The sequence below is a fragment of the Streptomyces anulatus genome (genome assembly GCF_000721175.1).
GTDB classification, from domain to species: Bacteria; Actinomycetota; Actinomycetes; order Streptomycetales; family Streptomycetaceae; genus Streptomyces; species Streptomyces anulatus_C.
In genome coordinates this window covers 56,072-169,677 of record NZ_JOEZ01000010.1, presented here as the reverse complement: position 1 = coordinate 169,677, position 113,606 = coordinate 56,072, and the positions used below count along the sequence as shown (strand labels likewise).

Sequence of the window (113,606 nt, the reverse complement as noted above, 5' to 3'; positions counted from 1 at the left end):
AGGGTGACCGGGTGAAGATCGCGCTCATGGACTCCGGAATCGGCCTGCTGGCGGCAGCGGCCGCAGTGCGCCGCCTGCGGCCCGACGCCGAACTCGTACTCTCCTGCGACCCCGGCTCCATGCCCTGGGGGCCCCGCACCCCGGAGGATGTGACCGCCCGGGCGCTGGCGGTGGCCCGCGCCGCGGCGGCCCACCACCCCGACGCGCTGATCGTCGCCTGCAACACCGCCTCGGTCCGCGCCCTGCCGGCGCTCCGCGCCGCGCTGGAGCCCGCACTGCCGGTCATCGGCACGGTCCCCGCGATCAAGCCCGCCGCCGCGGGCGGCGGCTCCGTCGCCATCTGGGCCACCCCGGCCACCACCGGCAGCCCTTACCAGCGCGGACTGATCGCGGACTTCGGCGGCTCCGCCGAGGTCACCGAGGTGCCGTGCCCCGGGCTCGCCGACGCCGTGGAGCACGGGGACGAGGCCGGGATCGACCGGGCCGTCGCGGCGGCCGCCGCCCTCACCCCGCCCGACGTGCGGGCCGTCGTCCTCGGCTGCACCCACTACGAGCTGGTCGCGACCCGGATCCGCGACGCCGTGCAGCGGCCCGGCCGCCCGCCGCTCGCCCTGCACGGTTCCGCCGGTGCGGTCGCCGCCCAGGCGCTGCGCCGGATCGGCGCGGCCCCCGCCCCGACGGCCGAACCCTCCGGCACGCTCACCGTGCTCCAGGGCGGCCGCCCCGCCGGCCTGCCGGAAGCCGCTCTGACCTACGCCGAGGGCCGGATCCTGACCGCCGCGGCCCCCGTCCGCTGACCGCGCTTCTCGTCCGATCGGCCCTCCGCATCCCCGGCCGGGAGCCCGGAACGCGGCTACGCTGCTGAATATGACGGACCACCCCGAGAGTGCGAGGCACGGGTCGGGCCAGGCGCCGCCCACGGTGTGGAACGGCCGCGCCAGCAACCGGATCCAGTGGGTGCCGGCCCTCGCGGGCGCGGGCTGTGTGGCCCTCGGCATCGAGCTGGCCGTCGACGGCACCTGGACCTCGGGCGTCGCAGCGCTGCTCATGTCGGTGATCGGCTGCCTCGCCGCCGGACTGCTGATCCTCTTCGGAACGCTCGCCTTCGTCCACGTGTCCGTCAAGGTCGACGGGGACAGCCTGGAGGTGCGATGCGGCCACGCCGGCCTGCCGCGCCGCCGGATCCCGCTGAGTCACGTGACGGCCGCGGATTTCGTTCCCCGGATCAACCCGCGCCAGTGGGGCGGCTGGGGCTACCGATGGCGCCCCGAGCAGGGCACCGCCGTCGTGGTCCGCAAGGGCGAGGGCATATCCCTGCGCCTCGGCGACGGACGCACCTTCACCGTCACGGTCGACGACGCGGAGACGGCCGTACGGTTCATCCGGCAACGCCTGCACCTGCCGGCCACCGGCGACCTGCCCGGCGACCGACCGCGCCGCCCCGCGCCGTAGGCGGAGCCGCCCCGCAGCCGCGCGCGTGTCCCGGTGCCGCGCAGGTCAACGCCGCCGCTCACCGCCGCCCACCGTAGACTCCGCCGGGTGAGCGCCACCATGACTCCCGTCGACGACCCGCCGCCCCCCGCAGCGTCCCCGGTCACCGGACTGCTGCCGCGGCTCCTCCGCCCGGCCGCCGCCGTGCTGTCCGGACTCCTGCTCTACGCGAGCTTCCCGCCCCGCCCCCTTTGGTGGCTCGTGCTGCCCGGATTCGCCCTGCTGGGCTGGGTGCTGCACGGGCGCAGGCTCCGGAGCGCCTTCGGCCTCGGCCTCCTGTCGGGCCTCGGCTTCATGCTGCCGCTGCTGCACTGGACCGGTGAGGACGTCGGGCCGGTGCCGTGGCTGGCCCTGGCCGCCGCGGAGGCGCTCTTCATCGCCGTGGGGTGCCTGGGCATCGCCGCGGTGACCCGCCTCGCCTACTGGCCGGTCTGGGCGGCCGCGGTCTGGGTCCTGGACGAGGCGGTCCGCGCCCGGATCCCGTTCGGCGGCTTCCCCTGGGGCAAGATCGCCTTCGGCCAGTCCGAGAGCGCCTTCCTGCCGCTCGCCGCGCTCGGCGGCACCCCGCTGCTCTCCTTCGCCGTCGTGCTGTGCGGCTTCGGGCTCTACGAGGCCGTGCGCCGGTTCGTCGCCTACCGCAGGACCGGAAAGGTCCCGCGCGCGGCCGTCGTCGGCGCGGCCGTGAGCGTCCTCGTACCGGTTGCCGGGGCCCTCGCCGCGCTGCCCCTGGTCGACGCCTCGGCGGAGAACGGCACGGCCACCGTCGCCGCGATCCAGGGTAACGTGCCGCGCCTGGGCCTCGACTTCAACGCCCAGCGCCGCGCCGTCCTCGACAACCACGCCCGGCGCACCACACAGCTGGCCGAGGACGTGCAGGCGGGCAAGGAGAAGCAGCCCGACTTCGTGCTGTGGCCGGAGAACTCCTCCGACCTCGACCCCTATCTCAACGCGGACGCCCGCCAGGTCATCGACGAGGCAGTCAAGGCGATCGGCGCCCCAACGGTCGTCGGGTCGGTCGTCGAGAAGGGCTCCGACAGCCTCCGCAACACCCTGATCGAGTGGGACCCCGACCAGGGCCCGGTCGACACCTACGACAAGCGGCACATCCAGCCGTTCGGCGAGTACATGCCGATGCGCACGGTGGCCCGCTTCTTCAGCGAGGACGTCGACCGCGTGCAGCGCGAATTCGTCCCCGGCACCGAGGTCGGCGTCTTCGACCTCGCAGGGACGAATGTGGGGCTCGTGACCTGTTACGAGGCCGCCTTCGACGACGCCGTACGCGACACCGTCACGCACGGCGGACAGATGATCGCCGTGCCCAGCAACAACGCGACGTTCGGCCGCAGCGAGATGACCTACCAGCAGCTGGCCATGTCCCAGGTGCGGGCCGTCGAGCACGGCCGGGCCGTCGTCGTCCCCGTCACCAGCGGGGTCAGCGCGGTGATCCGCCCGGACGGCACGATCGTCGAGAAGAGCGGGATGTTCACCCCCGACGCCCTCGTCGACGAGGTCCCGCTGCGCTCCTCGCTCACCCCCGCCACCCGGATGGGCCCCCTGCCCGAGGGCGTCATCGCGCTGCTGGCCCTGGCGGGCCTGGGCTGGGTGAGCGTCGCGGCGCTGCGGGCACGCCGGAGCGAGGGGACCGCGTAGGAGCACCCGATCCGGCCGCGTAGGCTCCGATCCATGGCTACTCCCGACTTCATCCGTGAGATCCGCGCCACCGCCGGGCATCAGTTGCTCCTGCTGCCCGGCGTGACGGCCGTCGTCCTGGACGACGAGGGCCGCGTGCTGCTCGGGCGGCGCGCGGACACCGGGAAGTGGTCGGTCATCGGAGGAATCTCCGAGCCGGGGGAGGAGCCGGCGGCGACGGCGGAGCGTGAGGTGCTGGAGGAGACCGGCGTCCACTGCGTGGCCGAGCGGGTGGTGCTCACACAGGCGCTGGAGCCCGTGCAGTACGCCAACGGCGACCGCTGCCAGTATCTCGACGTCACCTTCCGCTGCCGGGCGACCGGCGGTGAGGCGCGGGTCAACGACGACGAGTCGCTGGAGGTGGGCTGGTTCCCGCTGGACGGGCTCCCGCCGCTCGGCGAGTTCGCCCTGTTCCGGATCAAGCAGGCCCTCACCGAGGGCCCCGCCTGGTTCCAGCCCACCCCGCGCACTCCGTGACCTCCTAGGGCGTGTTTCGAAAGGAGCGCCGTCCGCCCGCCGAGCAGGCGGGACTTACGAAACACGCCCTAGTTCACGGTGAAGGTCCCGGTCGCCCCGGTGAACGGCGTGATCTTCCCGAGCACGCTCTTCGTGTCCCCGTGGTGCACGATCCGGTAGGTGCCGGGTGCGGTGTCCGCCGCGATGTCCCAGGTGACCGTGGCCTTCGAGGTGCCGGTCAGACCGTTGAGCCGGGTCCAGCGGTAGGTGGTCTCCCAGTCACCGTCGTCCAGCACCCGCGTCCACGAGCCGTTCTCCAGCCGCTGCACCTCCAGGAAGGTGGAGCCCCGGCGGACGTTGTTCTTCGGGTGGCCGGTGGCGAACTCGACGGTCGCGGTGGATCCGCGCGCGTACCAGGCCTCCGGGGCTTTCAGGACCGCGCCGAACGCCTTGCCGGCGGGCGGGTTGTCGTACACGACCCCGGTCTGGAAGGTGAACTGCCGCCCCGACTCGTCCGGCGGCGCCGTGCCCCGCTCCAGGTCGGTGCCCTCGCGCAGGGACTCCGCGATCCGGGCGTACTCCTGCTGGTAGGCGGGCAGGGTGTAGCGGCCGTACAGCGTGGAGCCGCCCTCGTAGTTCTGCGTGTCGTACTCCTCCGGCGTCGTGACGTACTGGCTGTAGGCGTTGGCGTACCCCTGGAGCAGGACGCGGTCGAGCGGGACGCCCAACTGCTCGGCCACCGTGCGGCGCACGCGCAGACCGGACGTGATCGTGAACTCGCCCGGAGCGGCCACCAGGTGCAGCTCGCCGATCTTCATGATCTGCAGGGGGAGGCGCTTCGGGGTGACCGGGTGGACGTTGCTCAGCAGGCCCGTCGGGATCAGGCTCGCCTTCGGGTACTGGCAGGTCTGGAGCCAGGACGGGGTGTCGATGCGCAGCGCGTCGATGATGCCCGCGACCGGGGTGCGCGTGCCCTCCTCGAAGCCGGGGATCGCCGGACCGTCCTCGACGCTGCCCGCGAGCGTGGACGCGCCCACGACGGCGGGGCAGGTGCGGTGCTCCTTTCCGTCCGGGGTGTACTCCGGGCGTACGGTCACGTTCTCCATGTCGACATAGGCGAGCCGGGAGTCGACGCCTCCGGCGACCGGCCGGGCGTCGTCGTAGATCTCGCGGGCCTTGTCGAGCTGGCGCTCGCCGATGATGCGCGTGTTCTCGAACTCGTCCTCGGTGGGACCCGATCCCGGCTTCAGGTTGAGGTTCGGCGACATGTCACCGGCGTTGGTGTTGGGGAAGGCCGCGACAAAACCGGGTGTGTCGTCGAGATGGCGCACGCCCTCGTGGTCGTGCTCCCAGGCGTGGGCGGCATATCCCTTGTTGTCGGGGCTGATGAGCGTGTTCTTGTTGGTGATCGAGGTGTTGTGGGTGGCGAACCAGCTGATCGCGCCCGCGTCCTCGTCGCCCTGCTTGAAGCGCAGCACGGTCATCGCCGGGTCGATCGCGCCGGGGAAGGCCGCCCGGTCGGAGGCTGGATTGCGGTCGAACGCCTCCCGGGAGCGGTTGACGCTGGCGTTGGTGAGGGCCCCCGTGCCCAGGCTCATCGTGCCGGGCTTCAGATCCTCGTGCGCCTCGGCGACGGACTCCGCGATGCCGTCGACGATCGCCCGGTAGGTCTCCTTCTGGAAGCCGAGGACGGAGAGGTTGTAGGCCACGTTGTGGGAGTGTCCGCCGGGCCCCGAGTGGGTGTGGGTGGCCGACAGCAGGACGTTCTCCTCGTCGTACAGGCTTCCGTGACGCTCCTTCAGCCGGGCGATGACCCCCTGCTGCACGGACTGGAAGATCATCGCGAGGTCGGCGTTGACGTACACCACGCGCTTGCCGCTCGACCGGTCGACGACGACGAAGGCGCGCGACCTCTGCCGCTGGTGGATGCCCGAGGTCCTCTGGTCGAAGCTGGAGTAGCCCATCATCCCGGTCTCGGCGGCCTCGCCCGTGACATCGGCGATGCCGCGCCCGACGAGGTAGTCCCCGTCGTCGGCGGTGTGCGAAGCGGACGCGGGGGAGGGAGCGCCCAGGGTGACCGCTCCGAGGGCGGCGGCGAGCACCGCGACGGGGAGCCTGCGCCGGGAGCGGCGGGTGGTGGGGGGTGGCATGGATCCTCCTGGGGCGGGAGACGGGGATGCCCGGGCCCGGTCGGCGGCTCACCGACGTGGAGGGGCCGGGCAGTGCCCCGACCGTAGAGGAGGGTGACCTGCGTCGCATAGATGTCTACCGGCCAGTAAAGCGGTGCGCCGGGTACGTCTCCCCCCTGAGTCGGCCTTCCGGGCCGCCCCTCCGGCTGGTGCGGGAACAGCCGTACGACGGTGCGATAGTGGGGGCGCGTCGGCAAGCGGCCGACCGGAGGGGGCGCCGTACTACGAACTCGCCGACCGGCTGGTCATCGGGATCGCGTCGAGCGCGCTCTTCGACCTGACCGAGTCGGACGCGGTCTTCCGGGAACAGGGCGAGGAGAGCTACCGCGCCCACCAGGAGCAGCAGGTGGGCGACCCGCTCCGCCCGGGGAGCGTGTTCCCCTTCATCCGCCGCCTGCTGTCGCTGAACGACCTGAGCGAGGTGAACGACCCGCTGGTCGAGGTCATCGTCCTGTCCCGGAACGACCCCGACACCGGGCTGCGGGTCATGCGCTCCATGGAGAGCCACGACCTGCCCATCAGCAGGGCCATCTTCATGCAGGGCCGCTCGCCCCACCGGTTCATGCCCGCCCTCAACATGTCCCTGTTCCTGTCGGCGAACGAGAGGGACGTCCGCGAGGCGGTCGCCGCCGGGCTGCCCGCCGGGCACGTCTTCGACGACCAGCACGGCCACCTGGAGAGCACCTCGCGGACCACCCCGAGCGTGCACGTGCCGTTCGGGAAGCTCGACGAGCCGGCGGCGCCTGCGGCCCGGAACGCCTGAACGCGCAAGCCTCCGTCAGCCTCAGTCGCGTGGGCCGGGCTCAGTCGGCGCCCTCCGGCCGGTGGACCGTCACCTCCCCGTGCGCCGCGAGGGCGGCTCGCAGGTCGAGGGGGGTGCGCCGCAGTGTGGCGTCCAGGAAGGACAGCGTGGCCGAGGCGGTGATCCTGGGTCCTTCCGTACGCCCCAGGGAACCGACGACGCCGGGGACGGGCGGCAGGTAGAGCGGGGCGTCCGTGAAGGTGAGGTGCGCGGCCCCGGGAACGGTCAGCCGGTAGCTCGTCGCTTCGCTGAGCTCCAGCACCCGGGTGAGCCGAGGCAGGTAGTCCGGGTCGGTCCCCGGCCCGATCTCCTGGGTCAGGGCCAGGACGGGCTGCTCGAAGCGGTCACCGACCCGTCCGTGCGGAAAGCCGTCCAGATCGACGACCGCGTCGAACCTGCGGTCCTGACGGGCCGCCTGCAGCGCGGCCGCGCCCCCGAGTGAGTGCCCGGCAGCCGCTGCCCGCCCGGTGTCGAGCCGTCCGGCCAGCGGCCCCACGACCTCGCCGCAGTCCAGCCGCTCCAGCCTGCTGAGCACCGCCCGCAGGTCCGCGGCGCGCGTCCGGGTCCACCCCTCCGCCAGCGCCTCGTCCTTCGCCCGGTCACCGGTGGCGGAGACCTCGGTACGCAGGGTCCGCCCGTCCGACAGGACCACGGCGGCCGAGTCGTAGGGGTGGTCGACACCCGCCACGACGTAGCCGTGGGAGGCCAGTTCCTCCGCCCACGCGGTGTTCTGGGTGCGCACACCGCCCAGCCCGGGCGAGAACACCACCACCGGGAAACGTCCGCCGTCGTCCGCCACCGGTGCACCGGGCACCGCGTGGCTCCGGGAGCGCGGCAGGGAGTCGAGCAGGAATCCGGGGACCCCCACGTAGTCGGCCAGCGCCGAGGAGACCGTACGCGCCTCCGCCTCCGTACGCCCGAGGTACGGTGCACGCCGGGCGTCCGGAGCACTCCGCCCGGCGGGGTACCAGAGCTGGGTCACGAGCGTGCGCCGCTCGTCGCCCGGGCCGGTCCCGTCGGGGCGCGCGGACCACTCCAGGACCTCCGTCCCGACCGGGAAGCGCCCCGACGGCGCGGGGAACTCCGGCACCGGGAACGCCCACGCGGACACGGGGCCCGTCGCGACGAGAGCGACGCCCGCCACGGACCCGGGCAACGCCAGCCACCACCGGGCCCGCCACGGTGTCCGCCCGGCCCGCCTCGACAGCAAGGGAGCGAGGGCGGCCGCCGCGGCGACGGCCGCCACGACGACCACCGGGATCATCTGCCAGCGCAGCCCCGCCAGGACGAGAACGGTCACCGACCCCACGAGCAGGGCTCCCGCGGCGATCGTGGCCGGATCCCGGAAGCGTCCGGGAAGCCAGCGCGCCAGTACGAGGACGACGGCGCCGAGCACCATGAGGGCTTCCGGGGCGGACAACGGCAGCCCCGCGATCGTTTCTGTCATGCGGTCATCGTCCGGTCCGGTACGGGCCCGCCACATCGCGCTCACGTCGCGACCGTGTGCGACCTGAGGCGCATACGCCGGCGGCCCACGTCATCCCGTACGGGTATCCACCGCACCGACGGATCGGATCGGACCGGAGCCGCTCCCGCGCTCAGCAGCCGAGCGTGACCGCCTGGTTCCACGCGTCGTACCTGATGTGGTCGCCGTCCCGGCCGTGCGGCCGCACCTGGTAGGTGTGCGTGTCACCGACGCACGGCAGACCGGTCGAGTAGGTGCCGTGAACGCGCCGTCCTCCCAGAACTCGGCGGTCTTCACCAGACCGCCGTCCCGGTGGAGACGCACGCAGGTCTTCGCGCGACCGTCCGGAGGCAGCGTGGAACGGTTCCACGGAGCCTCGGCCCAGACATGGTTACCGGTGTGCTGCGGGTTGCGGGCGCTCACCGTGCACTGACCCAGGGCCTCGGCCTCCCGCCGCGGTCGCCGGAGCCGCGAGCCCGCGGGATGCGCCGCGCCGCGGCCGGTGAGCCGGGCGGACGAGCTCGGTGGCCTGCCTTCGCTGCGTGCCGCCGGGCGGCGGGGTACGGTCACCATCAGGGCCCTGGCCGGTGAGAATCCGGTCAACGGCCTTGTACGGAAAGTGAGTGGAGGAGAGACATGAGCGTCGACGATGACGATTTCCGCCGCCGGATCCGGTCCGACGTTCCCCACTCCGCGCGCGTCTGGAACGCGTGGCTGGGCGGCAAGGACCACTACCCGGTGGACCGGGAGCTGGCCGACGTGGTGAGCGCGGCCTACCCGCAGATGGTCGACATCGCCCGTGCCTCACGCGCCTTCCAGATCCGCGCGATCCACTACCTGGCCTCGGCGGGGGTACGCCAGTTCCTGGATGTCGGGACCGGGCTTCCGGTGGCTAACAGCACGCACGAGGTGGCGCAGAGCATCGCGCCCGAGTCGCGGATCGTCTACGTGGACAACGACCCGATCGTCCTGGCCCACGCCGAGGCGCTCCTGACCAGCGCCCCGGAGGGCCGCACGGCCTACGTGGACGCCGATCTGTCCGCGACGGACACGGTGGTGGACGAGGCGGCGAAGACGCTCGACCTGTCCGAGCCGGTCGCCGTGCTCCTGCTCTCGACCCTCGGGCACCTCGATCCGGCCGAAGGCGTCGACGTCGTCCAGAGCTATCTGTCCCGGATGCCGTCCGGCAGCTGTCTGGTGCTGTGCGACACGGTGAAGACACCGCAGACGCTGGCGGCCCAGGAGGCTTACGCGTCCGGAGACAACCCGCCGTATCTCGTCCGGGAGCCGGAGGAGATCACCCGTTGCGCCGAGGGGCTGGAGCTGGTCGAGCCGGGGTTCGTCCCGATCGACCGCTGGCGGCCCGAGGAGGACGACACGGTGCCGGTCGACCAGTGGGGTCTTGTGGCTCGTAAGCCGTAGCCGTAGCTCCGGTCGTATGGCGGAGGCGCGGCGCGGCTGCCGAGGACGCGGGCCCGAACGGAGACGTCCGGGCCCGCGGTGCCGCGGTTCAGCCGTTCCGCCGCCGTGTGGCCGTGTCCTCGCGCAGTCGGCTGGTGTGGCGGGTGAGTGAGTCGAGGCGGTCCGCCAACTGCCGGTGCTCCGGAGCGAGATGCGGATGGAGCGCGGTGAGCGGCGTGACCAGGTCGGCGGCGTCTTCGCCGCCGAGCGCCTGCCGCAGCAGTTGCAGCGACGGGTCCGCCGAGGCCGGCAGGTCGGCCAGCGCCGTGATCTGCCCGGCGAGGGACCGCAGGTCCGCCGCGTTCCGCCGGGCCCATGTGGTGATCGACCGGTCTCCGGCCCGGCGGTCCCGCGTCGCCTGGACCCGCTGCTCACCGGTGCTGCCCGCCGAGCCCGGACGCAGCCGCAGATAGCGTCGCTCGGCGGCCTGACGGCTGGCGACGCCGAGCGGGTCGGCGAGGTCGGCCCAGCTCGCTCCCGCCGCTCGTGCCGCCTCGATCAGTCCGGTCTCCCAGCCGGCCAGCCGCTCCCGCACTTCGCGCAGCAGCTGGAGCGATGCCAGGGCCTGGGTCCGCTCCGTGTCCGGCGCGGACCCGGCCGCCTCCTCGGTGTCGGTGTGGGCGTCGCGGACCGCCTCGTCGATGGCCTTGAGGGCCGCCGACGCCGCGAGGAAGGAGACGGCGGCCGGATCCGGCCGGCGGGCCGGCTCGGGCTGGGCTGGTGAGGACACGAATGCTCCTTGAAGTGCTCGAAGACTCTGTCATCCTTTCGGCGACATCTTCAGTTGTCATCGGATGGATGACATGTTACAACGGTGTCAAGTGAAAAGCGCGGGCTGTCCGCCCGATCGACCGGAGGTGTTTCCGCCATGCTGATGCGTACCGATCCCTTCCGCGAACTCGACCGGATCACCGAGCAGCTACTGCGTCCCGGCACCTGGTCGCGCCCCTCGGCGATGCCGATGGACGCGTACCGGGAGGGCGACGAGTACGTGGTGGCCTTCGATCTCCCCGGTGTCTCGCCGGACGCGATCGACATCGACGTCGAGCGGAACATGCTGACCGTCAAGGCCGAGCGCCGACCGGCCGTGAACACCGACGACGTGCAGATGGAGCTCTCCGAGCGACCGCTCGGTGTCTTCTCCCGGCAGATCGTCCTCGCGGACACGCTCGACACCGAACGCATCGACGCCGACTACGACGCCGGTGTGCTGACGCTGCGCATCCCGATCGCCGAACGCGCCAAGCCGCGCAAGATCGCCATCGGCGGCGAGTCGCGGCGCAAGGAGATCAAGGGCTGACCGAGGTCCGTCCGCGACAGCGGCGAGGGCCGGGACGGACCTTCCCTTCCTCTTCCGGTCCCGGCTCCCGCCCGCACCACCCGAGGAGGCGGCTGCGGTGACTCTGCGGTGGGAGGCGTTCCTGGACCGGGTCCGGGAACGCGGAAAGTACGAGACGCGCACGGAGGCCGAACGCGCCGCGCGCGTCGTCCTGGCCCTCCTCGGCGCACATCTGGTCGGCAGAGAGCGGGCCGAACTGGCCGCCCGGCTACCGGAATCCATGGCGCTGATCCTGCTCAACCCGCTCCAGGCCGCCGAACCGCTCTCGCCGGAACGGTTCGTGCGGGCCACCGCTGCCTGGATCGAAGGGGCCGGCGAACAGACCGCGCAGTGGGACGCCGGAGCCGTCCTCAGCGTCGCCGCGGAAGCGGCGGGCGAGGAACTGACAGGGCGCATCCTGCTTCAACTGCCGCCCGGGTATGACCTGCTCTTCGGCGGGCATCCGAAGAGCGCCTGATCCTGTTCGAGCAGTACTGACGAGAAGGGCTGCTGCCACGATGATCCACGAGCCCCGGAACGCCGGTGCGCCGGCGGACTCCACCGGCGACCGGCTGCTGGAGAAGATCCGGTACGAGGGGGCCTATCCGACGCGCGAACGCGCCGAGGAGAGCCTGCGCGCTGTGCTGAGCGCGCTCGGCCGTCAGGTCACCGGCGACGAACGCGTCGCGCTCGCCGCCGTACTGCCACGACAGGCCGCGCTGGTCCTCACCGCCGAAGCCCCTGCGGTGAAGCAGCTCTCCGGAGCCGCGTTCGTCCGCGATCTCGCCGAGCGCACCGGAGGTACTCCGGCGACCGCGCGATGGGACGCCGGTGTCGTCCTGAGCCAGATCGCCGCGCTCGTGGGCGACGACCTCGTCGCTCGGGTCATCGGCCGACTGCCGCCCGGCTACGCGCTCCTCTTCGGCCGCGCCGAACTCCTCGCGCAGGCCGCCTGATCCGAAGGGTTCGCGGCGGCACCGGAACGGCGGTCCGGGCCGTGAGACGCTGCTTCGACGGGACGCCGGGCGCTGATGTGAAGCGCCCGGCGTCCCGTACGGCGGCGTGGAGGAGCTACCGGCGGATCGTCACCGGCTCGATCTCCGCGTTGTTGTGCCGGCGCGCCCAGTTCTCCAGCGCGACCCGGCAGGCGTGGTCGAGGTGGCGCAGTCCGGTCAGGTCCAGCTCTATGGGCTGGTCCTGCGGGAGCTTCTCCAACTGCTCCAGGATGCGGGGGAGCCGAAGGAAGGTGGCGTTCCCGGTGAGGCTCACCACGACCCGGCCACCGGTGAGCTCATGGGTGGTGAGCTGGACGTGCGAGGTCTCCCAGGCCGACTTGACCACGGCCAGCAGCAGGCCGAGCACGACCCCCTCGAAGAGGTTGGTCACCACGATGGCGATCGCGGTGACCGCCAGCAGCACGGCCTCGCCCCGGTGTTCGCGCCACAGTGGGCCGAACTCCTTTGCGGGCACCAGCTTGCACCCGGCGTGAACGAGGACCCCGGCGAGCGCGGCCAGCGGGATGATCCCGACGGCGGCGGGCAGCAATGCGGCGAAGAGCAGCAGCCACAGGCCGTGGGCGATCCGGGAGAGTGAAGTCGTCGCCCCGGCCTGGACGTTGGCGGAGCTGCGGACGATGACCGCGGTCATCGGCAGCGCGCCGAGCGCCCCGCAGATGGTGTTGCCGACGCCCTGGGCCACCAGCTCCTTGTCGTAGTCGGTGCGCGGTCCGTCGTGCATCCGGTCGACAGCCGCCGCGCTGAACAGGCTCTCGGCCGAGGCGATCAGGGCGAAGGCCAGGACCGTGCCGATGACCGCCACATCGGCGAGCCGGGCGAACTCCGCCCCGCCGGGCAGATCGATGGCGTGCAGCAGCCCGTTCACATCGGCGACCGCCGGCCGCAGGCCGGCCAGCGAGGCGACGGCGGTGGCCAGGGCGACCGCGGCGAGGGGCGCCGGGACGAGGCGCGCGGCGGCCGGGAGCTTCGGCCACAGCAGCAGCACGGCGACCGTACCGGCGCCGAGGCCGAAGGCTGTCAGGGCCTCCTGGTGCGTGACGATCTCGACGGCGAGACCGGGGAGTCCGGCCAGCTTGGCGAGCCCGCTGCCCGGCTGTTCGGTGTCGGCCATGGCATAGACCTGGCCCAGCACGATGATCAGGCCGATGCCGGCGAGCATGCCCTGGACCACGGAGACGGAGATGGCGCGGAACCAGCGGCCGAAGCGCGCTACGCCCAGCACCATCTGGAGCAGCCCGGCGGCCAGCACGATCGGGCCGAGTGTGCTGAGGCCGAATTCCTTGACCGCCTCGTAGACGAGCACGGTGAGCCCGGCCGCGGGCCCGCTGACCTGGAGCTTGCTGCCCGGCAGGAAGCCGACGACGAGCCCGCCGACGATACCGGTGACCAGGCCCAGTTCGGCCGGTACTCCGGAGGCGACGGCGACGCCGAGGCACAGCGGAAGCGCGACCAGGAAGACGACGAGCGACGCCAGCAGGTCGCGCCGCACGACGTGGGGGTTCTTGAGTTCCTTCGCGGAGATCACGGTGGATTCCCTTGTGGGTACGGTCGTGCCCGGAGGGGGCCGGGCGCGTGAGGGTGGTGGGGGGAGGGAAGCCGTCAGAGGCGGGCGAACTCGGTCCCGCGCTCCGGCCGGTGCACGCTGACGGAGCCGGTGTCCACCTCGTAGTACCAGGCGTGCAGGCCGAGGGTGCCCTCGGTGAGCCGCTCACGGACCGCGGGGTAGCTCCGCAGCGTGTGCAGCTGGGCGAGGGCGTGGGCCTGGATCGCCCCGGGGAGGTCGGCGGGGTCCGCCGCCGGGTCCCTGCCGTCCGTGGAGTGCTCCAGCCAGTGGCGGACGGCGGGCATGGCGGAGAGGTCGTCGCCGCGGAACACGGCGCCCACCGCGCCGCAGTGGGAGTGCCCGCACACGATGATGTCGCGCACCTGGAGCATGCGCAGCGCGTACTCGATGGTCGCGGCCTCACCGGTGGGCCGGTCCTGCGCGGGGTAGGGCGGCACGATGTTGCCGGCGGTGCGGAGTTCGAAGAGCTGGCCCGGGCGGGCACCGGTGAACAGGGACGGGACGACGCGTGAGTCCGAGCACGTGACGAAGAGTGCTTCGGGGGTCTGGCCGTCCGCGAGACGTGCGAAATCCTTTGCGTTCGCGGCGACGTGCTCGGTGAATGTCCGGGCGTGGTCTACGAGGGATTGCATGGTGGCCTGCCTCCTGCATCCGGCAGTGCCGGGGAGCGGTGTGGTCGGGTCATATTGACGAATGCGCTGTTTGTGTCCGTATGAATGTTCGGAAAGGGAGAGGCGTCTCACCTCGCGGTATGCCGGATGGCAGCCGTCATGAGTCCCACTCCGGTCGCTCCTCGCGGATACGACTACAGCTGAGCATATAGACCAGAACTTTGCTATCGCATTACCTTCTCGTGAAGGAACGCGAATGCGCCATCCATGTCATTCATTCGGCTTGTTCTTTGTGATAGCCAATGGGCGGAGTGGGCGCGAGGGAACGCTGTGCCGTCAGATGCGCCGGCCGTGCAGGAAGAGGTGCGGCTCGGGTGCGCCCGCCGGGTGATCCGGAGTGAACAGCGCGCTGTGCGCCCAGTCCACGGCGATGCCCGCCCGCGCGGCCAGAGCGGTGAACTCCTCGGCGCCGAAGCTGGAGACCCGGACCGGCTGCCCCATGAACACCGCGTCGACGCCCGCGACGTCCACCGGTACCGTCGCCACGGCCAGCAGTCCGCCGGGCCGCAGCGACCGGGCGAGCCGCCCCAGCAGCTCGCCCTGCTCGCCGCGCTCCATCTGCAGCAGCGAGAAGTACACACAGACCGCGTCGAACTCACCCTCGGGCAGGGGGAGATCACGGATGTCCGCGCACCGGAACTCGGCTTCGGGCACCTGCCGCGCCGCGAGCGCGGTCATCACCGGTGACACATCGACCCCCAGCACCCGGTGCCCCGCGTCCGTCAGGGTCTGCGCGGTGGGCCGGCCCGTCCCGCTGCCCACGTCCAGCACCCGGCTTCCGGGGGCGAGGTCCGCCAGCAGCCTCTCCAGCGACTCCCGGTGGGCGGCCGAAGCGGCGAAGGCCCGTTCGTACTCCGCGCCCAGTGCGTCGAACACAGCCGCGGCCGGACGTCCGCGACCGTTGTCCGCCGGTCCCTGGCCGTCATGGAGAGCTCCGCTGTCACCCGGTCCCTGGCTGTCACCCATCGACGCGATCCCTCCGTGCTCCGGCGGCTCGGCCGGGATCCGCGCACCCGGCCGCTGTGAGCGTCCCCCCGCGAGCGGCTGAGTATGCCGGTCCACCACTCCTGAGTACGTACCCCGATGTCGCGGTCCCCGGGCCGCTGTTCGATGGCCGTATGACCTCCGAAGCGCCGCGCCGCCCCCGTATCCAGCACGTCACGACCGCCGGTTCCGCCCTGGCCGTCACGCTGCTCCCGCTGGTGGTCGGCGTGTTGCTGGCCAAGAGCATGGCGGCGGACCCGATGACGTCGGTGAACGCACTCGTCACCAACGGCGGGCACCGTCCTCGGGTGTCGCCGAAGGAGTGGCGCCGGTGCGGCGGCCATGCGCTGCGGCGGCTGCGGACCGTCGAGCAGGCCCTCGTCCGCACCGGTACACGCTGACGCCGCCCGGCCGGTGAGGTCCGGCCGAACGGTGTGGGCAGGGGCATGGGCGAGGACGGCGGGTCAGCGGACCGGCTGGACCGGCCTTTCCCCGTCCGACGACGGTCGCTCGAACTGGGTGCGGTACAGCTCCTCGTACCGCCCGCCGGCCGCCAGCAGCTCGGCGTGCGTGCCGTTCTCGACGACCCGGCCCGCCTCCACGACCAGGATCCGGTCGGCCGCCCGTACGGTCGAGAGCCGGTGGGCGATCACCAGGGCCGTCCGGCCCGTCAGTGCTTCGGCCAGTGCCTCCTGGACGGCGGCCTCGGAGGTGGAGTCGAGGTGCGCGGTCGCCTCGTCGAGGATCACGACCCGCTGACGGGCCAGCAGCAGCCGGGCGATCGTGAGGCGCTGGCGCTCGCCGCCGGAGAGCCGGTAACCGCGCTCGCCCACCACCGTGTCGAGCCCGTCGGGCAGTGAGGCGATCAGACCGTCGAGCCGGGAGCGGCGCAGGGCGTCCCAGATGTCGTCCTCGGAGGCGTCGGGCCGGGCGATCAGGAGGTTGGCCCGCACCGACTCGTGGAAGAGGTGCCCGTCCTGGGTGACCATGCCGAGCGTGTCCCGGATCGAGTCGGCGCTCAGATCGCGTACGTCGACCCCGTTCAGCCGCACGGAACCGGCGTCCGCGTCGTACAGCCGCGGCAGCAACTGCGCGATCGTCGACTTGCCCGCGCCGGAGGAGCCCACCAGAGCGATCATCTGGCCCGGTTCGGCACGGAAGGAGACCTCGTGCAGGACCGGAGTGCCGCCCCGGTCGTCGAGCGTGGCGACCTCCTCCAGTGAGGCGAGGGAGACCTTCTCGGCGGAGGGGTAGCCGAAGGACACCCGGTCGAACTCCACCGAGACCGGGCCCTCCGGCACCGGGCGGGCGTCCGGCTTCTGTTCGATCAGCGGTTTCAGGTCCAGGATCTCGAAGACCCGCTCGAAGCTGACGAGCGCGCTCATCACCTCGACCCGCGCGCCGGCGAGGGCGGTGAGCGGGGCGTACAGCCGGGTCAGCAGCAGCGCCAGCGCCACGACGGCCCCCGGCTCCAGGCTGCCACGCAGGGCGTAGAAGCCGCCGAGCCCGTAGACGAGAGCCAGCGCCAGGGCGGAGACCAGGGTCAGTGCGGTGATGAACGCCGACTGGACCATCGCAGTACGGATGCCGATGTCACGCACCCGGTCGGCGCGGGCGGCGAACTCGGCCGACTCGTCCAAGGGGCGCCCGAAGAGCTTGACGAGCGTCGCGCCGGGGGCGGAGAACCGCTCGGTCATCTGGGTGCCCATCGCGGCGTTGTGGTCGGCCGCCTCCCGCTGGAGACCCGCCATCCGGGCCCCCATCCGGCGGGCCGGCACGACGAACACCGGGAGCAGCACGAGTGAGAGCAACGTGATCTGCCACGAGATCGTCAGCATCACGGCGAGCGTCAGCAGCAGCGTGACGAGGTTGGAGACGACGCCGGAGAGCGTGTTGCTGAAGGCCCGCTGCGCGCCGATCACGTCATTGTTGAGCCGGCTGACCAGGGCGCCGGTCCGGGTCCGGGTGAAGAAGGCCACCGGCATCTTCTGCACATGGTCGAAGACGGCGGTGCGCAGGTCCAGGATCAGTCCCTCGCCCAGCGTCGACGACAGCCAGCGGGTGAGCAGGCCGAGACCGGCCTCGACGACGGCGATGAGCGCGATGAGCAGAGCGAGCCGGGTGACCGTTCCGGTCTCCTCGCCGTTCACGATCGCGTCGACGACCTTCCCGGCCAGTACCGGGGTGGCCACCGCGAGCAGCGCGGTCAGGACGCTCAGCAGCAGGAAGCGGTAGATCCGCTGCCGGTGGGGCCGGGCGAAGAGCATGATGCGGCGCAACGCCTTCCGGGAGAAGGGCCGGCGGTCCTGCTGGGCGTTCATCGCGCTGTGCAGCGAATGCCACGCAGTGACTTCCATGTCCATGGGGCGCTCCGAAATCTGATGGCCTGCGGAAGAGCTGACGACCTGCGGATCCCGGTCTGCCGTACGGCCCCGGGTTCACTGGGAACGCTAAGACCTCAAGTCTGGTCGAGGTCAAGCGGTTGCGGGTCGGGGGTGCGGGGCCGGGAGGCGACCGGCCCCCACGGACCCGGGGCATGCACGGCGACGGACGAGCAGGCAACGGGAGAAGTGGCGTGCGCATCGGTCTGTCGGGGAAGGACGCGGTGGTGTCCGGTTCCTCGCAAGGTATCGGCCTCGCCATCGCGACCGGGCTCGCCGCGGCCTGCGACTCGCCGTCGGTGATCTCCGGCGGCGGCCTGGATCCGAAGATGCCGGGGCTGTCGACCGGGACGTGGCGGACGTACTCCGACACGAACGTCCTCGGCGCCGTCCGGCTGATCCGGCACTGCCTGCCGGGTATGACCGGGCACCGCAGGGGGAGCGTGCTGAACATCGCCGGTGACTCCGCGATCGTGATCCCCGCCGAGATGATCCACTACGGCATGCCGAAGACCGCGCTGCTCGCCGTCTCCCGTGGCTTGGACAAGGAGGCCGCGGGCACGGGCGTGACGGTGAACTCCGTGATCGCCGGCCCCACGCACACCGGTGGCGTGGAGGACTTCGCGTACGAGCTCGTCGACAAGGGGCTTCCCGGGGACGAGGAACAGCGCGAGTTCATGCGGCTGCACCGCCCGCAGTCCCTGATCCAGCGGCTCATCGAGCCCGAGGAGATCGCCGGCCTGGCCGTCCGCCTCAGCTCCGCGCAGGCCTCGGCGACGACCGGGGCGGCCGTGCGCGTCGACGGCGGCCATGCGGACCCGATCGTGCCCTGATACGACCCGCTCGCGCCCTGGGCGCGGTTGTCACGGCGATCACGGGGCGGTCGGAACGGTCATGCGGGGCTGGCATGATCGAGGGATGAACGAGAGCATGATCGCCGCGTGTGACGGGGCGTCGAAGGGAAATCCGGGACCGGCCGCCTGGGCGTGGGTCGCCGCCGACGCGGACGGGAATCCGGTGCGCTGGGAGGCCGGACCGCTCGGCACCGCGACGAACAACGTCGCCGAGCTCACCGCTCTGGCCCAGCTGCTGGAGTCCACCGATCCGGCGGTGCGGGTCGAGGTGCGGATGGACTCGCAGTACGCCATGAACGCCGTGACCAAGTGGCTGCCGGGCTGGAAGCGCAACGGCTGGAAGACCTCCGGCGGCAAGCCCGTCGCCAACCGTGAGCTGGTCACCCGCATCGACGCCCTGCTCGCCGACCGTTCGGTGACGTTCCGCTACGTGCCCGCACACCAGGTGAACGGCGACCCGCTCAACGCGCTCGCCGACCAGGCCGCCAGTGAGGCGGCCGTGGCCCAGAGCCCGGCCGGTACGGCGCACGGTGCCACGGCACTGCCGGTGCCCGCGCCCGCGCGGTCCACGAAGGGGCGCACCGAGGCGTCCGGGGCTTCGGGCGGCAAGGGGCGGAGCGCCGGGGGCGCGTCCCGCAGCGGGCGGTCCACCGGCACGATCTCGGCGCGTTTCGCGGGCCGGTGCCACTGCGGAAAGCCGTACGCGGCCAAGGAGCCGATCGCGAAGAACCCGAACGGCTGGGGCCACCCGGAGTGCCGCACCGCTCCCGCCTGATCACGCGAGGGCGCCGCGAGGAAGAATTTTCGAGGAGTGGTCCGGCGGTCACGCGGGAATGTCGTGGGACGGGATCAGACGTCGGCCCAGACGAGCCGGCCCGCCAGTGCGGCGCGGGTGCCCCAGCGGGCCGCCAGCGCGTCGACGAGCAGGAGGCCCCTGCCGTCCTCCGCGAGGCGGTCGAGCACGTCGTCGTCCGCGTGGCTGCCCGTCGCCGGGGCCCCGGCGACGGGAAGGCCCGCCGAGTCGCGCAGGGTCGCCGGAGCCGGGATCCGGACCCGGCCGCGATTCCACACGCAGATGCGCACGCCGCCCGCGGAGCGCAGGAGCCGGCAGCGGATCCGCCGGGTGCTGGTGTGCTGCACGGCGTTGGTGACCAGCTCGGTCACTATCAGAGCTGCCGCCTCGATCCGCTCGGCCGGTTCGCCCCAGGCCCGCATGGCCTCCTGGACCCGGTGACGGGCCTCCGGCACGCCCCCGGGCAATCGGGGAACCCACCAGCTGTGTGCGCCTCGGGTACATGCGGCACCTCGGACACCTCCGTCATCGGGAGCGCGCTCCGCGCAACTGACTATTTCCGACATGTATGCACTCTCGGTGCAAAACGCATACTTTGCAAGCGACAGAGTGTGTAGAGCTCCGCCCCGGGGCTCGACGAGGAAGGTTCTGCGCATGCGAGCCCGTTCAGGTCCCACCGTGGAGCACCGCGTCCTCGCGGTCCGCCTCCGCATGCTGCGGGAACGCGCGGGCATCAGCCTGCGGGCCGCGGCCGAGGCGCTGGACGCCCACCCCGCCACCGTCCGGCGCATCGAGCGCGCCGAGACCGGACTCGACCCCCGGCAGGTCGGTGAACTGCTGCGCTGCTACGGCGTGTCCCCAGCCGTGGCCGAGCCCATCATGGCCGGGCTCGGAGCCGCGAACCTGCCCGGCTGGTGGCACCGCTGGCGGGACGCGATGGAGAGCTGGCAGCAGGACGTCATCGGCGTGGAATCCTCGGCGAGCCTCGTACGGACCTGGCACCCGGCACTGGTGCCCGAGCTGCTGCGCACCCCCGCGTACGCCGCCGCGCTCTACCGCACGCAGTACCCCGAGGACAGCCCCGCCCGCCGGGAGCGGCGCGTCGAGCTGCTGCGGGAGCGTCGTCGCCGCATGTGTGAGCGCGGGGCCGCCGTGTGGGCCCTGTTCCCGGAGGCGGCCCTCCACACGCGGGTCGGCGACCGGGAGACCATGGACGAGCAGCGGGCCGCGCTGACCGAGACGATGAAGGAACAGCACGCCACCGTCCAGGTGGTGCCCATGGACCACCCGCCGCATCCCCTGACCGGCTTACCTCCCCTGCACATCCTCCGGGTGCCCGCACCCGAGATCGGGGACCAGGCGGTGCTGGAGACCCCGGGCGTCCGGGTCGAACTCATCGACGACCCCGAGGCCGTGATGGCCCACCGCATCCGGCTGGACGCCGCGTGCGCCGCAGCGCCCGGCCCCGGGACCCCGCTGCCGGAGTGACCCGGCCCGGGCGCGGCACACCCGGCCGCCGCCGGGATGCGGCGGGCCCCGGCCCCGTACAGCGTGGGGGAGGGCTGCAGCTGCGCAGGGCCCGGTGGATCCCGTTCTGGGTCGTCATGCTGGCTGTCGTGCTGGACCTCGTGACGCCGACCGACGTCACCTCAGCGCCGCTGCTGATGGCCGCTCCCGTCGCCACCGCATGCCCGTTCTCGTCCACCACCGCGCACCGACCGGCGACCCGGCTATCCCGGCGCAGATCCTCCACCTGCTGATCGAGGACGTCGGGCACCACACCGGCGGCCGGATCCAGGACGATCAGGCGCTCCTCGCCCTGCACCGCCCCCGGATCCGCCCGCACCCGTAGCGGCCGCTTCGGTCAGGCGGCGCGGCACAGAGCGCGGTCGACGAGCTCGCGCAGTGCGTCCTCCTGACGTGCCGCGCTCCGCGGGTCCCCAGCACGGCTGTGCGCGGAGACGGTGACCGTGCGCCGTCCGTCCGTGGTCGTCGCCGCCCGGATGACGTATCCGAAGCCGCTGCCGCCGTGCCCGAGGTAACCGCCGCCGCAGGACAGCGGGGTGAAGAACAGGCCCAGGCCGTCCCGGGTGCCTTCCGGGTGGCCGCTGTCCTGCGGCACCGGAACCGTGGCCCGCATTGCGGCGAGCTCGGCGGGTTTCAGCAGCCGCCCGTCGACGAGGGCGGTGAAGAAGCGGTTGAGGTCGCGGGCCGTGCCGGTCATCGAGCCGTCCGCCCCACTGTCGAAGGGGCGGTAGGGGATCGTGGTGTCGACCATCGGGCCGTCCAGGGCGAACTGCTGGTAGTTGGCCGCGTGCGGCTGCGGGAGGAAGGGCCTGGTGCCCGGGGTGTCGGTGTGCCGCAGGCCGAGCGGGCGCAGGATGCGGTCCCTGACCTGCTGTTCCCAGGTGTGGCCGGTGATCTTCTCGATGATCATTCCGGCGAGCACGTAATTCGTGTTGGAGTACTCCCAGTCGGTGCCTGCCGGGAAGGCGGGCTCATGGCGCATGGCCAGGGCGACCAGCTCCTCGGGCTCGTGGGCGTTCCACCGGTTGGCGAAGTAGGTCCGGGCACTAGGGTCGGGGAATACGTCGTGGATGTAGTCGGGCAGGCCGCTGGTGTGCCGCAGCAGGTCGCGGACGGTGATGGTCCGGCCGTCGTTCCCGGCTCCGGACACGACCCCGGGCAGCAGTTCCTCCACCGTTTCGTCGAGGGAGATCCGCTTCTCGCCCACCAGCTGCAGCACGACGGTGGCGACGAACGTCTTGGTGGTGCTGCCCAGACGCAGGTAGCCGTCCTTCGGAACCGGACGGTCGGTGACCAGGTCCCCCACTCCGGAGCGGGCCGTGACCGTCCCGCGCGGAGTCTCCAGACGGACCGCCACCCCGGTGACCCCGGTATCCCGCAGCGCGTCGGCGTCACGCTGCACCGACCACGCCGTGCCGGAGGGGCGTGGCGCGGCCGAAGCCGTGACGGACGGCAGGGACGACAGGGCCAGGGCGAGCACCGCAGCTGACAACCAGGAACGACGAAAGATCATGATGCGAGGTTAGGAACGGCACGGGCCACCAGCCATCCGGTAAGCGCCCCGTCCTGTACGGGGGCCAGCCGGATGGACTTCCCCGCGCCCGGAGCGACTGCTCGCGCGCTCCGGTACCCGATGTGCCCGTCCGATACGTGTTTGAGGCGCCGATCGTCGGTCACCCGCACGGAAGACACGTACGGCAAGCGACTGACGACGTATCGACATCGGGAGTGAGCAGAGTTGAGCAGCATGGAGAACTGGCGCCTGCACGCCGCCTGCCGCGAGGAGGACCCGGACCTGTTCTTCCCCATCGGGAGCACGGGCCCCGCCGTCGTCCAGACAGCGGAGGCCAAGGCCGTCTGCGGGACCTGCCCCGTACAGGCCGCCTGCCTGGAATGGGCCCTGGAGAACGGGCAGGACTCCGGGATCTGGGGCGGCCTGTCCGAGAACGAGCGGCGTGCCCTGAAGCGTCGCAGCCGCAGGCGGGCGGAGACCCGGGGACGCGGTACGGCCTGACCCGCACCGTGAGATCCCCGGATCCCGGGCGTCGACACCGCCGCGGCGGGTTCGTCATCCGGGAGCGAGTGGGTACACGATGAGGCATGGACACCACCGTTTGGCTCGTTCTCGGCGCTGTGGCCGCGCTGCTCATGCTGGCCCTGGCCGCCGTGCTGCTGGTGCGCGTCTTCAAGGCCAGAAAGCTGCTGGTCGACGCCGGGATCCCACTGCGTAGCAAGGCGCTCGTCTGGGCGGCCGTCATCTACACCGTGTCGCCGGTCGACCTGTTGCCCGATCCCGTCTACCTCGACGACATCGGCTTCCTGCTGGTCGCCCTGCGCTCCCTCCACTCGGCCGCCGCGGCCGCCGGGGTGCGTACGGGTACGCGGGCGACGTCCCCGGCGGTGGAGAGCCGCCCCGACGCCGTGAGCTGAGACGCCGCCCGGCAGGCCCTCCGAGGCCTTCTGCCCCGCGCGGCCTTCTACCTGATCGCGGGCGCTCCCTGCGGGGCCGTTCCCGGTGCGGGATCCTGCGTTCCCGGAGAGTCCGGGGCGGGCGGCTGCGGGGCCGACTGCGAGTCGGGCGACCCCGGCGGGTCCTCCGGCGCGGGCTCGGTCCCCGGGTCGTCGGGCGGCGGCTGCGAGGTCGCCGGACCGTCCGGCGGGGGCTCGGAGGTCGCCGGATCGTCACCGGGCCGCGACGCCGGGTCGTCCGGCGAGGACGGAGTGGCCCCGGACGACGACGGGCAGGGGTCCGAACCGGGCGGACAGGGGGATTCGGACGCGTTCTTCGGCGGATCCGTCTTCTTGTCACCGTCGCCCGTGTCCCCGGCCGGCCGCTTGAACCAGTCGCCGTTCTCCGGATCGACCATCACGAACTCCTTCACCGGCTTCGCCGACGGCTCCACCACGACCACGTCGGAGGCCCGGTAGCCCGGCCACGCCTTGCCCGTCTGCCGGGGCTTCTCCTCCTGGGCGACGGGCGGCAGCAGCGGGTTCCCGCACGCACAGCGCACCCGGGGCACGCCCCGGTCGTCGACGAGGACCGCCGTACCCGCCTGGAGCACCGCCTGGTAGGCGTTCGCCTCGCCGTCCCGGTAGCCGTGGTTGGTGACGCGGGTGTCCATGCGCAGCGTTACGGGGGTGAGCCCCCGCAGATAGCCGGGGACGGCGGACGGCTCGATGTCCTGGACCGAGGCGAACGCCCGGTTCTTGTCCGGAGCCGCCTGCAGCACCTTGATCTGCTGCTCCACATCGCAACTGGCGACCTTGCGGGTGCCCCCGTAGAGACCCGGGGCCGCGCCGTCCACACCACGCGTGACCTGCGCGTCGGTCCTGGACGCGCTCGGCGCGACGGAGGGGCTGGCCGTGCCGGGCTCGGGATCGCTCTCGCGGGCCGTGGACTCCGTGAACGGATCCGGCCCGGACTCGCCCGCCGCCTGGAGGAACACCTCGCCGCCGGCCTTCGACCCGCCGTCGGGCCGGGTCAGGACGACGACCAGCACGACCGCCGCGACCAGAGCCGTTGCGATCGCCGCGATCCGGGGGACCGAACGCCACCAGGGGCGGTCGGGGCCGGAACCGGGGGCGGCGCCCGAGCCGCTGCCCGGGCCGCCGGGACCGCCCGCACCACCGCCGGAGTCCCCGCCTCCGCCCGAGCCCCCCGAGCCGCCGGAGCCGTGCGGCCCGCCGAGGTCGCCGCCGCTGGGCGGGCCGGGCGGCGGACCGGACACGGTCGGAGGGGGCGGTGTGGGGCCGGACTGCGAAGGGCCCGAGAGCGGGCCGGACGGCGGTCCTGTCGGGCGGCCGGACTGCGGCGGTTGGACACTCACGGGCTCTGCTCCCCGATGTCGGTACCCGCCCCGGACGTCCCTGCCCGGTCCCGATTCCGTACCAGGGCCATCAGTCGACAATCCAGGGCATATCGCCTCATTGTCTGTCCTGCCGCAGTGGTCCCCGCAAGCGGAGGGAGGAACCGTTTCCCCGGGGAGCGGGGCGTCGGGTCCCTGCTTAGCGTGGGGGCGTGAACGTCCGGGCGAAGAACGACGAGAACAGCGCACGCACCCCCCACGGCTGGCGCGACGCGCTCCTGGCGGTCCTCACCGGCGTGCTGGCCATGGTGGTGACCGCGGCGCTCGGCCTGTGGGCCGCCGGCGCGGCCGGGCTGCCCGGTGGCGCCTTCCCGGCCGTCGTCGCCGCGGTGGTGGTGATGGCGGCGGGCGGCTCCGTCGGGCTCTCCGGGGACGCCGGTTCCCTCGTGGGGGCGCAGGCCGACCTCTCGGTACTGCCGCTCTCGGTGACCCTGGTGGGCGCACTCCTGATCGCCCGGGGCTTCCTCCGCCCGCTCCACCACCGGGCCGTCGCCGGAGGCCGCGAACTGGCCGGCTGGGCGGGCCGCGTCGCCGCCCTGTGGATCGTCGCGCTGATCGTGCTCTCGCTGATCGCCCGGCACACCTTCACCCTCTCGGCCGACGACCTCACCGGCAGCGGTGCCGGGGACCTCCTCGGCGAAGACCCGAAGGTCGGATTCCGGGCGGAGATCCCCCTGACCCTGGTCCTCGGGCTGCTGTGGCTGGCCGGAGTCCTCGTGCTGGCCATGCTCGTCTCGCGCGGCGCCCCCCTCCCGGCCCGGCTGCTGCGCTTCCAGGAAGCGGTGCGCCCGGCGGCGTTCGCCATGGTGGTGCTGCTCCTCGCGTGCGTCGCGCTCGGCGTCGTCGCCGGTCTCGTCATGATGATCACACGCGGGCACCCGGCCGAGACCGTCGCGGTGCTCCTCCTCGGACTGCCCAACCTGGTCTGGCTCGCGCTCACCCTCGGCCTGGGCGCGTCCTGGGAGGGCAAGGTCGAGGGCCCCTTCGGGCTGCCCATGCCCCAGGTGCTCGACTCCGTCCTGCGCACCCCCGACCTCTCCACCCTGAACCTGAGCACCCTCGCCGCACAGGACGGCCGCGTCCGCTGGCTCGTGGTCGTCGTCGCGGCGCTGGTGCTCGCCGCCGCATTCCTCATGGCGGCCCGCTCGCCCACCCGAACGCGCTTGTGGCAGCACGCGGTCCATATGGCGGTGGCGCTCACGCTGACCGTGCTGTTCATCTGCCTCACCGCACGGATCTCCGCCCACTACGGACTGTCCCTCCTGGGTCTCGGGGACCTCGGCGGCGGCCTCGGCGGGGAGGTGTCGCTGCGCCCGAAGCTGTGGACGGCACTCGGGTTCGCCGTGTTGTGGGGCCTGGTCACCGGTTTCCTCGGCGGCCTCGCGGCCACCCGGGTGCACCGGCGCGGCGAGGTCCTGGACGCGGGGCCGGGCGCCTGAACCGGCCCCACGGGGATCCGGCCGTCCGCTCAGCTGGTGCCCGGGAACACCGGGGCGGCCCAGCGCGGCGGCGCGGGCGGAGCTTCGGGCGCGGCCGACCAGGAGCCGGCGGGCGCGTCCACCCGGGTCGCAGCGTGCTCGCCGGGTCCGATGCCCGCCGCCGCGGCCCGCAGGGCGGCGACGAACCGCAGACAGGTCTCGTAACGGTCCTCCGGGGACTTGGCGAGTGCCTTCGCCAGTACACCGTCGACGGCGACGGGGAGCCCGGGCCGCAGCCCGCTCGGCGGGGTGGGCGGGTCGTACTGGTGGGCCCAGAGCAGCGCCATGTCGTCGTCCCGCTGGAAGGGCGGCGCACCGGTCAGGGTCTCCTGGACGACACAGGCGAGGCTGTACACGTCGCACCGCCCGTCCACGGGCCGCCCGGAGATCTGTTCCGGCGCCACGTAGTCGAGGGTGCCGACGAACTGCCCGACCGTGGTGAACCCGGTCAGCGACAGCGACTTCTTCGTCAGCCCGAAGTCCGTCAGATACACGTGCTCCGGATGGTCGCTGTCGGTGCCCGCCGCCACCAGGATGTTGCCGGGCTTCACGTCCCGGTGCACCAGGTCGTGGTCGTGGGCCGCGTCGAGCGCGGAGGCGACCTGTCCGGCGATCCGGACGGCGGCCGTGAGGTCCAGTGGCCCGCGCCGGTCGATCAGGACGCGCAGATCGGCGCCCGCGACGAAGCGCATGGCGATGTAGAGCAGCCCCTCCGTCTCGCCCGCCTCGAACACCGGCACGATGTGGGGGTGGTCGATCGCGGCCGCCACGCGTGACTCGTGCGTGAACCGCTGACGGAAGGTGTCGTTGCGGGCCAGCTCGGGTGCGAGCAGCTTCAGCGCGACGATCCGGTCCAGCCGGAGGTCCTTGGCCCGGTAGACGACCGCCATCCCGCCACGACCGATCTCCGCCTCGACCAGATAGCTCGCGATGCGCTTGCCGACGAGATCGTCCTCGCGCCCGGCGGGCAGCCCGGCGTCGTGCGAGGGAGGTGGCGGTCGTGCCATCGGCCGTCACCGCCCCGCATTTCCCGACGCCCCGCCGCCGGGCGGTTCGTCGGGCCCGGCGACGGTGATCGCCCGGGTGGGTTCGGGCGCGTCGGGGGGCGCCGGGCGGGTGGGGCCGGGTTGGTCCGGAGTGACGACGCGGGTGGGTTCGGGGCCGTCAGGCGTCACCACGCGGGTGGATTCGGGGGCGCCGGGCGGTGCGGCGGGTGTGGGGCCCCCTTTGTCGGGCGTCACCACGCGGGTGGGTTCGGGCCCGTCCGGCGTCACCGTGCGGGAGGGCTCCTGTTCGTCGGGCGGTGCGGCGGGTGTGGGGCCCCCTTCGTCGGGCGTCACCACGCGCGTCGGTTCGGGCCGCCCGTCCGGCGGTGTCACGCGGGGCGGCTCCGGCTCCTCACCGGCCACGACCCGCGTGGGTTCCGGAGCCGGGGCCCCCGCCACCCCCGCCTCCCCGGACACCGGTCCCGCCGCTCCCGGTCCCGCCTGCGCCGCGTACGTACTCAGCCGGGTCCCGTCGCAGAAGACCCACCGCTCGTGCTCGGCGTCGTACAGCCACACCGACTCCCCGTCCACCACCATCCCCACCCGCAGCCCCCGCGTCCGCTGCCGGAAGCCCTCCCCGTCGCTGCGGCCCTCGGCCAGGTCCTGGGCCGCGCGGCGGTACCGGCTCAGCGACTCCTCCGCCCTGGCCAGCAGCGGTCGCGGGTCCGCGGTGCGCGCGAGCGGCGCCCCCGCGGCCGGAGGCGTCTGCGGTACGGAGACGAGAAGCCTCCCGTCGACCCAGGCCGACCAGCCGTTGGAGCAGGCGACATACGCCCAGTCCCCGCGCCGGTCCTGCAGTTGAACCGGGAGCAGGGCGTCCAGCGGGTCGGTGGGCCGCGCTACGTCGGGGGACTCCCAGGCCGCCAGCCCGTCCGGCGGGACGACGTGCGTGGGGCGGAATTCCGGGGTCGGGGTCGCCATGGAACCACCTCACTTCCGCATGACCGCGGGTTCGTGCCGCCTCAGGAGTCTCATGACCACGTATCCGAAGACGAGCGAGAGGACGGCCATCATGCCCATGTTGAGCAGCCAGACCCCCGCCGAGTGCCCGAAGAGCGGATCGGAGGTCAGCTCGCCCGGCACGATCCGCGCCAGATCGATCGTCCCGGCCATCGCCCCGAGTGCCCACCGCGACGGCACCAGCCACGACAGCTGCTCCACCCCGGGGACGCCGTGCAGCTTGAGCAGCGCGCCGCAGAAGACGACCTGGACGATGGCGAGGAGGACGAGCAGGGGCATCGTCACCTCCTCCTTGCGCACCAGCGCGGAGACGAGGAGGCCGAGCATCATCGCGGTGAAGGACAACAGGGCGACAGCCAGCGTGATCTCCACGAGCGGTGGCAGGAACACCCCATCGCCACCTGGCGCGTTGAGATCGACGCCCATCAGTCCCACCAGGGTCAGTACCACGGCCTGGAGGACGGTGACGGTACCGAGCACCACGATCTTCGACATGAGGTACGCGGATCTGGAGAGCCCGACGGCCCTCTCCCGCTGGTAGATCACCCGCTCCTTGACCAACTCCCGTACCGCGTTGGCCGCTCCGGTCAGTACTCCGCCCACGCACAGGATCAGCATGGCGTTCATCGCCGTCTCCTGGGTGAGCCGGCTGCCGGCCAGCGCACGGGCCATGGCGCCCATGACGAAGGGCAGCGCGATCATGATGATCAGGAACGTCCGGTCGGCGCTCAGCGCGGAGGCGTACCGGCGTACGAGCGTGTGCAGTTGCGCACCCCAGTTACGGGTCTTCGGCGGCGGTGCGACCAGAGCTCCGGGCGCGGCCGGGGGCAGGTGGGGCTGGGCCGTGGCGTTGACGATGTACTGCTGGTGGAAGGGGGAACCGGCGTAGGTGGCCGCCCAGTCGCGGTCGCGGTCGTTCTCGAAGGCCTCGAACGCCTCCGGCCACTCCGTGAAGCCGAAGAAGGCGAGAGCGTCCTCCGGGGGGCCGTAGTAGGCGATGCGGCCGCCGGGCGCGAGGACGAGCAGCCGGTCGCAGACTTCCAGGCTCAGCACACTGTGTGTGACGACGATGACCGTGCGGCCGTCGTCGGCCAGGCCGCGCAGCATGTGCATGACCGAGCGGTCCATGCCGGGGTCGAGCCCCGAGGTCGGTTCGTCCAGGAAGAGGAGTGAGGGCTTCGTCAGCAGCTCCAGGGCGACGCTCACCCGCTTGCGCTGACCTCCGGAGAGCGAGTGGATCGGCTGGTCGGCGCGCTGTTCGAGGCCGAGGTCCTGGATCACCTCGGCGACCCGCGCCTGCCGCTCGGCCTTCGCGGTGTCCTGTGGGAAGCGGAGCTCGGCTGCGTAACCGAGGGCCTTACGCACGGTCAGCTGGGAGTGCAGGATGTCGTCCTGCGGGACGAGGCCGATGCGCTGGCGCAGTTCGGCGAAGTCCCGGTAGAGGTCACGGCCGTCGTAGAGCACAGTGCCGCTGTCGGCGGGGCGCTGGCCGGTGAGCGCGTTGAGCAGCGTGGACTTCCCCGCGCCGCTGGGCCCCACCACACCGAGCAGACACTTCTCGCCGACGGGGAAGGAGACCCGGTCCAGCAGGGTCTTGCCGCCCTTGCCGGCCCGGCCGACCGTGACCTCCAGGTCCTGGACGTCCAGCGAGACCTCACCGGTGTCCACGAACTCCTGGAGTGCGTCGCCGACCAGGCAGAACGCCGAGTGGCCGATGCCGACGATGTCACCGGGACCGACGGGCCCGCGGGCGACCGGCTGACCGTTGAGGAAGGTTCCGTTGTGGCTGCCGAGGTCGACTATCTCGTAGGTGCCGTCGGCCAGCGCCCGCAGTTCGGCGTGGTGGCGGGAGACCACCAGATCGTCGATGACGAGGTCGTTGCCCGCGTCGCGGCCGATCCGCACGGTCTTCGCGGGCAGCGGACGTACGGTCGTGGGCTGCCGGAACGTGCCGGTCGCCGCGGGCATCGACACGGCCGAGGGGCGGCCGGCGGAGGGGGCGGGGGGCGCGGCGGGCGCGGGGGGCTCCCGGCCCAGCAGCAGGGCGCGCGGTCCGTCGCTCGGATTGCCGAAGCGGATCTCGCTGCCCGCGCCGACGTCCGCGGCGCGGATCCGCCGTCCACCGGTGTACGTGCCGTTGGTGCTGTCCTCGTCCTCGATGGTCCAGTGACCGGCCTCGGGATGCAGGATCGCGTGGTGCCAGGAGACCCGGATGTCGTCGATGACGATGTCACTGTCGGGGTCGCGCCCGACATGGTAATCCCGGCTCGGACTCATCACCGTGGAGCCCAGATCGGTCTCCAGAACGAGTTCGGGCGCAGTCGGCGTCGCAGGCCGCTCTCCCATGCCCTGAATTCTACCGATACGTAACGATCGGCGCCCGCCGCCGGAGGTTCGCGCTCCTGGACGCCGCGATCAGGCTCGTGTTCCCGGGCGCCGTGAAAAGGATCGTGCCGGTGGCCGGTGGCCGGTCCGGCGCGGTCACGGCTCAGCGCGGCACGGTGGCGAGGATGACCTTCCCGCCGCCCGCCGTCTCCCGGACCCGTACCTCCTGGGCCAGCCGCTGGACCATCGGCCAGCCGAACCCACCGGTCCGGCCGGTCAGGTCGGGCGTCCGGTCCTGCGGGCGCGCCGGGCTCGGGTCGGTGACCCGGACATGGACGCCCGTGCGGTCCGCCGTCAGCCACAGTGCGGTGACGGCCCCAGCGTGCCGGACGGCGTTGGTCACCAGCTCCGACACCAGGAGCAGGAGGTTCTGGACCGTGAGCGAGGTCGGCGCGGGGTGCAGCCGGGTGACGAACGCGCTGACCGCGTCCCGCGCGTCGGCGGCCTTCTCCGGCCGGCAGACGAAATCGGTACGGGTCTGGCCGTCCGGTGAAAACGTCATCAGAATACGGTCGTTCATAGCTTCCACCCCGTCGCGTGAGCTTTCCTGCTGGAGTTCGGATACCCCCGAAACGACATCTCATGGAAATCGGCCGGAGAAAGTGTGCGCGGTGTACGCCGAACGGCTCGGCGCCCGCCCGGGAGCCGGTCGCGCTGGACGCGGTGCGCCGGCGTGCGGCGCACCTGGGCCGACCCGGCGACAGCGACGGTCTCTCCCGCGGGAACGTCGAGCCCCCGGCCGATCGCGTCGTACGCGCTCGGAAGGCTGCCGGGCAGGTCCGTCCGATGCTCCGTCAGGTCCTGCTCGCGAGCCGCCGCAGCGCGTCGACGTTCTGCGGCCTCGGCGCTCGCCGGTTTCGCGGGCCCTCGTCTCCAGCATCAAGCCCCGTGCTTTCCGGTGACCGGCCCGGCCCCGGACCGCCCGCGCACCGGCCACGTCCCGCTGCACCGCAAGGAGGACCTGCTCGCACGGTGCGCAGAGCCTTCACCCGGGGCGCCGGGCCACCGGAATGGACCGCTGCCCGCAGACGTTCGCACGGTCATGACCTTCTCCGTTGATGTGACCGTGCGCGGCTACGAACTCGACACCCAGGGCCATCTGAACCAGGCCGTCTACCTCCAGTACGCGGAGCACGCCCGCTGGGAGCTGCTGCGGGCCGCCGGACTACCGCAGGAGAAACTGCTGGCCGACGGGATCGGCCCGGTCCAGCTGGAGGTGACGGTCAAGTACCGCCGCGAGCTGCGCGGTGGTGAGCGCGTCAGGATCACCTGCCGGTTCGACTACGGCACGGGCAAGACGTTCGCCCTGGAGCAGCAGATCCTCAAGGAGGACGGCACGGTGGCCGCGGAGATCACCGGAGTGGCCGGCGTCCTCGACCTGACCGACCGCCGCCTCGTCCCGGACCCGCAGGGCCGCCTGGCCGCTCTGGCGGGCAACCCGGACCTGCTGACCGGCTGACGCCGGCGAACGCCCCGTACTCGCCGAGCGGCGGGGACGGGGCGTTCGTCTTCGCCTTCGCCATCGGCTCCGGGGACGCCGGCCCCGTCAGACGGCGGTGCCGGCGACCAGATGGTCGCCGGGCGCCCAGCGGACCGGTCTCCTGCTGCTCGACGAGCCGACCACCTTCCACGACGCCGGCCACCGGATCGAGGCCCTGGACCTCCTGACCGACCTGAACCGCTCGCGCGGCACCACCATCGTGGTGGTCCTGCGCGACCTCAACCTCGCCGCCCGGTACGTTGACCACCTGATCGCCCTGCCCGACGGCGGGCTCCACGCGTCCGGCACCCCCGCCGAGGTGCTGACGGAGGAGACCGTACGGGCGGTGTTCGACCTCGACAGCCGCATCATCGGGGACCCCCTGTCGGGCCGGCCCCTGATGCTCCCGATCGGCCGCCACCACGTCCTGGGCCGGGCCGAGGCACTGCCTGTCGGGGAGGCGACCGGTTGAGCGCCGGGGCGTGCGCCCCCCTGATCGACTGACCGCTGTGTGTCACTGACATGTTCCGAAGAGTGACGGGGCACACAGGGTAGGTCGGTGCCGGGTCCCGGTCCGGCACACGCCCCATTCCTCGAAGTGGTCATTGGGAGAACCTCGGTGGAGAACACCTCGGTGCAGAACAAGGAAACCGTCCGGAGCTGTCCTTTCGACTACGCGCAGCAGTTGGAGTTCGACCCCCAGCTCAGGCAATTGCTGACCGAGGAGCCGGTGTCCCGCATCCGTATGGCGTACGGAGAGGGCGAGGCCTGGCTGGTCACCCGCTACGAGGACGTCCGGACGGTCACCACCGACCGGCGGTTCAGCCGCAGCGCAGTCCTCGGCCGTGACTTCCCCCGGATGACGCCGGAGCCGATCGTGCAGGCGGAGTCCATCAACCTCATGGACCCGCCCGCCAGCAGCCGGCTGCGGGGCCTGGTCGCCAAGAGCTTCACCCCACGTCGCGTCGAGCAGATGCGCGGCGGCACCCAGCGTGTGGTGGACCGGCTGCTGGACGAGATGGAGGAAGAGGGCTCCCCGGCCGACTTCGTCGCCCGGGTCTCCGCGCCGCTGCCACTGATCACCATCTGCGAGGCCCTCGACATCCCCGAGGCCGACCGCCCCTGGCTCCGCGCCCACGCCATGACCATGATGAATGTCGGGGCCGCGGGCAAGCAGGACGCGGTACGCGCCAAGGCGGAGCTGCGCGGCTACTTCCAGGAGCTGACCGCCGACCGGCGCCGCTCCCCGGGCGAGGACCTCATCAGCACCCTGGCCACCGCCCGGGACGGCGCCGAACTGCTGGACGACGACGAGCTGGCCGTCATGGCGATGGTCCTGCTCATCACCGGCCAGGACACCACGACCTATCAGCTCGGCAACATCGCCTACACCCTGCTCACCCGCCCGGACCTCATGCGGTCCCTCCGGGCCGAACCGCAGCGGTTGCCCCGCACCCTGGAGGAGCTGCTGCGCCACATCCCCTTCCGCAAGGGCGTCGGCATCCCGCGCATCGCCCTGGAGGACGTGGAGCTCTCCGGTGTCCTCATCAAGGCCGGCGACGTGGTGCACGTGTCCTACCTGACGGCCAATCGGGACTCCGCCAAGTTCGACCGTCCCGACGAGCTGGACCCCGACCGGCCGACCATCCCCCACATGACGTTCGGCTGGGGGGCTCACCACTGCCTGGGCGCGCCGCTGGCCACCATGGAACTGGAAGTGGCCTTCTCCACGCTGCTGACCCGCTTCCCGGCGCTGCGTCTGGACGTGCCGCCCGCGGACGTCTCGTGGAACACGACGTCCATCTGGCGTTACCCGCTCGCCCTGCCCGTCACATGGTGACGAGAGCCTTCGCTCCAGAGAACGAGGAGAACTTATGGCGACCCTGTGCCGACCGGCCATCGCTGTGCCCGAGCACGTCATCACGATGCAGCAGACCCTGGACCTGGCCCGGGAGACCCACGCCGGGCACCCGCAGCGAGACCTCGTCCTGCGGCTCATCCAGAACACGGGCGTCCAGACCCGGCACCTCGTGCAGCCCATCGAGGAGACCCTGAAGCACCCCGGATTCGAGGTGCGCAACCGGGTGTACGAGGCCGAGGCCAAGACCCGGGTCCCCGAAGTCGTCCGGCAGGCACTCGCCAACGCCGAGACCGACCCGTCCGAGATCGACCTGATCGTCTACGTCTCCTGCACGGGCTTCATGATGCCCTCGCTGACCGCGTGGATCATCAACACCATGGGCTTCAGACCCGAGACCCGCCAACTGCCCATCGCCCAGCTCGGCTGCGCGGCGGGCGGCGCGGCGATCAACCGCGCGCACGACTTCTGCCTGGCCTACCCCGAGTCCAACGTCCTCATCGTGTCCTGCGAGTTCTGCTCGCTCTGCTACCAGCCCACCGACATCGGGGTCGGCTCGCTGCTCTCCAACGGGCTCTTCGGCGACGCCATCTCCGCGGCCGTCGTCCGTGGACAGGGCGGCGCCGGCATGCGGCTGGAGCGCAACGGCTCCCACCTGGTGCCCGACACCGAGGACTGGATCTCCTACGCGGTCCGCGACACCGGGTTCCACTTCCTGCTGGACAAGCGGGTCCCGGGCACCATGGAGATGCTCGCCCCGGTCCTCCAGGACCTGGTCGACCTGCACGGCTGGTCCGTCCCGGACATGGACTTCTTCATCGTCCACGCGGGCGGGCCGCGCATCCTGGACGACCTCTGCCACTTCCTGAAGCTGCCGCCCGAGATGTTCCGTTACAGCCGGGCCACCCTCACCGAACGCGGCAACATCGCCAGCTCCGTCGTCTTCGACGCGCTGGCACGGCTCTTCGACGACGGCGGAGCCGCCGAGGCCGCGCAGGGGCTCATCGCCGGATTCGGGCCCGGCATCACGGCCGAGGTGGCCGTGGGCAGCTGGGCGAACGACGACCTCCGGGCGGGCGTCGAACGCGACCTGGACGAGCTGGAGCTGACCGCCGGCGCTGCGCTGTCCGGCTGAACCCGCTAAGGCGACCGACGGACGGGGACGAAGGAACGGGTGTTCGCGCTTCGCGGATGCACTCGCTCCGCGAACGGATCCCCATCCCGAGGAGAATGCATGCGCCTGCCCGCCCGATGGACCACGGCCGCCCTGCTGCTGATCGCACCGTTGATCGGCGCACCCGCCCAGGCCTCGGCCGACAGCGGACCGGAAGAAGTCCTGGTGGAGCAGTCCACCCGGGCCGTGCCCGGGCAGTACATCGTCACCCTGGAGCCCGAACTCCCGCCGGAGACCTTCCTGCGGAAGTTCGGGCTCAGCCCGTTGTTCACGTACGGAAACGTCCTGCACGGTTTCGCCGCCACGCTCACCGCCACCGAACTCGAAGCGGTACGGACCGTCCCAGGCGTCCTCGCCGTCGAGGAGAACGCCGAGGTGACCGTCCCCGCGCCCACCGCCGCGAACCTGCTGCGGGCCCCCGCGGCCGGCTGGGGCATCGACCGCATCGACCAGCGCGCCCTGCCGCTGGACGACACCTTCACCACCGCGGCCACCGGCAAGGGCGTGAAGGCGTACGTCGTCGACACCGGGATCGACGCCGCGCACAGCGAATTCGGCGGCCGCGTCGTGAACGGGTACGACGCCGTCGGCGACGGCCGCGGCGGCATGGACTGCAACGGACACGGCACGCACGTCGCGGGCACCGTCGGCGGCGCGACCTCCGGCGTCGCCGGGGACGCCACCCTGGTCAACGTACGCGTCCTGAACTGCGAGGGCCGGGGCACCTGGGCCGGCATCCTCGCCGGGTTCGACTGGGTCGCCAAGGACGCCGCGCGCACCGGGACCCCCGCCGTGCTGAACGCCTCGCTGGGCGGCGCCCGTTCGACCGCGGTCGACGCGGCGGCCGAGTCCGTCGCCGACGCGGGCGTGCTGCCCGTCGTGGCCGCGGGCAACGACGACCGGGACGCTTGTGACGTCTCCCCGGCCACCGCGGACGGCGTGGTCACGGTCGGGGCGAGCGACCGGCAGGACCGGGAGACCTCCTTCAGCAACTGGGGCTCCTGCGTCGCGCTTTACGCCCCCGGCGCCGACATCGTCTCCGCCCGGCTCGGCGGCGGCACCGTCTCGCTGAACGGCACCTCCATGGCCAGCCCGCACGTCGCGGGCGTCGCCGCGCTCTACAAGGAGCAGAACCCGTCGGCCTCGCCCGCCGCCGTCGCACGATGGCTGACGGACACGGCCACCGAGGACGTGCTCTCCGGCCTCGGCCAGGGCTCGCCCGACCGGCTGCTGTACACCGGCGGCCTCTGACGATCCGTCGGGCAGCCGGACCGGAGGCCCGCCCACGGGGCCGGGGAGCGGTGTACGGGGCCGTTAGGCGACGCCGTAGCCACGTCGCGCCTTGACGGCTGGCCGTAGGGGAGGCAGCCGAAAACCGGCCGGCATATCCCTGCGCGGGCATCCAGGGCGGATCGGTCCCTCCGGACGAGCTGCTGTCCGAGCCGGAGCTGGTGGTACGGGGCTCCTCCGCGAAGGAGGCCCGCTGAGCGCGCGGATCGCGGCGCCGCCACGGCTGCGGCACAGTGGGCACATGGACGACCTCAACGCACTCGCCGAGGAACACCTGACCGCGGCCCGCGCCGCCGCGCACGGCCGCAGCGCCCACCTCCTGCTCCAGCAGCCCCCCTTGCGGCAGACGGTGATCGCCCTCACCGAGGGGACGGCGCTCGACGAGCACAACGCACCGCCCGCCGCCTCGCTCCTCGTGCTGCGCGGCAGCGTCCGCCTCACCGCCGCCTCCGGCGACGCCGAACTGCCGGCCGGGACCCTGCACCCGATCCCGCCGGAACGGCACGGGCTGCTGGCGCTCCAGGACGCCGTGGTCCTGCTCACGGCCGTCAACGACTGATCACGGCCGTCCGCGCACGGCTGACCGCCGGCAGCGCGCGGGGACCGCCGACCGCGAAGGGGTGTGCCCCGGCCGCGACGTGGCAGGAGAGGATGGAGTGGAGTCGGCACGTCCGGGAACGGACAGGACACGCCGCCCGCAGCGTCCGCCCACGTCCCCGGAGTGCCAGCTTGCCCACCCAGACCGCGTCCGCCGCGGACAGCCCCGCCCCCGCCGCCGGACGCAGCGCGCAGCCCCGCCGCTGGCGCACGGCCCTGCGCCGCACGCCGGTCTCGCTGTGGAACGACGACGTCACCGACTGGGCCGCCGCCCTGACGTACTACGCCATCCTCTCCCTGCTCCCGGCGCTCCTGGTCACCGTGTCCGTGATCGGACTGGCCAACCCCGACGCGACCGGCGCCCTGATCGCCGACATCACCTCCTTCGCCCCCGCCGAATCCGGCGAGGCGCTGCGCCGTCCGCTGGAGGCCGCGACCGAGCAGCGCACCGCCGTCTGGGTGCTCGTGGCGACCGGCAGTGTGAGCGCCGTGTGGTCCGCGTGCAGCTACCTGGCGGTGTTCCGGAGGGCGATGCACGCCATGCACGACGTGCGGGACACCCGCCCGGCGCTGCGCAGGGCTCACATCATCGTCGCGTCGGCGATCGGCCTGCTCGTCCTGCTGATGACCAGCGCCTTCGCGCTGGTCCTGACCGGCCCGCTGGCGCGCTGGCTGGGCCGCCGGCTGGGACTGCCCCATGCCGGGGAGACCTTCTGGGCAGTCCTGAAGTGGCCGCTGCTGCTCTGTCTCGTCGCCTGCCTGATCCTGGTGCTCTTCCGCAGCGGACCCCGCTCGGCTCGCGGCATCCGCAGGGGCCTGCCCGGCGGGGTGCTGGCCGCGTTCCTGTGGCTGGCGGCCTCGGCGGGATTCGCGCTGTACGCGACCCGGATCGGCAGCTACAGCAGGCTGTACGGGTCGCTCGCCGGGCTCGTCGTCTTCCTCATCTGGGTCTGGTTCGCCAACCTCTCCCTGCTGGCCGGCGCCCAGTTCAACGTCGAGCTGGACCGGCGTGAGCCGGCACGGGAACCCGGCACCGCCGCGGGCGAGCCCGGGACGGCCCCTTCGGACGAGCCGGCGACGGTTGCGGGAGACGCGTCCGTCACGGCCGCAGAACGATCCTGACCGGGTCGCCCTCCTTGGTCTCCATCCGCCGCACCGCCGACGCCGCGTCGTCCAGGGTCAGCACCTCGGTGATCGACCGGGAGAAGTCCAGCCGGCCGCCCTCGGCGAGCCGGACGAGCTGCGCCACATGGTGTCCCTCCGAGCCGTAGTGGCCCAGGATCCGTTGCTGGCGATAGCTGAACAGAGTGCCGTGGGTGACCGTCAGCGGCTGGTCGGTGAGTCCCACCAGCACCAGCCGCCCCTTCGGGGCCAGCGTGGTCAGCGCCTGTTCGCGGACCGGCGGGACCCCGGCGAAGTCGAACGCGGCCTGCAGACCCACGCCGCCCGTCGCCCCGAGCACCTTCTCGCGGAACCGCGGATCGGCAGGGTCCAGCGCCAGGTCGGCCCCGAACTCCAGCGCCCGCCGCCGGGCCGCCGGGGCCGGGTCCACCGCGACGACGGGGTGCGCGCCGACCGCCCGCAGCAGCTGCACGGCGTGCGCGCCGAGCCCGCCCGCGCCCCAGACCCCCACCGCCTCCGCCGCCCGCACATCACCGGTGGCGGTCACCGCCGCCCAGGGTGTCGAGACCGCGTCCGGGATGATCGCCGCCTGTTCGAAGGGCAGCGAGTCGGGCAGGGCGACGAGGGTGGACGCGGCGGCGAGGGCGTACTCGGCCCAGCCGCCGTCGTAGTCGACGCCCCGGGTGTACGTCCGGCCCCGGCGCGTCTCGCCGGCCTGGAGGACCACGCGGTCACCGACCGCCCAGCCCTCGACGTCCGGCCCCGGCTCCGTCACGGTCCCGGCCACCTCGTGGCCCAGGGTGACCGTGTCCCCCTCCAGGTACATCGGGCTCAGGGTGCCGTCGACGAGGTGCACATCGGAGAGGCACACCCCCGCCGCCTCGACCTTCACCAGCACCTCGCCGGGGCCGGGCACGGGCCTGTCCACCTCCTCGACGGTGAGCGTGCGGCTGGGGAGGTGCAGACGCGCGGCGCGCATGCGTTCCATGACGGGTCCCTAACGTTCGGATCGGCGGCCTATCGCAAGTCGCCTTGCTTTGAAACGTAAGCCGGTCCTTCCTGTAAAGCAAGTAGCCCTGCGATACGGTTCGCAGGTGACCACCGAGAAGAGCCCCGCGCCGCTGCGCCGCAGGGGCGAACGCATGCGGCAGGCCGTCCTGGCGGCCACCGTCGACCTGCTCACATCGGAAGGACTCACCGGCACCACGGTCGCGGCGGTCGCCCGGGCGGCCGGGGTGCACGAGACCTCCGTGTACCGACGGTGGAAGACCCGCGAGAACCTGCTGCTCGACGCCCTCGGCTCGCACGCCGACGACGCGCTGCCCGCGCCCGACACGGGGGACGTGCGCCAGGACCTGACCCAGCTGATGTCGGCGGTCTCCGACTACCTCGCCTCGCCGCAGGGAGCGGCCCTGCTCCACCTCGGCGCCTCCCCCGACGCGGGGGCCGTCGAGGCGGAGCGCCTCCCGTACTGGGACGCCCGGCTGGAGCGCGGCGAGCAGATCGTGCGGCGCGGTGTCGAGCGCGGCGAGCTGGCCCCGGACACTGATGCCCGGCTGGTGGCCGAGACCCTGGCGGGGCCGCTGTTCGCGCGGGTCCTGCTGACCGGGGCGCCGCTGGACGAGGGGCTCGCGCGCCGGATCGTGGACCTGACGCTGGACGGCGCGCGCGCCCGTAACGGGTGACGCGCCCCTGCCTCTGACGGCGGGGCGTCCCCGCGGCCGGTTCAGCCCTGGTCGCGGTATCCGGCGACGATCGGCATGGTCTCGCGCAGCACCCGGACGCCGTCGTTGTCCGCGTCGCCCAACCGGAGGCCCTTCCAGGTCGCCGTCGCACCGGAGAACCGGCTGATCCGCCGGCAGCGGTCCCCGCACGCGGAGCGGTACGCCATGATCGTGTAGTGCTTGCCGTCCTCGGTGATCCAGCCGGTGTTGTACGGCCTGGTCCGGCTCACGCTCATCGAGCCGTCCGCGTTGCCCGCCGGCGTCGTGCGGTCATGGGCCAGGCCCGGGTTGTGGCCGATCTCGTGGCTCGCCGAATCCAGGTCGATGCCGTCGACGTCGACGACCGCGTAGGCGTACTCGTCCGTGGAACTGTCGAGCGCCGGCGTGTAGTCCGCCGTGCCGCCGCCCCGCTCCGGCCGGTCCACGAGGAGCGTGACGAGGTCGGCGCCGTACCGCGCCCGCTGTTCATGCACCTGCCGTCCGAGCCCCGCCGTATGGTTCTTCAGGGTGGTGTGCGCCGCGCGGAACTCCTCGGAGCCCCCGTAACCGGTCGCCGTGTACGGGTGGACGACGCGGATGATGCCGCAGAGCCCGCTCGCCGCCGACCCGCTTCGCGGCCTTCGGGTGTAGACGGCCAGTACGTCGACCACGGGGCACCGCGGCGCCCTCGCCGCCGTACGAGCCGTGGCCCCGGCCGTGGCCGGCGCGTCCGCCGAGGCCGCACAGAGCGACGCACCGATGCCGACGGCTGGGCTGCCTTCAGAAGGGTCGCGCGCATGGGGAGTTGGCTCCGTCCGGAAGGGGCCGGCCCAGGGCGCTGCCCGATGGCTGAGGGTGCCTCATTTCCAACATTCGGTGAGGTGGGCCGCCCATCGTGGCCGAACCCGGTCGGCGGCTGTTCGTTCCCTGGCCAGAGGGGTGTGGGGCCGAGGAGGTGGGCAGGTACACGTGTGCGAACTCGCACGATCGGAACGGCAGTCGGCGGCAGAGGGGCGTGTGTGGCGTGACGGAGCAGAGTGAATGGCGGTTCTCCGACGACCGGGGTCAGCAGTCGACGGCACCTCGCCCGCCCGCGCGGGTGCTGGCCTATGTTCAGGCCGGGGCCACGCTGTGGGACCTCGGGATCCGGCCGGTGGGGATCTTCGGCTCCGACCACGACGGACCGGACGCCGACCCGGCGAAGACCGGGACGCTGCCGCTGGACGAGGTCGAGTACGTCGGTGCGGGCGCCGCCCTCGACGTCGGGCGACTGCTGAGCACCGGGCCGGAGCTCGTGGTGGCCGTCAGCTACGGCGGCGGCCATGTCTACGGGCTGGCCCCCGAGACCGCCAAGCCCCTGGAGGAGCGGGTTCCGGTGGTCGTCCTCGACGTCAGCCAGGCCCGTACGTTCGGTGAGATCGGCGACCGGTTCGCCGAACTGGCCCGCTCGCTCGGCGCGACGGACCGGCCCGGCGCGGACCAGGACCTGGGCGCAGCCCGGGAGCGGCTGCGCTCCGTCGTCGCCGCCACGTCCGCCGACGCGCCCCGGGTGCTCGCCCTCTCCCCGGCCGGCCCGGACCAGGCGCATGTCGCACGCCCCGGAATGTGGCCCGAACTGCGCGTGCTCACCGAACTGGGCGTCCAGGTCGTGGAACCGGCCGAAGGGCCGGGGGCCAACTGGTCCACGCTCGACCGCTCCGACACGCTCGCGCTGCGCCCCGAGGTGATCCTGACCGACATCCGCGCCCACGCCACCCCTCTGGAGGAGCTGCGGGGGAGCGGGGGTGTGCCGACGCCCGTCGTCCCGTGGAACCCCGAGCCGCTCTACGGGCCCCGCGACCACGCCCGGTTCCTGGGCCTGGTCGCGGACGCCCTGGAGGCGGCGCGGGCGAGATGAGCCGGAGCGCTGTTGAGCGGCGCTGTCACGGGGCGGGGACGAGACCGTCGGCGACCAGGCCGGCGAGCACCGCCTCGCCCAGCGCCTGGACGGCGGACTGCGGACGGACCATCACGGTGAACTCCTTGATCCGGCCGTCGTCGTCCAGGTGCAGCAGGTCGATGCCGTGGATCTCCCGGCCGCCGACCGTCGCCCGGAAGAGCAGGACCGCCGACGGGGCCTCGGCCCCGTCGGCGCTCGTCTGCGAGGCGCCCGCGAACTCACCGACGTAACGGAAGTCCTCGAAGGTGCGCAGCAGGACGCCGAAGAGGCCCAGCACCGCCGGCCGGCCCTCGAACGGCGTGAACTTCACCGGGCTGTAGAGCCGGATGTCCTCGGTGAACAGATCGTCCAGGGCACCGAGGTCGCGGCTGTCGACTGCGGCGCGGAAGCGGTCCACTGCGGTGGTCATGTGTCCTCCTTGATGAGGTGCGTCCTCGCTGAGGCGCGTTGCATAGTCATGAAAGTGACTAGTCAGTTTCATGACTATCATGAGGCCGGTGTTCCGGACAGGGGTGGACAGGATCTGCCCGGACGCGGCGGAGAGGGAGGCGGTCCGATGGCGTTGCGCCACGCGGTGCTGGCGGCGCTGCTCGACGAGGAGCTGAGCGGCTATCAGGTCACGAAGGCGTTCGCGGCCGGCGTCGCGAACTTCTGGCATGCCCTGCCGCAGCAGGTCTACGCGGAGCTGGCCAGGCTGGAGAAGGAGGGCCTGGTCGCGGGGCGCGAGGTCGTCCAGGAGGCGCGTCCCAACAAGCGGCTGTTCCGCGTCACCGGCGAGGGGCTGGCCGAGCTGGAGAGCTTCGTGTCCGCCGCCGCCAAGCCCACGTTCCTCCGGGAGGACCTGCTGGTCCAGGTCCAGGCGGCCGACCACCTCGACGCCGACGTGGTGATCGAGCGGCTCACCGAGCGCTACGCGTTCGCCGAGGCCAAGGCCGCACTGTTCGAGGAGCAGTTGCGCAGAATGCGCGGAGGGCTGGACGAGGCGGAGTTCCTGCTCCGCGGCCCGCGCGTCGGCCCGTATCTCACCTGTCGCCGGGGGCGGGACTTCGAGCGTGCCAACCGGGACTGGTGCCGGGATGTGGTGGAGGTCCTGCGGGCGCGGCGGGAGGTTTCCGCCGGCTCCTGAACCGCCGCTGCCCAGAATTCCCCAAAAATATTCTGCAAAAATACTTTGGGAAAGCTCCTCCGTCGTTCTACGCTGCGGTCATGGACAGCGAAGACGGTCGTCGCGTACTCGATCCGGCGCAGGACGGGGCCGCGCTCAAGGCCCTCACCCACCCCCTGCGCCTCACCCTGCTAGGGCTGCTGCGGCAGCACGGCCCGGCCACCGCCAGCGAGCTCGCGGTCAGGACGGGGGAGTCCTCGGCCTCCACCAGCTACCACCTGCGGGTGCTCGCCAAATACGCGTTCGTCGTCGAGGCCGACCACCGCGACAGCCGGGAGCGGCGCTGGAGGGCCGTGCACGACATGACCTCGTGGAGCAATGAGGCGATGCACCGCAGTCCCGGCGGCAGCACGATCCTCAGCGTTCTGCACCGGCGCCAGATCGAGCACCTCCAGCGGTCCCTGGACCGCCATGAGGCGGACCTGGAGAGCGGCCGACTGGGTCAGGAGTGGCAGGAGCCGTCGGGTGTCAGCGACTTCATGCCCCGACTGACCCCCGAGTCGCTCGCAGAGTTGTGGGAGGTGTTCCAGGCGAAGACGGACGAGCTGACCGCCCGCGATGCCGACGACCCCCGCGCCGAGCAGGTCGTGCTGTTCACCGCCGGACTCCCGCTGGCTCCCGACCCGGTTGCCGGTCAGGACCGCGCGGACGCCCCCGCCGGACCCGACGCGACGGATGCCGGAGGCCCCGAAGCCGCCGCTGCCGGAGACGCCTCATGACCGGCGGGCCGGTCACCGCCCCCGCCGCCACCGGGCGCGGCCTGGACGGCGCGACCGCGCGCCGCCGGTTCGTCACGGTCTCCTTCCTCTTCTGGCTCCCCATCGGCATGTCCATCGCGACCGGGGTGCTCCTCTTCACCGAACGGGGCATGGGCCTCGCCGCCATCGCCGGCTGCTACGCCGTGCACTCCCTCACGGCCGCCGCGATGGAACTGCCCACCGGCGGCCTGTCCGACGTCATCGGACGACGCCCCGTACTGGCCGTCGCCGGACTGCTCAACCTCACCGCCTTCACCCTCATCGGCCTCGGCGCGACGGCCTGGGCCATCGCTCTCGGCATGGGCCTGATGGGCCTGGCCCGCGCCCTGTCCAGCGGGCCCGCCGAAGCCTGGTACGTCGACACCGTCCACGCCCACGCGGGACCCGACGCCGACCTGCGTACCGGACTGGCGCGCGGCAGCTCCGCCACGTCGGCCGCCCTCGCGCTCGGCACCCTGCTCGGCGGCGGGCTGCCCTGGCTGCTCGGCTTCGCCCCCGGAGTGGGGGAGTGGCTGGGTGACATGACCGCAGGGCTCGTGATCCCGCTCTCCGTGCCCGCCCTGCTCGGCGCGCTGGTCGAGGTCGTCTTCGTGCTCTACGTGCTGAGCTCCCTGCCCGAACCGCCCCGGCCCCCGACCACTCCGCGCCGGGTCATGGGCCAAGTGCCCGTCGCCATCGCCGCCGGGCTCCGGCTCGGCGCCAGGGACGCCCTGATCCGGCGCATCCTGCTGACCGCGAGCGCCGCCGGGGCCGCGCTCGCGGCCGTCGAACTGCTCACCCCGGGCCGGGCCGCCGCCCTCATGGGGTCTGCCGAATCCGGGGCCCTGGCCTTCGCGGGGCTCGCCTGCGCCGGATTCCTGTGCTCCGCCCTCGGCAGTCAACTCGCCCCGCTCGTAGCCCGGTTCACCGGAAGCGGTGAGCGCGCCGTGCTCGCGAGCCTCGGGCTGGTGACCCTGGGACTGACCCTGCTCGGTCTCACCGCGCACTCGATGAGCCCCCTCGCCACGGCCCTCGCCGTCACCGGCTTCGGGCTGGTGTACCTCGGCCTCGGAGCGGCGGGCCCCAACGAGAACGACCTGCTGCACCGCCGGGTCGACGCCTCGGGCCGCGCCACCGCCCTCTCCGTCCAGTCCCTCTCCCTGCAACTGGTCGCCGCCGGCGCCGGACTGGCCGCCGGCATCCTCCCGCCGGGCCCCCTGCCCTGGCTGCTGGCCGCCACGGCCGTGCTGGCCGGAGCCCTGCTCTGGGTCCGCCGGGCCGCCCCGACGGACGTTCCCCCGTCGGTCGTCGGGCCCGCCCGGCGTGGCCAGGACAAGCCCCTTCGGGGTGACGCGTCCGCACCGGAGCCGGTGACCGTCCCGACGACCGCCGGCCCCGCCGGACACCTCCACGACACAGAACCCGAGGAGACCCACCTCCATGCTCGACCGACTTGATCCGCTGGTCATCGGCGAATGCGTCGCCGACATCGTCCGGCTGCCGGGCGAGGCCGACCGGGTCCACCCGGGGGGCAGCCCCGCGAACGTGGCGTACGGCCTGGCCCGTCTCGGCCACGACACCACCCTGCTCACCCAGTTGGGACCGGACGGCCATGGACGGCTCATCCGGGACCATCTCGCCGCCGCCGGGGTCGAGATCCGCACCGACGAAGCCGTCGGCCCCACCCCGTCGGCGGCCGTCGCCCTGGACGACCAGGGGCACGCCACGTACACCTTCGAGGTCGGCTGGACCCTGGGCCCGGTGGTGCTCGAACGGGTGCCGCTCCATGTGCACACCGGCTCGATCGCGGCCGTCGTCGAGCCCGGGGCCGCGACGGTCCTGGCCGCCGTGGAGTCCCTGCGGGCCGGCGCCACCATCAGCTACGACCCCAATGTGCGGCCCGAGTTGATGGGTGAACGCGCCCGGGCCGTGGCCCGTGTCGAGCGCTGCGTCGCGCTGAGCGACGTGGTGAAGGCCAGCGACGAGGACCTGCGGTGGCTGCACCCGGACGAGGAGCCGGAGCAGGTCGCCGAGCGGTGGCTCGCCGCCGGCCCCGCACTCGTCCTCGTCACCCGGGGCGGGGCGGGCGCGTTCGCCCTGTTCCCCAACGGCCGGGCCGTCGCCGAAGCGCTGCCGGTCGACGTCGCCGACACCGTCGGCGCTGGCGACGCGTTCATGTCCGGGGCCCTCCACGCCCTCGCCGCGCACGGACTCCTCGGCCCGGACGCCCGGGGCCGACTGCACGCCGTGGACCGGGACACCGTCGCCGACGTCCTGCGCCACGCGGTCGCCTCCGCCGCTGTGACCGTCTCCCGGGCCGGGGCCAACCCGCCCGGCACGGAGGAGCTGCGGGAGGCGCTGGCCCGCAACTGACGCCACGTCATGACCCGTTCGGCTCAGTCGAACGCACCCTCGTGAGACGTTCCGCCGTTCGTCAACCGGATGCAGTACGACAACGGGATCGGGGCAACGGGTGGCGAGGAGACGGACGGCCGACAGCGGTACGGAGCCGGGGACGCGGGCGGGCGTCTTACCGGCCGGGGCGCGCACGGCGGTGCTGGAGAGCGTGGCGGGATGGGTGCCGGGGGAGCCGGTCGGCAACGAACGGCTCCCCGCGGACTGGGGCATCGATGACGCCTGGGTGCGCCGCCGCACCGGCATCGGCAGCCGGCACCGCGCCGGACCGGGCGTCGCCACCGGGGACCTCGCCTACGAGGCGGCCTCCCGGCTGCTGGACCGCGCCCCGGCGGCGGGCGAGGTGGACGCGGTGGTCCTCGCCACCGCCACCCCCGACCACCTCTGTCCGGGCACCGCCCCCGCCCTCGCGGCCCGGCTCGGGCTCGGCACCGTACCGGCCCTGGACATCGCCGCCGTGTGCAGCGGATTCGTCTACGGACTCGCCGTCTGCCACGGGCTGGTCGCCTCGGGTCTCTACGAGCGGGTCCTGCTGGTCGGCGCTGACGTCTACTCGACCTGGCTCGATCCGGCCGACCGATCGGCGGGCGTCGTCTTCGGCGACGGGGCGGGCGCCGCCCTGGTGGCGGCCGGACACTCCGGCGACCCCGGGGAGCTGCTCGCGTTCGACCTGGGCAGCGACGGCACGGGCTACGGCCTGATCACGGTCCCCGGCGGCGGGGCCCGCGCGCGGGCGGGCGGGAAGCCGCCGGGCCTGGGCGACGGGTTCTTCCGCATGCGGGGCGGCACCGTCTACCAGCACGCCGTCGAGCGGATGACCGGCTCCTGCCGGACGCTCCTGGACCGGGTCGGCTGGGACCCGGCCGAGGTCGACCGCTTCGTGCCGCACCAGGCCAACGCCCGGATCCTGCACGCCGTCGCGGAGCGGGTCGGCATCGCGCCGCAGCGCTGCGTCACCCATCTGGAGCGGGTCGGCAACACGGGCGCCGCCTCCATCCCGCTGGCCCTGGCCGACGCGGCGGACGGGGGCCGCCTCCGCTCCGGCGACCGGGTGCTGCTCACCGCCTTCGGGGGCGGACTGACCTGGGGTTCGGCGGCACTTCGCTGGCCGGGGGCACCGGGGACCACTTCGACGGATTCTACGGAAGGAACACAGCATGTCGCTCCCCGTTGATCAGGGCACCGAGGCCGGAGCCGGCACCGCCATCGCGGTGACGGGGGTCGGACTGGTGACACCCGCAGGGGCGGACGAGCACAGTTTCTGGGAAGGGCTGTGCTCCGGGCGCTCCACCGCCCGGCGGTGCGAGGAACTCGCAGGTCTGCCGGTCGACTTCGCCTGTCCGGTGGACGGCATCGACCTGGACGCGGCGGTGGGCGGCCGGTCGGTGTGGCGGATGGCCCGGTTCGTGAAGCTGGCCCTGGTGGCCGCCCGGCAGGCCGTCGCCGACGCCGGCCTCGACCCGGCACGGTGGGACGGCAGCCGGGTCGGGGTGGTCCTGGGCGTGGGTGTCGGCGGCGTCTCCGTACTGGTCGACAACGCGGCCAAGCTGGCGGCCTCGGGACCCGGTGCGGTCTCCCCGCTGCTCGTGCCGATGATGATCCCCAACGCGGCGGCGGGCGAGGTCGCCATCGCGCTGAGGGCGGGCGGCCCGAGCCTCGCCCCCGCCACCGCCTGCGCCTCCGGGGCCACCGCGATCGCCGTCGCCCGCGATCTGCTGCTCGGCGGCAGTTGCGACGTGGTGGTGGCGGGCGGCGCGGAGTCGGTGCTGACCCCGCTGGTGGTCACCGCCTTCGCCCGGATGGGCGCGCTGTCCACCCGCACCGGCGACCCGGCGGCCGCTTCCCGCCCGTTCGCCGCCGACCGGGACGGCTTCGTCATCGGCGAGGGCGCCGCCATGCTCGTCCTGGAGCGTGAGGCCGGGGCCCACGCCCGGGGCCGGCGGCCCCGGGCCCTGCTCACCGGGGCCGGGTCCAGCACGGACGCCCACCACCCCACCGCACCGGCCCCCGACGGGCACGGCGCCCAGCGGGCGGTCCAGGTGGCGCTCGACCAGGCCCGCTGGACGCCGCAGGACGTCGACCACATCAACGCCCACGGCACCTCCACCCCCCTCAACGACGCCATGGAGACCGCTCTCATCTCCCGGCTCTTCCCGCACCGGCCGCCGGTGACCGCGCCCAAGGGCGTCGTCGGGCACACCCTGGCGGCGGCGGGCGCGATCGAGGCGGTGGCGACCGTCCTGACGCTGGAACGTTCCGCCATCCCGCCGATCGCCAACCTGGACGCGCTCCCCGACGCCTTCCCGCTCGACTGCGTGACGAAGGAGCCCCGTCACCAGCGGGTCGGGACGGCGCTGAGCCACTCCTTCGGCTTCGGCGGCCACAACGTCGCCCTCGCCTTCCAACGCGCCTGAAAGGCGGGGCATTTAGGGACGGCGAGGGGTGTCCTCGCCGTTCCTTGATCGTTACTGTGTTGTGACCGTAACCATGAATGACGCGGCCTCGCCGTCCACGAACGACTTGCTCACCGCGGTGCTCTTCGGGCCGAACTTCCGCCAGGAACACGGATTCTGGCGACGGCTGCTCACAACGGAACCTTTCCGTCGCCCCGGTGGCGGCACCCCCGACGAACGGCTCGCCCTCTCCTACCACCGGCTGCGCATCCTCAACAACGCGCTCGACAGCGGCGCGAGACTGGCCGCCGACCCTCGGGCGCTGGCCGCACTGCACGAGTGGCTCGGCCCCGTCGACCCGGCGCTGACCACCGTGGCGGGCATCCACTACAACCTCTTCCTCGGCAGCCTCCTCGACCACGACGCGGACCCACGCCGCGACTTGTCGGACTTCCTCGCTCTGCGGCGCGTGGGCACCTTCCTCTGTACGGAGGTGGCGCACGGCAACGACGCGGCCGCCGTCGAGACGACCGCGACGTACGACCGTGAACGCGACGGCTTCGTCCTGCACACCCCGCACGCCGGGGCGCAGAAGTTCATGCCCAACACCAGCCCCGCCGGCGGGCCCAAGTCCGGTGTGGTGGCCGCCCGGCTGCTCGCCGACGGCGCCGACCACGGGGTCTTCCTCTTCCTCACCCCGCTCACCGACACCCACCGGTCCCTCCCCGGGGTCCGGGTGCGGCGGCTGCCCGCCCGGATGGGTTCCCCGGTCGACCACTGCCTGACCTCCTTCGACCGCTGCTTCGTCCCGCGCGACGCGCTGCTCGCCGGACAGCAGGGACGGATCGGCGACGACGGCCGCTTCCACAGTGAAGTCCCCAACCGCAGAAGGCGGTTCCTCACCTCCATCGGCCGGGTCACCCCCGGCAAGCTCTCCATGAGCGCCAGCGCCGTCGGCTCGGCGCGCGTCACCCTGGCCATCGCCGTCCGGTACGCCGGTCACCGGCTGATCTCCGGATCGCGCGCCGCGCAACGGGTCCCGGTGTACGCGCACCGCACCCACCACGGGCCGCTGGCCGAGGCGATGGCCACCGTCTACGCGATGAGCCTGCTGCACCGCAGGGTCCTGGACCGCTGGGAGTCGGCCCCGGAGGCCGACCGGGACGAGGCGGAGCGTCTGGTGGCCGTCGCCAAGGGGTGGATCACCTGGCAGGCGCGCGGCGTCATCGTCGAGTGCCGTGAACGGTGCGGCGCCCAGGGGCTCCTGGAGAACAACGGCATGACCGAGCTGTTCACCGGCATCGAGGGCGCGATCACCGCCGAGGGCGACAACCTCGCCGTACACGCCAAGGCCGCCGCCGAGATGCTGTTCAGCGCCACCGCCCGGGAAGCGGTCGAGGGCGACGGCCCCGATGAGCTCGATGAACCCGCCTTCACCGGACGGTTGTTCGCGGCCGTGGAGGACCTCTGGTTCTCCCGCGCCCGCGAGCGGATGAGCGCCGCACCGCCCGGCGACCCGCTCGGCCGCTGGAACGCCGCCTCCTCGGCCGCGCTGCGGGGCGTCGAGGCGCACGCCTACCGGCAGGCCGACGAAGCGTACGCCGAGGCCGTCGCCTCCCTGCCCGAGGGTGAGGCGCGTGAACGGCTCAGCGAGCTGCGCAGGCTCTTCGCGCTCCGGTGGATCGCACGCAACTGCGGCGACCTGCTCGCCTCCGGACGGCTGACCGCCGATCAGGTCACCCTGCTGCCGGACGCGGTGGAGGAGGCGATCGCCGCCGTGGCCGTCCACACTCCCGCCCTGGTCGGGTCCTTCGCGCTTCCCGAGTGCCTGATGTCGGACTGGCCGATCGCAGGACCCGGTTACACGGACGTCTACGACGACCCCGAGGGGGCCTGGCACCGGGGCCGCAGGGCGCGAATCCGGGGCCGCGCGGCGGAGTTCCGGCGACCCGTCTGCGGCAGCAGGAGGCGGCCGCTGCGCGAGAAGGTGGCGGCGCTCGGCACCCGCGGGGTCCTGCTGGCGTACTGGGGAACCACCTCGATCCTCTCCCGATGGTTCGAGAAGCCGCAGGTGAGCGCAGACGAATCGGTTCACCCGAAGGCGTAACCGGAGAATCGTCATCCAGTTACATCGGGCGGTGGGCCGTCGCGTTCACGGACCCGCCGCGCAGCACGAAGCCAAGCCGATGAGACGCCGATGAGAGGAACCACCATGAAGACCATCCACCCCAAGATCACCGAGGTGCTGACCGGGACGTTCAAGGTGCCCGCCGCCGAGATCCTGCCGGAGTCCACGATGGACAGCCTGGAGATGGACTCCCTCGCGGTCGCCGAGTTCGCCGTCATCATCAAGGAGACCCTCGGCGTCGACGCCGACTCGGAGAAGCTGTACAAGGACGCCACGCTGGCCGACATCTCCGCGTACATCGACGCGGCCGTCGGCAGCGCGGCGGCCGAGGTCACGGTGCCGGTGAGCAACACCCGATGAAGCGACCCGCCATCGCTGTCACCGGCCTGGGGATGATCACCCCGGTCGGCCACACCACCGACACCACCTGGGACGGCGTCCGCGCCGGGCGGTCACCTGCCCGCACCGTCCCCGAACTGCAAGGCTGCGCGGTCGACTTCGCCTGCACGGTCTCCGGCATCGACCTCGACGACGCGGTCGGCGGCCGGACCGCGTTCCGGATGGGCCGGTACGTCAAGTTCGCCGTCCTGGCCGCCCGCGAGGCGGTCGCCGACGCCGGGCTCGACCCCGCGCACTGGGACGGCGCCCGGGTCGCCGTCGTGGTCGGCACCAGCAGCGGAGGATCCGCCGGACTGACCGAACAGGCCGTAGCGTTGGAGCGGCGCGGCCCCGAGGCCACCTCGCCCGCGGGCATCCTGCTGACCATCCCGAACATGCCCGCGGCCGAGATCGCCATCCGGATGAGGGCCACCGGACCCAGCCTGGCCCCGTGCACGGCCTGCTCGTCCGGGGTGACCGCGCTGTCGGTGGCCCGGGACATGCTCGCGCTGGGCCACTGCGACATCGCCGTCGCCGGGGCCACCGAGTCGATCGTGTTCCCGGTCGCCATGACCGGCTTCGCCCGCTCCGGCGCGGCGGCATCGCGGGACGGCGACCCCGCCCGCCTCTGCCGCCCCTTCGCCGCCGACCGGGCCGGGATCGTCATGGGTGAGGGCGCGGCCGTCATGGTCCTGGAGCGGGCCGAGGACGCCCGTGCCCGGGGAGCCCTGCCCCGGGCGCTGATCGCGGGTACCGGCGCCACCACCGACGCCCACCACCCCACCAGCCCCCACCCCTCCGGGGACGTCGCCCGGGCGGCCGTCGACGGCGCGCTGCGAGAAGCGGGCTGGCGCGCCGAGGACGTCGACCACGTCAACGCGCACGGGACGTCGACCCCCCTCAACGACGCCACCGAAGCCGCCCTCATCCGCCGGGCCTATCCGCACCGGCCGCCCGTCACCGCCCCCAAGGGCGTACTGGGCCACTGCATGGGGGCGGCCGGAGCCATCGAGGCGGGCCTGACGATCCTCACGCTCCAGCACGGGGTGGTCCCGCCGATCGCGAACCTGGACGCCCCCGAGCCCGGGTTCGACATCGACTGCGTCACCAAGGTCCCGCGCGAGGTGCCCGTACGGCGGGCCGTCAGCCACTCCTTCGGCTTCGGCGGCCACAACGCGGTGATCGCCCTCCAGGCTCCGTAGCCCGGGCGGAGTCCGCCAGGCCGGTGCGGACGGGACGATCCCGCGCCGCACCGGCCCCGCGCCACACCAGCCCCGCGCCACACCAGCCTTGTGCGCAGCGGCCCGCCGCACCGCGTCTGATCTGCGGGAAGACGCGTGCCAGCCGGCCGGGGCCAGTCGAACCCCAGCGACGGGGTCAGGGAATCCGGTGCGAATCCGGAACTGACGCGCGGCGGTGAGGGGGACGGGGGGGACACGGCCACTGGAGTACCCACGTGCTCCGGTAAGGCGTCCCGCCCGGACGAACCCGGGTTCCGAGGACCTGCTGGCACCCGCGCCCCGAACCGGGGTACGGGAACCGGACGACGGGCTCCACGGCTGGGCCCGGAGACACAGAGGTCCTTCGTGCTGTCCACGGCCGCCCCGCCCCGACACGTACCGCCGCCGTGCTCGCGGCGGGACTCCTCCCTCGGTACGGTTCCTGCCGCGCCGCCGAGCCCCGACGCCCCTCGGTACGCCGCTGAGCGCGGACGGGGCCGGACAGCCCGCCGGGCGGGCCCGGTGTACGAGCCCGCCCGGCGGCCGAGGGCGTGGGAGCGGCCGTGCGGCCACCTGAGAAGGTGCGGGTCAGCGGCGTCGCCCCTGGCCGAACTCGCCACCGGCGTCCTTGCCGGTGCCCATGTCCCTGCCGTCCGTGTAGTCGATCTTCTCCTTGCGGACCTCGGCGGAGACTTCCTTCTGCTCGGTGACCCGGTTGGTCTCCAGCCGGACCCGCTCCACCGGCACGGCTTCCTTCCGTACGGTGGCGCGCTCCGCGTGCAGCGTGACCTCGACGTCCTGCTCGCCGAAGTCGGTGGTCCCGGTGCTCTTCTCACCGGGCTGGAGCGGTTCGCGGACCACGCGGACCTCTTCGTGGGACACGGGCACGGTCCGGGTGACCTCCTCGGTCACCACGTACTTGTGCAGCCGCGCCTTGCCGCTCTCGTACTCCTCCTTGCCGACGTGCAGCTGCTCCTCGGAGCGGATCAGCTCCTCCTTGCCGCTCATGCCGGCCGCCCGGGACGTACCCGCGCCGGCGCCCGCCAGCGGGCGGGCCGTTGTGGAGGCGTCCGTGTCGCGGTGCCTGCCCGTACCGCTGCCTGCTCCTGCCATGCCCGCTCCCGTCGCTCCCGCGCCGGCCGCCCCGGCGCTAGTCCCCGCCGTGGTCGCCTTACCGGTCGCCTTGGCGCCGGGGGCCTTTCCGGTCCCACGGGCCGCGCCCGCGGCACCGGCCGCGCCCATCGCACCTGTCCCGGCGGTGGTCGGCGCGTCCATGCCGGCCGACCGGTTCTCGCCGAGGTTGCCGGACTTCCTGGTCAGGCCGTAGTGCCGGTACAGCTCCTCCTCCTCGGCGACGGAGAGGTGCGCGTCCGCGTCCACCCGGGGGGCGTCCTTGACGCTGTCCTTCGGATGGGCGACGTGCAGGTCGGAGCCCACTCGACGGGCTCCGGCGAGCGGGACGAAGCTCTCCTTCATGCCGAACAGGCCGGTCTTGACCGTGACCCAGTCGGGCTTGCCGGTGTCGTCGTCGATGTACACCCGGCCCACACTGCCGACCTTCTCGCCGTCGTTGTCGTACACGGTCAGACCGTCGAGTTCTCCGGAATCCGTGAAACCGTCAGCGGCTCCCATAACCGATTCCTCCTCTCGGGCACGCCCTGTGGTTGGCTCCACCGGAGGTGGCGCGTCCGGATTCCATCGCGCCTCACCCCCATGGTCGCTGCAACCGCCCGCAGGCCCCGATCGCGGCCCCCGAAAGCCCGGTGCGGGGCCCCGGCCCATTGCGGCGGCACCCGGCCGCAATGGAACCCGTTAGGCCAATCGGGTGAGGGTGCGGCTCCCGCATATGATCGGCGGACGGTGGCGGCCGGACGACGGACCACCGCCCACCCGCCGATCCGCCGAGCCACCAGGGGAGTGCGCCATCTCCATCTCTTCCGTACGCGTCCGGCTGCCCGCGCAACGCGGCGAACTGCGCGACCGGCACGAGGACGGGCGCCGCCTCCACCACCTCCTCTGGCGGCTGGGGCCCGGCGTCCGGGTCTGCAGCAGCGCGGTTCTCGGCGGCGGCATCGGCCCCCGGGCCTGGATCCTCAACGCCCAGGTCCCCGGTGGCTACCCTCGCCTCGACCCGGACCGCCACCTCGCCGAGATCGCCGCCGCGGAGGGGCTCACCGGCCCGGGCGCCGGGCTGATGACCGCGGCCGATGTCGCCGCGTACACGACCGGTCACGACGGCGGTGTCACGGCGACCGTCACGACGGGCCTCGGTGTACGGGGCTGGGCGGCGGCAGCCGAGGACGGTGAGGCGCCCCGGTTCCGGCCGGGCACGGTCAACATCGTCCTCACGCTGCCCGTCGCGCTCTCCGACGCCGCCCTCGTCAACGCCGTCGCCACCGCCACCGAGGCCAAGGTCCAGGCCCTCCTGGACGCCGGACTCGACTGCTCGGGCACCCCCACGGACGCCGTGTGCGTCGCCGCCCCCGAACCGGGGCCCGACGGCGGTGAACCCTTCGCCGGACCCCGCTCCCTCTGGGGAGCGCGGATGGCCCGCGCCGTCCACACCGCCGTACTGGCGGGGGCCCGCCCGGCAGCGTGACGGGGTTCGGTCCACCGTCACCGGGTGCCGCACCACCGCGTCGCCCCCGTCGCTGCTGACGCGGCGGGCGCGGTCCGCTCACCGCCGACGACCTCGACCAGGGGGGATGGGGCAGGGCGGGATGAAGGGATGCCCGACGACGAGCCGCCCGGGATGCTCACTCGTGGGCGAGCATCCCGCTCCGCAGCTTGCCCAGCATCCGGCTCAGCAGCCGGGACACGTGCATCTGCGAGATTCCGAGCTCCGCGCCGATCTGCGCCTGGGTCATCTCCTGGCCGAAGCGCATGTCGATGATCCGGCGCTCCCGCTCGTCCAGTTCGCCCAGCAGAGGAGCGAGGGCGTGGAGATTCTCCACGGTCTCCATGGCGGGGTCCGGCTCGCCCAGCACCTCGGCGAAGGTCCGCCCGGCGTTCTGCCCGGGCCCGGCCTCCGCGGTGTCGGTCGGCATGTCCAGGGAGCCCGCCGTGTAGCCGTTGGAGGCGACGATCCCCTCCGTGACCTCGGACTCCGTTATCCCCAGGTCCTCCGCCAGCTCCTGCACCGTGGGGTCCCGGTCGAGGTCGCCCGCCAGGGACTCCTTCGCCTTCGCCAGGTCGACCCTCAGCTCCTGGAGGCGCCGCGGCACGTGCACCGCCCAGCTCGTGTCACGGAAGAACCGCTTGATCTCCCCGACGATGTACGGCACGGCGAACGAGGTGAACTCGACCTCCCGCGAGAGGTCGAAGCGGTCGATCGCCTTGATCAGCCCGATGGTGCCGACCTGGATGATGTCCTCCATGTCGCCGCTGCCCCGGTTGCGGAAGCGGTTGGCGGCGAAGCGGACGAGGGACAGGTTCATCTCGATGAGGGTGTTGCGCGCGTACTGGTACTCGTGCGTGCCCTCCTCCAGGACCTGGAGGCGGTCGAAGAAGAGACGTGAGAGCCGGCGCGCGTCCATCGGGGCGATCTTCCCGGCCTCCTCGATCCACGGAAGCTCTTCGGTGGCGCCCGCCCGCTCCGTACCGGCCGTCTGTGCGGTCTGCGCACTGTGCACGGTCATGTCGCTTCACGCTCCCTGGTTCGTAGGCCCTGAGGCCTGTTCGCCTTCCCGGGGGTGCGACTCTCATGCGCGGCGCAGCGAGTTGATCTGGCCACACGGTGCGAGTTGGCCGGAAACAGGCCTGGTTCGGCCCTGAGGTGCCGTCATCTGGCGGGCGCTGCCGAAAGGCACCGGCCAGGCAGGCGCAAAGAACCGCCCCACCGGTACGGGGGAGCCCGGTGGGGCGGTCGCCACCAGAGTGCCACAGGCAGGCGGCGGTTGGGACCGGACCGGCGCGTATTGGCCTACGGATGAGTCGATTTCGCCGCTCGTCCACGCGGGCGCGCGCCGGGGCATCGGTGCACCCCGGTGATCGCGGTGTCATGAACAGACTCCCCTCGCGGAATACGTGCCGGACCCACAGGCTTTCCGTTCTTGGCGGCGCATCGCCCCCGGCGCCGGGGGCCCGCCGTCGAGGAACCGCGCGAACGTCGTCGAGGAACCGCGCGACGCGAAGGACGGAGCGAGGAAGACCATGCCCCAGAACCACACCCGGCCCCGGACCGATGCCACGTCCCGGCCGCATCCGCTGGACAACCCCGCCCGGTCCTCGCTCACCGGTCCGCACGCCCACTTCGCCGAGAGGCATGGGAGGATCCTGCGCTATCCCGTCGACGTCACCCCCTGGATCGCGCTCCCCGACGTCCCGGACGCCCAGGACTGGGCGGATGTCGCGGGGCTCGCTGGGCCGGGCGGTTCCGTCGCCCTGGCCGCGCTCCAGGCGCCGCCGCCACAGGACTGGGAGATCGTCTTCCGGGCCGAGGGCGTCCAGCTGGTCGACGACTCGGTGGCCGCCGCACCCGATCCGGAGGCGGTCCGGCTGGGCCCGCAGGACGTGCCGGAGATGCTGGACCTGGTGGCACGCACCCGCCCCGGCCCCTTCCTGCCGCGCACGGTCGAGATGGGTACGTATCTGGGCATCCGCCGGGGCGGCACCCTGGTGGCGATGGCGGGGGAGCGGCTGCACCCGCCCGGCTGGACCGAGATCAGCGGCGTCTGTACGGACGAGTCCGTACGGGGGCAGGGGCTGGCGAGCCGACTGGTCCTGGCGGTCGCACACGGCGTCCGAGAGCGCGGCGAGACGCCGTTCCTGCATGCCTCCGCCTCCAACACCGGGGCCGTACGGCTCTACGAGTCCATCGGCTTCCGGCTCCGCCGGCGTACGGAATTCCTCTCCGCCCTGGTCCCCGCCACGCTCCCGTCGGCCGACGGGACCCGCAGGCCCTCGCTGCGCTGACCGGGCAGCCGGCACCGGTATCCGCAGGACGGGACCTGAGGCACCCCGGTACGGGGGCCCAGGCCCCGGGCCGGAAGTCCCGGGCGGGACCTTCGGCCCCCGTTCAGGGCCCTAAGCCCTCCTGCGCGGACGCCCGCGCCCCGGTCAACTGGAAGGGACCGCCCGAAACCGCGGGCGGCGCCGGGAGATCAGCGGGAGGACAGGCCGTGCCCATGAGGTTGCTGGACATGGCGCCGAAGCAGAGCGGGGTACGGCACCGGAGCGGTGCCGCGCCCGGTCCGGACGCGGGCATCGCGGCGGTGTCCCGGAGCCGGATCGGCAACTGGGCGCTGGTCGGCGGTCTGGCGCTGCTGACGGTGCTGGTCGTGGTCCTCGACGCCACGACTGGCAACGACCTGCGGGTCGTTCCGCTGCTCGTGGTCGTCCCGGCCCTGGCCTCCGTCTACTGCAGCCTCCGCCAGACGATCTGGGTCGCGGTGTGGATCACCACGGTCGTCGTCGGCTTCCGGGTCGGCGCGGACGGCGCCTTCTGGGACTTCGTCTTCGGCATCGGCTTCGCCGTACTGGCCTGCGCCCTCGGGGTCGCCGCCTGCGCGGCACGCATCCGGCACGCCACCGAGATGGCGCGGCTGCGGTCCGCCGCCGTCACCCTGCAGCGCCAGATCCTGCGGCCGCTGCCCGTCGAGACCGACCACGTCCTCGCGCACGGACTCTACGAGCCGATCGAGGAGGACCGCTTCGTCGGCGGAGACATCTACGAGGTCGTCGAGTCGCCCTACGGGACCCGCGTGATCATCGGAGACGTCCAGGGCAAGGGGCTCGCGGCCATCGGCGCCGGATTCGCGGCCATCGCCGCGTTCCGCGAGGCGGCCATCCGCGAACCCACGCTCACCGGCGTGGTGGAGGCGCTGGAGGACGCCGTCGTCCGGCACAACGTGTTCTCCGCCCAGACCGGTGAGGCCGAACGCTTCGTGACCGCGCTCGTGCTCGGCTTCGACGAGGGCGGCCGGGTGGAGGCCGTGAACTGCGGCCACCTGCCGCCGCGCCTGCTGCACGAGGGCCGGACCTCGGCCGTCACCCTCCACCGGACGTACGTCCCCCTCGGCCTCGCCGGACTCAGCCGGGAGGCCCGTACGGCCGAGTCCTTCGACTTCCCACAGGGCGCGACGCTCCTCGTCGTCACCGACGGGGTGACCGAGGCGCGCGACACCGCCGGCGCCTTCTACCCGCTGGACGAGCGGGTCGGGGGCTGGGCCGGGCACGGGCCCCGCGAACTGCTCGATGCGCTCCACGTCGATCTGGAGAGCTTCTCCGGCGGCGTCCGGCGCGACGACGTCGCCGCGCTCGCTCTGCGCCGCGCCCCCGTGGTCTGAGAGCCCCCGACGCCCCCGTGGCCTGAGCGCGCGCACCGACGGCTTCGCGGGCTCGCCCGCCTATGTCGCGGCCAAGCACGGCGTCGTCGGCCTCACCAAGACCGCGGCGCTCGAACGCGCCGGACAGAACGTCCGGATCGACGCGGTCAGCCCCGGCCAGGTCCTGCTGAAGGTCACCGCCTCCGTACGACGGTGGCCCTGCTCCCTTCCCGGCGGCCGCCGCCGGGGCGGGCGGAAATTCTCGGCGGGGCCGGCGAGCCGCCGTTAGACTCGTCGGCATGGGTTCGTACCGTTTCTACTTCTTCCGCTGATTCCCGGCCCGGACGGCCGCCGCGCGCCGCACCACGCGTCGCTGTGAGACGCCCCCGGTGACGTCGACGTCACCCCGAGCGCACGCCGCCGTCCCCTCCGCCGTCCGGCATCCACGCCCCGCCGCCGCGCCCCCGTGCGCGCCGCCGCGGGCCGTCACCCAGGGAAAAGGCACCCATGCACCCCCAGCGCGACCGCGCTCAACTGGCCATGAAGGACGTCTCCAAGGCGTACGGGGACCGCTCCGTACTCGATCAGGTGACCCTCACCGTCGGGCCCGGTGAGAAGACCGCCGTCATCGGCGAGAACGGCTCCGGAAAGTCCACCCTGCTCCGGCTGCTGGCCGGCGCGGAACAACCGGACACCGGAGAGATCACCGTCCGGTTCCCCGGCGGCACCGGCTACCTCGCCCAGACCCTCGGCCTCGACCCGGCCGGCACCGTGCAGGACGCCGTCGACGCGGCCCTCGCCGAGCTGCGCGACCTCGAACACCGTATCCGCGAGGCGGAGGCCGGCCTCTCGGAGCGGAAGCCCGGCGACCCGGGGCCCACCGACGCGGAACTCGCCGCGTACGGAGAACTCCTCACCGCCTACGAGGACCGCGACGGCTACCGGGCGGACGCCCGCACCGAAGCGGCTCTGCACGGCCTCGGCCTCGCCCACCTCACCCGGGACCGTGCCCTCGCCACGCTCTCGGGCGGCGAGCAGTCCCGGCTCGCCCTCGCCTGCGTGCTGGCCGCCGCTCCGGAACTGCTGCTGCTCGACGAGCCGACCAACCATCTCGACGCCCGCGCGGTCGGCTGGCTGGAGGACCATCTGCGCGCCCACCGGGGCACCGTCGTGGCGATCACCCACGACCGGGCGTTCCTGGAGCGCGTCACCTCGGTGATCCTGGAGGTCGACCGTGACCTGCGCACGGTCACCCGGTACGGGGACGGCTGGGACGGCTACCGCACGGCCAAGGCCGCCGCCCGCCGCCGCTGGGCCCAGGAGCACGAGGAGTACCTGGCGGACCTGGCCCGCACCGAGGAGCTGGTCGAGGCCGCCGGAGCGCGGCTCACGGCCACCGGAGGGGACCCGGGACAGGGCTTCGGCAAGCACCGCCGCTCGCACGAGGCCAAGCTGTCCGGTCAGGTCAGGGCCGCCCGGACCCGGCTGGACGCCCTGCGCAGGTCTCCCGTGCCGCCCCCGCCCCGACCTCTCGCCTTCACCGGCCGCCCGGCCGTGGCCACGGAGACCGGCACGGCGGCCCGGGTCGGAGCCGCTGACGGAACCGGCACGGCGGGCGGCATCAGAACCGGCACGGCGGGTGGTGCGAGGCCCCTCGTCGAGCTGGACGCCGTCTCCGTCGGGGACCGCCTCCACCTCCCCTCCCTGCGCGTGGCATCGGGAGACCGCCTCCTGGTGACCGGCGAGAACGGGGCCGGGAAGACCACCCTGCTGCGGGTCCTCGCGGGCGACCTGGCTCCCGGCACGGGCACGGTGACCCGCCATGCCCGCATCGGCTACCTCCCGCAGGAACTGCCCGCCCGGCCGACCCGGCGCACCCTGCTCGCCACCTTCGCGGCGGGCCGCCCCGGCTTCCCCGACGAGTACGCCGACGAACTCCTCGCCCTCGGCCTGTTCCGCCCCGAGGACCTCGACGTGCCCGTCGCGTCCCTCTCCGTCGGCCAGCAACGCAGGCTGGCCCTGGCCCGGCTGGTGACCCGGCCGGCCGATCTGCTGGTGCTGGACGAGCCGACGAACCACATCGCGCTGAGCCTGGTCGAGGAGCTGGAGCGGGCCCTCGACCAGTACCAGGGCGCGGTCGTCGTCGTCTCGCACGACCGCAGCTTCCGGGCCCGCTTCACCGGCGACGTCCTGGAACTGCGGGCCGGCCGCCCGGCGGATGCGGTACCGGCCTACGCGTCGGGGGAGGCGGCCGTCCCGCGCACCCGGGCGCGCAGCCGGTCGACGAACACCCGCTGACCGGCGATCAGCCGCTCGGCGGCCTGCTCCGGCGTGCACCAGGCGAACCGGTCCATCTCCGGGAACTCCTGCTGCACGCCGGACCCACGCGGCCACTCCATCGTGAACGTCCCAGGCACGACGGACGCCACGTCCAGCTCCGCCTCCAGGGCCCAGACGGTCACGGTCTTGCCGCTGCGCTGCCGCGACTCGCCCAGGGGGATCAAATCGCCCGGCGGGACCGGTACCCCCAGCTCCTCCGTGAACTCCCGGCGGGCAGCCGCCTCCGCTCCCTCCTCCGGCCCGTACTCGCCCTTCGGCACCGACCAGGCGGCCGTCTCCCGCCCCGCCCAGAACGGCCCGCCCATGTGCCCGATCAGCACCTCGACATCCCGCTCGCCCCGGGCGTCCGTGACCCGGAAGAGAACAAGCCCCGCACTGCGCCTGCCTGTCGACATGGCGTCAAGTCTGCTGCGGCGGAGTACGGGGCGCCACGCGAGGGTGGGCGGCGCGGGGGAGTGCCGGCCCCGGCGGCGGGCCCCGCCGACCGTCGGCACCCCGACGCCCCTACGTCTTCCGGTAGCCGTACGCCTCCGAGGCCGCCGCCTCCACCGCCGCGAGATCGCCGCCCGCGGAGGCGGTCACCACGGCGGCCACCGCACCCTCCACGAACGGCGCGTCCACGAGCCGGGTGTCCTCGGGCAGCTCGTCGCCCTCGGCGAGCATGGCCTTCACCGTGAGGACCGCGCTCCCGAGATCCACCAGGACCGCGACGCCCGCACCGCGGTCCACCGCGGCGGCGGCCCGGCCGATCAGCTCCGCGCTCGTCCCGAGCCCGCCGTTCGGCAGCCCGCCGGCCGGGGCGACCGGCGCGGTCACCCCTCCGGCGGCGAGCCCCCGGGCCAGCTCGGCGACCGAATCGGCGACCGGACCGCTGTGGGAGACCAGTACGATGCCCACCTGCCGCTCGCCGCTCACGCGCCCGCTCCGTCCGCCACGGTCGCCGCCAGGGCCTCGACCAGCAGCGCCGACGAGGTCGCGCCCGGGTCCTGATGCCCGATGCTGCGCTCGCCGAGATAGCTGGCCCGGCCCTTGCGCGCCTGCAACGGCACCGTGGCCACGGCGCCCGCACGGGCCGCGTTCGCGGCGCCGTCGAACGAGGTGGCGAGGGCCTCGGCCGCGGGCAGCAGCGCGTCGAGCATCGTCTTGTCCCCGGCCTGGGCGCCGCCCAGCTGACCCACCGCGGCGACCCCCGCCGCGAACGCCTGGGCGAGCTGGTCCTGCGTCACCTCTTCGTCGTCCCCGAGAGCTTTGCCCGTACGGCGCAGCAACGTCCCGTACAGCGGGCCGGATGCTCCGCCGACCGTGGAGATGAGCTGCCGTCCGGCCAGGGTGAGCACCGCGCCGGGAGTGGCGGGGGCGTCCTTCTCCAGCACCGCCGTCACCGCCGTGAAGCCGCGCTGGAGGTTGCTGCCGTGATCGGCGTCCCCGATCGCCGAGTCCAGCTCGGTCAGATGGTCCGCCTCACGCTCCACGGACGCCGCGACAGCGGTCATCCAGCGGCGGAAGAAGTCGGTGTCGAGCACATGATCTCCTGTTCCTCGGTCCCGCCGGGACGGATCGTCCCGACGGCACGGGCAGTACGGCCGACCGACCCCGCACCGGGGTCGCGTACCCGGTCGCGGGGTCCCGCCGGCGGCTCAGCAGCCCCAGCGGAGCGCGGCCGTCCGCACGGGTGCGTCCCACAGCCGCAGCAGCTCCTCGTCAACCTGGCACAGCGTCACCGAGCAGCCTGCCATGTCGAGCGATGTCACGTAGTTCCCCACGAGCGTCCGAGCCACCGGAACGCCCCGCTCGGACAGGACCCGGTGGACCTCGGCGTTGAACCCGTACAGCTCCAGCAACGGTGTCGCCCCCATGCCGTTCACCAGCGCCAGCACCGGACCGGTGGGGCGCAGATCCTCCAGCACCGCGTTCACGGCGAAGTCGGCGATCTCCCCTGACGTCATCATCGGCCGCCGCTCACGCCCCGGCTCCCCGTGGATGCCGATGCCCAACTCCAGTTCTCCGGAAGGCAGATCGAAGGTGGGGCTGCCCTTGGCCGGCGTGGTGACGGCACCGAGCGCCACCCCGAAGCTGCGCGAGGCCCCGTTCACCTGCCGAGCGACCGCGGCCACCCGCTCCAACGGAGCGCCCTCGTCCGCCAGAGCTCCGGCGATCTTCTCGACGAAGAGCGTCGCTCCGGTACCGCGCCGCCCGGCGGTGAACGTACTGTCGCTCACGGCCACGTCGTCGTCCACCACCACCTGGGCGACCTGGATCCCCTCGTCATCGGCGAGCTCGGCGGCCATCTCGAAGTTGAGCACGTCACCGGTGTAGTTCTTGACGACGAACAGAACCCCCGCCCCACTGTCGACCGCGGCCGCCGCCCGCACCATCTGATCCGGCACGGGGGAGGTGAACACCTCCCCGGGACAGGCGGCCGACAACATCCCGGGTCCGACGAACCCGGCATGCAGTGGCTCATGCCCGGAACCGCCCCCGGAGACGAGGCCCACCTTCCCCGCCACGGGGGCGTCCCGGCGGGCGACGACCCGGTTCTCCACATCGACGGTCAGCTCGGGATGCGCGGCCGCGATGCCCCGCAGGGCATCGGCGACCACGGTCTCGGGAACGTTGATCAACATTTTCATGTCTGTCTCCTCGTGAGCTTGGCAGAGAGGGCTTCGGTCTGCGTTTTCCCTGGTCAGGAGAGATGTGTTCAGTTGTTGATCTCGGCGGCCGCGGCGGCTCGTCGCGCCTTGCGGCGGTACGGACACTGATCACTCGCCGAGTTTTCTGACCACTCGTCACCTACCCGTGGAATTGGTTCTGATCACGGCGGGAAGGAGCTCGAGTTCACCGTACGATCCTGCCTGCGTGCTGAGTTCGACGCCATCTCAAGGGCGTTTCGCGAAGCCCCCAGCCGGGTTCGGCAGTGTGGCCGTGCATCGGACCGGCCGGCCCGGTACCGGTGAGTGGGAGCGAAGGGCTTTCCTCGGCCGGCGCGCAACCGCAGGGGGCCGCCGGGGGACTCGAGGCCGAGCGTGCACGGTGCGAGCGGTCGCTGTTCTCCCCGGTGCCACGATCGGACGTGGTGCTCACGAGGCGTGGACGCCCAAGGTCCTGCCGGTTGGCATGCACGCTCGGCGGTGTGGTACTTGCTGCCGGTCTTCCGCCGGCCGGCCGGCTGCGGACGGGTGTCGGCACCCTCATTTCCGCCGTCCCGAGCCGAACCCCGGCTCCAACGGCAGGAGCCGGGATGTCCTCGTCTGCCGGGTGGCGGTCGGCCACTCGGCGGGGCAGCGGAATCAGCGGGCGTCGGCCTCCGGTGCTTCGGCCGGTACGTCGCGGACGCCGAGCCGCAGGTGCTCGACGTGGTAGAGGGCCTGGTCGAGGAGTTCGGCGACGTGGTTGTCGTAGAGCGCGTAGATGATCGACCGCCCGTGACGCTCGCCGGTGACCAGGCCCAGGTTGCGCAGCAGGCGCAGCTGGTGCGAGCAGGCGGAGGCTTCCATGCCGACGGCTTCGGCGAGGTCGCCCACGGAGCAGGGACCTTCCTGCAGGCGGGCCAGGATGTGCAGCCGCGAGGGTGTGGCGAGGGCCTGGAGGGTGGCGGCGACGTCGGCGGTGCCGACCGCGTCGAGACGTTCGCGGGTGGTGGCACTGCTGGTGGTGTCGCTTCCGTGGCCCATGCGTCCATCTTACCGACGACACTTGAAGATCTGTTCATGTATTCCTGTATGGTGAGGGTGTCGCCCCGCCTCCGCCCGTGAAGGGTTACTTCGTCATGCCTTCTGTCCTGGACCAGCGCCCCGCCCCACCCGCCTGCGATCCGCGTCCTGCCCTGCCCCGGCGCCGTACACGTGTCCTGGCGCTGCCCGAGGCCCGGTGGGCGCTCGCGGCCCTGGTGCTGTTCCTTCTGGCCCTGCCGGTCCACCTGCTGGGTGGTCCGGTCTGGCTGTGGGGGCCGTTGTTCGCCGCGACGTACGTCACCGGCGGGTGGGAGCCGGGGTGGGAGGGCCTGAAGGCGCTGAAGGACAAGACGCTGGATGTGGACCTGCTGATGGTCGTGGCGGCGCTCGGTGCTGCCGCGATCGGGCAGGTCCTGGACGGGGCGCTGCTGATCGTCATCTTCGCCACCTCCGGCGCTCTGGAGGCCGTCGCGACCGCCCGTACGGCAGATTCGGTGCGCGGTCTGCTGGATCTCGCTCCCACCACCGCCACCCGGCTCCTGGCCGACGGCACGGAGGAGAGCGTCGACGCCGGGCGCCTCGCGGTCGGGGACATGATCCTGGTGCGCCCCGGGGAGCGGGTCGGTGCCGACGGGCAGGTCCTGGACGGGGCGAGCGACGTCGACCAGGCCACCATCACCGGCGAGCCGCTACCGGTGACCAAGCAGGCGGGCGACGAGGTGTTCGCCGGCACGGTGAACGGCACCGGCGCGCTGCGGGTACGGGTCGAGCGGGATCCGGCCGACTCGGTGATCGCCCGGATCGTGAAGATGGTCGAGGAAGCCTCCGGGACCAAGGCGCCGACCCAGCTGTTCATCGAGAAGATCGAACAGCGGTACTCGATCGGCATGGTCATCGCGACCCTGGCCGTCTTCGGTATCCCGCTCGCCTTCGGCGACACCCTTCAGTCGGCACTGCTGCGGGCGATGACGTTCATGATCGTCGCCTCGCCCTGCGCGGTGGTCCTCTCGACGATGCCGCCACTGCTGTCCGCGATCGCCAACGCGGGCCGCCACGGTGTGCTCGCGAAGTCCGCCGTCGTCATGGAACGCCTCGGGCAGGTCGACACCGTCGCCCTGGACAAGACCGGAACGCTGACCGAGGGCACCCCGCGCGTCACCGACATCACCCCCCTGCCCGGCGGCGATCTGGACGAGAACGCTCTCCTCCACCTGGCGGCTTCCGCCGAGCACGCCAGCGAGCACCCCCTGGCCCGCTCGGTCGTGCAGGCCGCCCGCGAACGAGGGCTCGTCCTGGCCGAGGCGTCCGAGTTCACCTCCGCCCCGGGCACCGGTGTCACCGCCACGATCGACGGCCGGACCATCCGGGTCGGTTCCCCGGCCCGCCTCGCCCCCGCCAGCGGCGAAGACCTCGACGGGGCGGTCCAGGCGCTGGAGAGCGGGGGCCGTACCGCGGTCCTCGTCGTGCGCGACGGCGTAGCGGTCGGCGTGCTGGGCATCGCGGACCGGCTCCGCCCCGACGCGAAGGCGACGGTCGCCGCGCTGACCGGACTGACCGGCCGCCCGCCGGTCCTGCTGACCGGCGACAACGAGCGCGCCGCCCGGCACCTGGCCGCCGAGGTCGGCATCACCGACGTGCGCGCCGGGCTGCTGCCGCAGGGCAAGGTCGCCGCTGTACGGGAGTGGGAGGCCGAGGGCCGCCGGGTGCTGGTCGTCGGCGACGGCGTCAACGACGCCCCCGCGCTGGCCGCCGCACACGCCGGCATCGCCATGGGCAAAGCCGGCTCCGACCTCGCCCTGGAGACCGCCGACGCCGTCGTCGTCCGCGACGAACTCGCCACCATCCCCGCCGTCGTGGCCCTCTCCCGCACAGCCCGCCGCCTCGTCGTCCAGAACCTCACCATCGCCGGGGTGTTCATCACCGCCCTGGTCGCCTGGGACCTCATCGGCACGCTCCCGCTGCCGATCGGCGTCGCCGGCCACGAAGGGTCCACCGTCATCGTCGGCCTCAACGGACTGCGCCTGCTGCGCGAGCACGCCTGGACCGACTCCGCCGGCCAGGACGGCGCGTGAGCAGACGCGTCCGCCGCCGTACCGCAGCCGCGACCGGGGCTGTGCGTGCCCGCTGCACCGTCACCGTCTGCCGGGGATGCCGCTGCGGCACCGTCGCAAAGGTTCCCCCGCCTCGACCACGGAGCCCGGCTCGCCGACCTGCGTACCGCCCTGGCCGGGGTGGCGATGATCCGTCGCACCGACTGCCTGGACGCGTGCGAGCGGTACAGAAGCTGATCGACAACCCATGGCACGACGCGGGGGCCGGACGCATCCGGCCCCCGCCCGGGCAGCGCCCCATATCCGCCGTATGTGCGTTCGGTTAGGCTGTCCTTGCCCGGCCTGTGGACCCGGGCGTGCGGACCCGGGTTCCGGTGCCGCAGGCAGGAACCCGGCGGACGGAACAGGCAGAGGCAGGGCGCAAGTGGGAGACGGTGACCTGGCTCGTGTGCGTCATGCGCCCGGTGAGGCGGGAGCGCCCATGCGGGTAAGGGCGACGGGGGACGCGGGTCCTGGGCCGGCGCCCGGGGTGAGGCGTCGTGGATAGGATCGCGCTCGCGGCCGGAGCCCTGTACGTCATCGTCCTGCTTCGCGCCGGAGGAACGTTCGCCGTCGGGTGGCTCACCGGCGCTGGCGCCCGGCGCGGCAGGTTCGCCGGGCGGATCTCTTCGGCTAGGTTCCGGCGTGCCGAGCGGGCGATCCAGCGGTGGGGCGCGCCGGTGGTGGCCGTCTCCTTCCTGACGGTCGGTTTCCAGACCGCCGCCAACTTTCTCGCCGGCAGCATGCGCATGCCGCTGTCGCGCTACCTTCCTGCCCTGCTCGTGGGCGGAGCGGCCTGGGCCCTGATCTACGCGTCTGCGGGGCTCGGCGTGCTCGAAGTGCTGGTAAGGCTCTTCGCCGAGCGGACGGCCCTCGGGGTGTCCGCCGTGGCCGTCCCCCTCCTCGCGGTGTGCGGGGTGGTGGTGCACCGCAGAAGAAGGGCGGTCCCGTCCTCCGGGAACACCGGCGCGGAGTGACCACGCGGGGCCGCCGCCCGGTCCACCGCCCCCTGCGAGGAGTACGTAGGTTGTCGTCACCATCCGGCCCGGTCGCAGGCATGGAACGCCATCAGGTCGCCGTCTACGTGGGGGCCCTGGCAGTCGGGGGTCTGGTGGGCTGGGCCGCACCCGGTGCGGGGCCGGGCCTGGAGCATGCGATCAACCCGGTGCTGGCCGCCCTGCTGTACGTGACGTTCCTGCAGGTGCCCGCCGCTGAGCTGGCCCGCTCGGCGCGGGCGGGCCGGTTCCTGGCCGCGACGCTGGTGGTGAACTTCGTCGTGGTGCCGCTGGTGGTCGCCGCGATGTTCACCTTCCTCCCGGACGACCGGGCGGTCCGCCTCGGCGTCCTGCTGGTCCTCCTGGCCCCGTGCGTCGACTACGTGATCGTCTTCAGCGGGCTCGCCGGCGGCAGCAGCGAACGTCTGCTCGCCGCCACTCCGTTGCTGCTCCTCGCCCAGATGGTGCTGCTGCCGGTCTGTCTGTTCCTGTTCATGGGCGCGGACCTGGCCGACGTGGTGGAGGCCGGACCGTTCGTCGAGGCGTTCGTCGTGCTGATCGTCATCCCGCTCACGCTGGCCTGGCTCACCCAGGCGTGGGCAGCACGCCGTCCGGCCGGACAGAAGGCCGCCGACGCGATGGGCACGACCATGGTGCCGCTGATGGCCGCCGTCCTGTTCACCGTGGTCGCCTCCCAGGTACCGAAGCTCGGCGACGCCGGCAGCCTGGGGGCCGTGGGCCGTGTCGTGCCGTTCTACGTCGCGTTCCTCGTCGTGATGGCGTTCGCCGGGCTCGGCGTCGCCCGTCTGTTCCGCCTGGACGCCCCGGCCGGGAGGGCGATCGTGTTCACCGGCGCCACCCGTAATTCCCTGGTCGTCCTGCCCCTCGCCCTGGCGCTGCCGGACGCGCTGGCCGTCGCCGCGATGGTCGTGGTCACCCAGACCCTGGTCGAGGTGATCGGCATGGTGATCTACGTCCGGGCCGTCCCCCGGCTGCTGCCGCTCCGAGGCTGATCCCGCACCGGCCGCCGCCCTCGCGGCGGGTGCCTCCAGAACCGCGGCGGGGGCCCGGGCCACCGAGATGTCCAGGTGAACCACGTCCCAGGAGGGGACGCTCCCGGCGGTAGACCTGTGCCCAGGTACCGGATGCAACTCCTCCTGTTCATGCGTAGCCGTACGCATGTATGCCTGGCTTGAATTATTCGAACGTTCGAGCGAATATCGAAGGGTGTGGACAGGTCGGCAGGTAGTCGAGGAGCGGGGTGCGGTAGCCGTTGCGGTGGCGTCGCCGCTTTCTGACCTGCTGCCGGGATGGGGTATTCGTCCTGGTGTGGCGGTGGGTGCGGGCGGGGATCTGCCGCTGCTGCTGGCGCCGGCCGCTCTGGCGGCTGCGGAGTCGGCGGCGTGGGCGGCGGTGGGGGTGTCCGAGCTGGGCGGGCTGGCCGCGGCGCAAGAAAGGTCTGGATCTGGCCACCGGCCTGGTGGTGAGCGACCTGGGGCCGCGCGCCGCCCAGGTGCTCGCCGTGCTGCTGGAGGCCGTGATCGAGGCGGCCGACGGCCGGCCCGGCCGGCCGGGACCGACGGCGTACTGGTCGGCGTGGCCGGCCGGCTGGAACTGTCGGCCGAGCCGGCGTTCCTCCACCCCCCAGGACGCCCCGGACGTCTACGGGATGATCGGGAACGGGGGCGCCATCGGCGTCTTCCGGGTCGATTCTGTGTCAGGTCCAGCCCTGTTGCTGCCGTCTTCCTGCTGCGGCCCCGTTCTTCGGGTTGCTCGCCCAGGGCGGCCGGCGGTGGATCGGTGCGCCCGTGCCGGCGTCCCGCCACGTCAGCTCTGTGCGCTCAAGGCGCACTCTCGCAGGAGAGCGACTTCTCGCCACGTCAAGATCGGTTGGCCGAAATTGCTCTATCGAACTATTGTGCGAATAGATCGGATGCAACGTTCTGATAGCAGGACGCCAGACGAGCAGGGGGTGCCAGAGCAGATTCGGAGGTGCGCGATGGGCGTTTTCACACATCTCCACGTCGCTTCCGGGTTCTCCGCCCGCTACGGTGCCTCGCATCCGCAGGACCTGGTGCGCCGGGCGGCGGAGCTCGGCATGGGTGCGCTCGCGCTGACCGATCGGGACAGTGTCACCGGCGCCGTGCGGCACGCGAAGGCGTGCATGAGCGCCGGGGTACGCCCGATCTTCGGGGTGGATCTCGCCGTCCCGGCGTTCGACACGGCAAAGGCTCCTCGCCGCTCGCGCACACCGGTCCGCGGTGGTGGGCACGTGGCGGAGCCGCGCTTGAGAATCACGCTGCTGGCAGGCTCCGTGAGCGGGTGGGCGCGTATCTGCCGCCTTGTCTCCGCGGCCTACGCGCATCCGGTCGACGGCTTTCCGGTCGCCTCGTGGGAGGCGCTGCGGGAGGGCCTGGGTGAGGATGTGGTGGCGATCCTCGGGCCGGCCTCCGAGCCTGTACGTGCGCTGGCCGCCGGGCGGCCGGATGTCGCGGAAAGGCTGCTCGTCCCGTGGCGGGAGATCGCGGGCGAGGGACTTCTGCGGCTGGAGGCGGTCGCCTACGGCCTGTCCGGGCTGGGCGCAGGATCGGTGCGGCTGGCCGCGCACACCCTTGCTCTGGGTGACCGGCTCGGCATCCCGACGGTGCTCACCAACGCGGTGCGTTACGAGCGGCGCGAGCAGCACCGTCTGGCCGACGTGCTGGACGCCGCCCGGCTGCTGCGTCCGATCCCGCAGCGTGGGCCGCTCGACCCGGGCGAGCGGTATCTCAAGTCCGGAGCCGAGATGGCCGAGGTGGCAGAGCGGGTGGCCGCGGCCGCGAGCGCCCCGGCCGGTCGAGGGCGGCGTCTGATCGAGGAGACGGCGGCTACTGCCGAGCAGTGCACGGTGGACCCGGTACGCGACCTCGGCCTGGGGCGAGCGCACTTCCCCGAGCCGCACGTGGTGGGAGCCGGCACCCGGCCGGGGGACGGGATGCGGCTGCTGCGGCAGCGCAGCGAGGCCGGGATGACCGCCCGCGGGCTCGACCGGGATGTGCGGGCGATGGATCAGCTCGGCTACGAGCTCGGGGTGATCGAGCGCCTCGGATACGAGGCGTACTTCCTCGCGGTTGCCCAGGTCGTCGCGGACGTACGGTCCATGGGTATTCGGGTTGCCGCCCGCGGCTCCGGCGCCGGGTCCATGGTCAACCACAGCCTTTTCATCGCCACAGCGAACCCGCTCTCGCACCGGCTCCTGTTCGAACGCTTCCTCAGCGAGCGCCGCACTTCCTTGCCGGACATCGACCTCGATGTCGAGTCCGACCGACGCCTGGAAGTCTACGACCGGATCTTCGAACGGTTCGGCTCCGAGCGCGTGGCGATCACCGGGATGCCGGAGACCTACCGGGCCCGTCACGCCCTGCGCGATACCGGGCTCGCGCTCGGGATCCGTCCGCAGACCGTCGACGAGATCGCCAAGAGCTTTCCGCACATCCGCGCGTGCGACATCGGCTCCGCGCTGTCCGAGCTCCCCGAACTGCGGCAGCTCGCAGCCGAGGCCGACCGGTACGGGCCGCTGTGGGAGCTGGCCGAGGGCCTGGACGCGCTGCCGCGCGGCTTCGCCATGCACCCGTGCGGCGTGATCCTTTCCGACGCGAGCCTGCTCGATCGCCTCCCGGTGCAGCCCGCTCCGGGAGGCGCCTATCCGACGGTGCAGGCGGACAAGCACGATGTCGAAGACCTCGGCCTGCTGAAGCTCGATGTCCTCGGCGTGCGCATGCAGTCGGCGATGGCGCACTCGGTCGCCGAGATCCGCCGCACCACGGGCCGGCACATCGACCTCGACAGTCCCGACCACGTCGACCTCGCCGATGAGCCGACCTTCGAACTGATCCGCAGCACCAAGGTGCTGGGCTGCTTCCAGCTCGAGAGCTCGGGCCAGCAAGATCTCATCGCGCGGCTCCAGCCACGGCACATGCAGGACGTGATCGCCGACATCAGCCTCTTCAGGCCCGGCCCGGTCGCCGGGGGCATGCCCGCGAAGTTCATCGCCGCCCGTCACGGGGTCGAGGAGCCTCGTTATCCGCATCCCGACCTTGTGCCGATCATGGATGACACGTACGGGGTGGTGATCTGGCACGAGCAGATCATGATGATCCTGGCCACGATGACCGGCTGCGACCGTGCAGCCGCGGACGTCGCCCGCCGCGCCCTCGCCGACGCCGAGCGGCTGCCGAAGGTGGAGGCGTGGTTTCACCGCTGCGCCGGCGAGCGCGGCTACCCCCCGGACGTGATCGGCGAAGTCTGGGACATCGTCAAGGAGTTCGGGGCGTACGGATTCTGCCGCGCGCACGCCGTGGCCTTCGCCATTCCGGCCGTCCAGTCGGCGTGGCTCAAAAGGCACTACCCCGCCGCTTTCTTCGCAGGGCTGCTTCAGCACGATCCCGGCATGTGGGCGCCCCGCGTCCTGGTTCAGGACGCAAAGCAGTTCGGAGTGGCGATCCTGCCGGTCGACGTCAATACCTCCCGCAGCGCACACAGCGTCGAGCCGACCGCGAACGGCTGGGGCGTACGGCTCGCGCTGTCCACGGTGCGAGGGATCACCGAGGCGGAGAGCGCCCGCATCGAAGCCGGGCAACCGTACGCCGGCCTGCAGGATCTGTGGCTGCGCGCCCGCCCGTCCCTGCCTCTCGCCCAGCGCCTCGTCAAGATCGGAGCCCTCGCTTCGCTGCAAGGCGAGCTGACCCGGCGGGATCTGCTGTTGCAGGCCACCGAGCTGCACCGCTCCGCACGCAACCGGACCGCGATCGACGGCCAACTGCCGCTCGGCGACGAGACGCATGCGGGCGAGCCGGCCGGGCTGCCCGAGATGACCAGCCGCGACGTGATGAGTGCCGAAATCGACGTGCTCTCCATCGACGTCAGCCGCCATCTGCTCGAACACCACCACCGCCTGCTCGCCGAGCTCGGCGCGACCGACGCCCACCACTTGCAGGCGATGCACCGCGGACAGCAGGTGCTGGTCGCCGGCGTTCGGGCATCGACCCAGACGCCGCCGATCCCGTCCGGCAAGCGGGTCATCTTCGTGACCCTGGAGGACGGCTCCGGGCTCGTGGACCTCGCGTTCTTCGAGGATTCCCACGACACCTGCGCGCACACGGTCTTCCACTCCGGCCTGCTCCTGGTCCGCGGAGTCGTCGAGGAACGCGGCCCCCGGCGCACCGTGGTCGGGCAGATGGCCTGGGACCTCGAGGAGGTCGCCACCACCCGCCGCGACCTGGGCCCCGAAGCCGCCCTTGGCCTGCTCGGCCGCACCACACCCGCCCCCACACCTGCCCGCGGTGACAGCACGCCGGTTGCGGACCGGACACTCGAAGACGGAACGGCCGGGGCGAAGCTCAACGCCTGGAGCGATCTGCGGCCCGCCGGTTCCCGCTCCGCCGACCTGCGGCGCCTGGGACATCGGTCTCCCGGATCGGCGGGGTGAGCGCCATGACCACCCGAGCCCGAAGCGTCCTGCGCATCCAGCTCCACGAACTCGGCCCGGCCGGCCAGGAGACGTACGAGCAGGCCCTCGCACTGCTGCGTGATCTCACCCCGCTGGTACAGGCCCTCCCGCCGGACGCCGCCGACCTCGATGTCACCGGTGCCCTGCGGTTCTTCGACCGGGACACGGGTGGCCTGGCGGCCATGGCCGCACTCCGCCTGGCCGCACACCTCGGGCTACGCGCGACGATCGGCGCCGGCCCGAATCGGATGCTGGCCGCGATGGCGGCCGACACGACCGCCCCCGGCCGGGTCACCGTCGTCGCCCCGGACCCCGAGGCAGTCGCCGCGTTCCTCCATCCCAAGCCTGTCGGCGCCCTCTACGGGGTCGGCCCGGCCACCGCCCGTACGCTCGGTGAATACGGCCTCCACCGCATCGGCGACCTCCTCGACGTTCCGCTGCTGACGCTGCAGCGCATCCTCGGCAAGGCCACCGCCGTGGCGCTGTCGCAACGGGCCCGCGGTCTGGACACGCGCCCGGTCACCTCCGAGACCGCGCCCAAGTCCACCGGCTGCTCCTACGAGTTCAGCCACGATGAGCTCGACCCCGTCGCACACCGCCGGGCCCTGCTCGACCTCTGCGAACGTCTCGGGCTGCGGCTGCGCACCACCGGCCAGGTCGCCGCGCGGCTCGCGCTGAGCATCTCGTACGCCGACGGCGCCACGACGCAGCGCTCGCGAACGCTGGAGGAGTACACCGCTCACACACCGGCACTCCGCACTGCCGCCTACGACCTGTATGCCCGCCTCGGGTTGCAGCGCGCCCGTGTCCGCACGATCACTGTTCGCGCGGACCTCACCGATGCCCAGTACGCCGTCCAGCAGCTGCTCCTGGACCCGGCGGACGGCAAACGGCGCCGCATCGAGCAAGCCGCCGACCGGGCGCGGGCCCGCTTCGGCGCTCAGGCGATCCGCTCAGGCACCCTCGCTCAGCTGCGGTGGTGACCGCGGCCCCAGGCGGCTGTCCCTGATCGAGGGGGCCAGGTGCAGCTTGATGCTGAACCCGCCGCGCGACCGCCCCGGACCGTGAGCACCGGGTTCGGCACATACGCCGCCCGGTGGTTCTTCGACGCCGCTCCCGACCCGGGCCCCTGAGGAGATTCCCTGCGGGGTCAGTCGTTGAGGCGTTCGGCCCGGTGCGCGGCCCAGCGCTGCGTCAGTGACCCGAGCTCCTTCTCCAGGAACCGGAAGAACTCCAGGGTGTTGTTGATCCGGCGTCCCTGCGGGGTGTCGAGGCCGAAGTGGTCCACGCCCTCCCGCATGGTGGCCTGCCAGTTCTTCAGGACGGCGTCCCGTTCGAGCAGTGCGTCGTACCACTGGTCGCTCTGTACGCGGTAGCGCTCACGCCGGGAACCCGGCTCCCGCTCGCGGCTGACCATGTTGACCTGGGCGAGATGGCGGACGGCTCCCGATACGGCTGCCGGGCTGATCTTCAGCCGTTCGCTCAGTTCGGCGGAGGTGAGAGCGCCTCGCTCCGAGGACAGCAGCGCGGCGAAGACTCTGGCCGGCATGCGCGCCATCCCCGCCTGGACCAGCTGGGCGGCGAAGCGTTCCACGAACCGGGAGTCGGCCGCACCGTCGTCACTGCCGTCCGCGCGGCTCTCTTCCCGCCGCTCATCCATGTTCCGACTCCGGTCCCCGTGGTTCCTGACGCTCGTGCCCGAGCCTTCTGTCAGTCTATCCAAGATTCATACGATTTCTTAACTTCACAAATTTCTGAAAGGAGCGTACGTTCGGAATATGAAGAAGGCAATCACTGTCACCGGACTGCACAAGGCTTTCGGTCGGACGCACGCCTTGGACGGCCTGGACCTCGCCGTCGAAGCCGGCGAGGTCCACGGCTTCCTCGGACCCAACGGAGCGGGCAAGTCCACGACGATCCGGGTCCTGCTCGGACTGCTGCGTGCCGACTCCGGCGGCGCCCAACTCCTCGGCAAGGACCCGTGGCGGGACGCGGTCGAGCTGCACCGGCGACTCGCCTACGTGCCCGGGGACGTCGAGCTGTGGCCGAACCTCACCGGCGGAGAGGCCATCGACCTGCTGGCGAAGCTGCGCGGCGGCCTCGACCTGCGGCGGCGCGACGAACTCATCGACCGGTTCGACCTGGACCCGACCAAGAAGGGCCGCGCCTACTCCAAGGGCAACCGGCAGAAGGTCGCCATCGTCGCGGCGCTCGCCTCCGACGCCGAACTGCTGCTCCTGGACGAGCCCACTTCGGGCCTCGACCCCTTGATGGAAGTGGTCTTCCAGGACGTCATTCTTCAGGCCAGAGCCGCGGGGAAGACGGTGCTGCTCTCCAGCCACATCCTGGCTCAGGTGGAAAAGCTCTGCGACCGCGTCAGCATCGTCCGGCAGGGCCGCACCGTGCAGTCGGGCACGCTCGGAGAGATGCGCCATTTCACGCGCACGAACGTCGAAGCCGAGACCGAGCGTCCGGCCACCGGACTCGACGCCATGTCAGGCGTTCACGAACTGCGGGTGACGGACCGGAGGGTGAACTTCGCCGTGGACGGAGCACACCTCGACGCCGCCATCCGCAGGCTCGGTGAGTTCGGCATCCGGAGTCTGATCAGCCATCCGCCGACGCTCGAAGAGCTGATGCTGCGTCACTACGGTGACGAACTCGGGTCCAACGGCCGTGCGGCACAGGGCGACACCGGTTCCCCGGTTGCAGACGGTGGCGTTGCCCGATGACCAGTACCGTCACGCCGCTCGACGTCTCCGGAAGGTCCGCGCCCGCCAGGATCGTTCCTGACGCCTTCACCGGCACCGGGACCCTTGTCCGGTTCGGCCTGCGCCGGGACCGCGTCCGCATGTCCCTATGGCTGCTCGCCCTCACTCTGGGCACGCTGATCACAGCGGCCCAGTACAAGACGCTGTACTCCACCCCCGAAGAGCGCGCCGCGGCCGTCAGCTCCATGGACAGTCCGGCCGCGCTCGCCATGACCGGCCCTCGTCACTATCTCTCCGACTACACCGCCGGCGCGATGCTCGGTCATCAGATGCTCGGCTTCATGGCGGTCCTGGTCGGACTGATGAGCGTCCTGATCGTCACCCGGCACACCCGCGACGAGGAAGAGACCGGCCGCGCCGAACTGGTCCGCTCCACCGTCGTCGGACACCACGCGCAACTCGCCTCCGCACTGGCGCTCGCCGCCGTCGCCAACCTCGCGCTCGCCCTGCTGCTGGCCCTGGGGCTCACCACGACGGGCATCGACGGAATCGGCCCGGGCGGGGCGCTGCTGTACGGCCTCACGCATGCCGCCATCGGGCTCGTCTTCGCCGGGGTCGCCGCCGTCACCGCGCAGATCACGGCGCACACCCGGGGCGCCTCGGGCATGGCGCTCGCGGTGATCGGCGTCGCCTACGTGCTGCGGGCCTCCGGCGACGTGGGCGACGACGCACTGTCCTGGCTGAGCCCGATCGGCTGGATCCAGCGCACCTACGTCTTCGTCGACAACCGGTGGTGGCCCTTGGGCCTCTGCCTGGTCCTCGCCGCACTGACCGCGGCCTACGGCTTCGTGCTGAGCACCCGGCGCGATGTCGGTGCGGGCCTGCGCGCCGCGCGGCTCGGCCGGCGTACGGCGTCCGACGCGCTCACCCGCCCCTTCGGCTTCGCCCTGCGGCTGCACCGGGCGACCTTGCTGGGATTCGGCGCCGGGCTGTGCCTGATGGGCGTCATGTACGGCTCGATCCTCGGCGAGGCCGCCGACATGGTGAAGGACATCGATCAGATCCAGGAAGCGCTGGCGAGGATCGGCGGCAGCACCGTGGCCGAGTCGTTCGCATCCATGGTGATGGTGGTCGTCGCGGTCGTCGCCGCCGTGTACGTGGTGATGGCCGCGCTGCGACCGCGGGCCGAGGAGAACGCCGGCCGCGCCGAACCGCTCCTGGCCACCGGTCTCTCCCGGGACCGCTGGCTCGGCGGCCATGTCGCCGTCGCGCTGGCCGGCGGCACGGTGCTGATGGTCCTCGCCGGGCTGAGCTTCGGCCTCTCGGGCGCGGCGTCGGCAGGCGACGGCGACCTGGTTCTCGAACTCGTCGGAGCGGCCGCCGCCTACGCCCCGGCGCTGTGGGTGACCGTCGGCGTGGCCGTCCTGCTCTTCGGCTGGTTCCCGCGTGCGGGAGTGGCGGCCTGGATCGTGCCCGTGTACGCGTTCCTCGTCGGGTACCTGGGGCCGATCCTCCAACTCCCGGACTGGACGAAGAACCTGTCGCCCTTCGGCCATGTGCCCCAGCTCCCGGCCGCCGGGATGAACTGGACCCCGCTGCTCGTCCTGACCGCCGTCGCGGCCGGACTGATCCTGCTCGGGCTGGCGGGCTTCCGCCGCCGGGACCTGGACACCAAGTGACGCACGGGGGAGAAGAGCGGCGACAGACGGTGTGAGCGCCCGCTCCCCGCCCCCGCACGGGACGGGGAGCGCGCCCCGTCCCGGCACGCTCCGGTGGCTCATCTCGTATGGGCGGCGTCAAGGATGCCGCCCGCCGCGTATGGGCGCTGTCAAAGGGCGTCCGCTTTCCACCGGGCGTGGGGTTTCCTCGTGGAGTCCGTTCGTTTCCGAACTCTTCCAGGAGCATGCGATGGCCGATCTGGCCTTCGTCGTCATCACCGTCGCGGTATTCGCGCTCGTCGCCCTCATCGCCAAGGGGGTGGCGAAGCCGTGACTGCCGAAAACATCATCGGGCTGATCGTCGCCGCCGCCCTGCTGGGATATCTCGTCCTCGCCCTCCTCTATCCGGAGAGGTTCTGAGTACGGATATGAGTCCCGTTCTTGCTGACGTGCTCCAGGTGTCCGCGCTGGTCGTCGCGCTCGCGCTGGTGCACAGGCCCCTCGGCGACCACATGGCCGCCGTCTTCTCCTCCGGAAAGCACCTTCGTGTGGAGAAGTGGATCTACCGCGCGGTCGGGGCGAACCCGAACGCAGATATGCGCTGGCCCGCCTATATGCGGGCTGTGCTCGCGTTCTCGGCGGTGAGCGTCCTCTTCCTGTACCTGCTCATGCGGGTGCAGGACCGATTGCCGTTGTCGCTCGGATTCGACGCGATCTCGCCCGACCAGGCTTTCAACACGGCCGTTTCCTTCACGTCCAATACCAACTGGCAGTCCTACGCCGGTGAGTCGGCGATGAGCCACCTCACCCAGACCGGCGGCCTGGCCGTGCAGAACTTCGCCTCCGCGGCGGCCGGTATCGCGGTGGCCATCGCGCTCGTACGCGGCTTCGCCCGTTCCCGCACCGGTGAACTGGGCAACTTCTGGGCCGACCTGGTACGCGGTGTCGTGCGCATCCTCATCCCGATCTCGGTGATCGCGGCCGTCCTGCTGGTCGCCACCGGTGCGATCCAGAACTTCGCCGGTGTCCACGAGATCACGACGCTGACGGGGCAGACGCAGTCCATCTCGCCGGGTGCGGTCGCCTCGCAGGAGGCGATCAAGGATCTGGGGACGAATGGTGGCGGCTACTTCAACGCGAACTCCTCGCACCCCTTCGAGAACCCGAACGGCTTCTCGAACCTGCTGACGATCTTCCTGCTGCTGGTGATCCCGTTCTCGCTGCCCCGGACCTTCGGCACGATGGTCGGCTCGGTCAAGCAGGGCTACGCGATCGTCGCCGTCATGGCGTCGGTCTGGTTCGTCGGCGTGGTCCTGGTGACCTGGATCGAGTACGCCCACCCCGGCAGCGCCTCGCAGCTCGCGGGCGGCGCGATGGAGGGCAAGGAGCAGCGGTTCGGCGAGGGGTCCTCCTCGCTGTTCGCCGTCTCCACCACCATGACCTCGACCGGCTCGGTCAATTCGTTCCACGACTCCTACAGCGGGCTCTCCGGAGGCGTCCTGCTGCTCGGCATGATGCTCGGTGAGATCGCGCCCGGCGGCGTCGGCTCCGGCCTCTACGGCATGCTGATCATGGCGGTCATCGCGGTGTTCGTCGCCGGACTGATGGTCGGCCGTACGCCGGAGTACCTCGGCAAGAAGATCGGCACCCGAGAGATCAAGCTCGCGGCCTGCTCCCTCCTCGTCACCCCGGCGCTCGTCCTGACCGGCACCGCTCTCGCGATGGCCACCGGCAACGGCGAGTCGTCCATGACCAACACCGGCGCGCACGGCTTCTCCGAGGTCCTCTACGCCTACACCTCCGCGTCCAACAACAACGGTTCCGCGTTCGCCGGCTTCACCGCCGACACGGCCTACCACAACACCGCGCTGGGCCTGTGCATGGCCCTGGGCCGGTTCCTGCCGATGGTGTTCGTCCTGGCGCTCGCCGGATCGCTCGCCGAGCAGAGGCCGGTCCCCGCCGGCGCGGGCACGCTACGGACCGAGAAGCCCCTGTTCAGCGGCCTTCTGATCGGCACAATCATGATCATCACCGGTCTGACGTTCTTCCCGGCACTCGCGCTGGGACCGCTCGCCGAAGGGCTCGCGGCATGACCACCGACGTAACGAAGCAGGATGCTGTGTCCCAGACGACGACGGCTGTATCCGCCATCGCCCCCCACCCGGACACGCCGTCCGGGCCCCAGCCGGCCGGGCGGGTCACCGGAGGGTTCTTCGACCCGAAGCAGCTGGTCAGGTCCTTCCCCGACGCCCTGCGCAAGCTCTCCCCACGGGGGATGATCAAGTCGCCCGTCATGTTCGTGGTCCTCGTCGGCTCGGTCGTCACCACCGTGCTCGCGGTCAAGGACCCGACCGACCTCTTCAGCTGGGCCATCGCCGGCTGGCTCTGGCTCACCACGATCTTCGCCAACCTGGCCGAGGCCGTGGCCGAGGGCCGGGGCAAGGCCCAGGCCGACACCCTCCGCAAGGCCAGGACCGACACGGTCGCCCGCCGCCTCGCCGGAGGCCGCGAGGAGCGGATCTCCGGTACCGACCTGCGGATCGACGACCTCGTCGTGTGCGAGGCCGGTGACGTCATTCCCGGCGACGGCGATGTCGTCGAAGGCGTCGCCAGTGTCGACGAGTCCGCGATCACCGGCGAATCGGCCCCCGTCATACGCGAGTCGGGCGGCGACCGTTCGGCCGTCACCGGCGGCACGACGGTGCTGTCCGACCGCATCGTCATCAGGATCACGACGAAGCCGGGAGAGACCTTCATCGACCGGATGATCAACCTGGTCGAGGGCGCGGCCCGGCAGAAGACGCCCAACGAGATCGCGCTCAACATCCTGCTGGCGGCCCTCACCGTCGTCTTCCTGCTCGCGGTCGTGACGCTGAAGCCCTTCGCGATCTACGCGGACGCCGACCAGCAGACCTCGATGATCGTGTTGACCGCGCTCCTTGTCTGTCTGATCCCGACGACGATCGGCGCGCTGCTCTCAGCGATCGGCATCGCCGGCATGGACCGCCTGGTCCAGCGCAATGTGCTGGCCATGTCGGGCCGTGCGGTGGAGGCCGCCGGTGACGTGTCGACCCTGCTCCTGGACAAGACCGGCACCATCACCTTCGGCAACCGCCAGGCGGCCGGGTTCGTTCCGGTCAGCGGCACGACGGAAGCGGAGCTGGCCGACGCCGCGCAGTTGTCCTCGCTGGCCGACGAGACGCCCGAGGGGCGCTCCATCGTGGTCCTGGCCAAGGAGAAGTACGGCCTGCGCGAGCGCCACCAGGGCGAACTGGCCCACGCCCAGTGGGTCGCGTTCACGGCGCAGACCCGGATGTCCGGCGTCGACGCCGTGGAGAACGGCGCCGGGCGCAAGGTCCGCAAGGGCGCGGCCGGGTCCGTCGTCGCCTGGGTGAAGCAGCGGGGCGGGAACGTCTCCGACGACGCCCACGCGATCACCGACCAGATCTCCCGGGCCGGAGGAACCCCGCTGCTGGTGGCCGTCGACGACAGCCACGGCGCACGGGTCCTGGGCGTCATCCATCTCAAGGACGTGGTGAAGGAGGGCATGCGGGAGCGGTTCGACGAGCTGCGCCGCATGGGCATCCGCACGGTCATGATCACGGGTGACAACCAGCTGACCGCCAAGGCCATAGCCGAGGAGGCCGGGGTCGACGACTTCCTGGCCGAGGCGACGCCCGAGGACAAGATGGCCCTCATCAAGCGGGAGCAGGCGGGCGGGAAGCTCGTCGCGATGACCGGCGACGGCACCAACGACGCCCCGGCGCTGGCCCAGGCGGACGTCGGTGTGGCGATGAACACCGGCACCTCGGCCGCCAAGGAGGCCGGGAACATGGTGGACCTCGACTCCGACCCCACCAAGCTGATCGAGATCGTCGAGATCGGCAAGCAACTCCTCATCACCCGAGGAGCCCTGACCACCTTCTCCATCGCCAACGACGTCGCGAAGTACTTCGCGATCATCCCCGCCATGTTCACGGTGGCGTACCCCTCGCTGGACCTGCTGAACATCATGGGGCTGGCCTCGCCCCGGTCCGCGATCCTGTCGGCCGTCGTCTTCAACGCCCTGATCATCGTCGCGCTGGTCCCCCTCGCTCTGCGAGGTGTGCGGTACCGGCCTGCGAGCGCGGACCGGATGCTGCGCCGCAACCTCGCCGTCTACGGACTCGGCGGCCTGATCGCCCCGTTCGCCGGCATCAAGATCATCGACCTGCTCATCTCCCTCATCCCCGGAATCGGCTGACTGATCATGAACAACTCCGTAGTGAACACGGGACGTGTGCTCGGGGCCGCGCTGCGCATGCTGCTGGTGCTCACGGTCATCACCGGCATCGCCTACCCGCTCGCCGTCACCGGCGTCGCCCAGGGGCTCCTGCCCGACCAGGCCAACGGCTCGATCGTGCGGGTCGAAGGGAAGGACGTCGGCTCCGCCCTCGTCGGACAGACCTGGAACATCGACGGGACCGACGAGCCCGACCCCATGTGGTTCCAGCCGAGGCCGTCGAACAGCGATTACGACCCGCTGGCCACGGGCTCCGGCCAGCTCGGAGCCTCCGACGCCGTGCTGACCAGGACCGTCGCGGACCGGAAGAAGGCGGTCGCCGCCTTCAACGGAGTGCCCGCGTCGGAGGTCCCCAAGGACGCGGTCACCGGATCGGGATCCGCGATCGACCCGCACATCTCACCCGCGTACGCGCACCTCCAGGTGCAGCGGATCGCCGAGGCCAACGGCCTGACCGCCCGGCAGGTCACCGCGCTGGTCCAGCGGCACACCGAGGGCCGCACCGCCGGATTCCTCGGGCAACCCCACGTCAACGTCCTGCGGCTCAACCTCGCGCTGAAGAACCTGGCCACCGGCTGAGACCCGGCGCGGCACCCGACGTGGGGTACCAAGGGCGCGCCCCACGTCGGCCGACGCTCACCAGCCCGTCCACAGGAGGTGGTTGATCAGCAGAGCCGGAACTGCCGACGCGACCAGCCAGTACCGCACCCTCCGACGGGGGAGCAGCGCCGTCGCCGGCAGCAGCCACAGCAGGAACGGCTGCCAGATGCGCTCGGTCTCCGCCTTGCTCATGCCGGAGAGGTCCGCGACGAGCAGCGCCGCCAGCGCCGCCGGCACGAGCAACGCCAGCCTCCCTTCCGGTGAGGCCGTCGCGGGCCGGCTCCTCAACTCCCGTACGGCACCGGGCGCGGCCACCACGCTCCGGCGCAGCCCGGCGACGGCGGCGAGCCCGGCCGCGAGGGTCGCGCAGGCCAGGTTGGCCCAGACCCAGTAGCCGTACGGGCGGACGCCGCCCGCTCCCTGGTAGTAGCGCTCGACCAGCAGGTGGTAGGCGGTCCACCAGTTGAACCCGGCGAGGGTGAAGGCCATCGGAGCCACCAGCGCGCCGAGCAGGAACAACGGCACCGGGCGGACGGTCCGGGCGAGCACCAGCACGGCCGACAGTACGGCGGCCATCAGTCCCAGCCCGTAACTGAGGTAGCAGGTCCACCCGAACAGCAGACCCCCGCCGAGCGCCGCCACGGCCGGGAAGCGGACCCGGCGGGTGGCGGCCAGGGCGAGCAGCGCCACCGACCAGGCGGCGACCGCCGCGAAGTAGCCGTCGGCGGAGACACCCGCCCATACGGCGGCCGGGGCGAGTACGAGGAAGGGCGCGGCGCGCCGGGCCAGGCGTTCGTCGGCCAGCACCCGCACGGTGATCAGGGCGGCCAGCACCGCCGAGCTGCCCACCACGACGCAGAAGACGGCCGCCCAGGCGCCGCCGCCGAGACCGACGCGGTCCAGCCATACGAAGGTCAGCGTCGCGCCCGGCGGGTGCCCGGCGACATGGGCGGGCCAGTTGCCGGGCTCGCCGATCAGGATGTGGTTCGTGAAGTCGCGCAGTGTGGCGGGGATGTCCTCGAAGCGGTCGATGACCCGCAGGTACTCGTGCTTCGCGGTGAGCCGCTTCGCGACGCCCCGGTGCCAGCCGTCGATCAGTGCCATCGAGAAGACCCAGGCCGTCGACCCGGCCCAGGCCGCCGCCAGCAGCCCGCGCCAGGGCAGCCGGGCGGCGAGCGGCGGGCCGTAGGAGACCACCAGGACCGCCATGACCAGGGCGGCCGGAGTACCGGGGCCCAGATGCGGGTCCCAGGAGGCCAGCAGCGGCGGCCACTGCGCGCGCAGACTCCCGTCCCGGTTCTGGATGACATGGCCGACGACCACCGCGGCCGTGATCAGCAGCCCGCCCGCGGCGGCGGCGATCAGGTCCGCCCGCCCCGCGCGCCGGGCGCGGTCGTCGGTGCGGTCCGGCGGTGCGGGCGGGCCGTGCCCCGTGCCGCCTGCGGTGTCCGTGGGGGTGACGTCCTCGGTCTTCACGCTGGCACGCTATGCACACCGGGCGGCGATCGGGCGGCAATCGGGCGGCACGGCGGGGGCGCGTCACCGAACCGTCAGATTCTCCGCCGGCCGGGATGCCGGTCCCCTTCCCGACGAGATTCCGACGTCGCCTCCTGCCTCCGGCCGCGACGTCAGAATTTCGTCAGGAGTCGCAGCCACCCGCCGGCGGGGTCTCCCGCTTAGCGTCGGCCTCATGCCCGAACGCCGCCGGATCCGCTTCCTCCCCGACTCCCTCCGCGCCCCGCGCACGCCCGCCGACCCGGGATTCTGGCGCAGCCCCGTGCGCGGGTCACGCTTCACCGCTGTGCTCGGCGTCGTCCTGCTCGTCGGGCTCACGCTGCTGTTCGTCACCGGTCTGCTCTCGTACGCCGCCTACAACCCGGACCTGAACCGGGTCAACGACAAGACCCCGGGCAAGGGGTGGCTCGGCTTCTACCTGTTCTCCTGGCCGACCGGCCCGCACTGGCTCTACCGGCTGACCCAGGGCCTGCACGTCACCGTCGGCATCGTGCTCGTGCCCGTCCTGCTCGCCAAACTCTGGTCGGTGGTCCCCCGGCTCTTCGCGCTGCCGCCCGCCCGTTCCGTGGGCCACGCCCTGGAGCGGATCTCGCTGCTGCTGCTCGTGGGCGGGGCGCTGTTCGAGTTCCTCACCGGGCTGCTCAACATCCAGCTGGACTACCTCTTCCCCGGGTCGTTCTACACCCTGCACTTCTACGGGGCCTGGGTCTTCCTCGCCGGCTTCGTCACCCATGTCGCACTCAAGATGCCCCAGGCCGTACGGGTGCTGCGCACCGGCATCCCGCGCGGCGAACCGGACACCCTCGCCGCCCCTGACCCGCTGCCCGCCACCCTGTCCCGGCGCGGCGCGCTGGCCATGGTCGGGGCCGGTTCGCTCCTTCTGCTGGTCACCTCGGCCGGTCGCAGCTTCGACGGGCCGCTGCGCCGCATCGCGCTCCTCACCCCGCGCGGCGGCACCGACCCGGGGCCGGGCCCGAACGCCTTCCAGATCAACAAGACCGCCGCCGCCGTACGGATCAGGCCCGCGGACACCGGTGAGCGCTGGCGGCTGACGGTAAGGGGGCCGGCCGGGGAGTTCCGCTTCTCCCGGGCCGAGCTGCTGGCCATGGAACAGCACACCGCGGCGCTCCCGATCGCCTGTGTGGAGGGCTGGTCGACCTCGGACCAGCTCTGGCGCGGGGTCCGGCTCATGGACCTCGCCGGCCTCGCCGGACACCCGGACCGCCCACCGGGCGTGTTCGTCGAGTCGCTCCAGCGCAGCGGCTCCTTCCGCAAGGCCGCACTGCGCGACAACCAGGTCCGCGACGGCCGTTCGCTGCTCGCCCTGGAGGTGAACGGCGCGCCCCTGTCGCCCGACCACGGCTACCCGGCCCGGATCATCGTTCCCGCCGCGCCCGGGGTGCTGAACACCAAGTGGGTCGAGACCCTGACGTTCGGAGAGCTGTGATGTCCACCCGCGCCGTGCCCCCGTCCGCCGCTGCCCGTCGCCCGCGCTTCTCACCGCGCCGCCTCTACGGCGAGGGACCGCTCCACCTGCTCCTGCTCGCCGCCACGTTCTGCCTGGCCGGCTACGCGGGCGTACGGCTGCTGGACGGGGACACCGTCGGCGTGCTGCTCTGGTTCGCCGGGTCGGCCGTCCTGCACGACCTGGTGCTGCTGCCGGTGTACGCGGGGGCCGACCGGGCGCTGCGCGCCGCGCTGGGCCCCCGGCCGGCCCTGGTGAACTTCGTCCGGGTGCCGGTGTTCCTCTCCGGGCTGCTCCTGCTGATCTGGTTCCCGCTGATCGCCCGGCGGACCGAACGGCGGTACGAGGCCGCCGCCGGTACCACCCCGGACGTCTACTTCGGCAACTGGCTGCTCATCACCGGTGCGCTGTTCGCGCTCTCCGCGCTCTGGCTGCTGGTCCGGGCGCTCCGCTCCCGTACGGGACGGCGCAGCGCCACGAAGGTCCGACCCTCCGCACCCCACTGACCGGCTGTACGCCAGCCACCCGCGCGTGCGTGCCGCAGCAGGGCCGGCGTCCCGATCCGCGCCCAGGGGAACGGCTCGGCCGCGCCGTCGCCCGCGGTCGCGGGCGCGGTCCTCCCGTCCGGTCCGCCCCTGCCGTCGTCGAGACGGACCCGGACCCGTTCGTCCACGTCGACGGGGGCGGTCTCGGCGATCAGCAGCCCGCCGGCGCCGAGCAGACCGGCCGCCCGGTCCAGCAGGGCGGCCGGGTCGCCCCCGATGCCGATGTTGCCGTCGAGGAGCAGGAGCGTGCCCCAACGGCCCTCGCCGGGCAGCGGGTCGAACACACTGCGGAGCAGCGCCGCGCCGCCGAGACCGCGGGTACGGGCCACCGCCGCCTCGCTGACGTCGATCCCCAGCGCCCGGTGCCCGAGCGAGGCCAGCTCGGCGACCAGTCGCCCCGGCCCGCAGCCGATGTCCAGCACCGGTCCCTCGCACCGGTGCAGGGCGGACAGGTCGGCGGAGCCCGCGTCGGAGCACCAGCGCTCCACGTCCAGGGGCAGCAGCCAGCCGTCGGTGCGGCGGAGGAAGAGCGGGCCCCGGCCGGTGCGCAGGGCGTTGGCGTACGGGTCGGCGCCCCAGGTGGCGGTGCGGACGGGGCCCGACCGGGTCGGCGTGCCGGAGGCGTACGCGCCGTCGGCGGCCGCCTCGTGCGTGTCGGGCGCCTCATGCGCCTGGTGCGTCTCGGGAGCCTCGTACGCCTCGTACGCTTCGGCGGAGTCGGCGGGGGCCGGTGCGGTGAGCTCGGACGAGGGCACGGTCGTACTCATCGCACCCCCGCCCCGGTCAGCCGGCCGAGCGCCCCGGCGAACCGGCCGCCCGGCGCGGCCGACGCGACCCGGTGGGCGTCGGCCGCGGTGTCCACGTCGACCAGGACCGGCAGATCACGCACGGCGAGCCCCGCCTCCACCAGCCTGCGCCGCTGCACCGCACCGGTCTCCGGGACGGACATCGGCACCCCGCGCAGCAGGGCGGGATCGGGCTCCGCCAGGCCCAGGGCCCAGAAACCGCCGTCCTCGGCCGGACCGAACCAGGCCCCGGCGCCGTTCCAGGCGTCCGGGGCGAGTGCGGGAGCGAGCAGCGCGGCCGTGATCTGCGGGGTGTCCATGCCGACCAGGAGGGCCGGCCCCGTACACCCGCCGAAGGCCGCCGCGAGACGCTCGTCGAGGCCGCCCGTACTCTGCGGCACCACCTCGAATCCCGGCGGCACCCAGGGGCCCGGCCGCCCGTCGAGGACCAGGACGCGCCGCCGGGCGGGGAGGGCGAGCACGGCCTCCAGGGTGTCCGCGAGGGCGGCGGCGGCCAGGGCGGCGGCCTCGGCGGGGGAGAAGGGCGGACAGAGCCGGGTCTTGACCCGTCCGGCCACCGGTTCCTTCGCGATGACCAGCAACTCCGTGGGTCCGTACGGGTCGGTCGGACGGCCTCCGTCTCCGTACGCGTCCGTCCGACGGCCCACGTCTCCGTGCGTGCTCATCGGACGGCCCCCGTTCCCGCGCGTGCCGCCCGGTCCGCCGTGCGGTCCGCCGGTGGCTCGCGCAGGACGCCCCGCATGTCGCGCACCGCCTGCCAGGTGCCGCGCCAGGTGCCGGTCACCTTCGACTTTCCGGTGCGCGGCCGATAGGGGACGTCGCTCTCGGCGACCCGCAGGCCGGCGTCCGAGGCCCGGACCACCATCTGGAGCGGATAGCCGCTGCGCCGGTCGGTGAGGTCCAGGGCGAGCAGGTCGCTGCGGCGGGCCGCCCGCAGCGGGCCGAGGTCGTGCAGGCGCAGGCCGGTGCGGCGGCGCAGCATCCGGGCCAGCGCCAGATTGCCGGCGCGTGCGTGCGGCGGCCAGGCGCTCCGGCCCTCGGGGCGGCGGCGGCCGAGCAGCAGATCGCACTCGCCGTCCGCGATCCGCCGCACGAAGCCGGCCAGCAGCGCGGGGTCCAGCGAGCCGTCGCAGTCGCAGAAGCAGACGAACTCGGCCTCGGCGGCGAGCAGCCCGGCCTGGCAGGCCGCGCCGAACCCCCGCCTCTCCTCCGTGACGACGCTCGCACCGAGGGAACGGGCGAGCTCGGCCGAACCGTCGGTCGAGCCGTTGTCGACCACGATCGCGCGCCAGCCGTCGGGGATGCGATCCAGCACCCAGGGCAGTGCGGCCGCCTCGTCGAGGCAGGGCAGAACGATGTCGGCCTCCGGGAGGCCGGTGTGAGGGGCGGGCGGGAACGGAAGAGCGGCAGAAGAATCGGTCACCCGCCTCACCCTACGGAGACAACTCCGGCATTTAGGTCATCAGGTTCTTACGAAACATGGACATCGGCCGGATGGGGGTGGTCGTCCTCCGACGCGCCCGGACGGGGGCGCCGCAGTGGTGGTCATGGAGAACACCCCGCCCGCCCGGCATCCGGAGCCCGTCCCCCAGGGGGCACGCGGTCGGGTCCTCGTCGTGGACGACACCCCTACCGTCGCCGAAGTCGTCGTCGGCTATCCGCACCGCGCCGGCCACGCCGTCGAACAGGCCGACGACGGGCCCGCCACGCTGCGTCGGTACGCGGTACGCGGTACGCGGTACGCGGCACGCCGGCCTCTGACTCGCCGTCGTGCGCGGCATCGTCGAGGCGCACGCCGGACGGGCCGAGGTTCGGAGCGTACGAGGTGGCTGCCGCTTCTGCCGTCACGCTCCCGACAGCGCGACGGCACCTTCCTCCCGACGGTTCCCCGAACCGCGCAGCGGGGCCGCCGCGAAGTCGTTCATCCCCTCGGCGAAGGGCACCCGGGGCCGCCAGCCCAGCTCCTCGCGCAGCGCCCGCGAGTCCGCCGTGACATGGCGTACGTCGCCGAGGCGGTACTCCCCGGTCATCACCGGGTCCGGCCCCCCGTGCGCGCCGGCCAGCGCGGCGGCCATCTCGCCGATGGTGTGCGGCTCGCCGCTGCCGGTGTTGTACGCGGCGAAGGACGCGGGCCGCCGCTCCCGCACCGCCTCCAGGGCCACCGCGTTCGCCGCCGCCACATCGTGGACGTGGACGAAGTCGCGCCGCTGGCGCCCGTCCTCGTAGACCCGGGGGGCCTCGCCGCGCGCCAGGGCCGAGCGGAAGAACGAGGCGACACCGGCGTACGGGGTGTCGCGCGGCATCCCCGGCCCGTACACGTTGTGGTAGCGCAGGGACACCGCCCGGCCGCCCGTCGTCCGCGCCCACGCGGCGGTCAGGTGCTCCTGGGCCAGCTTCGTCGACGCGTACACGTTGCGCGGGTCCGCCGGCGCATCCTCGGCCACCAGACCGGGGGTCAGTTCCGCTCCGCAGTCCGGGCAGCGCGGCTCGAACCTCCCCGCGCGCAGATCGGCCTCCGCGCGCGGGCCGGGGCGGACCGTGCCGTGGCGCGGGCAGTCGTAGCGGCCCTCGCCGTAGACCACCATCGACCCGGCCAGCACCAGGTCCCGGACCCCGGCCGCCGCCATCTCCGCCAGCAGCACCGCCGTACCGAGGTCGTTGCACCCGACGTACAGCGGGGCGTCCGCGAAGTCCTTGCCGAGGCCGACCATGGCCGCCTGGTGGCACACCGCGTCCACCCCGGCCAGCGCGTCCGCCACCGCCTCCCGGTCCCGGACGTCCCCGACGACCACCCGGTCGCCCGGCAGCTCCGGGGGAGTGGAGCCGGGGTGGGCCGAGGGCAGCAGGGCGTCCAGCACCACGCTCTCGTGCCCGGCCGCGGCGAGGGCGGCGACGACATGTGACCCGATGAACCCGGCTCCGCCGGTGACCAGTACGCGCATGACCGCCACGCTAGGGCCCGGCCGGCCTCCGGCCCGGGCGCGGCGCGCACACGTCACGGGTCCGTAAGGCGTACCCGGTCGTCTCCATCGAGGACCCGATGGCCGAGGACGACATGGACGGCTGGCGCGAGCTGACCGCCCGCGTCGGTCACCGCTGCCAGCTCACCGGCGACGACGTGTTCTGCACCGACGAGGCGCAGGTGCGCGAGGGGATCCGTACCGGCGTCGGCAACTCGGTCCTGGTGAAGGTCAACCAGATCGGCACCCTGACCGAAGCCCTCGCCACGGTCGCCACCGCGCGCCGTGCGGGCTGGAGTGCCGTGACCCACCGTTCGGGCGAGACGGAGGACACCACGATCGCGGACCTGGCGGTGGCGACGGGCTGCGGCCAGATCAAGACCGGCTCGCTGTCCCGCTCCGACCGCACGGCCAAGTACAACCGACTGCTGCGGATCGAGGAGGAGTTGGGTGAGTCGGCGCAGTACGCGGGCGGGGCGCTGCTGTCCCGCTCCTGACCGCCGGGGGCGGGGCCCCAGGCCCCGCCCCCTGGCACGGGGAACGGGCGGTCTCCGGCGGACAGGTGCGTCGGCCGGAGACCGCCCCGCCAGCACCGCCCGGACGCGCCCCTTCCCGGCCTTCAGCGAGCCGTCGCGGACCCGGTGCCCCCGCGCGGCGCGTACAGGATCCAGAGCGGTCCGTCGGCGAGGTCGACGCGCCGTCCGTCGGGGGTGCGGAACACCGTGTCCGCGTCGGCCGATGCCCGTGCCCACCGGGCCTCGTGCGCCCGGCCGTCGCGCAGGACGACCGCGCTTCCCGCCCCCACGGTCTCGGTGAACGGCGTGACGTTACCGGACCGGTCTCTGAAGTCCGACGGCCGGACGGTCACGTCCTGGACGACGACCGTTCCGGCCCCGATCCGTGAGCCGTCGGCGGTGCGGGCGGGGGAGCCGTCCAGGGAGACGAGCCAGCGCTCGCGTTCGGCGGACCAGGTGAACGTCACGGACGCGGACGGATAGCGAACCGTGCGGCTGTCCTCCGGCTCCCCGCCGGGCGGCGGCGCGCCGGCCTTGAGCCCCAGCTCCTCGACGGCGTTCACGCCGGAAGCCGCGAACGGGATCCCTTCCGGCCGCAGGTAGAGATTGTGCGGTGCGGGCCGCTCCGGACCGCGGAAGTACGCTCCCGGCGCCTTCGAGGGCGGTACGGCCTCCAGCGGCGCGCGGTCGATGACCGGCAGCAGCCTGCTCTGCGCTCCGGAGAAGGCCAGCGTCGGCCGGTCGAACTGCCGCAGCAGCTCCAGATCGGTCTCCCGCGCACTGCGCACCGGGCCGATGACCGGCGGGAGATCGGAGGAGTAGACGGCGAGGATCCGGCTCAGCCCGGCCTCCACCTGCTCGACGTAGACGATGTCGGCCCGTTCGAGACCGGTGTGGGGGCGTGCGGGCGCCACGTTGTCGATCTTCACGGCGAGTACGTCGGCGGCCCTGCCCGCACCGGACGGGGAGCTGCTGCGGGGCGAGGGCGACGAACCGTCCCCGCCCGTACACGCGACGGTCACGGCCAGCACGAGCGCGGTGAGCAGCGCTGCGACCGATGTCTTCCCTCCGGCTGCGGACATGGCGAACGCCTTTCCGGGGGCGTCGGCCGGCGGTGTCGGCCGGACACCGCCGTGTCGCGGTCCCTCATCCATCATCACGCGTCCCGCGCTCCGGTGGTTGCGCTTCAGGCCCGGCGGGGGGCCTGGAGTCCTGGTTCGACCCATGGCCGGGAAACCGGCGACCCGTCGCCGTGCCGCGCTCATGAGTGCGAACAGCGCCGCGAAATGTTCCTCAAGGCGGCCATCCCACCGATCGCCGAGTACGGCGCCGCCGTCACCACCGCCCCCAGGTGGAGCTGAGCACCACCGGACGGTGCTCGTCGGGCACGCCGAACGCCCGACGGAAGGAGCCTGCCCGGTCCGCGCTGACCAGTAGTTCGTCGAAGCGCGGGTCCCCCACGATGACGGCGGGCGCGAGCCGGTCGCCGCCCGGCCGGTCGGTCGAGGGCTGGTGCTCGGCGAGTCGGGTGAGAGCGGTGGGCCGGGCCGCTCCCCACCCTGTCGCGGTGTATTCGGCACCGCTCCGGACGGACGGTCTGGTCCAGACCTCTTGACCGAAGGTCTGGACCATTCTACGGTTTGGCAGGGTCACGACATAGGGCGGGGCGGGGTGAACCTTTCGCGCCGTCGGCAGCGGACCCGGGCTGGAAGGACGTACGGATCATGGGTCGTACCTCACGACTGCTGGGCCTCGGCCTGGCCGCGTCGCTCGTCGTACCGATGCTGGCCGGAGCCGCTCCGCCGAAGGCCGCAGAGAGGGGCGCCGCGGCCGGCGGGACGAGCAACGCGGCCGACGAGACCTGCGCGGTCAAGTCGAAGCCCACCGGCAAGGTGCTCCAGGGGTACTGGGAGAACTGGGACGGGGCGGCCAACGGCGTGCACCCGCCGCTCGGCTGGATCCCGATCACCGACTCCCGCATCACGCAGCACGGCTACAACGTCATCAACGCCGCCTTCCCCGTCATCCGCTCCGACGGCACCGTCCTCTGGGAGGACGGCATGGACAGGACCGTCAAGGTCGCCACCCCCGCCGAGATGTGTCAGGCCAAGGCGTCCGGTCTCACCACCCTCATGTCGATCGGCGGGGCCACGGCGGGGATCGACCTCAGCTCCAGCGCGGTGGCAGACCGGTTCGTCGAGACGATCGTCCCGATCCTGAAGAGGTACAACTTCGACGGCATCGACATCGACATCGAGACCGGCCTCGTCGGCAGCGGAAACATCGGCCGGCTGTCCGCCTCGCAGGCCAACCTCATCCGCATCATCGACGGCGTCCTCGCCGCGATGCCGTCGAACTTCGGTCTCACCATGGCCCCCGAGACGGCGTACGTCACCGGCGGCAGCGTCGTCTACGGTTCGATCTGGGGTTCGTACCTGCCCATCATCAAGAAGTACGCCGACAACGGCCGCCTGTGGTGGCTGAACATGCAGTACTACAACGGCAGCATGTACGGCTGCTCCGGCGACTCCTACTCCGCCGGCACGGTCGCGGGCTTCACCGCCCAGACCGACTGCCTGAACAAGGGACTCGTCATCCAGGGCACCACCGTCAAGGTGCCCTACGACAAGCAGGTCCCCGGCCTCCCCGCCCAGCCCGGCGCCGGCGGCGGCCACATGTCCACCGGCCTCGTCGCACAGGCCTGGAACCACTACAACGGCTCCCTCAAGGGGCTGATGACCTGGTCCCTGAACTGGGACGGTTCCAAGGGCTGGACCTTCGGCGACAACGTGAAGTCCCTCCAGGGCCGTTGAGCCACGGCCCACACGTCTCCCGCGCCCCCGGTCCGCTCCGGACCGGGGGCGCGGCGCCGTTCCGGCCGGGCGCGACACGAGGAAGGCGCGAACCGGTCGCGCACCGGGGCGGCCGGGAGAGCAGAATCGGGTACGGATCGGGGTGATCGTCTCCCCGGTGCGCCGGGCCCGTCTCCCCGCGGGCCGGCCGACGACGAAGACGTACGAGGAGACCCGATGGTGCACGAACGGGCCGGTCACCCGGCGCAGTCCGCAGACCTGGTCGACGTGGCACGGCTGGTGACGGCCTATTACGCCCTCCACCCCGACCCGGCCGAGCCCGCCCAGCGGGTGGCCTTCGGCACGTCCGGCCACCGGGGTTCCGCGTTCGCCGCCGCGTTCAACGAGGACCACATCGCCGCCACCACCCAGGCGATCTGCGACTACCGCACCCGCCAGGGCACCGACGGACCCCTGTTCCTCGGCGCCGACACCCACGCGCTGTCCGAACCCGCCCGGGTCACCGCCCTGGAGGTGCTCGCCGCCAACGGGGCCACCGTCCTCATCGACAGCGAGGACGGCTACACCCCGACCCCCGCCGTCTCGCACGCCATCCTGACGTACAACCACGGGCGCACCGAGCACCTGGCCGACGGCATCGTGGTCACCCCGTCGCACAACCCGCCCGCCGACGGCGGCTTCAAGTACAACCCGCCGAACGGGGGACCGGCCGCCTCCGACGCCACCACCTGGATCCAGGACCGGGCGAACGCCCTGATCGAGGCCGGACCCGGGGAGGTCCGCCGGATCCCGTACGCCCGTGCCCTGGCCGCCGACACCACCGGTCGGCACGACTTCCTGACCGCGTACGTCGACGACCTGCCCTCCGTCCTCGACCTCGACGCCGTACGGGACGCGGGCATCCGCATCGGAGCCGACCCGCTCGGCGGCGCGTCCGTGGCCTACTGGGGGCGGATCGCGGAACGGCACGGGATCGACCTCACCGTCGTCAACCCGCTCGCCGACCCCACCTGGCGGTTCATGACGCTGGACTGGGACGGCAAGATCCGCATGGACTGCTCGTCACCGCACGCCATGGCCACGCTGATCGAACAGCGCGACGCGTACGCCATCGCCACCGGGAACGACGCCGACGCCGACCGGCACGGCATCGTCACCCCCGACGGCGGCCTGATGAACCCCAACCACTACCTCGCCGTCGCCATCGACTATCTCTACACCCACCGCGAGGGCTGGTCCGCCGGGACCGGCATCGGTAAGACCCTGGTCTCCTCGTCCATGATCGACCGCGTCGCCCACGACCTCGGCCGCGCACTGGTGGAGGTCCCGGTCGGCTTCAAGTGGTTCGTCGACGGGCTGTACGAGGGCAGCCTGGGCTTCGGCGGCGAGGAGTCCGCCGGGGCCTCGTTCCTGCGCCGCGACGGCCGCGTCTGGACCACGGACAAGGACGGCATCCTGCTCGCCCTCCTCGCCTCCGAGATCACCGCCGTCACCGGCTCGACCCCCTCCCAGCTCTACGGGCAGCTCACCGCCCGCTTCGGCGACCCGGCGTACGCCCGCGTCGACGCACCCGCCTCCCGCGAGGAGAAGGCCGTCCTGGCGAAGCTCTCCCCGCAGCAGGTCAAGGCCGACACCCTGGCCGGGGAACCCGTCACCGCCGTGCTCACCGAGGCGCCGGGCAACGGCGCCCCGATCGGCGGCCTCAAGGTCTGCACCGACAGCGCCTGGTTCGCCGCCCGCCCCTCGGGCACCGAGGACGTCTACAAGGTGTACGCCGAGAGCTTCCAGGGCCCGGGTCACCTCGCCCAGGTCCAGGAGGAGGCCCGGGCGCTCGTCTCCGAAGTTCTGGGCACACGTCGAGGGCGGTGAGAACCCCGATGTTCGGGTTCTCACCGCCCTCGGTGATGCGGACGGGCCGCAGGGTCAGCCGGTGACGCCCAGCAGCGGGGCCCAGGACTCCAGTGCGGGCTTCTCGGCGAGGTCGGCGAAGGTAACCTCGATGCCGTGGTCGCGGCGCCAGGCGGCAGCGAGCGACATCAGGCGGACGGAGTCGAGACCGTAGTCGACGAGGTTCTCGTCGAGCGGGATCTCCTCGGGGTCCTCGCCGAGGACGTCGGCGACATCGGTACGGAGTTGTTCGAGCGTGAGCGCCACAGCGGTCACTTCCCTTCGAAGGCGGTCCGGGCGGTGGTGACGACGGCGCATTTGCCCGCGGCCCACCGCAGCGCCATCGCGTGGTCCTCGGCCGAGAAGTCCGCCACCGCGTCGGCCACCACGAACGCCTGGATGTCCTGCATCCAGGCGTCGCACGCGGTCATGAGCACGCCGATGTGGGCGTAGACGCCGGTGATGACGATCTGGTCGCGGCCCTGCTCGCGCAGGCGCTCCAGCAGATCGGTGCGGACGAAGCCGCTGTACTTCCACTTGGTGAGGACGGTGTCGCCCGCGTCGGGTGCGACCTCGTCCGCGATGGCCGCCAGGTGCTCGCCGGCCGGGAGGCCGGGGCCCCAGAAGTCCTGCTGGAGGCCGCGTTCCTCCGCGCTCTGGCCGCCGGGCTGCGCGGTGTAGAGCACCGGGATGCCGAGCCGCGCCGCGTCCTTCTTCAACTCGGCCACATGGGCGAGGAGTTCGGGAACGGGTGCGGCCTGGCGGTCGTACGCCGACAGGAAGTAGTTCTGCAGATCGTGGACGAGGAGCACCGCACGCGCGGGGTCGACGGTCCAGTCGACGCGGTTGGCGGGCAGTTCGTCGGCGGACGGCATGGGGTAGGGGACGATGGCGGGCAGAGCCATGGTGGAGAGGGTTCCGTTCGGGGAGTCGTCAGTGGGACGGGGAGGGAGACGCGGCCGGGGCCGCAGTGGTGGTGCGGGCGGCGGCGTCGCGCAGGTCCTTCTTGGAGACCTTGCCCACGCCGGTCTGCGGGAACGCGTCGACGAACTCGACCCGGTCCGGCACCTTGTAGGCGGCCAGGCCCCGCTCGCGGACGAACCGTTTGACGGCCACCGCCTTGAGCGGACCCGCGCCCGAGCGCAGGATCACGTAGGCGCAGACACGTTCGCCCAGATACGGGTCGGGCTCGGCCACCACGTTGGCGTCGTGCACGGCCGGGTGGGCGAGGAGATGGTTCTCGACCTCCTCGGCGGCGATCTTCTCGCCGCCCCGGTTGATCTGGTCCTTGGCGCGCCCCTCGACGACGATGTGCCCGGTCGTGGTGACCCTCACGATGTCGCCGGTGCGGTAGAAACCGTCCTCGGTGAAGGAACGGGCGTTGTGCTCAGGGGCGTTCCAGTATCCCCGGATGGTGTACGGGCCCCGGGTCAGCAGGTGACCCGTTTCGCCGGGGTCCACCTCCCGGTCCTCGTCGTCGACGACCAGGATCTCGTCGTCGGGCGAGATGGGCCGGCCCTGGGTGGTGACGATCGTCTCGACCGGGTCGTCCAGCCGGGTGTAGTTGACCAGCCCCTCGGCCATGCCGAAGACCTGCTGGAGCGTGCAGCCGAGCGCGGGCCGCACCCGGCGGGCCGCCTCCTCGCTGAACTTGGCGCCGCCCACCAGCAGGACGTCCAGGCTGCTGAGGTCGTGGGCGGTGCCCGGCGCGGCCTCCGTCCACAGCAGGGCCAGCGGCGGCACCAGCCCGGTGATGGTGACGCCCTCACGCTCGATCAGCGGGAACGCCACCTCCGGCGAGGGCTGGGGGCACAGCACCACACGGCCCCCGGCGTACAGAGTGCCGAGTGAACCGGGGGAGGAGAGCGGGAAGTTGTGGGCGGCCGGCAGGACGCACAGGTAGACGCTGTGCTCGTCGACCGCGCAGATCTCGTTGGACCCCCACAGCGAGTAGATGTAGTCGTCGTGGGTGCGTGGGATCAGTTTCGGTATGCCGGTGCTGCCGCCGGAGAGTTGGAGGAAGGCCAGGTCTTCCGGGCGCGGGCCGCCGTGGCCGACCGGCTCCTCGGCGACCTCGGCCAGTGACTCGAACTCCCCGGGATCCCCCTGGGCGACGAACACATGCCGCAGCGTGCCCACGTTGGCGAGGGTCTTCGACGCCAGCTCACGGTAGTCGTAGCCACCGTGCTCGGCCGCGATGACGTACGCCACCGCCTCGGTGAACTCGCAGAAGTAGGTGATCTCGCTCTCTCGGTGCGCGGGCAGCGCGAAGACGGGCAGCGCACCGATCCGGAACAGCGCGAAGATCACCTCGAAGAACTCGGCGATGTTGGGGAGTTGCACCACCACCCTGTCGCCCTTGGCGATGCCGCGGGCGAGGAGGCCCCCCGCCAGCCGGCCGGCGCGCCGGTCGAGATCGGCGTACGTCCACCGGCTCCCCGCGACCGGGTCGACGATCGCGACCCGGTCCGGATGGTCCTCGGCGCGCTGCCGCAGCATCTCCCCGAAGGTCTCCCCGCGCCACCAGCCGGCCGCCCGGTACCTCTCCGCGAACTCGGCGGGCCAGGTGGGCGCCGCGTCCGTACTCACAGTTCGGCTCCCACGGCGCTCAGGAAGGTGCGGAACTTGGCCGCGGTCTCGGCGGTCTCCGCCTCGGGCTCGGAGGCGGCGACGACACCCGCCCCGGCGTACAGGCGCAGCCTGCGCTCCTCGGCCTCGGCGCAGCGGATCGTGACGACCCATTCGCCGTCGCCCTCGGCGTTGCCCCAGCCGACCACTCCGGTGAAGAACCCGCGGTCGAACGGCTCGGTCTCGGAGATGACCTGACGGGCCGTCCGCGTCGGTGTTCCGCACACGGCGGGCGTCGGGTGGAGCGCCATGGCCAGCTCCAGCGCCGAGACGTCGGGGGAGGAGAGGGTGCCGGTGACCGTGGTGGACAGGTGCCACATGGTGGCGGTGCGGATCAGCGTCGGCCGGGCCGGGACGGTCATCCCGGTGCAGTGCGGGGCGAGCGCCTGGTGGACGGCGTCCACGACGACGGCGTGCTCGTGGAGGTCCTTGACGGACTCCAGCAGTGTCGCCGCCCGGCGCACGTCCTCGGCGAGATCGGCGCTGCGCGGGGTCGACCCGGCGAGCGGGTTGGCGACGATCTGGTTGCCGTGGCGGGAGACGAGCAGCTCGGGGCTGGCGCCGATCAGGGTGCGCGCGGGGCCGGCCGGCAGCGCGAAGGTATAGCCGGAGGGGTCGCGGCGGGCGAGGCGCTGGAGCATCGCGGGCAGGTCGAGCGGGGCGTCGGAGGTGAGTTCGAGGGTGCGGGCGAGGACGACCTTGCTGAACTCGCCGCGCCACATGCGCTCCACGGCGGAGGCGACGCCCTTGCCGTAGATGTCCGGTTCGGGCACCTGGCGTATCTCCCAGGCTCCGGCGGTGGGCGCGTTCGCGGGCAGGGCGATGAGCGGGTCGGAGGCGAGCGGCGGCGCGGTGCGTACCGACTCCGGGACGTTCAGCGCGGCCGGGGCGGTGTGGTCGAAGGGGATGGCGCCGAGAACCACTGGCCCATCCTGACCGGCGGCGACCGCTGCGGCGAGCGTGGCGTCCACCCGCGCGGTCAACGGTCTCTCGTCATGGGGGACATGACGTCCCGGGCCCTGTGCGAGCAGTGTGCGTCCGGGGGTGGCGAGAAAGTGGTCGCCCGGGGTGTAGGCGTCCAGCAGCGAAGTGGCCGCTCCTACGGCCGGGTGGGCCGGATCGGCCGGGGCGGTGTGCGTGGCGACCTGGGATGCCGTCGACACGGGGACTCCATTCTCGATGGTCCCGTCAGCGGTGCGGGGGGCTGGATGGGAGGTGAAGGAAAGGAAGAAGGACGAAAGCCGGAAGGGGGGAGGTGGCCGGGCGGTCAGCGCAGGGTCGCGCCGCCGTCGACGTACAGCTCCTGCATGGTGATGTGGCGGGCGCGCTCCGAGGCGAGGAACGCCACCGTCTCCGCGATGTCCCCGGGGTCGGCGATCCGGCCCAGCGGAATGCCGGTGCGGTACGTCGCGGGGTCCCCGTCGATGACGCGCTGTCCGGCGCCGGGATCGGTCCACAGCGCGCGTTGCATCGGCGTATCGGTGGAGCCGGGTGCGACGACGTTGCAGCGAACGCCGCTGCGGGCGAGTTCGAGCCCCAGACACTTGGTGAACATGGCGGCGGCCGCCTTGGACGCGGCGTAGGCGGCCATGCCGGTACGGGGGATCCCGGCGGCGTTGGAGCCGACGGTGACGACCGCGCCGGATCCGCGGGCGGCCATGAGCGGGGCGACGGCCTGGGAGACGTGGAAGACGCCGGTGGCGTTCACCGCGAAGGTGTCCGCCCAGTCCTGTGCGGAGAGCACGGCCGCCGGGCCGGTGCGCAGGATGCCCGCGACGTTCACCAGGACGTCGACCGCGCCGAGTCGGCGCTCCACGAGGGCCACGGTGCGCTCCACCGAGCTCCGGTCGGTGACGTCCATCACATACGGGTCCAGGCTGCCTGTCGAACGCTCGCCGGCGGGCAGTTTCTCCTGCGTCCGGGTCCAGCCGACGGCCAGCGCCTCGATGCCGGGCAGGGCGAGATCGGTGGCGGCCACGCGGGCGCCGAGGGTGGCGAGCAGGTCGGCGACCGCCGCGCCGATGCCTTGTGCGGCACCGGTGACCAGAGCAGTGCGACCGATGAACTCGCCGCTTCTGCCCGGTATGTGCTCAGGCATGAGCAACCTCCTCCGGTTATTAGGTAAGGGTAACCTAAATTGAATCGACGGCCCAGGAAGGGATGTCGAACCGTCGATACCTACTTAGGTTAGCCTCACCTTATGCAAACGCCGCGCACGGGGACCACGGCCTCGGCTCCCGAACATGACTCCTCGAACGTCCAGTTGGACGGGGACGAAGCCGGGCCGGATGCCCCGCCCGCCGGGCACGAGGAGGCATCCCCGGGAGCCGAAGAGAGAGCAACGCCTGGAAGCGGACAGCCCTCCGGCCCCCGACCGGCCCACGAGGGGCCCGCCGCTTCGGACGCGCCCGCAGCGCCCGCCGGTGCCCCGATCGCGCCCGCAGCGACCGCCGCCTCCACCGATGCGTCCCGTTCCGCAGCCGACCCGCGCCGCCGGACCGTGGCCATCTCCGTCGGCGGACTCGCTCTCGCCGTCGTCCTGTTGACGGCGCTCTCCCTCTCGACCGGGGCGGGCGAGGTCGGCCCGGGCGGCGTCCTGGACTACCTGCTCGGCCGGGACGGCGCGCGCGACAACGCCCGGCTCTCCCTCGTCGTCGGCGACCTGCGCCTCCCGCGCACCCTCACCGCGCTGCTCGTCGGAGCCGCCCTCGGCGTCGCCGGGTGCCTGCTCCAGGCGGTCACCCGCAATCCGCTGGCCGAGACCGGACTCCTCGGCGTCAACGCGGGCGCGTCCCTCGGCGTCGTCGCGGGTATCGCGCTCCTCGGCTTCGATTCCGGTTACGCGTACCTCGTCTGCGCGTTCGTCGGCGCGGTGGTCGCCAGCGGCCTCGTCCTCCTCATATCCGGCAGACGCGGCGGCGGCTCTCCCATGCGCCTGGTCCTCGCGGGCGCGGCGCTCGGCGCGACCTTCGGCGGGCTCACCAGCGTCATCGTCGTCAACTCCGCCGAGACCTACGACAGATTCCGCTTCTGGGTCCTCGGCTCCCTCGCCGGGGTCGAGGGTTTCGGTGAACTCGGCCGCCTCACCCCCGTCCTCGCCATCGGCTTCCTCGTCGCCCTGCTGGTCGCCCGCCCGCTTTCCGCCCTCGCGCTCGGCGACGATCTGGCCCGCAGCCTCGGCCACCGGCCCCCCGTGATCCGTACGGTCGTGGCCGTCGGCGTCACCCTCCTGACCGCCGCCGCCGTCGCGCTCGCCGGCCCCATCTCCTTCCTCGGCCTGCTCGCCGGCTTCCTCGCCCGCACCCTGGCCGGCACCCGGCTGGCGGCCCGGCTGCTGCTCGCCGGGCTGATCGGCGCCTGCGTCCTGACGGTCTCCGACATCGCCGCCCGCGTGGTCTCCCGGCCCTTCGAGGCGCCCGTCTCCGTCATCGTCGCCCTCATCGGCGCGCCCGTCCTCATCGCCATCGTCCGCTCCGAGCGGCTGGCCTCGATGGGCATGACGGAACCGGCGACCGAGGAGCGCGCCCCCGACCGCCCCCGCCGGTTCCGGATCGCCCTGCCGCGCCCCGCCCGCCGCACCCCCAAGACGCTCCGGGCCCGCCCGGCCGACACCCTCGTCCTGCGCCGCGGCCCGCTGTCCCTCCTCGTCACCCGGCGCGCCGCCCTCGCCGCCCTCGCCCTCGCCGGGGCCCTCCTGCTCGCCGTCGTCCTCTCCGCGTACGCGGGCCAGAGCGACATGGGCGTCGACCGCACCTTCCGCGCGTTGCTCGGCCAGGGCGACCGCTTCGACGTCCTGCTCGTCAGGAAGTTCCGCCTCGGCCGCATCGTCGCCGGACTCACCGCGGGCGCCGCCCTCGGCCTCGCCGGCTGCCTCACCCAGACCCTGGCCCGCAACCGCCTGGCCACGCCCGAACTCCTCGGTGTCAACGACGGGGCCACCGCCGCCGTTCTGCTCTCCGTCAGCCTCAGCGCCACCGGATCCTTCGGCGCCTGGTGGGCCGGGCCGATCGGCGCGCTCGTCGCCGTCATCGTCGTCACCACCGTCTCCGGCGGCCTCGGCCGGCGCGGCTACCGCGTCCTCGTCGTCGGCCTCGCCATGTCCGCGCTGGCCTCCGCGATCACGCAGGTCGTCCTGTCCCGCCGCTCCCTCTCCTCCGCAGGATCGCTGTACGTATGGACCTCGGGCAGCCTCAACGGACGCAGTTACTCCGTCGCGGTCCCCGTCCTCATCGGCCTCGCGGTCCTCGTCCCCGTCAGCCTCGCCGTCGCCCGACACCTTGGCGTTCTGCGCTTCGACGACGCGACGGCCTCCTCGCTCGGTTCCGCCCCCGGCCGGGTCCGCGCCCTCTCCCTGCTCCTCGCCGTCGCCCTCGCGGGCCTCGCCGTCGGCATCTGCGGCCCCGTCGGCTTCGTGGCGCTCGCCTCCCCGGTCATCGCCTCCCGGCTCGCCGGACCCCTGCGCGTCCCGCTCGTCGGCTCGATGCTCACCGGGGCCGTCCTCGTCGTCGCCGCCGACACCCTCGGCCGCATCGCCTTCGACGGCGTCGAACTCCCCGTCGGCATCGTCACCACCGTCCTCGGCGGCCCCTTCCTGCTCTGGGTGCTGCTCGGCCGCTCCGCAGCCACCCGCGTATGAAAGGCGATGTGACCGTGACCCACCCCCCGCGCAAGAACCCGCCCGCCCCTCCCGTACTCGCGGGACCGACCGGAAGCGAGCCGACCGCCGTGCGAAGCCCCCTGCTGCGTACGCTCGTCGCGGACGTCCGCGACGACAAGCCCGACGCCGAGGAGGCGTTCTGGCTCCGTGCGGCCGCCACCGGCACCCCGCTCGTCGAACCCGACCCCGAGGGCGACCCGGACCACCGGCTCGTCACCTTCGTCCGCCGCGAGGACCCCGAGCGCCCCGCCACCCACGTCCTGGCCCTGGTCCACACGGTCACCGACAAGGACCGGCACGCGGGCGACCTCGCCCCGCACCTGATGGAACGCCTCGAAGGCACCGGCGTCTGGGCGATCAGCCACCGGCTGCGCGCCGACCACCGCGCCTCGTACCAGTTCCACGCCACCGACGGCACCCGCGAGGACGCCCTGCGCGCCGACCGGGCCTCCTGGCTCCAGGTCCTCGACCATGCCGAACCCGACCCGCTCAACGACCGCGCCCCGCTGCCCTCCCGGGACGGCCGCAACCCCGCCTCCGTACTCGAACTCCCCGAGGCCCCCGCGCAGTCGCGCACCCGGCGGCGCGACGACGTGGTCCGGGGACGAACGCTCGACGCCGAGGTCGACGGCCGCCGGATCACGGTCCACCTGCCGCCCGGCCACCGCCCGGACGAAGGCCCGTACGCCCTCGCCGTGCTCCTGGACGGCGAGATGTGGGGGCCGGTCCTCGGCGTCGGCGACATCCTCGACAACCTCCACGCCGACGGGGACCTGCCGCCCACGGTGGCGGTCCTGGTCGACACCATGGGCCGGCGCATGCAGGACCTCGCCTGCAGCGCCCCGTTCGCCGACTGGCTCGCCGACACCCTGCTGCCCTGGGCCGAACGGGAGTACGGGGCCGGGGCGGACGCCGCACGGACCGTCGTCGCCGGGCAGAGCGCCGGTGGCCTCACCGCCGCGTTCGCCGCCTTCCAGCGGCCCGACCGCTTCGGCCTCGCCCTCTCCCAGTCCGGCTCCTTCTGGTGGCCCGACGACGAACGAGGGAGCGAGTGGCTCACCGGACAGTACGCCCGCGCGGAACGCCGGCCGGTGACCCTCCACGTGGAGGTCGGCCTCCAGGAATGGATGCTGCTCCCGGAGAACCGCAGGTTCCGCAACGTGCTGCGCGCCCGCGGATACGACGTCCGCTACGGGGAGTTCAACGGCGGCCACGACTACGCCTGCTGGCGCGGCGGCCTGGCGGACGGGCTGGCCGCTCTGCTCGGCGGACGCTGAGCCCCCTCCGCAACCCGTCCCCGGCACGACGAAGGCGCGGGGCGGCACCCCCCCTCCGGATGCCGCCCCGCGCCTTCGTCGTGACGCCGTTGTGCCACTCTTCGTCGTGCCGCTCAGCTCATGACGGCCACAACCTCGTCCGCCGTGAAGCCCTCACCGGGCGGCGGTGTCCTCGTCGTCGAACGGCGGCGGCTGCGGAGCCTCGCGCGGCAGCCGCAGCGCGATCAGCGCGCCCGCCGCGACGAGCGCCGCCGTCACCCAGACCGCCGAACGGTACGGGCCCGGATCGGCTGCCTCCGTCACATGACCGCCCCCGATCACCGCCGCACAGGCGGCGATCCCCAGCGCGCCGCCCAGCGTGCGGACGATCTGGAACAGGCCCATCGCCTGGCCCGTGTCGGCGGGCCCGATCGACTCGAACCCGGAGATCTGCACGGTCAGCACCGCCGTCCCCAGCACCAGGCCGATCAGGAACATCAGCCCGCGCACGCCCCACGCGTTCTCCGCGACACCCGGCACCGCGAGCGTCGCGAAGACCGCCGCCGCGACCAGCAGCGACGGCACGGTCAGCAGCCGGGGGCCGAGCCTCGGCAGCAGCCGGTCCACCACCTGTGAGGCCAGCATCAGCCCGACCGCCTCCGGGAACACACTCAGCCCGGCGTCCAGCGCCGAAGCCCCCAGGCTCGCCTGGTAGAGCAGCGGGAAGACGAACAGCACGCCCATCAGCCCGGCCGCGGTCACCCCCGCCAGCGCGGAGGCCGACCCGTACACCCGGTCGGTGAGCAGCCGCAGCTTCAGCAACGGTGTCTCCGCCCGCGCCTGGTGCAGGACCGCCGCGACCAGCAGCACGGAACCCAGGGCCGCGCTGACGGCGACGGCGGGCCGGGTCCAGCCCTGCGAGGGGCCGAAGCCGAGCGCGTACGTCAGCAGACCCAGCGCCGGAGTGGCCAGCCAGAAGCCGACCGTGTCGAACCGCCCCTCGGGGCCCTCGACATGCTCGCGCAGACCGAACACGCCCAGCAGAACCGCCGCCGCCCCGATCGGCACGTTCACGAAGAACAGCCAGTGCCAGGAGAGGTGTTCGGTGAGCAGCCCGCCCAGCGGCGGACCGAGCGCCGGCATCAGTGCCGTCGGCACGATCAGTACCTTGGCCAGCTTCATCCGCTCGTGCGGCGGGAACGCCCTGAACAGCAGCGTCATCCCGACCGGCGTCAACAACCCACCCGCCAGGCCCTGTACGGCCCGCGCCACCACCAGCGTGTTGAGGTCCGGCGCCAGACCGCAGACCGCGGAGGCGATCGTGAACGCGGTCAGCGCACCCAGGAACACCCGCTTCGTCCCGAACCGGTCGCCCAGCCACCCCGCCACCGGCAGCCCCACCGCGAGCGCGACCAGGAAGGCCGTCTCCACGGTGTTCGCCGCCGACAGCGGACGCCCGAAGTCGCCCGCGATCGTGTAGAGCGCCGGATTCACGATCGTCGAGTCCAGGCCGTTCATGCACATCGCGGCCGTGTAGACGAGGACGACCGCGACCCGGGGGCGTATCCGGGGCCGGATCAGCAGCCCGCTCACCGGGCGGAGACGGGAACGGGACCGGCCCGGTGCGCGGTGATCCAGTCCAGCGCGTCCTGCCGGGCGCACGGACCGTGAGCCGTCGACCAGCCCTCCGGCACCGCCGCGAACAGCGGCCACAGCGAGTGCTGCCCCTCGTCGTTGGCCAGGACGAGGAACTCCCCGTCCGCGTCGAAGGGGTTGGCGGGTGCGTCGCTCATCGGTGTCACTTCTCCAGCTCGGTCAGTCGGTCGGCGACCACGCGCGCGATGTGCGCGATCGGTTCGGGCAGGGTCATGTCCTTGTGGGAGCAGGCGACGTTCGTGTTGTCGATGCGCCCGCTCACGTACGGGGTCCAGGTCTCCGGCGTCAGGGTGTCGTCGATGGTGTCCACCGTGGCCCGGAAGAACAGCACATCGCCCCGGAACACCCGGTGGTCGTAGGCCCGCACCAGGTCGTTGGTGTTGAGGTACACCTCGCCGAGCGCCTCGATCTTCGTGGCGGAGAGCGTGGCCAGCGGGGAGCCCTCGTGGTGCAGCACCTCGACCACGTTCGCCGTGTCGAGCTCCTTGCCCCCGAGGCTCTCGGGGCCGTAACCGCCCATGGTGAGCAGCGATTCGAGCGCTTCGGCCCGGTCAGGTACGGGCAGGTCGCGGAAGCCCTCGGCGGGGTACGCGTCCAGGATCGCCAGCAACTCCACCTCCTGCCCCGCTTCTTGGAGGACCGCGGCGATCGCGTGCGCGATGATGCCGCCGGTCGACCAGCCGAGAAGCCGGTACGGGCCCTCCGGCTGCACCTCGCGGATCCGGGACGCGTAGTGGGCGGCCAGCTCCTCCAGCGTGGTCGGCAGCGGCTCGTCCGCCGTCGCCTCGCCGACGCCCTGGGCCTGGAGCCCGTAGATCGGCACATCGGCCGGAAGATGGCGGATCAGACCGGCGTAGCACCAGCTCAGACCGCCCGCCGGGTGCACGCAGTGGACCGGGGCACGGTCGCCGGGGCGGGCGGGCCGCAGCGGCAGCAGCACATCCAGCGAGTCCTCCTCGCGCGAGACGTCCAGGGCCGTGTCCAGCGCGGCGGGCGTCGGGGCCTGGAACACCGTGCCGATCGACACCTCGATCCCGAACGCGGACCTGATCCGCCCGGCGAGGCGCACCGCGAGCAGCGAATGGCCGCCCAGGTCGAAGAAGTTGTCCTCCACCCCGACGGACGGCAGCCCCAGCACCTCCGCGAAGACCGAGCAGAGCTGCTCCTCGCGGACCGTGCGCGGCGCGCGTCCACCGGCGTTCACCGAAACGCCCGGCGCGGGCAGCGCCTTGCGGTCCAGCTTGCCGTTGCCGGTGAGCGGCAGCCGCTCCAGCACCACCACGGCCGAGGGCACCATGTGCACCGGCAGCGTGGCGGCGGCGTGCTCGCGCAGCGCCGCCGGGACCGGCTCCGTGCCGGGCGCGGGAACGACGTAGCCGACCAGCCGCTGGTCGCCGGGCACGTCCTCACGGACCACGACCGCCACATCGGCGACCTCGGGATGCGCGGCCAACACGGCCTCGATCTCACCCAGTTCGATGCGGAACCCGCGGATCTTCACCTGCTGGTCGCCGCGCCCGAAGTACTCCAGTGTGCCGTCCACGCGCCGCCGGGCGAGGTCGCCCGAGCGGTACATCCGCCGCCCGCTCTCCCCGAAGAGATGCGCGAACGGGTCGGCGACGAAGCGCCCCGCCGTCAGGTCCGGGCGGCCCAGATAACCGAGGGCCACTCCCTCACCGGCGACGTACATCTCGCCGGTGACCCCGGGCGGCACCGGCTGCAGCCGGTCGTCCAGGACGTAGACGCGCAGGTCGGGGATGTTCACGCCGATGGTGCTGGAGATCGCGGAGGCGGCCGTCGCCCGGTCCAGCGCCAGATACGAGACATGGACCGTGGTCTCCGTGATGCCGTACATGTTGACCAGCGTCGGCGCGTTCTCGTGGTGGCGCGTGTACCAGTCCGCGAGCCGCCCCAGCTCCAGCGCCTCGCCGCCGAACACCACGTACCGCAGCGCCAGGTCGCGCCCGGGGGCCTCCCGGTCGGCGGCGGCCAGCTGGTAGAAGGCGGACGGCGTCTGGTTCAGGACCGTCACCCGCTCGTCCGCCAGCAGCCGGAGGAAGGCGTGCGGGTCACGGCTGGTCGCGTACGGGACGACGACGGCCCGGCCGCCGTACAGCAGCGCGCCCCACAGCTCCCACACCGAGAAGTCGAACGCGTAGGAGTGGAACAGCGTCCACACGTCGTCCGGCCCGAACGCGAACCAGTGCTCGGTCGCCGTCAGCAGCCGCGTCACATTGTGCTGGGTGACCACGACCCCCTTCGGGCGGCCGGTGGAACCCGAGGTGTAGATGATGTACGCCGGGTCTCCCGGGCTCAGCGGCCGGGTGCGGTCCGCCTGGCCGAGGGGCCCGTCCGGGAACCCCGCCGCGTCGTCCACGGTGATCAGCGGCAGATCGTGCGGGGGCAGCCGCTCGGCCGTCGACGCGTCGGTGATCAGCGCCGCCGGACGGGCGTCGTCCAGCATGTGAGCGAGCCGGTCCGCCGGGTAGTCCGGGTCCATCGGCAGATACGCGGCGCCCGCCAGCGACACGGCGAGCAACCCGGCCACCAGGTCCGTGGAGCGCGGCAGCGCGAGCGCGACGATCGAGCCGGGACCGATCCGCCTGGCCGCCAGGAGCCGGGCCAGCGACTGGGCCCGGGAGGACAGTTCGGCGTACGTCAGTGACGCGCCCTCGCAGCTCACGGCCACCCGCTCCGGGTGCCGGCGCGCCGCGACTCCGTAGATCTCGGCGAGGGTGCGCGACACCGGCCGGTCGTGGTCGACGCCGTTCGCCTCGACCAGGGCGCGGTGGACCTCGTCGTCTCCGAGGACCGGCAGCAGACCGACCGGCGTCTCGGGTCGCTCGGCCGCCGCGGTGAGCAGCCGGGACAGCCGGTCCGCGAGTGCCTGGGCTGTCGACCGGTCGAAGAGGTCGGTACGGAACTCCAGGAAGCCGCCGATCCCGCCGCCGGGCAGTTCGCCCGCGTTCAGGGTCAGGTCGAACTTCGCGGTGCCGGACGGCACGGCGGTCAGCCGCGCGGTGGTGTCCGGGCCCAGCGGAACGGGCCCGTCCGCGATCGACTGCCAGGCGAGCATGACCTGGAACAGCGGGTGCCGGGCCAGCGAACGCGGCGGGTTCAGCGCCTCGACCAGGTGGTCGAAGGGCAGCGCGTCGTGCTCGTACGCCGCGAGCGTCGTGGCCCGCACCCGGTCCAGCAGATCGCCGAAGGCCGGGTCGCCGGAGGTGTCGGTGCGCAGGACCACGGTGTTGGTGAAGAAGCCGACGAGCCCGGCCGCGGCGTCGTCGTCGCGGCCCGCCACGGGGGTGCCGAGGGGGATGTCGTTGCCGCAGCCGTGCCGGGTCAGCAGGGCGGCGAGCCCGGCCTGCACGGTCATGAACACGGTCGCCCCGTGGGCCCGCGCGAGACGGCGCAGGGCCTCGTGCGCGGTGGCGTCCAGGGCGAAGGGCACGGTGTCGCCCGCCGACGTGGCGACAGGCGGCCGAGGTCGGTCGGTGGGCAGTTCCAGCTGGTCCGGCAGCCCGGCGAGCGCCTCGCGCCAGTGGGTGAGCTGGGCCTCGGCGAGCGGGGTCGGCTCGGCCGGGGTGCCCAGGAGCCGCTGGAGCCGGGCCGCGTGTTCCACGTACTGGCCGCTCAGCGGCGCGAACTCCGGTGCCCGGCCCTCGGCGCGGGCGGTGTAGGCGGTGGCCAGATCCTGGGCCAGGGGAGTGGTGGAGGCCCCGTCGCCCGCAATGTGGTGCAGCAGGAGGAGCAGGGTGTGGTGGTCCGGCGACTCGCTGAACAGGACCGTGCGCAGCGGGGGTTCGGTGGCGAGGTCGAAGCAGTGGCGCACGGCCTCGGTGAGATCGCCGCCCGGCTCCGCCAGGTGCAGCACCGGGCGGCCCGCCGGGTCGTCGGAGGCGAGGATCTGCTGGTGGGGGGTGTCGTCCGGGGCGCTGCCCACATCGCCGTGGACAGTGCCTCCGGAGGCGTTGTCAGTGGGCGGATACACCGTTCGTAGTGTCTCGTGACGCTCCGCCAGGTCGTGCAGGGCGAGCTGGAGTGCGTCGCGGTCGAGCGGGCCGTTGACGCTCAGGACGAGCGGGATGTTGTAGGTGGGGCTGGGGCCTTCGAGGCGGTGGAGGAACCACAGCCGCTGCTGGGCCGGGGACAGGGGGAGGGGACCGGTGCGCGGAACGGGGGAGAGCGGTGCGGGCGCGGTGGCCGCGCCGCTGCGGGTGCGGACCAGTGCGGCCAGGGCGCCGGAGGTGGGGTGCCGGAAGACGTCGGCGATGCTCATCGGCACGCCGAAGTGCTCCCGGATGCGGGCGGCCAGCCGGGCGGCGAGCAGCGAGTGCCCGCCGAGGTCGAGGAAGCCCGCGTCGGCGGCCGGGGGCTCGGCGATACCGAGCACGTCGGCGAAGAGCCCGCGCACGATCTCGGTGTGCGGCCCGCCGCCGGCGCTGCCCGGGTCGCCTCCGGTGAGCGGGAGCGGTTCTGGGTCGGGCAGGGCACGGTGGTCGAGCTTGTCGTTGGCGGTGCGGGGCAGCTCGTCCAGGAGCGTGACGGTCGCGGGGACCATGTGCTCGGGCAGGGCCGTGGCCAGGTGGTCGCGGAGCTCGGCGGGGGTGGGCGGCGCGGCGTCGGCGGCCGGGGCGCCGCCCGTCGTCCGCACCGGGACCGCGTAGGCCAGCAGCCGCTTGCCGTGACCGGCGTCCCGGGCGATGACCGCGGCTGCCGCGACCTGCGGGTGGGCGGCCAGCCGGGCCTGGATCTCGCCGAGTTCGATCCGGAAGCCGCGGATCTTCACCTGGTCGTCGCTGCGCCCGAGGAACTCCAGCGTGTGGTCCTCGCGGCGGCGCACCAGGTCCCCGGTGCGGTACATCCGGCCCCCGGCGTCGCCGTGCAGCGCGCCGAACGGGTCCGCGACGAACCGCTCGGCCGTCAGGTCGGGGCGGCCCAGATAGCCCAGGGCCAGGCAGGCCCCGGCGACGTACAGCTCACCCGTCACACCGGCGGGCACCGGACGCAGGGAGGAGTCCAGGACGTAGACGCGTGAACCGCGCACGGGGCGGCCGTCGGGCCGGGCGGCGGAGCGGCCGGGCACCCAGTAGTAGGCGTCGACCGTCGTCTCGGTCGGCCCGTAGAGGTTGACCGGGTGCACGGCTGCGGCCTCGGTCAGCCGCTCCCACAGGGCCGGGGGGACGGTCTCGCCGCCGACCACCAGGTGGGCCGGGTGGTGGCGGCCCTCGCCCAGCAGGCCCTCGGTGATGAGCGCTTCGGCGTAGGAGGGGGTGACGTCGAGATAGTCGACCAGGTGCGCGCCGACGTACGCGGTGAGCGCCGCGGGGTCCCGGTAGGCGGCGTCGTCCAGCAGGTGCAGCTCATGCCCGTGGACCATCCACAGCAGCGGGTCCCAGGACGCGTCGAAGGCGAACGAGGCGCTGTGCGCGACCCGGAGACGGTCCCGGCCGGTCCGGGCGACGGCCGGGGCGATGTGGTCCGTGCCGTGCCCGGCGCAGAGATTGGCGAGCGAGGCGTGGCTGACGAGGACGCCCTTGGGGCGACCTGTGGAACCGGAGGTGTGGATGAGATAGGCGGGGTCCGCGAGCGCGGGCCCGGCGGGCAGCGGCCCGGCCGGGCAGACGGCGAGGGCGTCGACCGTGGCCGGCGCGTCGAGCGCGACGGTCGGCAGCCCGTGGTCGGGCAGCGCGGCGAGCGTCGCCGCCGTGCCGATCACGCACAGCGGCCGCGCGTCCTCCAGGACGGCCAGGGTCCGGGCGGCGGGGTGGCCGAGGTCCAGCGGCTGGCAGACCCGGCCCGCCTTGAGCACGGCCAGCAGCGCGACGACCATGTCGGCGGTCCGTGGCAACGCCAGCGCCACCGTGCCGCCTGCCCTGACTGTGCTGTCCGTGCCGAGCCCGGTCAGCAGGTGGGCCAGGCGGTCGGAAGCGGCGTCCAGTTCGGCGAAGGTGAGCCGGGCCCCGGTCTCGGCGGCGGCGTCCGGCGCGCTCGCACCCGGGGTTGTTGCCGCGCCCGCATCGGCGCCCGCCCCCTGGAACGTGCCCGCCACCGTGGAACGCACCGCGACGGCCTCGGGCGTCCGGGCCGCCTGCGCGCTGAACGACCGGGGGAGGGTGAGCGCGGCGGCGGACTCGGTGCGACCGGACGTGGCCTCGCGCACCTGGTCGCCGGTGAGCAGGTCCAGGGTGCCGATCGGCCGCTCCGGGTCGGTCAGCAGCAGCTCGGTCAGGCCGTCCAGATAGCGCAGCCAGGTGTCCTCGTGGGCGGCGAGGTCCTCCGGCCCGTACGCGGCGGGGTTGGCGTCCAGGGTGAGCCGCAGGCCCCCGTCCGGGCCGGGGGCCGCGCCGACCGCGAGCCCTTCCACGGGCCCGGCCGCGAGATTGCGCACGGTGCCGGTGATCCCGGCGAAGTCCAGGGCGCCGTCGAACGGCTTGACGTTGACCATCGGGCCGGTCAGCGGGGCGTCGGCCGACTCCAGGGCCAGATCGCGGCGCAGGTCGGCCTGCGGATAGCGCTGGTGGCGGCGGACCTCACGGATCTCCAGCACCACGCGGCGCAGCAGTTCGGCCCCGGTGTCTCCCGGGCGCACGGCGATCCGCAGCGGCAGTACGTTCACGGTCATGGCCGGGGTCCGCAGGGCCGCGGGCCCCCGCCGGTTGGTCAGCGGCAGGCCCAGCACGATGTCCTCGGAGCCGGTGAGCCGGTGCAGATGACCGGCGGTCGCGGCCACCACCAGCTCGGCCCAGGTCGCTTTCGCCGCTCGCGCCGCCCCGGACAACCGCTCCAGGGTCTCGGCGGGGAGGTCGGTGGCCCGGTGGAGCAGGCCGTGGCCGGGCGTGACCGGGAGGGTGGGGGAGCGGTGGGGCTCGGTGACGGAGGAGTCCGCCATGCGTGCGGACCAGAAGGCCCGGTCCGCCGCGTACTCCTCACCTGCCAGGTAGGACTTCTCCTCGCCGGTGAGCTCGCCCAGCGGGGCGAACCGGCTCCCGGGCAGCGGCTGTCCGGCGACCAGCGCACGGTAGAGCTCTGCGACGCGCTGTCCGATGAGGGCCAGGGCGTAAGCGTCGACGGCTATGTGGTGGACCCGCTGGTACCACCGGTGGCGCCCTTCGCCGATCCGGATCAGCGCCTGCGTCATCAGCGCGCCGTCGGCGGCGAGCTCCACCGGCCGGGCCAGGTCCTCCCGCATCCACGCCTCGGCCCGGTCCTCCGTCAGCTCCAGCCGGTGCACCACGGGTTCGGCGGGCACGACCCGCTGCACCGGTACGCCGTCGGCCTCGGACACGCGCAGGGCGAGGGTCTCCGCCTCACCCACCGCGCGTCTCAGCGCCTCCACGAACAGGTCCGCGTCCAGCGGCCCGTCGATCTCCACGCAGTCCGCCGTGTTCAGCTCGGTGCCGAGGGGGGCCAGCTGGTGCGCGTAGTAGATACCCGACTGGGCGGTCAGGAGGGGGAGTTCCGGGGAAGGCGCGCTGCCGGAGTGCGCTGCCGAAGAGCTGGTCGGGCGGTTCGGACGCTCATGCATGTGTGTGACGACTCCCCTGAAGGACAACGGACACCGGGCCGTCGGGCTCTCGGCGCGCACTTAGGTAAGGCTAAGTTAACCTATTTCGAACAGTGCAGGCGACCGCCACGGAGCGGTCCGGAACGCAAGGAGAGCCCATGACCGTCCCCGCAGCCCTCCGCCCCGAGACGCGGGCCGACGAGCGGATCCGTGCGCTCAGGAGCGCCGTGCGGGAGACGGTCGGCAAACACGCCCCGGCCCTGTTCGACCTGAGCCGGCGCCTGCACGCCGAGCCCGAGACCGCCTTCGAGGAACACAAGGCCGCCGCGCTCTGCTCCGAACTCCTCGCCGCGCACGGCTTCGAGGTCACCGCCCCCGCGCACGGCCTGGACACGGCGTTTCGCGCCACGATCGGCACCGGACCCGTCACCGTGGCCATCGCCTGCGAGTACGACGCCCTGCCCGGCCTCGGCCACGCCTGCGGGCACAACCTCATCGCCGCCGCCGGAGTCGGCGCGGCCCTCGGCCTCGCCCCCCACGCGGACGAACTCGGCCTGACCGTAAGGGTCATCGGCACCCCCGCCGAGGAGCGCGGGGCGGGCAAGGCGCTGCTGCTGGACGCCGGAGCCTTCGACGGGGTGGACGCCGCGATGATGGTGCACCCCTGCCCCTTCGAGATGGCCGACTTCCGCTCCTTCGCGCTCGGCACCCTCGACGTCACCTACACCGGCCGCGCCGCGCACCCCAGCCTCAACCCGCACGAGGGCCGCAACGCCGCCGACGCGCTGACCGTCGCCCAGGTCGCCCTGGGCCTCCTGCGCCAGCAACTGCCCCCGCAGTGGCGGGTGCACGGCATCACCACCGCCGCCGGAACCGCGCCCAACGCGATACCCGACCGGGCCACCGCCACGTACGAGATGCGGGCACTGGCCGCCGAGGACCTGCGGGAGCTGCGGCAGCGGGTCGAGGACTGCTTCCGCGCCGGGGCGCTCGCCACCGGCTGCGAAGTGACCCTGGAGCGCCCCGAGCCCGACTACCTCGACTTCCGGGGCGACCCGGAGCTGATCGGGCTCTGGACCGTGAACGCCCGCGAACTCGGCCGCGCCGAACCCGTCGAGCGCCCGCCGTTCGCCTGCACCGACATGGGCAACGTCTCGCACGTGGTGCCGTCCATCCACCCGGTGCTCGACATCAGCGGGGGAGCCTGTGGCCCGCACGAGGCCGCGTTCGCCGAGGCGGCGCTCTCCCCGGCGGCCGAACAGGCGCTGCTCGACGGTGCGGTGGGCATGGCGTGGACGGC

94 protein-coding genes, 7 pseudogenes and 1 riboswitch (1 of these 102 cut by a window edge) are annotated in these 113,606 nt (G+C 72.8%); of the genes and pseudogenes, 61 read left to right on the top strand and 40 right to left on the bottom strand.

Annotated features, from left to right (window positions below; genetic code table 11):
- Window positions 1-11: 11 nt before the first annotated feature.
- From IG90_RS0113680 to IG90_RS0113665, 4 genes are all read left to right on the top strand, one after another.
- Window positions 12-797 (top strand): glutamate racemase, encoded by a 786-nt coding sequence (locus IG90_RS0113680; protein ID WP_030582753.1) that lies wholly within the window; start codon window positions 12-14, stop codon window positions 795-797.
- Between the two features lie 70 nt (window positions 798-867).
- Window positions 868-1,452: a hypothetical protein gene (locus tag IG90_RS0113675; protein ID WP_030582749.1), complete on the top strand. Its 585-nt coding sequence runs from the start codon at window positions 868-870 to the stop codon at window positions 1,450-1,452.
- A 99-nt stretch (window positions 1,453-1,551) separates the two neighbouring features.
- Complete coding sequence (gene lnt, locus IG90_RS0113670; RefSeq protein WP_030582747.1) at window positions 1,552-3,141, top strand: apolipoprotein N-acyltransferase; 1,590 nt, start codon at window positions 1,552-1,554, stop codon at window positions 3,139-3,141.
- Window positions 3,142-3,174: 33 nt separating this feature from the next.
- Complete coding sequence (locus IG90_RS0113665) at window positions 3,175-3,657, top strand: NUDIX hydrolase (RefSeq protein ID WP_030582744.1); 483 nt, start codon at window positions 3,175-3,177, stop codon at window positions 3,655-3,657.
- A 68-nt stretch (window positions 3,658-3,725) separates the two neighbouring features.
- Here IG90_RS0113665 and IG90_RS0113660 read toward each other — a convergent pair whose 3' ends face one another.
- A complete protein-coding gene (locus IG90_RS0113660) occupies window positions 3,726-5,786 on the bottom strand; it encodes a neutral/alkaline ceramidase (protein ID WP_030582741.1) in 2,061 nt (686 codons plus the stop codon).
- A 133-nt stretch (window positions 5,787-5,919) separates the two neighbouring features.
- Between IG90_RS0113660 and IG90_RS0113655 the strand changes: the two genes are divergently transcribed.
- Complete coding sequence (locus tag IG90_RS0113655; RefSeq protein ID WP_233435951.1) at window positions 5,920-6,588, top strand: 5'-nucleotidase; 669 nt, start codon at window positions 5,920-5,922, stop codon at window positions 6,586-6,588.
- A gap of 40 nt (window positions 6,589-6,628) precedes the next feature.
- Here the strand turns inward: IG90_RS0113655 and IG90_RS0113650 are convergent, their stop codons facing one another.
- Window positions 6,629-8,074 (bottom strand): alpha/beta hydrolase family protein, encoded by a 1,446-nt coding sequence (locus IG90_RS0113650; protein ID WP_106972916.1) that lies wholly within the window; start codon window positions 8,072-8,074, stop codon window positions 6,629-6,631.
- A gap of 654 nt (window positions 8,075-8,728) precedes the next feature.
- Between IG90_RS0113650 and IG90_RS0113645 the strand changes: the two genes are divergently transcribed.
- The gene (locus IG90_RS0113645) at window positions 8,729-9,514 is read left to right on the top strand and encodes an SAM-dependent methyltransferase (RefSeq protein ID WP_030582732.1); all 786 of its coding nucleotides are present in this window, start codon (window positions 8,729-8,731) and stop codon (window positions 9,512-9,514) included.
- Between the two features lie 88 nt (window positions 9,515-9,602).
- Here IG90_RS0113645 and IG90_RS0113640 read toward each other — a convergent pair whose 3' ends face one another.
- Window positions 9,603-10,283, bottom strand: coding sequence for a hypothetical protein (locus IG90_RS0113640; protein ID WP_030582729.1), 681 nt, complete (start codon window positions 10,281-10,283; stop codon window positions 9,603-9,605).
- A 138-nt stretch (window positions 10,284-10,421) separates the two neighbouring features.
- Here IG90_RS0113640 and IG90_RS0113635 point away from each other — a divergent pair, with 138 nt between their 5' ends.
- The 3 genes from IG90_RS0113635 (at window position 10,422) to IG90_RS0113625 (ending at window position 11,827) form a co-directional block, all read left to right on the top strand.
- Complete coding sequence (locus IG90_RS0113635) at window positions 10,422-10,853, top strand: Hsp20/alpha crystallin family protein (RefSeq protein ID WP_030582726.1); 432 nt, start codon at window positions 10,422-10,424, stop codon at window positions 10,851-10,853.
- Window positions 10,854-10,950: 97 nt separating this feature from the next.
- Window positions 10,951-11,349 (top strand): DUF2267 domain-containing protein, encoded by a 399-nt coding sequence (locus tag IG90_RS0113630; protein ID WP_030582723.1) that lies wholly within the window; start codon window positions 10,951-10,953, stop codon window positions 11,347-11,349.
- A gap of 40 nt (window positions 11,350-11,389) precedes the next feature.
- A complete protein-coding gene (locus tag IG90_RS0113625) occupies window positions 11,390-11,827 on the top strand; it encodes a DUF2267 domain-containing protein (protein ID WP_030582721.1) in 438 nt (145 codons plus the stop codon).
- Window positions 11,828-11,942: 115 nt separating this feature from the next.
- On the opposite strand, the gene IG90_RS0113620 is transcribed toward IG90_RS0113625, so the two are convergent.
- The 3 genes from IG90_RS0113620 to IG90_RS0113610 all read right to left on the bottom strand — a co-directional run bounded on the left by IG90_RS0113620 (window position 11,943) and on the right by IG90_RS0113610 (window position 15,088).
- Window positions 11,943-13,412 (bottom strand): SulP family inorganic anion transporter, encoded by a 1,470-nt coding sequence (locus IG90_RS0113620; RefSeq protein ID WP_030582719.1) that lies wholly within the window; start codon window positions 13,410-13,412, stop codon window positions 11,943-11,945.
- 74 nt (window positions 13,413-13,486) lie between these two features.
- The gene (locus IG90_RS0113615) at window positions 13,487-14,083 is read right to left on the bottom strand and encodes a carbonic anhydrase (RefSeq protein ID WP_030582715.1); all 597 of its coding nucleotides are present in this window, start codon (window positions 14,081-14,083) and stop codon (window positions 13,487-13,489) included.
- A 315-nt stretch (window positions 14,084-14,398) separates the two neighbouring features.
- Window positions 14,399-15,088 (bottom strand): class I SAM-dependent methyltransferase, encoded by a 690-nt coding sequence (locus tag IG90_RS0113610; protein WP_030582713.1) that lies wholly within the window; start codon window positions 15,086-15,088, stop codon window positions 14,399-14,401.
- Window positions 15,089-15,240: 152 nt separating this feature from the next.
- On the opposite strand from IG90_RS0113610, the gene IG90_RS0113605 reads away from it, so the two are divergent.
- The gene (locus IG90_RS0113605) at window positions 15,241-15,507 is read left to right on the top strand and encodes a hypothetical protein (protein WP_030582710.1); all 267 of its coding nucleotides are present in this window, start codon (window positions 15,241-15,243) and stop codon (window positions 15,505-15,507) included.
- A gap of 63 nt (window positions 15,508-15,570) precedes the next feature.
- Here IG90_RS0113605 and IG90_RS0113600 read toward each other — a convergent pair whose 3' ends face one another.
- Window positions 15,571-17,469, bottom strand: coding sequence for an ABC transporter ATP-binding protein (locus IG90_RS0113600; protein WP_030582706.1), 1,899 nt, complete (start codon window positions 17,467-17,469; stop codon window positions 15,571-15,573).
- Between the two features lie 212 nt (window positions 17,470-17,681).
- On the opposite strand from IG90_RS0113600, the gene IG90_RS0113595 reads away from it, so the two are divergent.
- Window positions 17,682-18,320: an SDR family NAD(P)-dependent oxidoreductase gene (locus tag IG90_RS0113595; RefSeq protein ID WP_030582703.1), complete on the top strand. Its 639-nt coding sequence runs from the start codon at window positions 17,682-17,684 to the stop codon at window positions 18,318-18,320.
- A gap of 85 nt (window positions 18,321-18,405) precedes the next feature.
- On the top strand, window positions 18,406-19,116 hold the full coding sequence (locus IG90_RS0113590; protein ID WP_030582700.1) for a ribonuclease H family protein: 711 nt from the start codon (window positions 18,406-18,408) through the stop codon (window positions 19,114-19,116).
- 74 nt (window positions 19,117-19,190) lie between these two features.
- Here IG90_RS0113590 and IG90_RS0113585 read toward each other — a convergent pair whose 3' ends face one another.
- Complete coding sequence (locus tag IG90_RS0113585) at window positions 19,191-19,601, bottom strand: ATP-binding protein (RefSeq protein WP_078585237.1); 411 nt, start codon at window positions 19,599-19,601, stop codon at window positions 19,191-19,193.
- 187 nt (window positions 19,602-19,788) lie between these two features.
- Here IG90_RS0113585 and IG90_RS0113580 point away from each other — a divergent pair, with 187 nt between their 5' ends.
- Window positions 19,789-20,622: a Scr1 family TA system antitoxin-like transcriptional regulator gene (locus IG90_RS0113580; protein ID WP_030582694.1), complete on the top strand. Its 834-nt coding sequence runs from the start codon at window positions 19,789-19,791 to the stop codon at window positions 20,620-20,622.
- 196 nt (window positions 20,623-20,818) lie between these two features.
- Window positions 20,819-20,986: pseudogene (locus tag IG90_RS43485) on the top strand (serine/threonine-protein phosphatase); the annotation flags it as partial.
- Between the two features lie 12 nt (window positions 20,987-20,998).
- Here IG90_RS43485 and IG90_RS0113570 read toward each other — a convergent pair.
- Window positions 20,999-22,174 (bottom strand): serine hydrolase domain-containing protein, encoded by a 1,176-nt coding sequence (locus IG90_RS0113570; RefSeq protein WP_233435950.1) that lies wholly within the window; start codon window positions 22,172-22,174, stop codon window positions 20,999-21,001.
- Window positions 22,175-22,408: 234 nt separating this feature from the next.
- Here IG90_RS0113570 and IG90_RS0113565 point away from each other — a divergent pair, with 234 nt between their 5' ends.
- A complete protein-coding gene (locus IG90_RS0113565) occupies window positions 22,409-22,675 on the top strand; it encodes a WhiB family transcriptional regulator (RefSeq protein WP_030582688.1) in 267 nt (88 codons plus the stop codon).
- 86 nt (window positions 22,676-22,761) lie between these two features.
- Complete coding sequence (locus tag IG90_RS0113560; RefSeq protein ID WP_030582685.1) at window positions 22,762-23,091, top strand: YkvA family protein; 330 nt, start codon at window positions 22,762-22,764, stop codon at window positions 23,089-23,091.
- A gap of 47 nt (window positions 23,092-23,138) precedes the next feature.
- On the opposite strand, the gene IG90_RS0113555 is transcribed toward IG90_RS0113560, so the two are convergent.
- Window positions 23,139-24,488, bottom strand: coding sequence for a DUF6777 domain-containing protein (locus tag IG90_RS0113555; RefSeq protein WP_033894153.1), 1,350 nt, complete (start codon window positions 24,486-24,488; stop codon window positions 23,139-23,141).
- 191 nt (window positions 24,489-24,679) lie between these two features.
- On the opposite strand from IG90_RS0113555, the gene IG90_RS0113550 reads away from it, so the two are divergent.
- A complete protein-coding gene (locus IG90_RS0113550) occupies window positions 24,680-25,966 on the top strand; it encodes a streptophobe family protein (protein ID WP_030582679.1) in 1,287 nt (428 codons plus the stop codon).
- Window positions 25,967-25,995: 29 nt separating this feature from the next.
- Here IG90_RS0113550 and IG90_RS0113545 read toward each other — a convergent pair whose 3' ends face one another.
- The 4 genes from IG90_RS0113545 to IG90_RS0113530 all read right to left on the bottom strand — a co-directional run bounded on the left by IG90_RS0113545 (window position 25,996) and on the right by IG90_RS0113530 (window position 30,916).
- Entirely contained in the window at window positions 25,996-27,012 is a 1,017-nt protein-coding gene (locus IG90_RS0113545; protein WP_030582677.1) for a serine/threonine-protein kinase, read from the bottom strand.
- Window positions 27,013-27,018: 6 nt separating this feature from the next.
- Window positions 27,019-27,972, bottom strand: a complete 954-nt coding sequence (locus IG90_RS39410; protein ID WP_033894152.1) for a hypothetical protein — start codon at window positions 27,970-27,972, stop codon at window positions 27,019-27,021.
- A gap of 9 nt (window positions 27,973-27,981) precedes the next feature.
- Window positions 27,982-30,357, bottom strand: a complete 2,376-nt coding sequence (locus IG90_RS0113535) for an FHA domain-containing protein (protein WP_030582671.1) — start codon at window positions 30,355-30,357, stop codon at window positions 27,982-27,984.
- Window positions 30,358-30,499: 142 nt separating this feature from the next.
- Window positions 30,500-30,916, bottom strand: coding sequence for an ATP-binding protein (locus IG90_RS0113530; protein ID WP_030582669.1), 417 nt, complete (start codon window positions 30,914-30,916; stop codon window positions 30,500-30,502).
- 522 nt (window positions 30,917-31,438) lie between these two features.
- Here IG90_RS0113530 and IG90_RS0113525 point away from each other — a divergent pair.
- The 8 genes and pseudogenes from IG90_RS0113525 to IG90_RS0113495 all read left to right on the top strand — a co-directional run bounded on the left by IG90_RS0113525 (window position 31,439) and on the right by IG90_RS0113495 (window position 37,917).
- The gene (locus IG90_RS0113525; protein WP_030582665.1) at window positions 31,439-31,855 is read left to right on the top strand and encodes an acyl-CoA thioesterase; all 417 of its coding nucleotides are present in this window, start codon (window positions 31,439-31,441) and stop codon (window positions 31,853-31,855) included.
- Window positions 31,856-31,979: 124 nt separating this feature from the next.
- Window positions 31,980-32,348 (top strand): annotated as a pseudogene (locus tag IG90_RS0113520) (ATP-binding cassette domain-containing protein); the annotation flags it as partial.
- Between the two features lie 147 nt (window positions 32,349-32,495).
- Window positions 32,496-33,716 carry a cytochrome P450 gene (locus tag IG90_RS0113515; protein WP_030582660.1) on the top strand — a complete coding sequence of 407 codons (1,221 nt, stop codon included), beginning with the start codon at window positions 32,496-32,498 and terminating at the stop codon, window positions 33,714-33,716.
- 34 nt (window positions 33,717-33,750) lie between these two features.
- Entirely contained in the window at window positions 33,751-34,869 is a 1,119-nt protein-coding gene (locus IG90_RS0113510) for a type III polyketide synthase (protein ID WP_030582658.1), read from the top strand.
- A gap of 99 nt (window positions 34,870-34,968) precedes the next feature.
- Window positions 34,969-36,159: a S8 family peptidase gene (locus IG90_RS0113505; RefSeq protein WP_030582656.1), complete on the top strand. Its 1,191-nt coding sequence runs from the start codon at window positions 34,969-34,971 to the stop codon at window positions 36,157-36,159.
- A 140-nt stretch (window positions 36,160-36,299) separates the two neighbouring features.
- Window positions 36,300-36,395: pseudogene (locus IG90_RS47085) on the top strand (substrate-binding domain-containing protein); the annotation flags it as partial.
- A 44-nt stretch (window positions 36,396-36,439) separates the two neighbouring features.
- A complete protein-coding gene (locus tag IG90_RS0113500) occupies window positions 36,440-36,757 on the top strand; it encodes a cupin domain-containing protein (RefSeq protein ID WP_030582655.1) in 318 nt (105 codons plus the stop codon).
- A gap of 170 nt (window positions 36,758-36,927) precedes the next feature.
- Window positions 36,928-37,917 (top strand): YihY/virulence factor BrkB family protein, encoded by a 990-nt coding sequence (locus IG90_RS0113495; protein ID WP_030582653.1) that lies wholly within the window; start codon window positions 36,928-36,930, stop codon window positions 37,915-37,917.
- On the opposite strand, the gene IG90_RS0113490 is transcribed toward IG90_RS0113495, so the two are convergent.
- Window positions 37,895-38,905, bottom strand: coding sequence for a zinc-binding dehydrogenase (locus tag IG90_RS0113490; RefSeq protein WP_030582651.1), 1,011 nt, complete (start codon window positions 38,903-38,905; stop codon window positions 37,895-37,897). The genes IG90_RS0113495 and IG90_RS0113490 overlap by 23 nt on opposite strands.
- A gap of 106 nt (window positions 38,906-39,011) precedes the next feature.
- On the opposite strand from IG90_RS0113490, the gene IG90_RS0113485 reads away from it, so the two are divergent.
- Window positions 39,012-39,602 carry a TetR-like C-terminal domain-containing protein gene (locus IG90_RS0113485; protein WP_030582647.1) on the top strand — a complete coding sequence of 197 codons (591 nt, stop codon included), beginning with the start codon at window positions 39,012-39,014 and terminating at the stop codon, window positions 39,600-39,602.
- Window positions 39,603-39,643: 41 nt separating this feature from the next.
- Here IG90_RS0113485 and IG90_RS39405 read toward each other — a convergent pair whose 3' ends face one another.
- The gene (locus IG90_RS39405; protein WP_411572617.1) at window positions 39,644-40,291 is read right to left on the bottom strand and encodes a M12 family metallo-peptidase; all 648 of its coding nucleotides are present in this window, start codon (window positions 40,289-40,291) and stop codon (window positions 39,644-39,646) included.
- Window positions 40,292-40,644: 353 nt separating this feature from the next.
- Here IG90_RS39405 and IG90_RS0113475 point away from each other — a divergent pair, with 353 nt between their 5' ends.
- The gene (locus IG90_RS0113475) at window positions 40,645-41,517 is read left to right on the top strand and encodes a substrate-binding domain-containing protein (protein WP_030582644.1); all 873 of its coding nucleotides are present in this window, start codon (window positions 40,645-40,647) and stop codon (window positions 41,515-41,517) included.
- Window positions 41,518-41,542: 25 nt separating this feature from the next.
- Here IG90_RS0113475 and IG90_RS0113470 read toward each other — a convergent pair whose 3' ends face one another.
- The gene (locus IG90_RS0113470) at window positions 41,543-41,968 is read right to left on the bottom strand and encodes a nuclear transport factor 2 family protein (protein ID WP_030582642.1); all 426 of its coding nucleotides are present in this window, start codon (window positions 41,966-41,968) and stop codon (window positions 41,543-41,545) included.
- A gap of 147 nt (window positions 41,969-42,115) precedes the next feature.
- Between IG90_RS0113470 and IG90_RS0113465 the strand changes: the two genes are divergently transcribed.
- The 9 genes from IG90_RS0113465 (at window position 42,116) to IG90_RS0113425 (ending at window position 51,977) form a co-directional block, all read left to right on the top strand.
- Window positions 42,116-42,685 (top strand): PadR family transcriptional regulator, encoded by a 570-nt coding sequence (locus IG90_RS0113465; RefSeq protein ID WP_030582639.1) that lies wholly within the window; start codon window positions 42,116-42,118, stop codon window positions 42,683-42,685.
- An 80-nt stretch (window positions 42,686-42,765) separates the two neighbouring features.
- A complete protein-coding gene (locus tag IG90_RS0113460; RefSeq protein WP_030582636.1) occupies window positions 42,766-43,443 on the top strand; it encodes a winged helix-turn-helix domain-containing protein in 678 nt (225 codons plus the stop codon).
- The gene (locus IG90_RS0113455; RefSeq protein ID WP_030582633.1) at window positions 43,440-44,918 is read left to right on the top strand and encodes an MFS transporter; all 1,479 of its coding nucleotides are present in this window, start codon (window positions 43,440-43,442) and stop codon (window positions 44,916-44,918) included. The genes IG90_RS0113460 and IG90_RS0113455 overlap by 4 nt, the downstream gene beginning before the upstream one ends.
- On the top strand, window positions 44,902-45,834 hold the full coding sequence (locus IG90_RS0113450; protein ID WP_030582630.1) for a carbohydrate kinase family protein: 933 nt from the start codon (window positions 44,902-44,904) through the stop codon (window positions 45,832-45,834). Before IG90_RS0113455 ends, IG90_RS0113450 begins: the two co-directional genes overlap by 17 nt.
- Window positions 45,835-45,934: 100 nt before the next feature.
- The gene (locus IG90_RS0113445; RefSeq protein ID WP_030582627.1) at window positions 45,935-47,050 is read left to right on the top strand and encodes a beta-ketoacyl-ACP synthase 3; all 1,116 of its coding nucleotides are present in this window, start codon (window positions 45,935-45,937) and stop codon (window positions 47,048-47,050) included.
- Window positions 47,034-48,290 carry a beta-ketoacyl-[acyl-carrier-protein] synthase family protein gene (locus IG90_RS0113440; protein WP_030582624.1) on the top strand — a complete coding sequence of 419 codons (1,257 nt, stop codon included), beginning with the start codon at window positions 47,034-47,036 and terminating at the stop codon, window positions 48,288-48,290. Before IG90_RS0113445 ends, IG90_RS0113440 begins: the two co-directional genes overlap by 17 nt.
- A gap of 73 nt (window positions 48,291-48,363) precedes the next feature.
- Complete coding sequence (locus IG90_RS0113435) at window positions 48,364-50,376, top strand: acyl-CoA dehydrogenase family protein (protein WP_030582621.1); 2,013 nt, start codon at window positions 48,364-48,366, stop codon at window positions 50,374-50,376.
- Window positions 50,377-50,481: 105 nt separating this feature from the next.
- Window positions 50,482-50,757: an acyl carrier protein gene (locus IG90_RS0113430; protein ID WP_030582619.1), complete on the top strand. Its 276-nt coding sequence runs from the start codon at window positions 50,482-50,484 to the stop codon at window positions 50,755-50,757.
- On the top strand, window positions 50,754-51,977 hold the full coding sequence (locus tag IG90_RS0113425; protein WP_030582616.1) for a beta-ketoacyl-[acyl-carrier-protein] synthase family protein: 1,224 nt from the start codon (window positions 50,754-50,756) through the stop codon (window positions 51,975-51,977). Before IG90_RS0113430 ends, IG90_RS0113425 begins: the two co-directional genes overlap by 4 nt.
- 136 nt (window positions 51,978-52,113) lie before the next feature.
- Window positions 52,114-52,300: riboswitch (cobalamin riboswitch) on the top strand.
- 283 nt (window positions 52,301-52,583) lie between these two features.
- On the opposite strand, the gene IG90_RS0113420 is transcribed toward IG90_RS0113425, so the two are convergent.
- Complete coding sequence (locus IG90_RS0113420) at window positions 52,584-53,627, bottom strand: DUF2382 domain-containing protein (protein WP_030582613.1); 1,044 nt, start codon at window positions 53,625-53,627, stop codon at window positions 52,584-52,586.
- A 214-nt stretch (window positions 53,628-53,841) separates the two neighbouring features.
- Between IG90_RS0113420 and IG90_RS39400 the strand changes: the two genes are divergently transcribed.
- Window positions 53,842-54,594, top strand: coding sequence for an adenosylcobinamide amidohydrolase (locus tag IG90_RS39400; RefSeq protein ID WP_030582611.1), 753 nt, complete (start codon window positions 53,842-53,844; stop codon window positions 54,592-54,594).
- A 157-nt stretch (window positions 54,595-54,751) separates the two neighbouring features.
- Here the strand turns inward: IG90_RS39400 and IG90_RS0113410 are convergent, their stop codons facing one another.
- Window positions 54,752-55,633, bottom strand: coding sequence for an RNA polymerase sigma factor SigF (locus tag IG90_RS0113410; protein WP_030582608.1), 882 nt, complete (start codon window positions 55,631-55,633; stop codon window positions 54,752-54,754).
- A gap of 514 nt (window positions 55,634-56,147) precedes the next feature.
- Between IG90_RS0113410 and IG90_RS0113405 the strand changes: the two genes are divergently transcribed.
- The 4 genes and pseudogenes from IG90_RS0113405 (at window position 56,148) to IG90_RS0113395 (ending at window position 60,559) form a co-directional block, all read left to right on the top strand.
- Window positions 56,148-56,909: a GNAT family N-acetyltransferase gene (locus IG90_RS0113405; RefSeq protein WP_030582603.1), complete on the top strand. Its 762-nt coding sequence runs from the start codon at window positions 56,148-56,150 to the stop codon at window positions 56,907-56,909.
- 227 nt (window positions 56,910-57,136) lie between these two features.
- A complete protein-coding gene (locus IG90_RS0113400) occupies window positions 57,137-58,282 on the top strand; it encodes a PP2C family protein-serine/threonine phosphatase (protein WP_033894145.1) in 1,146 nt (381 codons plus the stop codon).
- Window positions 58,283-58,316: 34 nt separating this feature from the next.
- Window positions 58,317-58,502, top strand: a pseudogene (locus tag IG90_RS46870) (SDR family NAD(P)-dependent oxidoreductase); the annotation flags it as partial.
- Window positions 58,503-58,768: 266 nt separating this feature from the next.
- Entirely contained in the window at window positions 58,769-60,559 is a 1,791-nt protein-coding gene (locus IG90_RS0113395) for an ABC-F family ATP-binding cassette domain-containing protein (RefSeq protein ID WP_030582598.1), read from the top strand.
- Here the strand turns inward: IG90_RS0113395 and IG90_RS0113390 are convergent.
- From IG90_RS0113390 to IG90_RS0113370, 5 genes are all read right to left on the bottom strand, one after another.
- Entirely contained in the window at window positions 60,493-60,996 is a 504-nt protein-coding gene (locus IG90_RS0113390) for an NUDIX hydrolase (RefSeq protein WP_030582595.1), read from the bottom strand. The two genes, IG90_RS0113395 and IG90_RS0113390, sit on opposite strands and share 67 nt — an antisense overlap.
- Window positions 60,997-61,105: 109 nt before the next feature.
- On the bottom strand, window positions 61,106-61,516 hold the full coding sequence (locus tag IG90_RS0113385; protein ID WP_030582591.1) for a PTS-dependent dihydroxyacetone kinase phosphotransferase subunit DhaM: 411 nt from the start codon (window positions 61,514-61,516) through the stop codon (window positions 61,106-61,108).
- Entirely contained in the window at window positions 61,513-62,124 is a 612-nt protein-coding gene (gene dhaL / locus IG90_RS0113380; RefSeq protein ID WP_030582588.1) for a dihydroxyacetone kinase subunit DhaL, read from the bottom strand. Before dhaL ends, IG90_RS0113385 begins: the two co-directional genes overlap by 4 nt.
- A gap of 114 nt (window positions 62,125-62,238) precedes the next feature.
- Window positions 62,239-63,231, bottom strand: coding sequence for a dihydroxyacetone kinase subunit DhaK (dhaK, locus tag IG90_RS0113375; protein WP_030582585.1), 993 nt, complete (start codon window positions 63,229-63,231; stop codon window positions 62,239-62,241).
- Window positions 63,232-63,888: 657 nt separating this feature from the next.
- Complete coding sequence (locus tag IG90_RS0113370) at window positions 63,889-64,272, bottom strand: ArsR/SmtB family transcription factor (protein WP_030582583.1); 384 nt, start codon at window positions 64,270-64,272, stop codon at window positions 63,889-63,891.
- Window positions 64,273-64,367: 95 nt separating this feature from the next.
- Between IG90_RS0113370 and IG90_RS0113365 the strand changes: the two genes are divergently transcribed.
- From IG90_RS0113365 to IG90_RS0113345, 5 genes are all read left to right on the top strand, one after another.
- Window positions 64,368-66,344: a heavy metal translocating P-type ATPase gene (locus tag IG90_RS0113365; protein WP_033894168.1), complete on the top strand. Its 1,977-nt coding sequence runs from the start codon at window positions 64,368-64,370 to the stop codon at window positions 66,342-66,344.
- Between the two features lie 518 nt (window positions 66,345-66,862).
- The gene (locus IG90_RS0113360; RefSeq protein ID WP_030582577.1) at window positions 66,863-67,339 is read left to right on the top strand and encodes a DedA family protein; all 477 of its coding nucleotides are present in this window, start codon (window positions 66,863-66,865) and stop codon (window positions 67,337-67,339) included.
- An 80-nt stretch (window positions 67,340-67,419) separates the two neighbouring features.
- The gene (locus IG90_RS0113355; protein ID WP_033894140.1) at window positions 67,420-68,370 is read left to right on the top strand and encodes an arsenic resistance protein; all 951 of its coding nucleotides are present in this window, start codon (window positions 67,420-67,422) and stop codon (window positions 68,368-68,370) included.
- A gap of 986 nt (window positions 68,371-69,356) precedes the next feature.
- Complete coding sequence (locus tag IG90_RS0113350) at window positions 69,357-72,824, top strand: DNA polymerase III subunit alpha (RefSeq protein ID WP_030582570.1); 3,468 nt, start codon at window positions 69,357-69,359, stop codon at window positions 72,822-72,824.
- Entirely contained in the window at window positions 72,821-73,828 is a 1,008-nt protein-coding gene (locus IG90_RS0113345) for a DNA polymerase Y family protein (RefSeq protein WP_030582567.1), read from the top strand. Before IG90_RS0113350 ends, IG90_RS0113345 begins: the two co-directional genes overlap by 4 nt.
- Window positions 73,829-73,995: 167 nt before the next feature.
- Here IG90_RS0113345 and IG90_RS0113340 read toward each other — a convergent pair whose 3' ends face one another.
- Window positions 73,996-74,505, bottom strand: a complete 510-nt coding sequence (locus IG90_RS0113340) for a GbsR/MarR family transcriptional regulator (protein WP_030582565.1) — start codon at window positions 74,503-74,505, stop codon at window positions 73,996-73,998.
- 118 nt (window positions 74,506-74,623) lie between these two features.
- Between IG90_RS0113340 and IG90_RS0113335 the strand changes: the two genes are divergently transcribed.
- The 7 genes from IG90_RS0113335 to kdpC all read left to right on the top strand — a co-directional run bounded on the left by IG90_RS0113335 (window position 74,624) and on the right by kdpC (window position 82,075).
- Window positions 74,624-75,577, top strand: a complete 954-nt coding sequence (locus tag IG90_RS0113335; protein WP_030582562.1) for an ABC transporter ATP-binding protein — start codon at window positions 74,624-74,626, stop codon at window positions 75,575-75,577.
- Window positions 75,574-77,235 (top strand): ABC transporter permease, encoded by a 1,662-nt coding sequence (locus tag IG90_RS0113330; protein WP_030582559.1) that lies wholly within the window; start codon window positions 75,574-75,576, stop codon window positions 77,233-77,235. The genes IG90_RS0113335 and IG90_RS0113330 overlap by 4 nt, the downstream gene beginning before the upstream one ends.
- A gap of 139 nt (window positions 77,236-77,374) precedes the next feature.
- Window positions 77,375-77,548, top strand: coding sequence for a hypothetical protein (locus IG90_RS44810; protein WP_164494010.1), 174 nt, complete (start codon window positions 77,375-77,377; stop codon window positions 77,546-77,548).
- Window positions 77,545-77,634: a K(+)-transporting ATPase subunit F gene (gene kdpF, locus IG90_RS41120; protein WP_033894137.1), complete on the top strand. Its 90-nt coding sequence runs from the start codon at window positions 77,545-77,547 to the stop codon at window positions 77,632-77,634. The genes IG90_RS44810 and kdpF overlap by 4 nt, the downstream gene beginning before the upstream one ends.
- 8 nt (window positions 77,635-77,642) lie before the next feature.
- Window positions 77,643-79,307, top strand: a complete 1,665-nt coding sequence (gene kdpA / locus IG90_RS0113315; protein ID WP_030582556.1) for a potassium-transporting ATPase subunit KdpA — start codon at window positions 77,643-77,645, stop codon at window positions 79,305-79,307.
- Complete coding sequence (kdpB, locus tag IG90_RS0113310; protein ID WP_030582553.1) at window positions 79,304-81,457, top strand: potassium-transporting ATPase subunit KdpB; 2,154 nt, start codon at window positions 79,304-79,306, stop codon at window positions 81,455-81,457. Before kdpA ends, kdpB begins: the two co-directional genes overlap by 4 nt.
- Before the next feature lie 6 nt (window positions 81,458-81,463).
- The gene (gene kdpC / locus IG90_RS0113305) at window positions 81,464-82,075 is read left to right on the top strand and encodes a potassium-transporting ATPase subunit KdpC (protein ID WP_030582550.1); all 612 of its coding nucleotides are present in this window, start codon (window positions 81,464-81,466) and stop codon (window positions 82,073-82,075) included.
- A gap of 57 nt (window positions 82,076-82,132) precedes the next feature.
- On the opposite strand, the gene IG90_RS0113300 is transcribed toward kdpC, so the two are convergent.
- Entirely contained in the window at window positions 82,133-83,572 is a 1,440-nt protein-coding gene (locus tag IG90_RS0113300; RefSeq protein WP_030582548.1) for a hypothetical protein, read from the bottom strand.
- A gap of 214 nt (window positions 83,573-83,786) precedes the next feature.
- Between IG90_RS0113300 and IG90_RS0113295 the strand changes: the two genes are divergently transcribed.
- Complete coding sequence (locus tag IG90_RS0113295; RefSeq protein ID WP_030582544.1) at window positions 83,787-85,058, top strand: molybdopterin-dependent oxidoreductase; 1,272 nt, start codon at window positions 83,787-83,789, stop codon at window positions 85,056-85,058.
- Between the two features lie 391 nt (window positions 85,059-85,449).
- Here the strand turns inward: IG90_RS0113295 and IG90_RS0113285 are convergent, their stop codons facing one another.
- Genes IG90_RS0113285 through IG90_RS0113275 form a run of 3 tightly spaced genes read right to left on the bottom strand, consistent with a single transcriptional unit; the run spans window position 85,450 to window position 87,850 of the window.
- Complete coding sequence (locus IG90_RS0113285) at window positions 85,450-86,388, bottom strand: class I SAM-dependent methyltransferase (protein WP_030582537.1); 939 nt, start codon at window positions 86,386-86,388, stop codon at window positions 85,450-85,452.
- Window positions 86,385-87,092 carry a TIGR04282 family arsenosugar biosynthesis glycosyltransferase gene (locus IG90_RS0113280; protein ID WP_233435948.1) on the bottom strand — a complete coding sequence of 236 codons (708 nt, stop codon included), beginning with the start codon at window positions 87,090-87,092 and terminating at the stop codon, window positions 86,385-86,387. The genes IG90_RS0113285 and IG90_RS0113280 overlap by 4 nt, the downstream gene beginning before the upstream one ends.
- Window positions 87,089-87,850: a glycosyltransferase family 2 protein gene (locus IG90_RS0113275; protein WP_051860047.1), complete on the bottom strand. Its 762-nt coding sequence runs from the start codon at window positions 87,848-87,850 to the stop codon at window positions 87,089-87,091. The genes IG90_RS0113280 and IG90_RS0113275 overlap by 4 nt, the downstream gene beginning before the upstream one ends.
- 124 nt (window positions 87,851-87,974) lie before the next feature.
- Here IG90_RS0113275 and IG90_RS45780 point away from each other — a divergent pair.
- Window positions 87,975-88,151, top strand: a pseudogene (locus IG90_RS45780) (response regulator); the annotation flags it as partial.
- A 120-nt stretch (window positions 88,152-88,271) separates the two neighbouring features.
- Here IG90_RS45780 and IG90_RS0113265 read toward each other — a convergent pair.
- Complete coding sequence (locus tag IG90_RS0113265; protein WP_030582525.1) at window positions 88,272-89,369, bottom strand: NAD-dependent epimerase/dehydratase family protein; 1,098 nt, start codon at window positions 89,367-89,369, stop codon at window positions 88,272-88,274.
- 65 nt (window positions 89,370-89,434) lie between these two features.
- On the opposite strand from IG90_RS0113265, the pseudogene IG90_RS0113260 reads away from it, so the two are divergent.
- Window positions 89,435-89,884, top strand: a pseudogene (locus IG90_RS0113260) (enolase C-terminal domain-like protein); the annotation flags it as partial.
- A gap of 122 nt (window positions 89,885-90,006) precedes the next feature.
- Here IG90_RS0113260 and IG90_RS0113255 read toward each other — a convergent pair.
- Together IG90_RS0113255 and IG90_RS0113250 are read right to left on the bottom strand one after the other, a co-directional pair.
- Window positions 90,007-90,984: a DUF3048 domain-containing protein gene (locus IG90_RS0113255; protein WP_030582519.1), complete on the bottom strand. Its 978-nt coding sequence runs from the start codon at window positions 90,982-90,984 to the stop codon at window positions 90,007-90,009.
- Window positions 90,985-91,237: 253 nt separating this feature from the next.
- The gene (locus tag IG90_RS0113250) at window positions 91,238-91,534 is read right to left on the bottom strand and encodes a hypothetical protein (protein WP_030582516.1); all 297 of its coding nucleotides are present in this window, start codon (window positions 91,532-91,534) and stop codon (window positions 91,238-91,240) included.
- Between the two features lie 92 nt (window positions 91,535-91,626).
- Between IG90_RS0113250 and IG90_RS0113245 the strand changes: the two genes are divergently transcribed.
- Together IG90_RS0113245 and pgm are read left to right on the top strand one after the other, a co-directional pair.
- Complete coding sequence (locus IG90_RS0113245; RefSeq protein ID WP_030582513.1) at window positions 91,627-92,715, top strand: chitinase; 1,089 nt, start codon at window positions 91,627-91,629, stop codon at window positions 92,713-92,715.
- A gap of 216 nt (window positions 92,716-92,931) precedes the next feature.
- Window positions 92,932-94,584, top strand: coding sequence for a phosphoglucomutase (alpha-D-glucose-1,6-bisphosphate-dependent) (pgm, locus tag IG90_RS0113240; RefSeq protein ID WP_030582510.1), 1,653 nt, complete (start codon window positions 92,932-92,934; stop codon window positions 94,582-94,584).
- A 54-nt stretch (window positions 94,585-94,638) separates the two neighbouring features.
- Here pgm and IG90_RS0113235 read toward each other — a convergent pair whose 3' ends face one another.
- The 5 genes from IG90_RS0113235 to IG90_RS0113215 all read right to left on the bottom strand — a co-directional run bounded on the left by IG90_RS0113235 (window position 94,639) and on the right by IG90_RS0113215 (window position 99,328).
- On the bottom strand, window positions 94,639-94,869 hold the full coding sequence (locus IG90_RS0113235; protein WP_030582507.1) for a phosphopantetheine-binding protein: 231 nt from the start codon (window positions 94,867-94,869) through the stop codon (window positions 94,639-94,641).
- 5 nt (window positions 94,870-94,874) lie between these two features.
- Window positions 94,875-95,507, bottom strand: a complete 633-nt coding sequence (locus IG90_RS0113230) for an isochorismatase family protein (protein ID WP_030582504.1) — start codon at window positions 95,505-95,507, stop codon at window positions 94,875-94,877.
- Between the two features lie 28 nt (window positions 95,508-95,535).
- Window positions 95,536-97,191 carry a (2,3-dihydroxybenzoyl)adenylate synthase gene (locus IG90_RS0113225; RefSeq protein WP_030582502.1) on the bottom strand — a complete coding sequence of 552 codons (1,656 nt, stop codon included), beginning with the start codon at window positions 97,189-97,191 and terminating at the stop codon, window positions 95,536-95,538.
- Window positions 97,188-98,393, bottom strand: a complete 1,206-nt coding sequence (gene dhbC, locus IG90_RS0113220; RefSeq protein WP_030582499.1) for an isochorismate synthase DhbC — start codon at window positions 98,391-98,393, stop codon at window positions 97,188-97,190. The genes IG90_RS0113225 and dhbC overlap by 4 nt, the downstream gene beginning before the upstream one ends.
- 104 nt (window positions 98,394-98,497) lie before the next feature.
- Window positions 98,498-99,328, bottom strand: a complete 831-nt coding sequence (locus IG90_RS0113215) for a 2,3-dihydro-2,3-dihydroxybenzoate dehydrogenase (RefSeq protein ID WP_030582496.1) — start codon at window positions 99,326-99,328, stop codon at window positions 98,498-98,500.
- A 102-nt stretch (window positions 99,329-99,430) separates the two neighbouring features.
- On the opposite strand from IG90_RS0113215, the gene fhuB reads away from it, so the two are divergent.
- Window positions 99,431-101,866: a Fe(3+)-hydroxamate ABC transporter permease FhuB gene (gene fhuB / locus IG90_RS0113210; protein ID WP_030582493.1), complete on the top strand. Its 2,436-nt coding sequence runs from the start codon at window positions 99,431-99,433 to the stop codon at window positions 101,864-101,866.
- A gap of 14 nt (window positions 101,867-101,880) precedes the next feature.
- A complete protein-coding gene (fes, locus tag IG90_RS0113205; RefSeq protein ID WP_030582490.1) occupies window positions 101,881-103,164 on the top strand; it encodes an enterochelin esterase in 1,284 nt (427 codons plus the stop codon).
- Window positions 103,165-103,277: 113 nt separating this feature from the next.
- Here fes and IG90_RS39390 read toward each other — a convergent pair.
- The 3 genes and pseudogenes from IG90_RS39390 to IG90_RS0113190 form a co-directional block, all read right to left on the bottom strand.
- Window positions 103,278-104,736, bottom strand: a pseudogene (locus IG90_RS39390) (DHA2 family efflux MFS transporter permease subunit).
- Window positions 104,733-104,936, bottom strand: coding sequence for an MbtH family protein (locus tag IG90_RS0113195; protein ID WP_030582487.1), 204 nt, complete (start codon window positions 104,934-104,936; stop codon window positions 104,733-104,735). Before IG90_RS0113195 ends, IG90_RS39390 begins: the two are co-directional and overlap by 4 nt.
- A 5-nt stretch (window positions 104,937-104,941) precedes the next feature.
- The gene (locus tag IG90_RS0113190; RefSeq protein WP_030582485.1) at window positions 104,942-112,327 is read right to left on the bottom strand and encodes an amino acid adenylation domain-containing protein; all 7,386 of its coding nucleotides are present in this window, start codon (window positions 112,325-112,327) and stop codon (window positions 104,942-104,944) included.
- A 137-nt stretch (window positions 112,328-112,464) separates the two neighbouring features.
- On the opposite strand from IG90_RS0113190, the gene IG90_RS0113185 reads away from it, so the two are divergent.
- Window positions 112,465-113,606, top strand: the 5' portion of a protein-coding gene (locus tag IG90_RS0113185) for a M20 family metallopeptidase (protein ID WP_030582482.1). Its footprint extends 46 nt past the window's final position; 1,142 of the gene's 1,188 nt are visible here — the first part of the coding sequence; its start codon is at window positions 112,465-112,467; its stop codon lies beyond the right edge, outside the window.

Excerpts from the sequence above, each read along its gene's own strand:
- IG90_RS0113675 (WP_030582749.1), top strand. The coding sequence starts at position 868 with ATGACGGACCACCCCGAGAGTGCGAGGCACGGGTCGGGCCAGGCGCCG.
- lnt (WP_030582747.1), top strand. The coding sequence starts at position 1,552 with ATGACTCCCGTCGACGACCCGCCGCCCCCCGCAGCGTCCCCGGTCACC.
- IG90_RS0113665 (WP_030582744.1), top strand. The coding sequence starts at position 3,175 with ATGGCTACTCCCGACTTCATCCGTGAGATCCGCGCCACCGCCGGGCAT.
- IG90_RS0113660 (WP_030582741.1), bottom strand. The coding sequence starts at position 5,786 with ATGCCACCCCCCACCACCCGCCGCTCCCGGCGCAGGCTCCCCGTCGCG.
- IG90_RS0113650 (WP_106972916.1), bottom strand. The coding sequence starts at position 8,074 with ATGACAGAAACGATCGCGGGGCTGCCGTTGTCCGCCCCGGAAGCCCTC.
- IG90_RS0113645 (WP_030582732.1), top strand. The coding sequence starts at position 8,729 with ATGAGCGTCGACGATGACGATTTCCGCCGCCGGATCCGGTCCGACGTT.
- IG90_RS0113635 (WP_030582726.1), top strand. The coding sequence starts at position 10,422 with ATGCTGATGCGTACCGATCCCTTCCGCGAACTCGACCGGATCACCGAG.
- IG90_RS0113625 (WP_030582721.1), top strand. The coding sequence starts at position 11,390 with ATGATCCACGAGCCCCGGAACGCCGGTGCGCCGGCGGACTCCACCGGC.
- IG90_RS0113615 (WP_030582715.1), bottom strand. The coding sequence starts at position 14,083 with ATGCAATCCCTCGTAGACCACGCCCGGACATTCACCGAGCACGTCGCC.
- IG90_RS0113610 (WP_030582713.1), bottom strand. The coding sequence starts at position 15,088 with ATGGGTGACAGCCAGGGACCGGGTGACAGCGGAGCTCTCCATGACGGC.
- IG90_RS0113605 (WP_030582710.1), top strand. The coding sequence starts at position 15,241 with ATGACCTCCGAAGCGCCGCGCCGCCCCCGTATCCAGCACGTCACGACC.
- IG90_RS0113600 (WP_030582706.1), bottom strand. The coding sequence starts at position 17,469 with ATGGACATGGAAGTCACTGCGTGGCATTCGCTGCACAGCGCGATGAAC.
- IG90_RS0113590 (WP_030582700.1), top strand. The coding sequence starts at position 18,406 with ATGAACGAGAGCATGATCGCCGCGTGTGACGGGGCGTCGAAGGGAAAT.
- IG90_RS0113580 (WP_030582694.1), top strand. The coding sequence starts at position 19,789 with ATGCGAGCCCGTTCAGGTCCCACCGTGGAGCACCGCGTCCTCGCGGTC.
- IG90_RS0113570 (WP_233435950.1), bottom strand. The coding sequence starts at position 22,174 with ATGATCTTTCGTCGTTCCTGGTTGTCAGCTGCGGTGCTCGCCCTGGCC.
- IG90_RS0113565 (WP_030582688.1), top strand. The coding sequence starts at position 22,409 with ATGGAGAACTGGCGCCTGCACGCCGCCTGCCGCGAGGAGGACCCGGAC.
- IG90_RS0113560 (WP_030582685.1), top strand. The coding sequence starts at position 22,762 with ATGGACACCACCGTTTGGCTCGTTCTCGGCGCTGTGGCCGCGCTGCTC.
- IG90_RS0113545 (WP_030582677.1), bottom strand. The coding sequence starts at position 27,012 with ATGGCACGACCGCCACCTCCCTCGCACGACGCCGGGCTGCCCGCCGGG.
- IG90_RS39410 (WP_033894152.1), bottom strand. The coding sequence starts at position 27,972 with ATGGCGACCCCGACCCCGGAATTCCGCCCCACGCACGTCGTCCCGCCG.
- IG90_RS0113535 (WP_030582671.1), bottom strand. The coding sequence starts at position 30,357 with ATGGGAGAGCGGCCTGCGACGCCGACTGCGCCCGAACTCGTTCTGGAG.
- IG90_RS0113530 (WP_030582669.1), bottom strand. The coding sequence starts at position 30,916 with ATGAACGACCGTATTCTGATGACGTTTTCACCGGACGGCCAGACCCGT.
- IG90_RS0113525 (WP_030582665.1), top strand. The coding sequence starts at position 31,439 with ATGACCTTCTCCGTTGATGTGACCGTGCGCGGCTACGAACTCGACACC.
- IG90_RS0113510 (WP_030582658.1), top strand. The coding sequence starts at position 33,751 with ATGGCGACCCTGTGCCGACCGGCCATCGCTGTGCCCGAGCACGTCATC.
- IG90_RS0113505 (WP_030582656.1), top strand. The coding sequence starts at position 34,969 with ATGCGCCTGCCCGCCCGATGGACCACGGCCGCCCTGCTGCTGATCGCA.
- IG90_RS0113500 (WP_030582655.1), top strand. The coding sequence starts at position 36,440 with ATGGACGACCTCAACGCACTCGCCGAGGAACACCTGACCGCGGCCCGC.
- IG90_RS0113490 (WP_030582651.1), bottom strand. The coding sequence starts at position 38,905 with ATGGAACGCATGCGCGCCGCGCGTCTGCACCTCCCCAGCCGCACGCTC.
- IG90_RS0113470 (WP_030582642.1), bottom strand. The coding sequence starts at position 41,968 with ATGACCACCGCAGTGGACCGCTTCCGCGCCGCAGTCGACAGCCGCGAC.
- IG90_RS0113465 (WP_030582639.1), top strand. The coding sequence starts at position 42,116 with ATGGCGTTGCGCCACGCGGTGCTGGCGGCGCTGCTCGACGAGGAGCTG.
- IG90_RS0113460 (WP_030582636.1), top strand. The coding sequence starts at position 42,766 with ATGGACAGCGAAGACGGTCGTCGCGTACTCGATCCGGCGCAGGACGGG.
- IG90_RS0113455 (WP_030582633.1), top strand. The coding sequence starts at position 43,440 with ATGACCGGCGGGCCGGTCACCGCCCCCGCCGCCACCGGGCGCGGCCTG.
- IG90_RS0113450 (WP_030582630.1), top strand. The coding sequence starts at position 44,902 with ATGCTCGACCGACTTGATCCGCTGGTCATCGGCGAATGCGTCGCCGAC.
- IG90_RS0113440 (WP_030582624.1), top strand. The coding sequence starts at position 47,034 with ATGTCGCTCCCCGTTGATCAGGGCACCGAGGCCGGAGCCGGCACCGCC.
- IG90_RS0113435 (WP_030582621.1), top strand. The coding sequence starts at position 48,364 with ATGAATGACGCGGCCTCGCCGTCCACGAACGACTTGCTCACCGCGGTG.
- IG90_RS0113430 (WP_030582619.1), top strand. The coding sequence starts at position 50,482 with ATGAAGACCATCCACCCCAAGATCACCGAGGTGCTGACCGGGACGTTC.
- IG90_RS0113425 (WP_030582616.1), top strand. The coding sequence starts at position 50,754 with ATGAAGCGACCCGCCATCGCTGTCACCGGCCTGGGGATGATCACCCCG.
- IG90_RS0113420 (WP_030582613.1), bottom strand. The coding sequence starts at position 53,627 with ATGGGAGCCGCTGACGGTTTCACGGATTCCGGAGAACTCGACGGTCTG.
- IG90_RS39400 (WP_030582611.1), top strand. The coding sequence starts at position 53,842 with ATGATCGGCGGACGGTGGCGGCCGGACGACGGACCACCGCCCACCCGC.
- IG90_RS0113410 (WP_030582608.1), bottom strand. The coding sequence starts at position 55,633 with ATGACCGTGCACAGTGCGCAGACCGCACAGACGGCCGGTACGGAGCGG.
- IG90_RS0113405 (WP_030582603.1), top strand. The coding sequence starts at position 56,148 with ATGCCCCAGAACCACACCCGGCCCCGGACCGATGCCACGTCCCGGCCG.
- IG90_RS0113400 (WP_033894145.1), top strand. The coding sequence starts at position 57,137 with ATGGCGCCGAAGCAGAGCGGGGTACGGCACCGGAGCGGTGCCGCGCCC.
- IG90_RS0113395 (WP_030582598.1), top strand. The coding sequence starts at position 58,769 with ATGCACCCCCAGCGCGACCGCGCTCAACTGGCCATGAAGGACGTCTCC.
- IG90_RS0113390 (WP_030582595.1), bottom strand. The coding sequence starts at position 60,996 with ATGTCGACAGGCAGGCGCAGTGCGGGGCTTGTTCTCTTCCGGGTCACG.
- dhaK (WP_030582585.1), bottom strand. The coding sequence starts at position 63,231 with ATGAAAATGTTGATCAACGTTCCCGAGACCGTGGTCGCCGATGCCCTG.
- IG90_RS0113370 (WP_030582583.1), bottom strand. The coding sequence starts at position 64,272 with ATGGGCCACGGAAGCGACACCACCAGCAGTGCCACCACCCGCGAACGT.
- IG90_RS0113365 (WP_033894168.1), top strand. The coding sequence starts at position 64,368 with ATGCCTTCTGTCCTGGACCAGCGCCCCGCCCCACCCGCCTGCGATCCG.
- IG90_RS0113355 (WP_033894140.1), top strand. The coding sequence starts at position 67,420 with ATGGAACGCCATCAGGTCGCCGTCTACGTGGGGGCCCTGGCAGTCGGG.
- IG90_RS0113350 (WP_030582570.1), top strand. The coding sequence starts at position 69,357 with ATGGGCGTTTTCACACATCTCCACGTCGCTTCCGGGTTCTCCGCCCGC.
- IG90_RS0113340 (WP_030582565.1), bottom strand. The coding sequence starts at position 74,505 with ATGGATGAGCGGCGGGAAGAGAGCCGCGCGGACGGCAGTGACGACGGT.
- IG90_RS0113335 (WP_030582562.1), top strand. The coding sequence starts at position 74,624 with ATGAAGAAGGCAATCACTGTCACCGGACTGCACAAGGCTTTCGGTCGG.
- IG90_RS0113330 (WP_030582559.1), top strand. The coding sequence starts at position 75,574 with ATGACCAGTACCGTCACGCCGCTCGACGTCTCCGGAAGGTCCGCGCCC.
- IG90_RS44810 (WP_164494010.1), top strand. The coding sequence starts at position 77,375 with ATGGGCGCTGTCAAAGGGCGTCCGCTTTCCACCGGGCGTGGGGTTTCC.
- kdpA (WP_030582556.1), top strand. The coding sequence starts at position 77,643 with ATGAGTCCCGTTCTTGCTGACGTGCTCCAGGTGTCCGCGCTGGTCGTC.
- kdpB (WP_030582553.1), top strand. The coding sequence starts at position 79,304 with ATGACCACCGACGTAACGAAGCAGGATGCTGTGTCCCAGACGACGACG.
- kdpC (WP_030582550.1), top strand. The coding sequence starts at position 81,464 with ATGAACAACTCCGTAGTGAACACGGGACGTGTGCTCGGGGCCGCGCTG.
- IG90_RS0113295 (WP_030582544.1), top strand. The coding sequence starts at position 83,787 with ATGCCCGAACGCCGCCGGATCCGCTTCCTCCCCGACTCCCTCCGCGCC.
- IG90_RS0113285 (WP_030582537.1), bottom strand. The coding sequence starts at position 86,388 with ATGAGTACGACCGTGCCCTCGTCCGAGCTCACCGCACCGGCCCCCGCC.
- IG90_RS0113280 (WP_233435948.1), bottom strand. The coding sequence starts at position 87,092 with ATGAGCACGCACGGAGACGTGGGCCGTCGGACGGACGCGTACGGAGAC.
- IG90_RS0113265 (WP_030582525.1), bottom strand. The coding sequence starts at position 89,369 with ATGCGCGTACTGGTCACCGGCGGAGCCGGGTTCATCGGGTCACATGTC.
- IG90_RS0113255 (WP_030582519.1), bottom strand. The coding sequence starts at position 90,984 with ATGTCCGCAGCCGGAGGGAAGACATCGGTCGCAGCGCTGCTCACCGCG.
- IG90_RS0113250 (WP_030582516.1), bottom strand. The coding sequence starts at position 91,534 with ATGGTCCAGACCTTCGGTCAAGAGGTCTGGACCAGACCGTCCGTCCGG.
- IG90_RS0113245 (WP_030582513.1), top strand. The coding sequence starts at position 91,627 with ATGGGTCGTACCTCACGACTGCTGGGCCTCGGCCTGGCCGCGTCGCTC.
- pgm (WP_030582510.1), top strand. The coding sequence starts at position 92,932 with ATGGTGCACGAACGGGCCGGTCACCCGGCGCAGTCCGCAGACCTGGTC.
- IG90_RS0113230 (WP_030582504.1), bottom strand. The coding sequence starts at position 95,507 with ATGGCTCTGCCCGCCATCGTCCCCTACCCCATGCCGTCCGCCGACGAA.
- IG90_RS0113215 (WP_030582496.1), bottom strand. The coding sequence starts at position 99,328 with ATGCCTGAGCACATACCGGGCAGAAGCGGCGAGTTCATCGGTCGCACT.
- fhuB (WP_030582493.1), top strand. The coding sequence starts at position 99,431 with ATGCAAACGCCGCGCACGGGGACCACGGCCTCGGCTCCCGAACATGAC.
- IG90_RS0113195 (WP_030582487.1), bottom strand. The coding sequence starts at position 104,936 with ATGAGCGACGCACCCGCCAACCCCTTCGACGCGGACGGGGAGTTCCTC.
- IG90_RS0113190 (WP_030582485.1), bottom strand. The coding sequence starts at position 112,327 with ATGCATGAGCGTCCGAACCGCCCGACCAGCTCTTCGGCAGCGCACTCC.